Origin of the sequence: Streptomyces sp. NPDC050703 (genome assembly GCF_040654435.1) — a bacterium.
Taxonomy (GTDB): domain Bacteria; phylum Actinomycetota; class Actinomycetes; order Streptomycetales; family Streptomycetaceae; genus Streptomyces.
In genome coordinates this window covers 57,672-167,105 of the sequence record NZ_JBFAHX010000015.1, presented here as the reverse complement: position 1 = coordinate 167,105, position 109,434 = coordinate 57,672, and the positions used below count along the sequence as shown (strand labels likewise).

The 109,434-nt window shown below is 72.6% G+C and carries 93 protein-coding genes and 3 pseudogenes (1 of these 96 cut by a window edge); 46 read left to right on the top strand and 50 right to left on the bottom strand.

Features of this window, described 5'->3' with window-relative positions; genetic code table 11:
• Positions 1-138, top strand: a 138-nt coding sequence (locus tag AB0I16_RS16965; protein WP_363250174.1) for an integrase core domain-containing protein, incomplete at its 5' end; no start/stop codon positions are given.
• Here AB0I16_RS16965 and AB0I16_RS16960 read toward each other — a convergent pair.
• The gene (locus tag AB0I16_RS16960; protein ID WP_363250167.1) at positions 135-863 is read right to left on the bottom strand and encodes a leucine-rich repeat domain-containing protein; all 729 of its coding nucleotides are present in this window, start codon (positions 861-863) and stop codon (positions 135-137) included. The genes AB0I16_RS16965 and AB0I16_RS16960 overlap by 4 nt on opposite strands.
• Before the next feature lie 225 nt (positions 864-1,088).
• Between AB0I16_RS16960 and AB0I16_RS16955 the strand changes: the two genes are divergently transcribed.
• On the top strand, positions 1,089-1,589 hold the full coding sequence (locus AB0I16_RS16955; protein ID WP_363250166.1) for a hypothetical protein: 501 nt from the start codon (positions 1,089-1,091) through the stop codon (positions 1,587-1,589).
• Positions 1,590-1,758: 169 nt separating this feature from the next.
• Here AB0I16_RS16955 and AB0I16_RS16950 read toward each other — a convergent pair whose 3' ends face one another.
• The 3 genes from AB0I16_RS16950 to AB0I16_RS16940 all read right to left on the bottom strand — a co-directional run bounded on the left by AB0I16_RS16950 (position 1,759) and on the right by AB0I16_RS16940 (position 6,240).
• Positions 1,759-3,750 (bottom strand): N-acetylmuramoyl-L-alanine amidase, encoded by a 1,992-nt coding sequence (locus AB0I16_RS16950; RefSeq protein ID WP_363250165.1) that lies wholly within the window; start codon positions 3,748-3,750, stop codon positions 1,759-1,761.
• Between the two features lie 280 nt (positions 3,751-4,030).
• On the bottom strand, positions 4,031-4,864 hold the full coding sequence (locus AB0I16_RS16945) for an alpha/beta hydrolase (protein ID WP_363250164.1): 834 nt from the start codon (positions 4,862-4,864) through the stop codon (positions 4,031-4,033).
• A gap of 188 nt (positions 4,865-5,052) precedes the next feature.
• Entirely contained in the window at positions 5,053-6,240 is a 1,188-nt protein-coding gene (locus tag AB0I16_RS16940) for an aminoglycoside phosphotransferase family protein (RefSeq protein ID WP_363250163.1), read from the bottom strand.
• A gap of 234 nt (positions 6,241-6,474) precedes the next feature.
• On the opposite strand from AB0I16_RS16940, the gene AB0I16_RS16935 reads away from it, so the two are divergent.
• Positions 6,475-7,965, top strand: coding sequence for a hypothetical protein (locus AB0I16_RS16935; protein WP_363250162.1), 1,491 nt, complete (start codon positions 6,475-6,477; stop codon positions 7,963-7,965).
• Positions 7,966-8,026: 61 nt separating this feature from the next.
• On the opposite strand, the gene AB0I16_RS16930 is transcribed toward AB0I16_RS16935, so the two are convergent.
• From AB0I16_RS16930 to AB0I16_RS16915, 4 genes are all read right to left on the bottom strand, one after another.
• Entirely contained in the window at positions 8,027-9,445 is a 1,419-nt protein-coding gene (locus AB0I16_RS16930) for a SpoIIE family protein phosphatase (protein WP_363250161.1), read from the bottom strand.
• Between the two features lie 341 nt (positions 9,446-9,786).
• Positions 9,787-10,431 (bottom strand): response regulator transcription factor, encoded by a 645-nt coding sequence (locus tag AB0I16_RS16925; protein WP_363250160.1) that lies wholly within the window; start codon positions 10,429-10,431, stop codon positions 9,787-9,789.
• A gap of 13 nt (positions 10,432-10,444) precedes the next feature.
• On the bottom strand, positions 10,445-11,761 hold the full coding sequence (locus AB0I16_RS16920) for a sensor domain-containing protein (RefSeq protein WP_363250159.1): 1,317 nt from the start codon (positions 11,759-11,761) through the stop codon (positions 10,445-10,447).
• Between the two features lie 87 nt (positions 11,762-11,848).
• A complete protein-coding gene (locus tag AB0I16_RS16915) occupies positions 11,849-13,231 on the bottom strand; it encodes an MFS transporter (RefSeq protein ID WP_363250158.1) in 1,383 nt (460 codons plus the stop codon).
• An 886-nt stretch (positions 13,232-14,117) separates the two neighbouring features.
• Between AB0I16_RS16915 and AB0I16_RS16910 the strand changes: the two genes are divergently transcribed.
• From AB0I16_RS16910 to AB0I16_RS16890, 5 genes are read left to right on the top strand one after another with little or no spacing between them, the layout of a single operon-like run.
• On the top strand, positions 14,118-20,117 hold the full coding sequence (locus AB0I16_RS16910) for an acyltransferase domain-containing protein (RefSeq protein ID WP_363250156.1): 6,000 nt from the start codon (positions 14,118-14,120) through the stop codon (positions 20,115-20,117).
• Positions 20,114-21,934 carry a non-ribosomal peptide synthetase gene (locus AB0I16_RS16905; RefSeq protein ID WP_363250155.1) on the top strand — a complete coding sequence of 607 codons (1,821 nt, stop codon included), beginning with the start codon at positions 20,114-20,116 and terminating at the stop codon, positions 21,932-21,934. Before AB0I16_RS16910 ends, AB0I16_RS16905 begins: the two co-directional genes overlap by 4 nt.
• Before the next feature lie 35 nt (positions 21,935-21,969).
• Complete coding sequence (locus tag AB0I16_RS16900) at positions 21,970-23,754, top strand: type I polyketide synthase (RefSeq protein WP_363250154.1); 1,785 nt, start codon at positions 21,970-21,972, stop codon at positions 23,752-23,754.
• A gap of 2 nt (positions 23,755-23,756) precedes the next feature.
• Positions 23,757-24,989, top strand: coding sequence for a cytochrome P450 (locus AB0I16_RS16895; RefSeq protein ID WP_363250153.1), 1,233 nt, complete (start codon positions 23,757-23,759; stop codon positions 24,987-24,989).
• Entirely contained in the window at positions 24,989-25,684 is a 696-nt protein-coding gene (locus tag AB0I16_RS16890) for a formyltransferase family protein (protein ID WP_363250152.1), read from the top strand. Before AB0I16_RS16895 ends, AB0I16_RS16890 begins: the two co-directional genes overlap by 1 nt.
• A gap of 61 nt (positions 25,685-25,745) precedes the next feature.
• On the opposite strand, the gene AB0I16_RS16885 is transcribed toward AB0I16_RS16890, so the two are convergent.
• Positions 25,746-26,219, bottom strand: a complete 474-nt coding sequence (locus AB0I16_RS16885) for an MSMEG_6728 family protein (RefSeq protein ID WP_363250151.1) — start codon at positions 26,217-26,219, stop codon at positions 25,746-25,748.
• 309 nt (positions 26,220-26,528) lie between these two features.
• Here AB0I16_RS16885 and AB0I16_RS16880 point away from each other — a divergent pair, with 309 nt between their 5' ends.
• Entirely contained in the window at positions 26,529-27,233 is a 705-nt protein-coding gene (locus AB0I16_RS16880) for a hypothetical protein (protein WP_363250150.1), read from the top strand.
• Positions 27,234-27,278: 45 nt separating this feature from the next.
• On the opposite strand, the gene AB0I16_RS16875 is transcribed toward AB0I16_RS16880, so the two are convergent.
• The 3 genes from AB0I16_RS16875 to AB0I16_RS16865 are packed head-to-tail and all read right to left on the bottom strand — an operon-like array spanning position 27,279 to position 30,654.
• Positions 27,279-28,223, bottom strand: a complete 945-nt coding sequence (locus AB0I16_RS16875) for an aldo/keto reductase (protein WP_363250149.1) — start codon at positions 28,221-28,223, stop codon at positions 27,279-27,281.
• A gap of 29 nt (positions 28,224-28,252) precedes the next feature.
• Positions 28,253-29,746, bottom strand: coding sequence for an FAD-dependent oxidoreductase (locus AB0I16_RS16870; RefSeq protein WP_363250148.1), 1,494 nt, complete (start codon positions 29,744-29,746; stop codon positions 28,253-28,255).
• Positions 29,743-30,654: an adenosine kinase gene (locus tag AB0I16_RS16865; RefSeq protein WP_363250147.1), complete on the bottom strand. Its 912-nt coding sequence runs from the start codon at positions 30,652-30,654 to the stop codon at positions 29,743-29,745. The genes AB0I16_RS16870 and AB0I16_RS16865 overlap by 4 nt, the downstream gene beginning before the upstream one ends.
• A 371-nt stretch (positions 30,655-31,025) precedes the next feature.
• Here AB0I16_RS16865 and AB0I16_RS16860 point away from each other — a divergent pair.
• Positions 31,026-32,480, top strand: a pseudogene (locus tag AB0I16_RS16860) (alpha-amylase family protein); the annotation flags it as partial.
• A 236-nt stretch (positions 32,481-32,716) separates the two neighbouring features.
• The gene (locus tag AB0I16_RS16855) at positions 32,717-35,824 is read left to right on the top strand and encodes an alpha-amylase family glycosyl hydrolase (RefSeq protein WP_363250146.1); all 3,108 of its coding nucleotides are present in this window, start codon (positions 32,717-32,719) and stop codon (positions 35,822-35,824) included.
• Here AB0I16_RS16855 and AB0I16_RS16850 read toward each other — a convergent pair.
• The 13 genes from AB0I16_RS16850 to AB0I16_RS16790 all read right to left on the bottom strand — a co-directional run bounded on the left by AB0I16_RS16850 (position 35,821) and on the right by AB0I16_RS16790 (position 53,265).
• Positions 35,821-36,741 (bottom strand): sugar nucleotide-binding protein, encoded by a 921-nt coding sequence (locus tag AB0I16_RS16850; protein WP_363250145.1) that lies wholly within the window; start codon positions 36,739-36,741, stop codon positions 35,821-35,823. The genes AB0I16_RS16855 and AB0I16_RS16850 overlap by 4 nt on opposite strands.
• The gene (locus AB0I16_RS16845; RefSeq protein WP_363250144.1) at positions 36,738-37,775 is read right to left on the bottom strand and encodes an ROK family protein; all 1,038 of its coding nucleotides are present in this window, start codon (positions 37,773-37,775) and stop codon (positions 36,738-36,740) included. Before AB0I16_RS16845 ends, AB0I16_RS16850 begins: the two co-directional genes overlap by 4 nt.
• Positions 37,750-38,127, bottom strand: coding sequence for a cupin domain-containing protein (locus AB0I16_RS16840; protein WP_363250143.1), 378 nt, complete (start codon positions 38,125-38,127; stop codon positions 37,750-37,752). The genes AB0I16_RS16845 and AB0I16_RS16840 overlap by 26 nt, the downstream gene beginning before the upstream one ends.
• Positions 38,124-39,335 carry a sedoheptulose 7-phosphate cyclase gene (locus AB0I16_RS16835; RefSeq protein WP_363250142.1) on the bottom strand — a complete coding sequence of 404 codons (1,212 nt, stop codon included), beginning with the start codon at positions 39,333-39,335 and terminating at the stop codon, positions 38,124-38,126. Before AB0I16_RS16835 ends, AB0I16_RS16840 begins: the two co-directional genes overlap by 4 nt.
• Before the next feature lie 26 nt (positions 39,336-39,361).
• Entirely contained in the window at positions 39,362-41,449 is a 2,088-nt protein-coding gene (malQ, locus tag AB0I16_RS16830) for a 4-alpha-glucanotransferase (RefSeq protein WP_363250141.1), read from the bottom strand.
• Complete coding sequence (locus AB0I16_RS16825; RefSeq protein WP_363250140.1) at positions 41,442-44,495, bottom strand: HAD-IIB family hydrolase; 3,054 nt, start codon at positions 44,493-44,495, stop codon at positions 41,442-41,444. Before AB0I16_RS16825 ends, malQ begins: the two co-directional genes overlap by 8 nt.
• A 98-nt stretch (positions 44,496-44,593) precedes the next feature.
• A complete protein-coding gene (locus AB0I16_RS16820) occupies positions 44,594-45,712 on the bottom strand; it encodes a sugar phosphate nucleotidyltransferase (protein WP_363250139.1) in 1,119 nt (372 codons plus the stop codon).
• Positions 45,705-47,807 carry a glycosyltransferase gene (locus tag AB0I16_RS16815; RefSeq protein WP_363250138.1) on the bottom strand — a complete coding sequence of 701 codons (2,103 nt, stop codon included), beginning with the start codon at positions 47,805-47,807 and terminating at the stop codon, positions 45,705-45,707. The genes AB0I16_RS16820 and AB0I16_RS16815 overlap by 8 nt, the downstream gene beginning before the upstream one ends.
• Before the next feature lie 2 nt (positions 47,808-47,809).
• Positions 47,810-49,288, bottom strand: coding sequence for a hypothetical protein (locus AB0I16_RS16810; RefSeq protein WP_363250137.1), 1,479 nt, complete (start codon positions 49,286-49,288; stop codon positions 47,810-47,812).
• Positions 49,289-49,296: 8 nt separating this feature from the next.
• Positions 49,297-50,097 carry an ABC-2 family transporter protein gene (locus tag AB0I16_RS16805; protein WP_363250136.1) on the bottom strand — a complete coding sequence of 267 codons (801 nt, stop codon included), beginning with the start codon at positions 50,095-50,097 and terminating at the stop codon, positions 49,297-49,299.
• Positions 50,094-50,909, bottom strand: coding sequence for an ABC-2 family transporter protein (locus AB0I16_RS16800; RefSeq protein ID WP_363250135.1), 816 nt, complete (start codon positions 50,907-50,909; stop codon positions 50,094-50,096). Before AB0I16_RS16800 ends, AB0I16_RS16805 begins: the two co-directional genes overlap by 4 nt.
• Positions 50,906-51,973: an ATP-binding cassette domain-containing protein gene (locus AB0I16_RS16795; protein ID WP_363250134.1), complete on the bottom strand. Its 1,068-nt coding sequence runs from the start codon at positions 51,971-51,973 to the stop codon at positions 50,906-50,908. The genes AB0I16_RS16800 and AB0I16_RS16795 overlap by 4 nt, the downstream gene beginning before the upstream one ends.
• Positions 51,970-53,265: an aminotransferase class III-fold pyridoxal phosphate-dependent enzyme gene (locus tag AB0I16_RS16790; protein WP_363250133.1), complete on the bottom strand. Its 1,296-nt coding sequence runs from the start codon at positions 53,263-53,265 to the stop codon at positions 51,970-51,972. The genes AB0I16_RS16795 and AB0I16_RS16790 overlap by 4 nt, the downstream gene beginning before the upstream one ends.
• 249 nt (positions 53,266-53,514) lie before the next feature.
• On the opposite strand from AB0I16_RS16790, the gene AB0I16_RS16785 reads away from it, so the two are divergent.
• Positions 53,515-54,582, top strand: a complete 1,068-nt coding sequence (locus AB0I16_RS16785) for a glucose-1-phosphate thymidylyltransferase (RefSeq protein WP_363250132.1) — start codon at positions 53,515-53,517, stop codon at positions 54,580-54,582.
• The gene (gene rfbB / locus AB0I16_RS16780; protein WP_363250131.1) at positions 54,579-55,610 is read left to right on the top strand and encodes a dTDP-glucose 4,6-dehydratase; all 1,032 of its coding nucleotides are present in this window, start codon (positions 54,579-54,581) and stop codon (positions 55,608-55,610) included. The genes AB0I16_RS16785 and rfbB overlap by 4 nt, the downstream gene beginning before the upstream one ends.
• A 27-nt stretch (positions 55,611-55,637) precedes the next feature.
• On the opposite strand, the gene AB0I16_RS16775 is transcribed toward rfbB, so the two are convergent.
• Positions 55,638-56,675, bottom strand: a complete 1,038-nt coding sequence (locus AB0I16_RS16775) for a LacI family DNA-binding transcriptional regulator (protein ID WP_363250130.1) — start codon at positions 56,673-56,675, stop codon at positions 55,638-55,640.
• A 348-nt stretch (positions 56,676-57,023) separates the two neighbouring features.
• Between AB0I16_RS16775 and AB0I16_RS16770 the strand changes: the two genes are divergently transcribed.
• The 6 genes from AB0I16_RS16770 to pulA all read left to right on the top strand — a co-directional run bounded on the left by AB0I16_RS16770 (position 57,024) and on the right by pulA (position 66,180).
• Entirely contained in the window at positions 57,024-58,295 is a 1,272-nt protein-coding gene (locus AB0I16_RS16770; RefSeq protein WP_363250129.1) for an extracellular solute-binding protein, read from the top strand.
• Positions 58,296-58,333: 38 nt separating this feature from the next.
• Entirely contained in the window at positions 58,334-59,383 is a 1,050-nt protein-coding gene (locus tag AB0I16_RS16765; RefSeq protein ID WP_363250128.1) for a sugar ABC transporter permease, read from the top strand.
• Positions 59,384-59,478: 95 nt separating this feature from the next.
• Positions 59,479-60,285, top strand: a complete 807-nt coding sequence (locus tag AB0I16_RS16760) for a carbohydrate ABC transporter permease (protein ID WP_363250173.1) — start codon at positions 59,479-59,481, stop codon at positions 60,283-60,285.
• A gap of 28 nt (positions 60,286-60,313) precedes the next feature.
• On the top strand, positions 60,314-62,011 hold the full coding sequence (locus AB0I16_RS16755) for a glycoside hydrolase family 13 protein (protein ID WP_363250127.1): 1,698 nt from the start codon (positions 60,314-60,316) through the stop codon (positions 62,009-62,011).
• A complete protein-coding gene (locus AB0I16_RS16750; RefSeq protein ID WP_363250126.1) occupies positions 61,999-63,066 on the top strand; it encodes a LacI family DNA-binding transcriptional regulator in 1,068 nt (355 codons plus the stop codon). Before AB0I16_RS16755 ends, AB0I16_RS16750 begins: the two co-directional genes overlap by 13 nt.
• 402 nt (positions 63,067-63,468) lie before the next feature.
• A complete protein-coding gene (gene pulA / locus AB0I16_RS16745; RefSeq protein ID WP_363250125.1) occupies positions 63,469-66,180 on the top strand; it encodes a pullulanase-type alpha-1,6-glucosidase in 2,712 nt (903 codons plus the stop codon).
• A gap of 12 nt (positions 66,181-66,192) precedes the next feature.
• Here pulA and hemC read toward each other — a convergent pair whose 3' ends face one another.
• Positions 66,193-67,128, bottom strand: coding sequence for a hydroxymethylbilane synthase (gene hemC, locus AB0I16_RS16740; protein WP_363250124.1), 936 nt, complete (start codon positions 67,126-67,128; stop codon positions 66,193-66,195).
• 242 nt (positions 67,129-67,370) lie between these two features.
• Here hemC and AB0I16_RS16735 point away from each other — a divergent pair, with 242 nt between their 5' ends.
• A complete protein-coding gene (locus AB0I16_RS16735; RefSeq protein WP_363250123.1) occupies positions 67,371-67,844 on the top strand; it encodes a GNAT family N-acetyltransferase in 474 nt (157 codons plus the stop codon).
• A 67-nt stretch (positions 67,845-67,911) separates the two neighbouring features.
• On the opposite strand, the gene AB0I16_RS16730 is transcribed toward AB0I16_RS16735, so the two are convergent.
• From AB0I16_RS16730 to AB0I16_RS16710, 5 genes are all read right to left on the bottom strand, one after another.
• Positions 67,912-68,505: a sigma-70 family RNA polymerase sigma factor gene (locus AB0I16_RS16730; RefSeq protein ID WP_363250122.1), complete on the bottom strand. Its 594-nt coding sequence runs from the start codon at positions 68,503-68,505 to the stop codon at positions 67,912-67,914.
• A gap of 85 nt (positions 68,506-68,590) precedes the next feature.
• A complete protein-coding gene (locus AB0I16_RS16725; RefSeq protein WP_363250121.1) occupies positions 68,591-69,280 on the bottom strand; it encodes a hypothetical protein in 690 nt (229 codons plus the stop codon).
• A gap of 93 nt (positions 69,281-69,373) precedes the next feature.
• Positions 69,374-70,630 carry a cation:proton antiporter gene (locus tag AB0I16_RS16720; RefSeq protein WP_363250120.1) on the bottom strand — a complete coding sequence of 419 codons (1,257 nt, stop codon included), beginning with the start codon at positions 70,628-70,630 and terminating at the stop codon, positions 69,374-69,376.
• A gap of 4 nt (positions 70,631-70,634) precedes the next feature.
• The gene (locus tag AB0I16_RS16715; RefSeq protein ID WP_062772610.1) at positions 70,635-71,120 is read right to left on the bottom strand and encodes a TrkA C-terminal domain-containing protein; all 486 of its coding nucleotides are present in this window, start codon (positions 71,118-71,120) and stop codon (positions 70,635-70,637) included.
• A gap of 95 nt (positions 71,121-71,215) precedes the next feature.
• The gene (locus tag AB0I16_RS16710) at positions 71,216-72,754 is read right to left on the bottom strand and encodes an ATP-dependent DNA ligase (RefSeq protein ID WP_363250119.1); all 1,539 of its coding nucleotides are present in this window, start codon (positions 72,752-72,754) and stop codon (positions 71,216-71,218) included.
• A gap of 274 nt (positions 72,755-73,028) precedes the next feature.
• On the opposite strand from AB0I16_RS16710, the gene AB0I16_RS16705 reads away from it, so the two are divergent.
• Positions 73,029-73,442 (top strand): SsgA family sporulation/cell division regulator, encoded by a 414-nt coding sequence (locus tag AB0I16_RS16705; RefSeq protein ID WP_363250118.1) that lies wholly within the window; start codon positions 73,029-73,031, stop codon positions 73,440-73,442.
• A 58-nt stretch (positions 73,443-73,500) separates the two neighbouring features.
• Positions 73,501-74,547, top strand: coding sequence for a YihY/virulence factor BrkB family protein (locus AB0I16_RS16700; protein WP_363250117.1), 1,047 nt, complete (start codon positions 73,501-73,503; stop codon positions 74,545-74,547).
• 135 nt (positions 74,548-74,682) lie between these two features.
• Here the strand turns inward: AB0I16_RS16700 and AB0I16_RS16695 are convergent, their stop codons facing one another.
• From AB0I16_RS16695 to AB0I16_RS16685, 3 genes are all read right to left on the bottom strand, one after another.
• Positions 74,683-75,711: a Gfo/Idh/MocA family oxidoreductase gene (locus tag AB0I16_RS16695; protein ID WP_363250116.1), complete on the bottom strand. Its 1,029-nt coding sequence runs from the start codon at positions 75,709-75,711 to the stop codon at positions 74,683-74,685.
• A gap of 45 nt (positions 75,712-75,756) precedes the next feature.
• Entirely contained in the window at positions 75,757-76,947 is a 1,191-nt protein-coding gene (locus tag AB0I16_RS16690) for a serine hydrolase (RefSeq protein ID WP_363250115.1), read from the bottom strand.
• Positions 76,948-77,091: 144 nt separating this feature from the next.
• The gene (locus tag AB0I16_RS16685) at positions 77,092-77,580 is read right to left on the bottom strand and encodes a glutathione peroxidase (RefSeq protein WP_363250114.1); all 489 of its coding nucleotides are present in this window, start codon (positions 77,578-77,580) and stop codon (positions 77,092-77,094) included.
• A 1,658-nt stretch (positions 77,581-79,238) separates the two neighbouring features.
• Between AB0I16_RS16685 and AB0I16_RS16680 the strand changes: the two genes are divergently transcribed.
• Positions 79,239-80,009, top strand: a complete 771-nt coding sequence (locus AB0I16_RS16680; protein ID WP_363250113.1) for a transposase — start codon at positions 79,239-79,241, stop codon at positions 80,007-80,009.
• A 152-nt stretch (positions 80,010-80,161) separates the two neighbouring features.
• Here the strand turns inward: AB0I16_RS16680 and AB0I16_RS16675 are convergent, their stop codons facing one another.
• Positions 80,162-80,926: a GNAT family N-acetyltransferase gene (locus AB0I16_RS16675; protein WP_363250172.1), complete on the bottom strand. Its 765-nt coding sequence runs from the start codon at positions 80,924-80,926 to the stop codon at positions 80,162-80,164.
• A 606-nt stretch (positions 80,927-81,532) separates the two neighbouring features.
• Between AB0I16_RS16675 and AB0I16_RS16670 the strand changes: the two are divergent.
• From AB0I16_RS16670 to AB0I16_RS16660, 3 genes and pseudogenes are all read left to right on the top strand, one after another.
• Positions 81,533-81,745 (top strand): annotated as a pseudogene (locus AB0I16_RS16670) (N-acetylmuramoyl-L-alanine amidase); the annotation flags it as partial.
• A complete protein-coding gene (locus AB0I16_RS16665; RefSeq protein ID WP_363250171.1) occupies positions 81,719-81,898 on the top strand; it encodes a LysM domain-containing protein in 180 nt (59 codons plus the stop codon). The pseudogene AB0I16_RS16670 and the gene AB0I16_RS16665, both read left to right, overlap by 27 nt.
• A 7-nt stretch (positions 81,899-81,905) precedes the next feature.
• The gene (locus tag AB0I16_RS16660; protein WP_363250112.1) at positions 81,906-82,094 is read left to right on the top strand and encodes a hypothetical protein; all 189 of its coding nucleotides are present in this window, start codon (positions 81,906-81,908) and stop codon (positions 82,092-82,094) included.
• Between the two features lie 64 nt (positions 82,095-82,158).
• On the opposite strand, the gene AB0I16_RS16655 is transcribed toward AB0I16_RS16660, so the two are convergent.
• The gene (locus tag AB0I16_RS16655) at positions 82,159-82,389 is read right to left on the bottom strand and encodes a hypothetical protein (protein WP_363250111.1); all 231 of its coding nucleotides are present in this window, start codon (positions 82,387-82,389) and stop codon (positions 82,159-82,161) included.
• Between the two features lie 105 nt (positions 82,390-82,494).
• On the opposite strand from AB0I16_RS16655, the gene AB0I16_RS16650 reads away from it, so the two are divergent.
• Together AB0I16_RS16650 and AB0I16_RS16645 are read left to right on the top strand one after the other, a co-directional pair.
• Positions 82,495-82,704 (top strand): hypothetical protein, encoded by a 210-nt coding sequence (locus tag AB0I16_RS16650; RefSeq protein WP_363250110.1) that lies wholly within the window; start codon positions 82,495-82,497, stop codon positions 82,702-82,704.
• The gene (locus AB0I16_RS16645) at positions 82,701-82,913 is read left to right on the top strand and encodes a hypothetical protein (RefSeq protein ID WP_363250109.1); all 213 of its coding nucleotides are present in this window, start codon (positions 82,701-82,703) and stop codon (positions 82,911-82,913) included. The genes AB0I16_RS16650 and AB0I16_RS16645 overlap by 4 nt, the downstream gene beginning before the upstream one ends.
• A 682-nt stretch (positions 82,914-83,595) precedes the next feature.
• On the opposite strand, the gene AB0I16_RS16640 is transcribed toward AB0I16_RS16645, so the two are convergent.
• Entirely contained in the window at positions 83,596-84,291 is a 696-nt protein-coding gene (locus AB0I16_RS16640; protein WP_363250108.1) for a transferase, read from the bottom strand.
• A gap of 62 nt (positions 84,292-84,353) precedes the next feature.
• On the opposite strand from AB0I16_RS16640, the gene AB0I16_RS16635 reads away from it, so the two are divergent.
• Entirely contained in the window at positions 84,354-85,292 is a 939-nt protein-coding gene (locus tag AB0I16_RS16635; RefSeq protein ID WP_363250107.1) for a glycosyltransferase, read from the top strand.
• An 8-nt stretch (positions 85,293-85,300) separates the two neighbouring features.
• Here the strand turns inward: AB0I16_RS16635 and AB0I16_RS16630 are convergent, their stop codons facing one another.
• On the bottom strand, positions 85,301-86,386 hold the full coding sequence (locus tag AB0I16_RS16630) for an NAD-dependent epimerase/dehydratase family protein (protein WP_363250106.1): 1,086 nt from the start codon (positions 86,384-86,386) through the stop codon (positions 85,301-85,303).
• A gap of 182 nt (positions 86,387-86,568) precedes the next feature.
• On the opposite strand from AB0I16_RS16630, the gene AB0I16_RS16625 reads away from it, so the two are divergent.
• Positions 86,569-87,924 (top strand): helix-turn-helix transcriptional regulator, encoded by a 1,356-nt coding sequence (locus AB0I16_RS16625; protein WP_363250170.1) that lies wholly within the window; start codon positions 86,569-86,571, stop codon positions 87,922-87,924.
• A 24-nt stretch (positions 87,925-87,948) separates the two neighbouring features.
• Here AB0I16_RS16625 and AB0I16_RS16620 read toward each other — a convergent pair whose 3' ends face one another.
• Complete coding sequence (locus AB0I16_RS16620; protein ID WP_363250105.1) at positions 87,949-88,800, bottom strand: helix-turn-helix transcriptional regulator; 852 nt, start codon at positions 88,798-88,800, stop codon at positions 87,949-87,951.
• Between the two features lie 13 nt (positions 88,801-88,813).
• Positions 88,814-89,563 carry a DUF6879 family protein gene (locus AB0I16_RS16615; RefSeq protein ID WP_363250103.1) on the bottom strand — a complete coding sequence of 250 codons (750 nt, stop codon included), beginning with the start codon at positions 89,561-89,563 and terminating at the stop codon, positions 88,814-88,816.
• 172 nt (positions 89,564-89,735) lie between these two features.
• Here AB0I16_RS16615 and AB0I16_RS16610 point away from each other — a divergent pair, with 172 nt between their 5' ends.
• The 4 genes from AB0I16_RS16610 to AB0I16_RS16595 all read left to right on the top strand — a co-directional run bounded on the left by AB0I16_RS16610 (position 89,736) and on the right by AB0I16_RS16595 (position 91,609).
• Complete coding sequence (locus AB0I16_RS16610; RefSeq protein WP_363250102.1) at positions 89,736-89,954, top strand: hypothetical protein; 219 nt, start codon at positions 89,736-89,738, stop codon at positions 89,952-89,954.
• Positions 89,951-90,145: a hypothetical protein gene (locus AB0I16_RS16605; protein ID WP_363250101.1), complete on the top strand. Its 195-nt coding sequence runs from the start codon at positions 89,951-89,953 to the stop codon at positions 90,143-90,145. Before AB0I16_RS16610 ends, AB0I16_RS16605 begins: the two co-directional genes overlap by 4 nt.
• Before the next feature lie 217 nt (positions 90,146-90,362).
• Entirely contained in the window at positions 90,363-90,881 is a 519-nt protein-coding gene (locus AB0I16_RS16600; protein ID WP_363250100.1) for a hypothetical protein, read from the top strand.
• Between the two features lie 68 nt (positions 90,882-90,949).
• Positions 90,950-91,609 carry a class I SAM-dependent methyltransferase gene (locus AB0I16_RS16595; protein ID WP_363250099.1) on the top strand — a complete coding sequence of 220 codons (660 nt, stop codon included), beginning with the start codon at positions 90,950-90,952 and terminating at the stop codon, positions 91,607-91,609.
• Positions 91,610-91,689: 80 nt separating this feature from the next.
• Here AB0I16_RS16595 and AB0I16_RS16590 read toward each other — a convergent pair whose 3' ends face one another.
• Positions 91,690-92,499, bottom strand: coding sequence for an ABC transporter permease (locus tag AB0I16_RS16590; protein ID WP_363250098.1), 810 nt, complete (start codon positions 92,497-92,499; stop codon positions 91,690-91,692).
• A 144-nt stretch (positions 92,500-92,643) separates the two neighbouring features.
• Between AB0I16_RS16590 and AB0I16_RS16585 the strand changes: the two genes are divergently transcribed.
• From AB0I16_RS16585 to AB0I16_RS16575, 3 genes are all read left to right on the top strand, one after another.
• On the top strand, positions 92,644-93,729 hold the full coding sequence (locus AB0I16_RS16585) for an S-(hydroxymethyl)mycothiol dehydrogenase (RefSeq protein WP_363250097.1): 1,086 nt from the start codon (positions 92,644-92,646) through the stop codon (positions 93,727-93,729).
• Positions 93,729-94,385: an MBL fold metallo-hydrolase gene (locus AB0I16_RS16580; RefSeq protein ID WP_363250096.1), complete on the top strand. Its 657-nt coding sequence runs from the start codon at positions 93,729-93,731 to the stop codon at positions 94,383-94,385. The genes AB0I16_RS16585 and AB0I16_RS16580 overlap by 1 nt, the downstream gene beginning before the upstream one ends.
• A gap of 190 nt (positions 94,386-94,575) precedes the next feature.
• Positions 94,576-95,289: a DUF2470 domain-containing protein gene (locus AB0I16_RS16575; RefSeq protein WP_363250095.1), complete on the top strand. Its 714-nt coding sequence runs from the start codon at positions 94,576-94,578 to the stop codon at positions 95,287-95,289.
• Here AB0I16_RS16575 and AB0I16_RS16570 read toward each other — a convergent pair.
• Complete coding sequence (locus AB0I16_RS16570; protein WP_363250094.1) at positions 95,254-95,541, bottom strand: hypothetical protein; 288 nt, start codon at positions 95,539-95,541, stop codon at positions 95,254-95,256. The genes AB0I16_RS16575 and AB0I16_RS16570 overlap by 36 nt on opposite strands.
• An 11-nt stretch (positions 95,542-95,552) precedes the next feature.
• Positions 95,553-96,791: a lactonase family protein gene (locus AB0I16_RS16565; protein WP_363250093.1), complete on the bottom strand. Its 1,239-nt coding sequence runs from the start codon at positions 96,789-96,791 to the stop codon at positions 95,553-95,555.
• A gap of 476 nt (positions 96,792-97,267) precedes the next feature.
• On the opposite strand from AB0I16_RS16565, the gene AB0I16_RS16560 reads away from it, so the two are divergent.
• Positions 97,268-97,939, top strand: coding sequence for a TNT domain-containing protein (locus AB0I16_RS16560; RefSeq protein ID WP_363250169.1), 672 nt, complete (start codon positions 97,268-97,270; stop codon positions 97,937-97,939).
• A gap of 4 nt (positions 97,940-97,943) precedes the next feature.
• Complete coding sequence (locus AB0I16_RS16555) at positions 97,944-98,177, top strand: hypothetical protein (protein WP_363250092.1); 234 nt, start codon at positions 97,944-97,946, stop codon at positions 98,175-98,177.
• Positions 98,178-98,206: 29 nt separating this feature from the next.
• On the opposite strand, the gene rpmF is transcribed toward AB0I16_RS16555, so the two are convergent.
• Positions 98,207-98,380, bottom strand: coding sequence for a 50S ribosomal protein L32 (rpmF, locus tag AB0I16_RS16550; protein ID WP_363250091.1), 174 nt, complete (start codon positions 98,378-98,380; stop codon positions 98,207-98,209).
• A gap of 163 nt (positions 98,381-98,543) precedes the next feature.
• Between rpmF and AB0I16_RS16545 the strand changes: the two are divergent.
• Together AB0I16_RS16545 and AB0I16_RS16540 are read left to right on the top strand one after the other, a co-directional pair.
• Positions 98,544-99,299 (top strand): annotated as a pseudogene (locus AB0I16_RS16545) (MerR family transcriptional regulator); the annotation flags it as partial.
• 215 nt (positions 99,300-99,514) lie between these two features.
• On the top strand, positions 99,515-100,723 hold the full coding sequence (locus tag AB0I16_RS16540) for a glycosyltransferase (protein WP_363250090.1): 1,209 nt from the start codon (positions 99,515-99,517) through the stop codon (positions 100,721-100,723).
• A 100-nt stretch (positions 100,724-100,823) separates the two neighbouring features.
• Here the strand turns inward: AB0I16_RS16540 and AB0I16_RS16535 are convergent, their stop codons facing one another.
• A complete protein-coding gene (locus AB0I16_RS16535) occupies positions 100,824-102,089 on the bottom strand; it encodes an MFS transporter (protein ID WP_363250089.1) in 1,266 nt (421 codons plus the stop codon).
• 189 nt (positions 102,090-102,278) lie between these two features.
• Here AB0I16_RS16535 and AB0I16_RS16530 point away from each other — a divergent pair, with 189 nt between their 5' ends.
• Together AB0I16_RS16530 and AB0I16_RS16525 are read left to right on the top strand one after the other, a co-directional pair.
• The gene (locus AB0I16_RS16530; protein ID WP_363250088.1) at positions 102,279-103,208 is read left to right on the top strand and encodes a LysR family transcriptional regulator; all 930 of its coding nucleotides are present in this window, start codon (positions 102,279-102,281) and stop codon (positions 103,206-103,208) included.
• A gap of 152 nt (positions 103,209-103,360) precedes the next feature.
• Positions 103,361-103,597 carry a hypothetical protein gene (locus tag AB0I16_RS16525; RefSeq protein ID WP_363250087.1) on the top strand — a complete coding sequence of 79 codons (237 nt, stop codon included), beginning with the start codon at positions 103,361-103,363 and terminating at the stop codon, positions 103,595-103,597.
• A 16-nt stretch (positions 103,598-103,613) separates the two neighbouring features.
• On the opposite strand, the gene AB0I16_RS16520 is transcribed toward AB0I16_RS16525, so the two are convergent.
• The 3 genes from AB0I16_RS16520 to AB0I16_RS16510 form a co-directional block, all read right to left on the bottom strand.
• On the bottom strand, positions 103,614-104,654 hold the full coding sequence (locus AB0I16_RS16520; RefSeq protein WP_363250086.1) for a glutathione S-transferase C-terminal domain-containing protein: 1,041 nt from the start codon (positions 104,652-104,654) through the stop codon (positions 103,614-103,616).
• Positions 104,651-104,962, bottom strand: a complete 312-nt coding sequence (locus AB0I16_RS16515) for a hypothetical protein (protein WP_363250085.1) — start codon at positions 104,960-104,962, stop codon at positions 104,651-104,653. The genes AB0I16_RS16520 and AB0I16_RS16515 overlap by 4 nt, the downstream gene beginning before the upstream one ends.
• 88 nt (positions 104,963-105,050) lie before the next feature.
• Positions 105,051-106,529: a cytochrome P450 gene (locus tag AB0I16_RS16510; protein WP_363250084.1), complete on the bottom strand. Its 1,479-nt coding sequence runs from the start codon at positions 106,527-106,529 to the stop codon at positions 105,051-105,053.
• 110 nt (positions 106,530-106,639) lie between these two features.
• On the opposite strand from AB0I16_RS16510, the gene AB0I16_RS16505 reads away from it, so the two are divergent.
• Positions 106,640-107,248 (top strand): TetR/AcrR family transcriptional regulator, encoded by a 609-nt coding sequence (locus tag AB0I16_RS16505; protein WP_363250083.1) that lies wholly within the window; start codon positions 106,640-106,642, stop codon positions 107,246-107,248.
• Between the two features lie 269 nt (positions 107,249-107,517).
• A complete protein-coding gene (locus AB0I16_RS16500) occupies positions 107,518-108,381 on the top strand; it encodes an ABC transporter substrate-binding protein (protein WP_363250082.1) in 864 nt (287 codons plus the stop codon).
• A 60-nt stretch (positions 108,382-108,441) separates the two neighbouring features.
• On the opposite strand, the gene AB0I16_RS16495 is transcribed toward AB0I16_RS16500, so the two are convergent.
• Entirely contained in the window at positions 108,442-109,092 is a 651-nt protein-coding gene (locus AB0I16_RS16495; protein ID WP_363250081.1) for an HD domain-containing protein, read from the bottom strand.
• Between the two features lie 153 nt (positions 109,093-109,245).
• Here AB0I16_RS16495 and AB0I16_RS16490 point away from each other — a divergent pair, with 153 nt between their 5' ends.
• On the top strand, positions 109,246-109,434 hold the 5' portion of the coding sequence (locus AB0I16_RS16490; protein ID WP_363250080.1) for a DJ-1/PfpI family protein. Its footprint extends 810 nt past the window's final position; the window shows 189 of its 999 coding nt (coding positions 1-189); it begins with the start codon at positions 109,246-109,248; its stop codon lies off the right edge, out of view.

Genomic DNA, 109,434 nt, shown 5'->3' with positions numbered 1-109,434 from the left:
CCCTACACCAGCAACACAGAGCGGACCGCAGCCCTGGCAGACTTCCTCCACACCTACAACCACCACCGCTGCCACACCGCACTCGGCGGCCAGCCGCCCATCAACCGCGTCAACAACCCTGCGGGTCAATACACCTAGCGGAGCACCACGCAGCCCTTCTCCGTGAGCGCGCGCAGCAGCCCGTCGTGGATCTGGACGCCGTTCCAGCGCAGGTCCAGCTTCTCCAGGGCGGGCAACTCCGCGAGCCAGTCGGGCAGTCGGCGGACGGCGTTGCCCCGCAGGTCGATGCGGCGCAGCAGCGGCAGGCCGCGCAGGGCCTCGGGGACGGCGGTGAAGGCGTTGTCCCGCAGTTCCACCTCGCGCAGCTCGCGCAGGCGGTGAACGGACCGGGGCAGGTCCCCGAGCCGGTTGCCGCGCAGCCACAGCTCGCGGAGCGCGGCCAGCGAGCCGATGGTGTCCGGCAGACGGGTCAACTCGTTGTGCTGCGCCCGGAGTTCCACCAGGCCGGTCATGCCGCCGAGCGCGTCGGGCAGTGCGGTCAGGCGGTTCTCGCCCACGTTCAGGTAGGCGAGCCGGGTGAGACGGCCGAGGGACGCGGGCAGCTCGGTGAGGTCGTTGTCGTGGAGGTAGAGGAAACGGCTGAGCCGGGTGAGGCCGCCGAGCTCGGCGGGGACGGCGCGCAGCCTGTTGTGACCGAGGTCCAGCGTGTGCAGGTCCCCGAGGGTGCCGATGCGCGGCGGCAGGTGCGTGAGCGCGTTGTCGGGCAGGAGCAGCACCTCAAGGCGCGGATGGTGCCAGACCTCGTCCGGCACCGCGTCCAGACCGCCGTGCCAGTAGTCGAGTACGGTGCTCGCTTCACCCATGCCCTCGGCCCCCTCCGTCTCCGCCGGGTGCGTCATTCTCCCCCCGCGACCGACACCCGCCGACACCGGGCCACGCCCGGACACCCACCCGGCCGCACCGCCGACGCACGCCCGCGTGCGGTTCGGCGAGGTGGGCGTGGAGGGTCCGGCGAGGTGGGCTCGGACGGCGCGGCGGGGCTGCTGCCCCCGCGGCGGGAAACCTCGCGGGCCACGTACCATGGGCGCATGTCCTTCCTCCGCCGCCGCAGCTCCGCCACCCCCGCGGGCCCGGACTTCGACGTCCTGGCCATGGATCCCGGTGACTGGCCCGGCAATCTCGGCGCCGGCCTGCTGCCCGCGCCCGACGGCAGCTGCCAGGGCGTGTTCCTGCGCTACGACCTCTTCGGCGGGCGCGGCCCCGCGATGATCATCGGCAACCTCCCCGAGGGCTCGCCCGCGCGGGAGACCGAGGAGGGGGAGATCCCCTTCGAGGTGGCGCAGCTGCTCCTGGCCCTGGAGAACGACGAGGACATCACGGTCGTCTCCACGGAGGACCTGCCGGTGATGCAGGGGGACAACCTCCTCATCGTGCGCCGTCTGAAGCTCTCGGAGAGCCGCATCTCGTGCGTGCAGTTCGACCGGAGCGACAACGTCCTGGTGACCATCGCCGCCTGGGACCGCCCGATCACCGACGATCTGTACGCGCTCCTGAAGCCGCTGCCCGCGGAGCTCTTCCAGCAGGGCTGACCCGCACGCGGCGGTGCCGCCCTCCCCACCACCCGGGGCGGCGGGCGGGCCGCGCCACCCGCGTCGCCGCCGGAGCGTCCCGCACCCGCGAACTCACCCTGCGCCCATCCCGTTCCGGGTCCGGGCCGCCCCCACACGGGCGGCCCGGACCCGGCCGGTCATGCCACCCTCACTTCGACGAGGGAGCCACCCGCACATCGGCCGCCCGCACGTACCCGATGCGGTGCCCGTACTGGATCACGTAGTACATGTCCTTGCCGCGCACCACCCGGTGCGGCGCGGTGTCGAACGTCGGGGCGTAGAAGTACTCGCCGGGGACCTTGTCGCCGACCACGTACTTCTGGCCCGCGAGGATCTTGTACGGCAGCGGCGAGACGGCCTGGACGGGCACACCCGCCGGGTAGGCCTCCTTCTCCGGGTAGGCGCGTCCGTACACCGGCACCTCCGTCGCGCCCTCCTTCGGCGTCACCACCAGGCCCTTGGCGTCGACCGCCGTGGGCTGCTTCTTCGGGTTCTTGAACCAGGCCTTCTGGCCGAGGTACCAGACGGCCGTCCAGTCACCCCTGCGCTCGGCGACCGCGTACTGCTGGCCGGTCGAGAGCCGGGCACCGACGTCGTTCACGTCGATCGTGGAGTCCTGGCCGCCGGGCCGCTTGCCGATGTCCTTGATCAGCGGGGCGTCGTCGCGCGGCTCGGTGTGCACGCGCACCGCCGCCGAACCGTGCGGCACGCACTTCTGGCCGGGCTTCTCGCAGCCCGTGTACTCCGGCGTGTTCTTCGCGTACTCCGGGGCCACCGTCACCACGCCGCCCTTCGCGCCGGCCGTGCGCTTGAACGGCTTGCCGAGCAGTGTGAAGTAGTGCTGCCAGTCCCAGTAGGGGCCCGGATCGGTGTGCATGCCCGGGATTCCGGCGCTCGTCGTGCCCTGCACGTTGTCGTGGCCCAGGATGTGCTGCCGGTCCAGCGGGATGTCGTACCGCTTGGCGAGGTACTTCACGAGACGCGCCGACGTCCGGTACATGGCCTCGGTGTACCAGGTGTCGGGGGCGACCAGGAAGCCCTCGTGCTCCAGGCCGATCGACTTGGAGTTCACGTACCAGTTGCCCGCGTGCCAGGCGACGTCCTTGGCCTTCACGTGCTGGGCGATGTGGCCGTCCGTGGAGCGCAGGGAGTACTGCCACGACACGTAGGTCGGGTCCTGCACCATCTTCAGGACGCCCTCCCACCGGCCCTCGGTGTCATGGATGATGATCGAGTCGATGCTCTGGCTCTTGGGCCGGTCCCCGAGGTCGTGGTTGCCGTAGTCGGGGTTGCCGTTCGGGTCCTTGAACTCCTCGTACGGCGCCGGAATCCACTCGCAGGCGACGGTCCTCGGACACTCCGTGCCGCCCGTCGGCGCCTTGCGCAGGCCCATCCGTTCGAGCTGCGAGGCGTCGGGCCCGAGCCCCGGTACCGGCGCGAGCGTCACGCGCTGGCCGGCGTCCGTGGTGCGCCGCTCGCCGTCGCGGATGACGGCGAACACGTCGTTCGCGTACGTCGCCGCCGTCGCCTCGTCGTCCGCCCCGGAGAAGCGGGCGATCGCGCCGTACCAGTCGGCGGGGTCACCGCCCAGCGGCTTGCCGAGCCCCTTCTGGGCCGCGGCGAGCAGCGCCGCGCCGCCCTCCACGTTCGCGGCGGTGTCGGTGCGCAGCTTCTCGGCGGGCAGGCCGGTCAGCTCCGCCGCGCGCGGCAGCGTCTTGAGCCGCGCGGGGACCTCGCTCTCCGCGGGCACGTGCGCCTTCGGCGGCTTCGCGGGGCGCGAGGTGTCGCCGCGCGGGTCCTCCGTGCCCTCGCTGTGGTGCGAGGCGGCGGCGAGGGCGGTGCGCGCGTCGGTCAGGTGCATGGGGCCGTAGCCGCCGGTGACGCTGGCCGCGCCGCCGTGCGCGTCCCAGCGGGACTGGAGGTAGGAGACGCCGAGCAGCACGCTCTGCGGCACGCGGTACTCCGCGGAGGCCGCGGCGAAGGCGCTCTGCAGGTCGGTGTCGGACGGGGGTCGGGCGGCGCCGGGCGACGGGGCCGCGCCGAGCAGCGGCACCAGCAGCCCGGCCGACGCGAGAGCGCCCGCCGTCCTGATGGTGCGTCTGCGCGCGGACGACGTACGGGCACGTGCGGATGCTCGCAATGCAGCCTCCTGGGACGTCTGGGCCGGTGATGCGTGACGGGGTGTGCGGGCCGGGCGTGGGTCAGTGGTACCGGCTCGCCGACGATCCGTCAATCATGTCCAGGACAAGTGATTTCCCAAGTCAGCGCTGGTCCGGCCGGGTCAAGGAGAGTTTTTCGCCAGGGAGGCCACACCGCCTGCGGCGCGTCAGTGGCGTGGACCAATGAGCGGAGTGAAGATCACCTGTTCGGATGACGAACGCGAACCAGGTCCAGGCCGCCGGCACGGCGCGCCGCCCCGCTCAGGTGAAGCGGCGCACGAACGCGAGTGCGGTGTCGGCCACCTCCTGCCACCGGCTGTCCAGGGTCAGCGCGTGGTCCCGCCCGTGCAGCTCGACGATCTCCGTGACGCCGGAGTTGGCCTTCTGCCGCTTGTACGCGCCGTTCGCCATCGACCAGGGCACCGCGTTGTCCTTCCCGCCGGAGATGATCAGCAGCGGACCGCGCCGCGGCGTCCGGCAGTCCGCCCTGGCCTCGGTGCGCGGATTGAGGTTGGCCAGCGCCGCCTGCGCGGGCGCGACGCAGGGCGCGGGCACGGCGTAGCGGTCGTAGATGGCCCTGGCCTCCTCCTCGCTGACGGCGTTGGCGTACGCGTAGCGGAACTGGGGGAACGTCAGGGGCTTGGCGCGCTTGCGGTCGGCCGGATTGGCGATCATGGGGCGCAGCGAGCGCACCGTCGACAGGGGCAGCGCGAGCACACCGCGGAACGGCGCCGGGTCGATCGCCACGGAGACCGCGGACAGGCCGCGCCCCGCGAGCATCTGCGTGAGCAGTCCGCCCACGGAGTGCCCGACGACCGCGGGCTTGCGCTCCAGCGTGCCGATCAGGCCGGCCAGGTGGTCGGCGACCATCTTCACGCTCTTGCCCGCGATGGCCTCGGGGTGCTCGCGGGCCTCGGCCACCGTCGCCGGTTCGCCGGGCCAGGTGAGCGCGACCGGCGCGTAACCGGCGGCCTCGAAGTGCGGGAGCCAGTGGTCCCAGCTGCTTGCCAGCATCCACAGGCCGTGCACGAACACGACCGGTGTGCGACCGGAGGCGTTGGCCCGGTCGATCTGCTCTGCGTCATTGACGGACATACCCTGACGCTACGGTCGCAAGTCCGCAGCCGTACGGGGAACATGACAGGATGGCCGATACTCCCGCCCGCGCGGCCGGAGTGGCGCGGGACCGGCGCGGCGAGCGGCCGCAGGCACGGACCAGGGGCATGCGAAGGTCCGCGGTGCGCCCGGACCCCCCCCGGCGCGCCGCGGACCTCCGGTCCCCGTCAGCGAGTGCCGACCGCCGCACGCACGGCCCGGCGGGCCAGCTGGCAGTCGTCGTGCAGCCGCCTCAGCAGCAGCCGCTGTTCCTCGCCGGACGGCACAGCACCGGGGTGGGCCGCGCCCGGTGCCGTCGGGGTCGTCCCGTGCATCGAACGCTGCACGGCCATCTCGTACGTACGGATCTCACGGGTCAGCACCAGCATCAGGTTGACCAGGAAGGCGTCGCGCGCCGCCGGACCCGCGTTCTGCGCCAGCTGGCTGATCTCGCGCCGCGCCACCGGGGCGTCACCGAGGACCGCCCACAGCGTCGCCAGGTCGTACCCCGGCAGGTACCAGCCCGCGTGCTCCCAGTCGACGAGGACGGGCCCCGGCGGCGAGAGCAGGATGTTCGAGAGCAGGGCGTCGCCGTGGCAGAACTGCCACATCGCGTGCGGCCCGCCACTCTGGTGGACGGCCGAGTGCGCGATCCCGTGCAGCAGCTTCTGCAGGTCTCCCATGTCCCGGTCGGTCAGCAGGCCGAGCTCGTGGAAGCGGGCGATGCGCCGACCGTAGTCCAGCGGCCTGCCGAACACCTCCATCGGCGGCTGCCACTGGTTGAGGCGGACGACGGAGCCGAGCGCCGCCCGGATGTCCGCCCGCGGCGGACACTCGATCGGGTGCCGCTGCAACGCCGCCACGCGTCCCGGCATCCGCTCGATGACCAGCGTGCAGTCGTCGGGGTCCGCGGCGATGAGCCGCGGCGCCCTGACCGGCGGGCGGTGGCGGACGAAGGAACGGTAGGCGGCTATTTCGTGCCGTAGCCGCTCCGACCAGGCGGGCGAGCGGTCGAGCAGGCACTTGGCGACGGCGGTGCCGCGCCCGACGGTGCCGATGAGCAGGGCGGTGCGGCCGTTGCGGCGGAGCACCTGTACGGGGTTGAACTCCGGGCAGATGCGGTGCACCGAGGCGATCGCGCCGCGCAGTTGCGCCCCTTGGGGGCCGGACAAGTCGAGTCTCCCGCTGAGCGGTTGCGTGCCGGCCCCGGGCGGTCGGTGCGCACGGCCGACGCCGAGCTGCGCGGTGGCGGACCGCACCGGCTCCAGATAGGGGCCGCTCCCCGGTGAGGGGGGCGTCTCGCGGCCCCGCTGGGCGGGGGGACGCGGGTGCGGCGGCCGGGGCGGGGCGGACACGGAGGACGATGCTGCGTGCATGGGCGATACAGATCCCTTCGTGTGCCTGTGCATTGCGTGCGCCTCCCGGCCCGGCCGCTTCGGGTGCACCCTGGGGAGTGCCTTGCGGCGACCGGGTCGGGGTGGCGCACTCCTACCTGACACCCGGCCTCCCCTGGCACACCATGTGGCGCACCCTGGCGAACCCTGGCGAATAGTCGCTCAGCAACTGACAGACGGTTACTGTCAACTCAGCCGAGAACCTGGGGGCTTGACGTGAACGGACAACCCAACACCCGCCTTTCGGACCTGTTCGGCCTGGCCGGCTGGTCCAAGGGTGAGCTCGCGAGACTGGTGAACCGGCAGGCGGCGGCCATGGGCCACCCGCAGCTGGCCACCGACACCTCGCGGGTGCGGCGGTGGATCGACATGGGGGAGATCCCGCGCGATCCGGTGCCGCGGGTGCTCGCGGTCCTGTTCACCGAGCGTCTCGGCCGTGTCGTGACCACTGAGGATCTCGGTCTGGTCCGGCAGGGACGCCCAGGAAAGCGGCAGGGCGACGGGAGTGTGGAGCACCCCGACGGCGTGCCATGGGCGCCCGAGCGGACGGCCGCGGTCCTCACCGAATTCACGGGAATGGACCTCATGCTCAACCGACGCGGCTTGGTGGGCGCGGGCGCTGCGCTCGCCGCAGGCTCCGCGCTCAGCAGCGCCATGCATGACTGGCTGCACGCCGACCCGGCCCTCGCGGCCGACGCCCCCCGTACCCACGACCCCCTGCACGTCGACCCCGCCGCCGACCGCTACGAGGCCGCTCCCATCGGTTCCCAGGAGATCGAGGAACTGGAGCGCTCGGTGGAGGTGTTCCGCGCCTGGGACGCCTCCCGCGGCGGCGGACTCCAGCGCAAGGCCGTGGTGGGCCAGCTCAACGAGGTGGGCGGCATGCTCGCCTACCGCCACCCCGACCACCTCCAGCGGCGCCTGTGGGGCGTCGCCGCCAACCTCGCCGTGCTCGCCGGCTGGATGTCGCACGACGTCGGCCTCGAACCCACGGCGCAGAAGTACTTCGTCATCGCGGCGCACGCGGCGCGGGAGGGCGGGGACCGGCCGCGGGCCGGGGAGGCCCTGTCGCGGGCCGCGCGCCAGATGGTGCACCTCGGCAAGCCGGACGACGCCCTGGACCTGATGAAGCTGGCCACGTCGGGCGGCGGCGAGGAGGCCCTGCCGCGCACCAAGGCGATGCTGCACACCATCGAGGCCTGGGCGCAGGCGTCGATGGGGCACGGCCAGGCCATGCGGCGCACGCTCGGCCGCGCCGAGGACCTCTTCGTCTCCGACAAGGGGGACAGGGAGCCGCCGAGCTGGATGCAGATGTTCGACGAGGCGGATCTGCACGGTATGCAGGCCCTGGCCTACCGCACCCTCGCCGAGCACGACCCGGCCGCCGCGACCGTCGCCCAGCGGCACGCCAAGCTGGCCATCGAGCTGCGGGCCAAGGGCCGCGACCGCTCGCAGATCTTCGACTACATCTCACTGGCCTCGGCCTGCTTCATCGCCGACGACCCGGAGCAGGCCGACCGCTACGCACGCCTGGCCCTGGTGTCGATAAACTCCAACTCCTCCCACCGCACCTGGGACCGGCTGCGCGAGATGTTCCGGCTCACGGCGCAGTACTCCGACTTCCCGAAGATCCAGGACCTGCGTGAGGAGATCAGGCTCGCGCTGCCGAAGGGGGGCAGGACGGCGGGCAGGACGGCGAGGGCGTGACGCGCCCGTTCTGACCACCGGACCGTGGGCACGGGAGTCTGCCCACGCCGTCGGACGCGGGCTAGACCCGTGCCATCAGCAGGCAGGCGTCGGCCTCACGCGGTGCCTCGTCGAACGCCTCCAGGACGGCGCGCACGCAGTCCTGCGTGCCGAGCGCCCCGGTGAAGCGGGGGGCCATCGCGAGCAGTTCGGTCGTGGCCGCGTCCCGGTCGCATCCGGGGACGAGGCCGTCGGTGTGCAGCAACAGGAGGTCACCCGGGCGGAGTCGCACTTCGGCCTGCGCGTACGAGACTCCGGAGGCGGTCCCGAGGGGCACGCCGGCCGGTGACGTCAGCGCGCGCCCCGTCCCTTCGCGGAACAGGAGCGGGGCGGGGTGTCCGGCCTGCGCCCAGACGAGGCGGTGGCCGGCCGGGTCGTAGCGGCAGCAGACGGCGCTGCCGGTGGTGGGGCGCCCGGTGACCTCCAGCAGCTGGTTCAGCCAGCTCAGGAGGTGGCCGGGGCCCGCTCCGGTGACCGCCGTGCCGCGCAGGGCGCCGAGCAGCATCGCCAGGCCCGACGTACTGGAGACGCCGTGTCCCGTGAGGTCGCCGACGCTCAGCAGGACGTCTCCGTCCGGCAGGCGCAGGGCGTCGTACCAGTCGCCGGCGAACAGGGCGCCGGCGGACGAGGGGAGGTGGTCGGCCGCGACGTCGAGGCCGCCGGCGGAGAAGCACAGGGCGTCGTGCCAGGGTGGCAGGACCGCTTCCTGGAGGGCGGACGCGAGGCGGTGATCGGTCTGCGCGCCGTCGCGCGGGCGCCGCAGCGAGTCCTGGCTCTCGTGGACGGCGAGCCTGCTGCGGCGCAGTTCGCTCACGTCCCGCAGGACCGCCCACATGGAGGCGGTGGAGCCGTCGGCCGCGAGGACCGGCTCGCCCATCATGTGCACCTGGCGCACGCCGCGGCCGGGCCGCACGACGCGGAACTCACCGTCGATCGGCTTTCCGTCGACGAGGCAGTCCGTGACCATCGCGGTGAGCAGGGGCTGGTCCTCGGGGTGCACCAGGGAGGGGAGTTCGTCGAGGGAGAGGGGCGGGGCGGCCGTGTCGCGGCCCAGGATCTCGTAGAGCTCGCCGGACCAGGTGGCCTCGTCGGTGAGGAGGTCCCACTCGGCGCTGCCGACCCGGCTCAGGAGGGAGCCCCTCCGCGGCTCCCGCGCGCTGGACCCGGCCGGCGCCCCGGGTTCGCCCGCGGCCCCCGGCGGCCCGTCCCGCAGCTGGGCGAGATGGCCGTCGAGGTCGTTGAGCTGGTGCACCGCCAGGTCGTACAGCGCACGCTGCCAGCGTCCCTCGGGGTCCACGCCGTCGGGGCCGTCGGGTGAGGTCTCGCGCCGCATGGCGTCCACCTCGCCGCGCAGGCGGCGTGCCTGCGAGATCAGCGCGTCGACCGCGCCGCGCTCGGGCGGCTGGGCGGCGGCGTGATCCGCGAAGACGTGGGACGGCATGGGGTGCTCCGTGGGAGAGGCGGCGCGAACCGGCTCGGCGGTGGGGGACCGCTCATGACTTTGGCACAGCGGGTGGGGGCCCGTAAGGGATTTGGCAACAGTCGATGCAGTGATGCTTACGGCATATGCCTTTGTCCTGCGGGTATGTGTTTACTGGGGCGTAAGTCCATGGATGTGTGGTGAAGAACGCGTAGGTGTTTCGGGTCGGAATGCGGAGTTCCTGCCTGGTCCCGGAGGCGGGGGAGAGCCGGTTCGTCCACGTCGCTCCGGTCCGTCCCGTTCCGTACCCCGACAGGGCCGCGCGGCACGTTCGACGGTCGAGCGCGTGTGCTGATCCGGGCTCAGGAGCGCAGATGGCGGATGACGGCGAGCACCCGTCGGTTGTCGTCGTGCGACACGGGCAGCCCCAGCTTGTCGAAGACCGACGCCACGTGTTTCTCCACCGTCCCCGCGGTGACGAAGAGGGCCTGCGCGATGGCCGCGTTGGAGCGGCCCTGCGCCATCAGCGAGAGCACCTCGCGCTCGCGGGCCGTGAGCGGCGCCAGTTCGGCCGCGCGGCGCCCCGCCCCGGCGAGCTGCGTGACGACCTCGGGGTCGAGCGCCGTGCCGCCCGCCGCCACGCGCTCCAGCGCGTCCGTGAACTCCGCGACATTCGCGACCCGGTCCTTGAGCAGGTAGCCGACGCCCGCCGAGCCCGCCGCGAGCAGCCGCGTGGCGTACCGCGTCTCGACGTACTGGGAGAAGAGCAGCACCCCGGTGCCGGGGTGGCGGGCGCGGATGCCGATGGCCGCGCGCAGCCCCTCGTCGGTGTGGGTCGGCGGCATGCGGATGTCGACCACGGTGACGTCGGGCCGGTGCTCGGCGACCGCCGCGCCGAGTGCCTCCGCGTCGCCCACGGCGGCGGGGACCTCGTGCCCCCGCTCGATGAGCATCTGGGCCAGCAACTCCCGCAGCACGGCGGCGTCCTCGGCGATCACGACACGCATGAGCGGCATGTTCTCACGCGCTCAGCGGCAGCTCGACGGTGACCGCGGTCGGGCCGCCCGCCGGGCTGCGGACCTCGATCCGCCCGTCGACCGTGCGGACCCGCTGCGCGAGCCCCGCCAGGCCGCTGCCCCCGCCGGGCGCCGCGCCGCCGTGCCCGTCGTCGGTGACCGTGAGCCGCAGCAGCCCGTCCCCCTGGACCAGATGGACCGCCGCCCGGCCGGCCCCGCTGTGCTTGATGACGTTGGCGAGCAGCTCGGCGGCGCAGAAGTAGGCGATGGTCTCGATCGCGGGCGTGGGCCGCACCGGCACGTCCGCCGAGAGTTCGACCGGCACCGAGCTGCGCGCGGTGAGCGTGGCGAGCGCGTCGGGCAGGCCCTCGTCGAGGGCGGGCGGATGGATGCCGCGCGCCAGGTCCCGCAGTTCGGTGAGGGCCTGGGTGGTGTTCTGGTGCGCGCCGTCGACGAGCCGCCTGATGCGGGGCACGTCCAGGGGCCGGCCCGCGTCGAGGCCCTCCTTGACCATGTCCAGGCTCATCGCCACCGCGACCAGGCGTACTTGCGCGCCGTCGTGCAGATCCCGCTCGACCCGGCGCAGCAGCGCCACCGAGTCGTCGACGGCGAGCGCGCGCGTCTCCTCCAGATCCCGTACGCGGTCGGCGAGCCGGCCGGGACCGAGCAGCGCCCGGATCAGCCAGCGGTCGCCCGCCACCACGACCCGGGTGACCCAGGGCGCGCACAGCAGCGTCACCGCGCCGACGAGGACCGCGCCCCAGGTCCCCGCGAAGGTGTCCGCGTCCTGCCCGCCGAACGGCAGCGGGCCGACGACCGGCATGCCCTCGGCGGAGCCCGGCTCGGGGTGCTGTCCGAACACCGTCCAGCGCACGGGCGCGGAGAGGTTCACGAGGCCGGTGAGCCACCAGAGCACGGCGTACGCGTGCAGGGCGCCGACCGGCAGCTTCGCGAGGACGTAGGCCGCCGCGCGCCACCCGGTGCCGTCCCGCAGCCGCGCGTCGAGGCGGCCCACGAAGCCCCGGCCCGGCCGGAACGGCGGCGGGGCCTGCGTCCGTTCACCGAGCAGCGCCCCGGCGAGGCCGCGGTGGACGCCGGCCAGGGCGCGGGCGAGCAGCAGCCCCGCGATGACGAGGAGCGCGCCGGCCACCGCGAGCAGCAGCGACACCGTCAGCGCGACGCCGAGCGCGAGCACCACCGTGAGGAGCGGCCCGCCCACGAGACCCAGCGGGGAGCCGGCCAGGCAGTACGCCGCCTCGCGCCGTGCCCTGCGGCTGAACGGGGCCCCGGCCGCCGCGCGGATGATCTCGCGTATGCGCATGCGGCCAGTGTCCCCGCGGCGCGACGCGGCCGGGAACGCGGCTGTCCCGCACCCGCTCCGGGGGTTTTCCCCCGGAGCGGGCGCGCCCTACGGTCCGGCCGGGCTCCGGCCGCCGGGTTCCCCCCGGCGGCCCGTCATGGCGATGACGACCGCTCCGACCAGGCACGCGGCGCCGCCCACCAGGTACGCGATGTGGTAGCCGCCGAGTGTGTCGTCGCTGGTCGCCGCGGCGAGGACCATGACCGCGACGCCGACGCTCGCGCCGATCTGCTGGGCCACCACGTTCACCGCGCCGGCGACCGCGTGGCCCTCCGGCGGGACGCCGGTGAGTGCGGCGGACGTCATCGACGGGAAGTTCAGGCCCTGGCCGATGCCGCTGATCAGCAGGCCGGGCAGGATGTGCAGGAGGTAGGAGCCGTCGTGGGGCGTGCTCATCCACAGCGCCGTCCCCGCGCCGATCAGGACGAGCCCGACGACCATCAGCGTGCGCGGGCTGTACTTGGCCAGCAGGCGCCCGGTGGCGAAGTTGGCGGTGAGGAAGACGCCCGCCGACATCGGCACCAGGGCGAGGCCGGACTCCAGCGGGGAGTAGTCCAGCATGTCCTGCAGATACAGCGGCGCGAAGAAGAGCTGCCCGACCGAGCCCATGTACTGGAGGAACGCCGCCAGGCTCGCGGACCGCACCGAGGAGACGCGGAAGAGGCCGAGCGGCAGGACCGGGTCGGGGGTGCGGTGTTCCCGTACGACGAAGAGGAGCAGGAACGCCACCGCCGCGACGAGCGAGGTCCAGGCCAGGGCGCCGTGACTGCTCGCGCCGACGACCAGCAGGGTGAGCCCGAGGGTGCCCGATATCGCGCCCGGCAGGTCGAGCCCGCCGCCGCGCCCGGCTCCGTCGGGCAGCCCGGCGCGCGTCGCCGCCAGCACGGCGAGGCCGAGGAGCACCGAGAACCACAGCACGGAGCGCCAGCCGAGGAACTGGGTCAGCACACCGCCGAGGAGGACCCCGCCGCTGAAACTCGCGGCGCCGACCGCCGCGTACACGCTCAGGGCCCGGTTCCGTGCCGGACCGGCCGGGAACACCTCGGTCAGCAGCGCCAGCGCGGCGGGCCCCGACAGGGCGGCGCCGATGCCCTGGACCGCCCGCGCGCCGAGCAGCACCCCGGTGTCCGGGGCCAGTGCCCCGGCCAGCGCGGCCACCGTGAACAGCGCGACACCGGCCTCGAACACCCTGCGGCGGCCCAGCACATCGGCCAGACGGCCGCCCACCAGCAGGAAACCGGCGAACGTGACCGCGTAGGCGATCATGACCCACTGGAGCGTGGACTCGGCCATGCCGAACCGGTCACCCACGGACGGCAGCGCGGCGTTGAGCACCGCGAGACCGCTCACGTCCAGGGCGAGCGCCCCGGCGAGCACTCCCAGCGCGAGGCCAGGCCGCTGCCGTGACATCACCTCGGTATTACCGGTCACGCGGGCCTCCCGGCGAACGCGCCGCGACCGGGCCCTAACCGGGTGCTCTTTCCTCCGGCGGCGGGCGCCCCGGCCGGCGCGGGACCGTGGTTCAAGATTTTCATGGCGAGAGCTTGCAACGCCGTTCGACCCGCTGTCCAGACGGGCCCTTCCGTCCCTTGCCCACCATGAGGTCCATATCGCCCCAAAGCCGTGGCCCGGCAAGAGGGCGAACCAGTCACGGGGGGTCCATTTCACGCCAGTGCACCATTCGGCCACGGGGCACTCTTGTTCCACCATTCACAGAGTGGCAGTCTTCGGTTCGTCGGTCGGGCGAGTACCTGGTGCTACGTTCCATGTCGGACCACGTAATTGCCGACCGACACAGTGAATTGCCCAGCAGAACGCATGATGTGCGCCGGCGGCCGGGCCGCCGGGAGTGATCCTGGATCGGATTGCGTGTCCGATTCAGCCAGGACGACTTAACGGGGGTCGGACCGCGGTGCGGGTACCACGTTTTCTCCAGACAAGCCTTCCCGTCAGGGGCGGCACGCTCGGCCAAGCACGTCCCGGGTCCCTCCGCCACTGACCCTGTTGCCCCTCGGGCCATCCTCCTCACCGGACTCGACGCGTAGAAGCGAAGCTTCCGTGTCCTGAGCCATTCCGATCGTCGGCCGCCCGTGCGCCGGCCAGTGCCCCTTGCCGCCATCGACCGCGCCCGTACTCGACGGCACGGCCACCGATGTGCCGCATTCACCTCGATCCGCCGTCCAGAACGGGGCGGCGGATTACCCGAGCCACAAAGCAGCCGGACACGAACCGTACCGGCCCATTCGATCCGCCCTGCCGAGGAGCCGAAATGCCCCCAGCGCGCGCAGTACGAGATTCGCATGCCATAACGGAGTTCTTGCTTTCCCGTGTCGCCGACCTGATGGACCTGCCGAAGAACGCGGTGGACCGCTCGGCACCGATGCAGCGGTATGGCCTGGATTCGCTGAAGTTGTCGACCCTTGCCGCCTCGTTGTCCGAATTCCTCGGCTGGAAAGTCCCCCTCACCTGGATGTGGCAGCATCCGACCGTCGACGCGCTCGCCCGCGCGCTCGCCGAGGGCCCGCGGCCCGAGCGGACCGCCCCGAGCGGACCCCGCCGCACGGCGACGCACGAACCCGTCGCGGTCGTGGGCATCGGCTGCCGCTTCCCCGGCGGCCCCGACCCCGCCGCGTTCTGGCGACTCCTGGCCGAGGGGCGCGACGCCGTCGGTCCGGTGCCCGCCGCGCGGCGCGAGCTCCTGAACGACCGGGTGCGCTGGGGCGGGTTCATCGACGGCATCGACCGGTTCGATCCGCTCTTCTTCGGCATCTCACCGCGCGAAGCCGTCCAGATGGACCCGCAGCAGCGCCTGATCCTCGAACTGGCCTGGGAGGCCCTGGAGGACGCGGGCGTCGCGCCCCAGAGCCTCGTCGGCACCGACACCGGCGTGTTCATGGCCTCCTGCTGGGGCGACTACGCCGCCCTCGCGCACTACCGCGGCCCCGACAGCCAGATCACCCCGCACACCGCCACCGGCATGCACGACGGAATCATCGCCAACCGCGTCTCCTACATCCTCGGACTCCAGGGCCCGAGCATGGCCATCGACGCCGCCTGCGCCGGATCACTGGTCTCCGTACACGTGGGATGCCAGTCGATCTGGCTCGGCGAGAGCGAACTGGTCCTCGCCGGCGGAGTCAACCTGAGCTTCGTCTCCGACTACTACACCGCCATGGACGCCATGGGCGCGCTCGCCCCCGACGGCCGCTGCAAGTCCTTCGACGCCCGCGCCGACGGCTACGTACGCGGTGAGGGCGCCGGCGTCGTCGTGCTCGCCCCGCTGAGCGTCGCCCTCGAACGCGACCTGCCGGTGTACTGCCTGATCAAGGGCAGCTCCTCCCACAACGACGGCCTGAGCAACGGCATGACCGCGCCGAACCCCCAGGCGCAGGAGAAGATGCTGCGCACCGCCTACGAGCGGGCCGGCATCGATCCGCACCTGGTGGACTACATCGAGTGCCACGGCTCGGCCACCCCCCTCGGCGACCCCATCGAGGCCAACGCCATCGGGGCGGTCCTCGGCGGCGACCGCGCCGAGCCGCTGCGCCTCGGCTCCGTCAAGTCCAACGTCGGGCACCTGGAGGCGGCGGCCGGCATCGTCGGCCTGGTCAAGCTCGCCCTCTCGATGCGCAACGGCGTGCTGCCGCCGAGCCTGCACTACACCGCCCCGAACCCGCAGATCATGTTCGACGAGTACCGCCTCACCGTCCAGGACCGGCTGACGCCGTGGCCGCGACGGTCCGACGCGCGCCGCGGCGGCGTCAGCTCCTTCGGCTTCGGCGGCGCCATCTGCCACGTCGCCGTCGAGGAGCTGCCCCGCCCCGAGAGCTCGCTGCTGCTCCTCGCCGCGGACTCCCGCGAGGCGCTCGCCGAGCGGGCCGCGGCGCTGCGTGACGCGAGCGACCTGCGGGCGCTCTGCCGCCGGTCGCCCGGCGACGGCGCCTTCCGGCTCGCGGCCGCCGCGTCCGGCATGACCGAACTCAGGGCGCAGCTCGACGCGTTCGCCAGCGGCGCGAGCGCCGCCGGGCTGAGCGTGGGGGAGCGGGGCGCGCGCACGCCGCGGGTGGCCTTCCTGTTCTCGGGCAACGGCTCGCAGTGGGTGGGCATGGGCCGCCAACTGCTCGCCGGAATGCCCGTGTTCCGCCGCTCCCTGATGCGCTCCGACCGGCGGATGCGGGAGCTGCTCGGCTTCTCGCCCGTCGAGCAGCTGCTGGCGCCCGACGGGCGCATCGACGACATGGACGTCTTCCAGCCGCTGCTGTTCTCCCTCCAGGTGGCGCTCGCCGACACCTGGCGCGCGCTGGGGGTGGAACCGGACGTCGTCGTCGGGCAGAGCGTCGGCGAGTTCGCCGCGTCCCACATCGCCGGGGCCCTCGACTTCGACGACGCCTCGCGCCTGGCCGCCCACCACGGGCGGCTCCTCCAGCAGCTGGCCGTGGGGCGCGGCGAGGGCATCGTCGTCATGACCGGCGCGGACGAGGCCGAGCGGTACCTGACCGGACAGCTCACCGTCTCCGGCCGCAACGGCCTGAACTCCACCCTGGTCACCGGCACACCGCAGGAGATCGACGACCTCGTCCAGCGGCTGACCGACGCGGGCGTCACCAACCACCGGGTCCGCATGGGCCACGCCCCGCACTCGCCCCTGGTCGACCACGTCCTCGCCCCCCTCAAGGCGGAACTCGCGGACATCGCACCCCGCACCACGCGCATCCCGATGATCTCGACGGTCACCGGTGAACGCGTCGACGGCTCGGAGCTCGGCCCCGACTACTGGGCGGACAACCTGCGCCGGGAGATCCGGGTGGTCGACGCCCTGACCGCGCTGCGCGACCACGACATCGACGCGGTGATCGAGGTCAGCCCGCACCCCGTCCTGCTCAAGTCGGTCTCGGAGATCCTGCCCGCGGCGGCCACCCTGCCCTCCCTGCGGCGCGGCGCCGACGAGGCCGCGGTCCTGCTCGGCTCGCTCGGCGCCCTGTACGCCGCGGGTCACCCCGTCGAGCCCCACCCCTTCCTCGCGGGCGACCGGGGACGCCACGTCACCCCGGGCGAGGCCGACGCCCCCGCCGACGAGCGGACGCAGCTCGTGACCGTGTCGGCGCGTACGCCGGGCGCGCTGGCCGACACCTGCCGCGAACTGTCCAACCACGTCGAGCGCGACGCGGGGCTGCGGGTCTCCGACCTCGCCTACACCCTCGCGACCAGGCGCACCCACCACAGCCACCGGGTGGCGCTGTTCGCCCGCAACCGCCGGGACGTCCTCGACGGACTCGCCCGCGTCGCCGCGGGCCGGCCGCACCCCGACGTCATGACCGGCACCGTCGCGGGCAACGGCGACCGGCGGGTGGCGCTGGTGTTCTCCGGCGGCGGCACGCAGTGGGTCGGCATGGGCCGGGAGCTGATGCGCTCGCACGACGGATTCCGTACGTGGATGAACGCCTGCGACGACGCCGTGCGCGCGGCGGGCGGCGGCTCGGTGCTCGACCTGCTCGCCGCCCCCGCCGAAGAGGCCCGCTACGAGGAGATGGACCGCCAGCAGCCCGTCCTGTTCGCCCTCCAGGTCTCCCTGGCGAAGGTCTGGCTCGGACTGGGCGTCGAGCCGGTCGCCGTCGTCGGGCACAGCCTCGGCGAGGTCGCGGCGGCCTGCGTCGCGGGATCGCTCTCGCTCCGGGACGCGGCCCGCGTGGTGGTCGCCCGGTCGCACCTGCTCGAAAGGAAGGCGGCGGCCGGCGCCATGATCTCCGTGGACCTGCCGGAGGCCGAACTGCTGCCGAGGCTCGCCCCGTACGCCGAGCACGCGGCCGTCGCGGTGGTCAACAGCCCGACCAGCGCGGCCGTCTCGGGCTCGCCCGAAGCCGTCGCCGCCCTGGAGGCCGACCTGCTGCGGGACGGGATCTCGACCAGGCGCATCCGGGTCGAGCGGCCGGTGCACAGCCCCGGCATGGACCCGCTGCTCCAGCCGCTGCGCGAGAGCATCGAGGGCATCACCCCGCTGACGAACACCATCCCGTTCCGTTCCACGGCACTGGCCGACACGGTGGACCCGGTCGCCGACGTCGAGTACTGGGTGCACAACCTGCGCAACCAGGTCCGGTTCGCCGAGACGATCGGGGCCCTGGTCGACGAGGGGGTCGGCACGTTCGTCGAGATCGGCCCGCACGAGACGCTGCGGGGCGCGGTCGAGGAGATCGCGGTGACCCGCGGCGCCCAGGTGCACGCGGTCAACTCCCTGCGGCGCGGGGAGAGCGACGTCCGCTGTCTGCTGGGGGCCGCCGCGTCGCTGTACGTCAGGGGCCTGCCGCTGACCTTCGACCCGCTCTTCGGCGACGACGTCGAGGTGGTGGAGACCCCGCTCGTGCAGTGGCAGAAGGACCGCTACTGGCTCGACACCACGCCCCGGCCCCAGGCCGCGGCGGCCCCCGCCCCCGCGGCCGTCGAACCGGTGGCGGTGGCCGAGCGGGTGGAGCGGCAGCCCGCACAGACCGCTCCGGCGGCCACGTCGGTGCGGGACGTCGTCCTCGCCGAGCTCGCCGACGGCCTCGGCGTACCGGTGAGCAGGTTCGACGAGAACGCGACGCTGCGCGAGTTCGGCCTGGACTCGATGCTGGCGATCCGCCTGGTCAACCGGATGCAGGCGCTGTTCGGGGAGCGGGTGTCCCCGGTGGTGTTCCTGGACGGCAGGACGATCTCCGCGGTCGTCGGGCACTTCGTCGAGCTCACCGGCGGACCGCCCGCGCCCGCGGAGACACAGCCGGCCCCGGCCCCGGAACCGCGGCCACGACCGCTGGCGGCGGCCGAGCCTGCGCCGGCGGCGGCAAGGCCCGCGCCCGACCGCGGCTTCCTCGACGACCTCTCCGACCTGGACGCCGAAGAACTCCTGGAGGAACTGGCGGCACGCGGGCTGATCGACCCCACCGACGCGCCGGCGGCCGACCAGCTGCGCGCCGACGGCCTGGGGCTCGACCTGGCGCCGACCTCGCACGGCCAGGCCTCCCTGTGGTTCATGCAGATGGTCTCGCCGGACGCCGTGCCCTACAACTTCATGGTCGCGGCCCGCGTCCGCGCCGCCGTCGACGAGAAGGCACTGGAGCGCGCCGTGGCGGCCGTGATGGAGCGGCACCCCGCGCTGCGCACGCTCTTCGTGGAGGCCGGCGGCCGCCCCTACCAGGTCATCCTCGATGAACCCGTCTACGAGTTCGTGGTCGTCGACAGCACGGAGCTGGACGACGAGGAGGCCCGCGAGGAACTGGCCGCCCTGGGGCACGCACCGCTCGACATGGACAACGGGCCGCTCGTACGGGTGGTCCTGATGACCCGCGGCCCCGAGGACCACTACCTGCTGGTGCTCGTCCACCACATCGCGTCGGACGCGGCGTCGGCGGACGTGATGATCCGCGAACTCCAGGAGTTCTACGAGGGCGCCGACCCCGCCGGCAGCGCGCCCCCCGCCCCCTACACGGAGTTCGTCGAGTGGGAGCGGCAGTGGCTGTCGGGCCCCGCCGCCGACGCGGCGCTCGACTGGTGGACGCATCGGCTGGCCGATCCGCCCGCCCACCTGGACCTGTCCACCAAGGAGCGTCCGCCGGGCGTCACGTACGAGGGCCGCGACCTCGCGTTCCGCTGGAGCGCCGAGGAGAGCCGCCTGCTGCGGGAGTTCGCCGTCCGCGAGGGCGTGTCGATCAGCACGGTCGTGCTCGCCGGGTTCTTCGCCACGCTCAACCGGGCGACAGGAGCCGAGGACTCCGTACTGGCCACCGCCATCGCCCAGCGCGCGGAACCCGGCTGGGAGTCCGCCATCGGCTACTACCTGAACACCGTGCTCGTACGGGCGAAACCGGCGGGTGACCGCTGCTTCCGCGACCTCCTCGGCGAGGTCCACGCCTTCTCGCTCGGCCTGCTCGAACACATGAATTACCCCCTCGACCTGCTGGCGGCCACCCTGAAGCCCCCGAGGGCGGAGGGCCGCTCCCCGTGGTTCGACGTGGTGGTCAACTGGCTGTCCTCGGACGCCTTCCCCCGCTCCGTGAAGCTCTTCCACGGCGTCGGCGACACCATCACGCCCGACAGCGCCCTGCCGCTCGAACCGCTCCCGGTGCGCAGGCACCTCGCCAAGTTCGACCTGGAGATCTCCATGGCCGACATCGACGGCGAGGTGGCCGGCCACATCCAGTACAAACCGAGCTATCTGGAGAGGCAGACCGTGACGGACCTGCTCGCGCTCTACCGCACCGTTCTCTTCGACTCGATCGCCCACCCCGACCTGGCCCTGAAGGACATCGCGCCGGCCAGCGGCCCCGAAGGGAAGGACCAGTGACCGACACCCTGCACTCCGAGTTCATCGAGCGGGCCGTCAAGAACCCCGACGCCCCCGCGGTCTACTCCGACGCGGGCGTGGTGACCTACGGCGAACTCGACGAGCGCTCCCGCGTCCTCGCCGCACGCCTCGTCGCCGACGGCGCGGGACCCGGCGTCCCGGTCGGCATCTGCGTGGAGCGCACCCCCGACCTGCTCGTCGCCCTCCTCGCCACGCTGCGCGCCGGCTCCTGCTACGTCCCCCTCGACCCCAACTACCCCGCGGAGCGCCTGGCGTTCATGGTCAGGGACAGCGGTACCCGGCTGCTCCTGACCACGCCCGCCTCCCGGGCCAACTGCCCGGCGGGGCCGACCGTGGTCGTGCTCGGCGAGAGCGTGCGGACCGAACCCGGTGAGCGGCCCGTGCCGGTCGTGCCCGAGGACACCGCGTACATCATCTACACCTCGGGCTCCACCGGACGCCCGAAGGGCGTGGCCATCCACCACCCGGGCTGCGTCGCGATGCTCGCCGAACTGGACCGGATCTTCGAGGGCTGCGACCTGAGCGGCGTCTCGGCGGCGAGTTCCGTCTGCTTCGACATGTCCGTGATGGAGATCTTCGGCGCGCTGTGCCGCGGCGGTGCGGTCGTGCTCGTACAGAGCGCCGTCCACCTGCCGGAGAGCCCGCACGCCGACAGGGTCACGCACCTCAACGTCGTCCCCTCGGTGATGAACGGGCTGCTCGACGCCGGATACCTGCCGCCCAACGTGCGCACGATCGTGTTCGGCGGCGAGCCCCTGCGCCGCAAACTGGTGGACCGCGCGTACGCGGAGACCGGCGCCGACCGGGTCTTCAACGCCTACGGGCCCACCGAGGGAACCGTCTTCTGCTCGTTCGGGCTCGTACCGAGGGACGGCACCGGCGAGCCGACGCTCGGCCCGCCGTCCTCCCACGCCCGCGCCTACGTGCTCGACGAGGACAGGAAGCGGCTGCCGGCCGGAGTACCCGGCGAGCTGTACATCGGCGGCGCCGGCCTGGCCCACGGCTACGTCAACCGGCCGGAGACCACGGCCGAGCGGTTCCTGGCCGACCCGTTCGTGGACGGCGAGCGCATGTACCGCACCGGTGACGTCGTCACCCTCACCGAGGACGGCGAACTCCGCTTCGGCGGCCGCACCGACCACCAGGTCAAGCTGCGCGGCTACCGCATCGAGCTGGAGGAGGTCGAGGCCCGCCTCACCGGCTGCCCCGAGGTCAGGGAGGCCGCCGCCGTCGTCCGCGGCAACCGGCTGATCGGCTACGTCGTACCCGAGGGCGACGCCCGCGACGACGTCCGTCTCGACGCCGCCCTCCAGTCCACCGTCAACGGCAGGCTCGCCACCGAGCTGCCCGACTACATGGTGCCCGCGACGCTCGTGTTCCTGCCCGCCCTGCCGCTCGCGCCCGGCGGGAAGCTCGACCGCGCCGCGCTGCCCGAACCGCCCGCCGCCGACACCGACGCCCCCATGACGGCCGCGAGCACGCCGACCGAGGTGGCGCTCTCGGAGATCTGGGGCCAGCTCCTCGACCTCGAACCGGCGGCCATCGACGTCAAGGCCGCCTTCTACGACCTCGGCGGCGACTCACTGCTCCTCGTCCGCCTCGCCAGGCTGATGACCAGGCGGTTCGGCCGCCGCGTCCGCGTGCCCGACCTGTTCAGCTTCCGCGACATCTCCTCCCTCGGCCGCTGGCTCGACGAGGAGAGCGGCGCCACCCCCGAGGCGGTCACCTCCGCCCGCCGCCGCGCCGGCACCCGCCGCGCCGTGCTGCGGGGCCGCGCCACCTCCCACGGCAGCTGAGCCACCCCGACCCGAGACGAAGCAGGAGCACTTCCATGACCGAAAGCCCCGAGCAGGACTACGACCCGGGTGACATCGCCGTCATCGGCATGTCCCTGCGAGCGCCCGGCGCCCGCACCAAGGAGCAGTTCTGGGACAACCTCGTACACGGCAGGGAGTCCGTGTCGTTCCTCGCCAAGGACGACATCCACGTCGACGAGACCCTGATCCACAGCCCGTACTACGTGCGGGCCTGCGGTGTGCTCGACACGTACGACAAGTTCGACCCCTCGGTGTTCGGCATCAGCGACCGGATGGCGGCCGCGATGACCCCGGAGAACCGGCTGTTCCTGGAGAGCGCCTGGGAGGCGTTCGAGGACGGCGGCTACGACCCCGAGCGGGTCGGCTGCGAAGTGGGTGTCTACGGCGCCAACAACCCGCAGACCGCCGCGCTCTACAGCTCCCCGCCCGACCGGGTGTCGGTCGGCCCCGAGGCGATCGAGGCCAGCCTGGCCTGGTCGCCCGACACCATGACGTCCAACGCGCTCTACTACATGGGCCTGACCGGCGAGGCCGTCACCGTCGCCGCGGTCTGTGCGGGCTTCCACTACGCGGTGCACCTGGCCTGCCAGTCGCTGCTGCTCGGCCAGACCGACATGGCGGTGGCCGGCGGCTCCATGGTCCGCCTGCCGCACCCCCGCGGTCACCTGTGGGAGGAGAACCGCGTCCTCTCCAAGGACGGCCACTGCCGCCCCTTCGACGCCAACGGCACCGGCACCGCCCTGTCCAGCGGCGTCGTCACGGTGCTGCTCAAGCCGGTGGCCCGGGCCGTCGCCGACCGCGACCACGTGTACGCGGTGGTCAAGGGATCGGCCGTCAACAACAACGGCGTCAGCGCGATGGCCTACGGCCTCGCCCAGCCCGAGCGCCTGAGCGCGTGCATCGCCAGTGCCATGGAGGTCGGCGGAGTCACCCCGGACACCGTCTCCCTGTACGAGGCCAACGGGCTCGGCATGCCGATGACCGACGAACTGGAGGTCCACGCGGCGAGCATGGCGTTCGGCAAGCAGACCGCCACCACCTCGATCGGCGGCGTCAAGGGCAACGTCGGCCACGGCGGTGTGGTCTCCGGCGGCTTCGGCGCCCTCAAGGCCGCGCTCGCCCTGCACCACAGGACGCTGCCCGCGACGATCAACCTGACGGAGGTCAACGAGGACCTCGACTTCCCCAGCACCCCCTTCGTGCCGCAGATCGAGACGGCCGACTGGGAGACGGAAGCGGGCATCCGCCGCGCGGGCATCACCTCCATCGGCGGCGGAGGCTACAACGCCCACCTCGTCCTCGAAGAGGCCCCGGCGGTCGCGGAGCGCGCCCCCGAGGCCGAGGGCAGGCCGCGCGTCGCCACCCTCTCCGCCCTGGACGACGAGGCCCTCGCACGCCAGCGGGCGCGGCTCAAGGACCGGCTGGTCGCCGACCCCGGCCTGCGGCTCGACGACGTCTGCTTCAGCCTCAACCTCGGCCGCAAGGTGATGACCCGCCGCTGGGCGGCCGTCGTCCGCAGCCGCGCGGAGCTGATCGCGGCGCTGTCCGGGGAAGCCTCGGGCGGCCACGTCACCGAGACCGCCGCCGCGCCACGCGTGGACGCGTCCTCCTTCCCGCACAACGACCACGGCATCGTGTGCACGGGCACGGACGCGGACACGCTGGCCGGCGTCGCCGCCGCCTGGGTCACCGGGCAGCAGGTGGACTTCGCCTCCCTGCACCGGGGCGAGGACAGCCGCCGCGTGCCGCTGCCCACCTACCCCTTCCAGCCGCGCCGGTTCTGGCGCACGGACTGGTGACCATGAGCGCACCGGCACTGGACACCAGGGACCTGGGCGACCCCGACACCTTCGCCTGCCACGGCCTCGACGCGTTCTGGCGCACCCTGCGGGACACCGCCCCGGTGCACTGGAACCCGCCGGCCGACGGCCGCAAGGGGTTCTGGGTGCTCACCCGCCACGACGACATCATGACCACCTACCGCGACGACACGCACTTCACGTCGGAGCGCGGCAACGTCCTCGTCACCCTCCTGGAGGGCGGTGACGCCGGGGCCGGCCGCATGCTGGCCGTCACCGACGGCCACCGCCACCACGAGCTGCGCAAGATCCTTCAGCGGGTGCTCTCGCCACGGGTGCTCGACGAGGTCGCGAGGACCGTACGGGTCAACACCCGGCAGTGGATACGGGAGGCGGTCGAGGCCGGCGGCTGCGACTTCGCCGAGGAGATCGCGAGCCGCATCCCGATGACGACGATCTCGAACCTGCTCGGCGTGCCCGAGCAGGACCGGGAGTTCCTGCTCGGCCTGACCAAGACGGCGCTGTCGACCGACGACGAGGACGTCGACGAGGTCGACTCCGAGATGGCCCGCAACGAGATCCTGATGTACTTCATGGACCTCGTGGAGGAGCGGCGCGAGGCGCCGGGCGACGACGTGATCAGCATGCTGATCGCCAGCTCCATCGACGGCGTGCCGCTCTCCGACGAGGACGTGGTGCTGAACTGCTACAGCCTGATCATCGGGGGCGACGAGACCAGCCGCCTCACGATGATCGACGCCGTCCACACGCTCGCGGCCGAGACCGGGCAGTGGCGGCGGCTCAAGGAGGGCGAGGTGTCGGTCGACACCGCGGTGGACGAGGTGCTGCGCTGGGCGTCGCCCACGATGCACTTCGGGCGCAGCGTCGTCCGCGAGACGGAACTGCACGGCGTACGGCTGCGCCCCGGCGAGATCGTGACGCTCTGGCACGCCTCGGGCAACCGCGACGAGCGGGTCTTCGGGCGGCCGGGCGTCTTCGACCTCGGCCGCACCCCCAACAAGCACCTGGCCTTCGGCTACGGCCCGCACTTCTGCGTCGGCTCCTACCTCGCCAAGGTGGAGATCGCCGAACTGCTCGGGGCGCTGCGGGACTTCACCACCGGGTTCGAGCGGACCGGCGAGGCCGCGCGCATCCGGTCCAACTTCCTGACCGGGTTCTCGACACTGCCGGTGCGGTTCCTGCCCGACCACGCGGGACTGAAGGAGGGCGAGTGATGAACATCTACGTATCGGGGCAGGGAGCGTTCGCGGTGCAGGTCGCGGAGGCCCTGCTCGACGAGGGGCACAAGATCCTCGGCGTGGCCGCGCCCCGGCTGCGCAAGGGCCACACCGACGAGGGCAACGCCATGTCCTGGGACCGCCTGCGGTCCTGGGCCTACCCCAGGGACGTCGCCTGGACGGACTCGGCCGAGCTGCGCGCGATGCACGTACCGGACGGCGTGGACGTCATCGTCGCCGCCCACTCGCACGCCTTCCTCGGCCGCCACACGCGGGCCAGGGCCTCCGTCGCCACCATCGGCTACCACCCCAGCCTGCTGCCGCTGCACCGCGGCAGGGACGCGATCCGGTGGACGATCCGCGACGGCGACAAGGTGACGGGCGGCAGCGTCTACCACCTCACCGAGCGCACCGACGCGGGGCCGCTCGCCGCCCAGGAGCATCTGTTTGTGCCCCCGGGCTCGACCGCGCAGAGCCTGTGGCGCGAGCACCTGGCGCCGCTCGGCGTGCGGCTGCTGCTCAAGGTGGTCGCCGACCTCGCCGAGGGCCGGCTGATCGAGGTCCCCCAGGACGAGGAGCTGGCGACCTGGGAGCCCGCGATGGGCGCGCCGCCGCTGTTCAAGCCCGAACTCATCGCGCTGCCGGGGACGGCACGGGTCAACGGCAGCAAGTGGGCGCTGCACGCGCAGTGAGCGGGACGGCTCCCGGGCCCGGCGCGAGCCCGGCCCGGGAGCCCGGCCGGGGATGGCGGGGTCACGCGGCCGGGTCGCGGTCGGAGCCCGGCCACAAGTAGGGCAGGTCGTCGGGGACGCCGGGAAAGCGCTCGGCGTAGATCTCCGGCGCCTTGCGCACCAGGGCCGACTGGTGGCTGATGTGGAACTCCTCGCTGCCCAGCCAGAACGGCAGCTCACCGGCCTCGGCGAGCTCCGCCTGCTCCCGGACGGGAGCGCCGGGGCGGTGGGCGGTGTAGTCGGTGAGCATCGTGGCGGCACACGTGTCGGCGCGCCCCTCCGCCACCCACAGCGCGCACATGTCGAGCCCGTAGCGGACCAGCGCCTCCTCGTAGCCGATCCACATGCGCACCGCGGGATGGTTGCGCCATCCATAGCCGGGCACGGTCAGGCCGCGCAGCACCTGGAGGGCCTCGACCCGCTGCTTGCCGAGGCGGGCCCGGTCCAGGACGGCGGCGGACCGCGTGAAATCGGGATACGGAAGAAAAGTCTGCACGCACCATGCCTACCGTGGGCCCCGGGCTCTCAGACGGGCGATTCGGGTGCACCCTGGCACTTCCCGCGTCGCCCACCACGCAGCGAGAGACCGGGCGGGCGCCCCCGGCGCGAAGGCGCACGATCCGGCCGGTCCCTGGCCGGTACCGCGTGCCGGTGGCATCCTGCCGGTACGGGGGGCCGGGCCCAGGACACGCCGCGGTTCGGTGTCCGGACGAAGCGCTTCACTCGGGGGGCTCAGTCCATGAGGAATGCTCGACGCACGGCCAGGACGACCCACCCGGTACGCCCCAAGAGCACAAGTGTGCGGATGGCGGAGACGCTGGGGCTGGTCGTCGCCGTTCTGACCGCGGCCAGCCTTGCCGCGGCCCTCTGGCCCGCCGGCGTCTGGCCGCGTCAAGAAGAAGAGCTTCCTGGACCGAAGGCCAGGGTGGTGAGCGACATCCTCACGGGCGGCGTGGAGACCATGTGGTCCGTTTCCCACCGGAAGGAGCGGCTGAAGCCACCGGCCAAGGCGGCGGCCTGCAGCGAAGAGGTGGACGAGTGGATGCAGTCGGACGCGGTCCGCGGGGTACCTGTCGGAGACCACATCCGCGTCGTCCTGACCAGTGAACGACCGGAGTCGGTGGTGCTGACCGGGATCAGCATGGATGTGAGGAAGGTCGACGTGCCCTCCCGGACGGTCGCGACCACATGTCAGGCCGGGAACGGCTTCATCGTCAGAGGGGCGAAGACGGTGGTGGACAAGGTGCCACTCGCCTTCCAGTTCTACGATGAGGACGCCCGGAAGATCGACTCCCTCCGAGTCAACCTCGGCAAGGGCGACGCGGCCGAGATCACCCTGCTGGTGACCGTGGGGACGCCGGGTGCCGTCTATGAATGGTCCGGCGAGTTCGAGGCGTTGATCGGCGGAAGGGAAACAACCATTCCGTTCACGGACGACGACGAACCGTTCCGCGTGGCCGGCCCGCCCACCCGGGAGGCGGAGTCATGGCTTCACCCCGACTACCGGTGAGACGGTCCTCCGGGCGGATGCGGGCCGGCAGGGGCAGGCCGGTGTTCACGGTAGTGGGGTGTTACGGGCGGTGACCCACAGTTCGTACCACTCCTCGTGCGTCAGGTCGGGTGTGCGGCGTACGGCGTCGTGGCAGGCACGGATGCGCTCGGGCCTGCTCGTCCCGATGACCGGGGCGATACCGGCCGGGTGGCGCTGGAGCCACCACAGCAGGATCGTCTCCGGTGTCGTGCCCTTGCGGTCGGCGAGCGCGGCGACCAGCCGGGCGGTCGGCGTGTCCTGGCCGCCGGTGAAGCGGCCCTGCGCCAGGGCGCCCCAGGCCTGGAGCCGGATGCCGTGGGCCCGGCAGTACTCGACCGTCCCGTGCGGGAAGCCGTTGCCCGCGGCGGCCTCGGTGTTCACGAGGACACCGGCCTCCACCCAGTCCCGGCGCGCCAGGCTCATCTCCAGCTGGTCGGCGACCAGCGGCACGTCGAGACAGGCCCGCAGCGCCTCGATCTGCGCCGCGCTCATGTTCGACACCCCGAAGCCCCGTACGAGGCCCTGCCCGTGCAGGGAGGTCAGCGCCTCCGCGATCTCCTCGGGGCCCGTCAGCGGATCGGGCCGGTGCAGGAGCAGGACGTCGATGACGTCGGTGCGCAGCCGGGCGAGGCTCTCCTCGACACGCCGCACGATGGTCTTCGCCCGCAGGTCGTACATGCCGGGCAGAGCGCCGTCGGCCTGCCGGATGCCGCACTTGGTCTGCAGGACGACGCGCTCGCGCAGCTCGGGCGCCCTGGCGAGCACTTCGCCGAAGACCGCCTCGGCCTTGCCGCGCCGGTAGATGTCGGCGTGGTCGAACTCCGTGATGCCGATGTCGAGCGCCGCCTCGACGGCGGCCTCCGCGTGAGCGATGTCCGCGGCGGTGTACGGCTCGTCGTCCCATGTGCCGCCGAGCCCCATGCACCCGTACAGCGGTCGGGTGGTGCGCACGTCGGTCCGCGCTGCCATGCGTTCTCCTCTTCCTTCTCGGCGGTCGTTCACGCCGTCAGTGCGGCGGCCAGCATCTCGGCCGTGGCGAGCACCGGCAGCTGCGTGTTGGCCGCCGGAACCGTCGGCAGGATCGAGGCGTCCACGACCCGCAGGCCCGAGACGCCGCGCACCCGCCCCTCGCCGTCGACCACCGCGTACGGATCGTCCGGCGCGCCCATCGCACACGTGCCGACGGGGTGCCAGTACGTGCCTACCCGGTCGCGGAGCTCCTGATCCGTCAGGTCCCGCGGGGACGGGCCGCCGGCCGGGTCCGCCAGGGACTTCAGCGGCATGGTGGCGGCCAGCTCCTCGGCCATGCGCAGGCCCGAGCGGAGCACGGCCAGGTCGTGGCCGTCCTCGTCCGAGAGGAAGGCGGGGTCCAGGTCGAGGTCGGCGGCGGGGTCGGCGGAGCGCAGCCGGACGTGACCGCGTGACCTGGGCTTCATCAGGAAGGCGGCGATCCCCGCCTCGTACTGGCCCGGCGGCAGGGCGCCGAACAGGGGCGGGCCCGCGACCGGGTTGATGTGCAGGTCCCAGGCGCCCTCGGGGCAGTACGGGCTCGCCGCCCTGACCAGCATCCGGCTGACGTACAGGTCGCCCGCGGCCTCCTTCTCGGCCAGGTGCGCGTTCAGGTCGGCCGTCGGGCGCAGCGGCAGGAAGGCGCCGGGCTGGTCGGTGAGGTTGGCGCCGACGCCGGGCAGGTCGAGCACGGGCCGCACACCACGGCGCGCCAGGTCGTCCGCGGGCCCGATGCCGCTGCGGAGCAGCACGGCGGGCGACCCGAAGGTGCCCGAGGCCAGCAGGTAGGTGTCGGCCCGCAGGGTGGTGCGCCCGTGGTCCGTGACGATGTCCACGCCGTGCACACGGCCGCCGCGGACGGTCAGCCGGTCGACGGTGGCGCGTTCGAGGATCGTCAGGTTCGGCCGGTCGCGCGCTTCCGCCAGGTAGGCGAACGCGGCGTTCGCGCGGACTCCGTCGACGGCGTTGAGCAGCGGGGTCCCGTAGCCGGGGCCGCCGGGCGCGGCCATGTCCACCTCGGGGTGGCCGAGGGACCCGGCCGCCGCGAGGGCCGCGTGACTCCACGCCGAGTGCTCGCTCTCCGGTACCGGCCGGAGCCCCATCCGCGCCGCCGCCCTCGCCCGGAAGGGCTCCATCGCGGCGGCCGTCCACCGGGGGCCGCCCGCCCGCGCCCACTCGGCGTGGTCCGCATCGGAACCCCACGTGTGCCAGCAGCCGTTGACGCAGGACGAGCCGCCGAGGACGCGGGCGCGGATGCGGTGGGCGGCGGCGCGGCGCTCCCAGACGTCGTCGCGGGGCAGGGCGCGGGCGTCGAGCAGCTTCGCGGGCCAGTCCTGCCGTCGTGGACCGTAGTCGCGGCCCGCCTCCACCAGGCAGACGGAGCGCCCGGGGTCCTCGCTCAGCCGGGCCGCGAGGACGCAGCCCGCCACGCCGCCGCCGAGGACGACGACGTCGTGGCCCGTCGCGTGAGCCGTGTCCGTCATGCCGCGCCCCCGTGCTCGGCGACCCGGTCGAGGAGCTGCTCCCTGCGGATGACGTCGGTGCGGGTGGCGGGCACCGTACAGGCGTGGGCGCCGGCGACGGAGCCGTACAGGGCGCAGCGCAGGGGCGGTTCGCCGGACAGGAGGCCGAAGAGGTAACCCGCGGCGAAGGCGTCACCCGCGCCGTTGGAGTCGACCACCGGCGCCGGGGGAGCGACGGCCGGCACATGGGTGACCTCGCCGTCGGCGAGAAGGTACGCGCCCTCGGCACCCGCGGTGGCGACGACCACGTCGGCGCGTCCCCGCGCGACGATCCGCCGCATGGTCTTCTCGGGGTCGGTGAGAGCGGCCGCCGACAGGAACACCAGGTCGGCCTCGTACGCGAACGCCTCGTGGTACGGCTCGCGGCCGTCCCAGTCGTGCAGGTCGGTCGAGATGGTCACCCCGGCCTCCCGCAGCGTGGGCAGGGCGTGGGAGCAGGGCTGGGTGAGGGAGACGTGGGCGTGCCGGCTCGTCGCGGCGAGTTCCGCCACTGTGGCGGGCGGCAGCCGGTCGGCCTCGCCGAAGCGGGTGTTGTCGTACAGCGAGAGGCGGCGGCCGTCGGGGGACACGAGGTTGACCGCGCGCTTGGTGCCCGCGGGCAGCGGGACCTCGGTGAGCGCGATGCCCCGGTCTCGGTGGAGCGCGCGGATCAGCTCACCGGGGTGGTCGTCGCCGATCACGTCGATGTGGTGGGTCCGCAGGCCGAGGGCGTGCACGCCCATCGCCACGAAGTCCCCGGTCTGCCCGGCCCGCATCTCGATGGCGGGGACCATGTGGCTGTCGGCGAGCGGCAGCGGCAGCTCGGGGACGTACACGATCGTGTCCACCCCGGCACCACCCAGGACGAGCACGTCGATGTCAGTGGGCACAGATCCTCCTGGCGGGGGCTGGTGGGGGCGCGGTGGGGCTGGTCGGGCCCGGCCGGAATGCAGTCAAGCACGACGACTGATCGCGATGGAAGAGTTTGTGCAATCTTTCAGTTGGCTTGCAGGGGGAGTCGCCTGAAGAGTGGGTGATCAGGGGAAGCCGGGTCGTAAGTGGCCTCTATGGAAGTCGAGTTCGCCTGGGCGTGAGGGGTTGACCGGCCCTGGGGTGACACCTAGGGTCCGTCGCAACATGTTTCTGCAAGACGGCATGGAGATTTCATGTGCCGTCCTGTGCGGCGCCGTTACGGCCGCGGAGCACCCCCACCCCCGCGTCGGCGCCGACCCCTCTCCCCCCACTCAGAGGAGGACCTCCCATGTACGGCCGAACAGCACGGTCCGCACGGTCCCGCAGGCGTACCGCCCTGGCCACGGCCCTCGCCGCGGCCGCGGTCGGCGGTCTCGGCGCGGGCGCGCAGGCACAGGCCGCCCCGGCCACCGCCCCGGCTCCCACCCCCGCTTCCGTCCCCGCTTCCGCCCCGGCGAAGGCGGCGGCCGGCGAGAAGGACGTCACCGCGGTGATGTTCGAGTGGAACTTCGACTCGATCGCCCGAGCCTGTACGGACACGCTGGGACCCGCGGGATACGGCTACGTCCAGACCTCACCCCCGCAGGAGCGTCTGGCGGGCCCGGCCTGGTGGACCGCCTACCAGCCGGTCAGCTACAGGATCGCCTCACGCCTCGGCGACCGGGACGCGTTCAAGAACATGGTGGACACCTGCCACGAGGCGGGGGTCAAGGTCGTCGCGGACACGGTGATCAACCACATGACCAACGCCCAGGGCACCGGCTCGGGCGGCACGCGGTTCACCAAGTACGACTACCCGGGCGTCTACTCGGTCCAGGACATGGACGACTGCCGGCAGGACATCGAGGACTACACCCGGCGCGAGGAGAGCCAGAACTGCGAGCTGGGCGGCCTCGCCGACCTCGACACCGGCGAGGAACACGTCCGCGAGACCATCGCCGGATACCTCGACGACCTGCTCGGCCTCGGCGTCGACGGCTTCCGCGTCGACGCGGCCAAGCACATTCCGGCGGAGGACCTGAAGGCCATCAAGGGCCGGCTCACGGACCCGGACGTCCCCTGGAAGCAGGAGACGCTGCCGGGACCCGGCGAGGAGGTCCAGCCGGGCGAGTACCTCGGCACCGGGCTCGCCCAGGAGTTCACCTACGCCTACACGCTCAAGGGCGCCTTCGAGAGCGGCGGCCTCGCCGGACTGAAGAACATCGCGGACGGCAAGCTGCCCTCGGAGTCCGCCGGGGTCTTCGTCGCCAACCACGACACCGAGCGCCAGGGCAACGTCCTCACCTACAAGCAGGGCGCCCCCTACACCCTGGCCCACGTCTTCATGCTCGCCTTCCCCTACGGCTCCCCGGACGTCCACTCCGGCTATGCCTTCGCGAACAAGGACGACGGCCCGCCCGCCGACGGCAGGGCCGACTGCTCCGGCGACGCCTGGGTGTGCCAGCACGCGCAGCGGGAGATCACCGCCATGGTCGGCTTCCGCAACGCCGTGGGCGACGCCGGACTCACCGACTGGTGGGACGACGGAGGCAGCGCCATCGCCTTCGGCCGCGGCACGAAGGGCTTCGTCGCCGTCAACGGAGGGGACGGCGAACTCAAGCAGACCTTCCGGACCTCGCTGCCCGCCGGCGAGTACTGCGACGTGCAGGCAGGCAGGCCCGTCACCGTGGAGGACGGCGGGAAACTCACGGCCACCGTCGCCCCGAAGAGCGCGCTCGCGCTCCACGCCGACGCGCGGAGCTGCGCCTGACCCGACAGAGCTGACCTCACAGAGCTGACCTCACAGAGCTGACCTCACAGAGCTGACCTGACAGAGCTGACCTGACCTGACCCCAGGTCCGGCACGACATCCACAACCCCGTCCCACAGAGCTGTGCGGACGAACCCGGTTGCCCGGCGCTCGCGGCCCACGCCGCCCGCGCCGGGCAATCGGCGTTGTCCCGACCACCACACCCGACCACCACAGAGGAGAGCACACCCGTGACCCGCGCCCGTTTAAGATCGGCCGTCCTGCTGGCCCTCGCGCCCCTGGCCGCCCTCCTGCCGCCGGCCCACCAACCGGCGGCGGCGGCGACCGCCGCGCCGCCCTCCGACGCCGCACTCGCCGCCCAGCCCGCCCGGCACGACCTGACCCGCGAGCAGTTCTACCTGGCGATGCCCGACCGCTTCGCCAACGGTGACCGCCGCAACGACAGGGGCGGCCTCACCGGAGACCGCGCGACCACCGGCTTCGACCCGAGTGACCCCGCGTTCTTCAACGGCGGTGACCTCAAGGGCATCACGAAGAAGCTCGACTACATCAAGGGCCTCGGCACCACCGCGATCTGGCTGACCCCCGTCTTCGAGAACCTTCCCGTGCAGGAGCGCGGCGGGCGACCCGTCGCCAACTACCACGGCTACGCCATCACCGACTTCACCCGCGTCGACCCGCACTTCGGCACCGACGAGGACCTGACCGCCCTGGTCGACAAGGCGCACGCCAAGGGCATGAAGGTCTTCTTCGACGTCGTCACCAACCACACCGCGGACGTCATCCACCCCGCCGAGAAGGAGTCCGGCTACCGGTCGAAGGGCTCGCACCCCTACCTCGACACCCGGGGCCGCCCCTTCGACGACAGCGCGGGCATGCGCCCGGTCGACGAGGGCGGCTTCCCCTACACCCCGCGGATCGCGGACGCCGACCGGCACGCCAAGACACCGGCCTGGCTCAACGACCCCACCATGTACCACAACCGCGGCGACTCCACCTTCGCCGGGGAGAGCGGCCTCAACGGCGACTTCATGGGCAACGACGACCTGTGGACCGAACGGCCCGAAGTCGTCGACGGCATGAAGCGCGTCTACGAGCGCTGGGTGCGCGACTTCGGCATCGACGGCTTCCGCGTCGACACCGCCAAGAACGTCAACATGGAGTTCTGGACCCAGTGGGCCCGCGCCCTCGACGACTACGCGGCCACCCGGGGCAAGAAGGACTTCCTCATCTTCGCCGAGGCGTTCTCCGCCGACCCCGCCATCACCGCCCCCTACGTCACACGCGGCGGCCTCGACTCCACCCTCGACTTCCCCTTCCAGGCCATCGCCCGCAACTCCGCGTCGCGCGAGGGCCCGCCCCGCGACCTGTCCCGCCTCTACGCCCAGGACTACCGCTACACCACGGGCAAGGCCAACGCCTACGAGCAGGTGACCTTCCTCGGCAGCCACGACATGGGCCGCATCGGCGGCCTCATCGCCCAGGACAACCCCGGCGCGAGCGACGCCGAGCTGCTGCGCCGCGACCGCCTCGCGCACGAGCTGATGTTCTTCGGCCGCGGCAACCCCGTGATCTACGCGGGCGACGAGCAGGGCTTCACCGGCTCCGGCGGCGACAACGCCGCCCGCCAGCCCCTGTTCGCCAGCGACGCCCCGGCCTACCGCGACGACGACCAGATCGGCACCGGCCGCACCCACGCGAAGGACGCCTACGACACCCGGCATCCGCTCTACCGCGCCATCGCCCGCCTCTCCCGGCTCACCGAGAAGCACCCCGCGCTGCGCGACGGCGTCTTCACCGAGCGGTACCCGGGGCCCGCCGACGGACCCGGCGTGTACGCCTACTCGCGTACGGACGCCGGGAAGCGCGTGGAGTACGTCGTGGCGCACAACAACGCCTCCGAGGCGAAGACCGTGCGCATCCCGACCGGTGCCGCGCACCGGCGCTACACCCCGCTGTACGGCACGACGGACGCCCCGGCCCGCAGCGGAGCCGACCGGCACCTCACCCTCACCGTCCCCGCCCTCTCGTCCCTGGTCCTGAAGGCCGACAAGAAGCTGCCGGATCCGGGCGCACGGCCCCACGTCACCCTGACCCCGCCGAAGGAGGGCGCCACCGGCACGGTCGAACTCACCGCCGACGTCGACGGCGGCCAGTTGAACCGGGTCGTCTTCGCCGCACGGCAGGGCGAAGGCCCCTGGCGGGTACTCGGCACCGCCGACCACGCCCCCTACAAGGTCACCCAGCACATCGACCCCGCACTCCCAGCGGGCACCGAGCTGCGCTACAAGGCGGTGGCCGTCGACAGCAGGGGCCGCACCGCGCACGACCTCGCCACCAGCAGCACGGGCCGCACCCCGCCGGAGCCCAGGCCCACCGTCCGGCGCGGCCACGCCGTCGTGCACTACCAGCGGCCCGGCGGCGACTACGACGGCTGGCGGCTGCGGACCGGGACGGACGGCGCGGAAGCCGCCTTCACCGGACGCGACGCGTACGGCGCCTTCGCCTGGGTGAAGCTCGCCGAGGGCGCCGAGACGGTCTCGTACACCGTCGAGAAGGACGGCACCACCGACGGGCCCGCGCGCTCCGTCGACCTGACCCGCACCGGCGAGGTGTGGATCACGCAGGGGCAGGAAGGCCAGCGCGAACAGCGCCCGCACAGCGCCTATCCGCCGTCGGACGGCTCCACGGCCGTCCTGCACTACCACCGCCCCGACGGCGACTACGAGGGCTGGGGCCTGCACGTGTGGGACGGCGCCGCCACGCCGTCCGACTGGGACGTCCCCGTGCGGCCGGTGCGCACCGACGGCTACGGACTCGTCTTCGAGGTGAAGCTGAAGCCCGGCGCGCGCAGCCTCAGCTACACCTTCCACAAGGGCAACGACAAGGACGTGCCCGACGACGAGGCCCTGGACATCGGCCTGTACGGGAACGAGGTGTGGCGGGTCGCGGGCGAGCCGGCGTATCTGACACCGGCGCTCGGCGGATCGCTCGGCATGGACCTCGGGCAGTCCCGGGTCAGATGGCTCGACGAGGACACCGTCGCCTGGCCGGAGGGCGGGGCGGGAGTGGCCTCGCGCCAGCTCCTCTACGCGCCCGACGGCGGCATCGCCCTCAGGGACGGCGCGCTCTCCGACGAGGGGCACTGGCTGCGGCTGCGCCCCGAGAAGACGGAGGCCGCGCGGCGGGACGGGCTCGCGGAGGGGGAGGTGGCCCTCACCGTCGACCCGCGCGACCGGGGCCGGCTCCACGACGCGCGGCGCGCCCGGCAGCTCCTCGCCACCGAGCGCGCCGCTGACGGCGCCCTCCTGGGCGCCACGGGCGTACGGAAGCCCTAGGCCGAGCTGAAGGCGCCCGCCAGGTCGCGGGCGCCTTCCTCCACCCCGCGGACCGCGATGCCGCGCGTGGCGGGCAGCTCCGCGAGGAGGTCGCTGGACAGGCAGGCGTTCCGCGGCCTCGACGCGTAGCGGCTCAGGGCCTTCGGTACGGGCACCACCAGGTCGGCGGGCAGCCCGAGGCCGCGGGCGATCACGCCGGCCCACTCGGCACGGCTGACCCGGTCGGGGCCGCCGAGGTGGAGCACAGGGGGGAGCGGGGCCAGGCTGGTCAGCAGCGCGGCCACCACCTCGGCCACGTCGTCGACGTGCACGGGTGTCGTCCACTGGTCGTCGGGCGCCTCGATGGGCTCTCCCGCGCGCAGCCGGTGGGCGCAGGCGGCGAAGTAGTTGAGCCACTTGCCGGCGTCCACGGGCTCATGGCCGTAGACGAGGCTCACGCGCAGCGAGACCGCGTCGGCCGCGCGGGCCAGCAGCAGCTCCTCGGCCCGGCGCTTGGCCCGTCCGTAGGCGTTCGCCGGGGAGACGGGCGTGGACTCGGTACTGCCGGGCGAAGCGCCGTCGAAGACGTTGTCCGTGGAGATCATGACGATGCGCGAACGCCCCCCGAGGGACGCGAAAGCGGCCGCCACCGCGGAGTGCGCCCGGGCCGCCTCCTCGGGGTGCGCCTCGCACCAGGTGACGTCCGACGGGCCGTGCACGAGCACGATCCTGCGGGGCCGCAGCCGCGACACCAGACGGCCGCAGGCCTCCGCGTCGGTGGCATCGAGGACGCACCAGCGCGCCCCGTACTTTTCGGGCGCGATGGCGGGGTAGCCGCGGGAGACGAGGGTGACGGAGTCGCCCGATGCCACCAGGCGGCGGGCGATGCCCGTGCCGACGAAACCGCTGCCGACGACGAGCGAGGAGACGCGCCTCACCGGGCCACCCGCCCCCGCGCCGACGCGTGGCGGGCGGCGAGGAGGCGGCCCGCGCCGATCAGTCCGTGGTCGTCGTCGGGCGCGCCGAGCGCGACCATGGCGTCGATCCGCTCCCGGGAGAGCCCGAAGCAGCCCTGCCGGTCCAGCTCCTCGACGAGGAGCAGCCGGTAGCGCTCGCCGACGGCCAGCGCGAAGCCACCCACGACGATGTAGCGGCACACGCCCACCGAGGCGAAGACGGCGCCGATCGCCCGCGCGAGGTGCACGAGGGCGGCGCGCAGCACGCCGGTGGCGAAGGGGTCGCCCTCGGCGAGCGCCTTGGCGAGGGCCGGGTTCTCCACGCCGTCCTCGCACAGCTCCGCGAGGCGGGAGCGGGCGAACCCGTCCGGGTCGGCCGCCGCGGCGCGCCGGGCCGCGGCGAGCACGCCCCGGCCCGACGCGACGGCCCCGAGGTGGCCGCGGCCCCCGCAGTCGCACAGCGGCGCGTCGGGTGAGGGATCGCAGGCCCAGTGGCCGAGCTCGCCGCCGTGGCCCTCGGGGTGCAGCAGGACGTCGCCGTCCCGGAAGACCTTGTTGCCGATGCCCGAGCTGACGGTCAGCAGGCAGAAGGGCTCCGGCTCCGTGGCCGCGTACCGCCAGGCGGCCGCCGTGAGGTCGTTGACGACGGTGACGGGTCGGCCGAGCCGCTCGGTGAGCAGGGCGCCGAGCGGCAGGGGGTCGCCGCGGCGGCCCCACACCGTCGGCGCCGCGAGGACCAGGCCGTCGGCGGTGATCGGCCCGGCGAAGGCGACCCCGACGGGACCGGGCGCGCGCCCGGCCGTGTGCCGCGTCACCTCGCGCACGAGCTGCTCCACCATCCGCTCCTGGAGCACGGGGACGGGGGCGTGCGGATCGCGGGCCATGCCGTCGACCGGCATCCGCCGCACGCGGGACAGCGTCCCGTCGGCGGGCGCGTACGCGCCCACCCTGAGCGTGGTGCCTCCTACGTCGACGACGGTGTGCTCGGGGTCAGCCGTGATGGTCGCGGTGGGCACGGAGTTCCTCCTCGAAGACCAGCAGGTGCAGGTCGGTGTCGCGGTCGTTCAGGAGCCCGTGCTCGCCGTGGGGGCGGTTGGCGACGACGTCGCCCGGGCCCACGCGGAACTCCTCGCCGTCCTGGTGCATCAGGCCCTCCCCCGAGAGCACCACGTACGTCTCGTGGTCGGCGCCGTGCCGGTGGCGTCCGATGGACGTGCCGGGCGGCAGCACGGCGAGGTCGATGAACTCGGCGCCGGGACCGTCCGCTCCGCGCGTGAAGACGCGGTGCGCCAGGATCGTGCCGAGCCCGCCGTGGTCGTGCTCCTTGGCGGCGAGGAGGTCCCGCAGATTGGGCACGCGGCCGGTCATCGTGTCTCCCCGTCCGTCGCGGGCGAGGTGCGCGGGGCGCGGGCGGCGCGGGCGGCGAGCGCGTCCAGGGCCTCCCGCAGGACGTCCTGCGGGATGTCCTCCAGCTCGTCGACGAAGCCCGCCTTGCCGATGCCGGTGGGCACCACCAGGTGGAGCTTGCGGCCCCGGCGCTGCCAGGAGGCGAACAGGGCCTGCGTCATCTGGTCGGCCGTGCAGGTCGCGGCGTCGTGGACGGGCAGACCGATCCGCTCAAGGAGCGTGACGATCCGCTCGCAGGTGTCGGCGTCCGCGAGACCGAGGAGCCGGGCGATGTGGGCGGAGAGCGCCATGTCGACGGCGACCGCCTCGCCGTGTTCGAGGCGGTGGCCGCCCGCCGTCTCGATGACGGGGCTGAAGGTGTGGCCGAAGTCGACCAGGCGCGCCAGCTCGTGCTCGCGCAGGTTGGGGCAGAGCTCCTCCATCATCAGCCGCATCGAGGTGCGGATGACGTAGGTCTCCAGCTCGGCGCCGGCCGAGTGGCCGGGGCGGCGGAAGACGTCCGGACTGCGTTCCAGGGCCTGGAACAAGTCGCCGTCGAGGATCACCGCCATCTTCACGATCTCCGCGAGGCCGCAGCGGATCTCGCGGTCCGGCAGGGTGGCGAGGAGCGCGGGGTCGTTCAGCGAGGCGTGCGCCGGGTGGTAGGCGCCGAACATGTTCTTCGTGTGCAGGCCGTTGACCCCGGTCTTGACGCCGACACCGACGTCGACCTGACCGACCAGGGTGGTGTTGACCTTGATGTAGCGGATGCCGCGCGCGTACATGGAGGCGGCGAAGCCGACGACGTCCGCGACGATGCCGCCGCCCACCGCCAGCATCACGCCGTGCCGGTCGAGCCCGGCGGCCTTCGCGGTCGCGCACACCTGCTCGGCGGACGCCAGTGACTTGTTGTGCTCCCCCGACGCGATCGGGTGGACGCTCCAGCTGTCCGGTTCGAGACGCGCGCCCAGGTAGGCGCGCAACTGCTGCCCGTAGAGGCGGTCGACGGTGGGCCCGACGAAGGCCACCACGCGCCGTCCCTCCAGGTAGTGGGCGAGAAGCGGGTTGTGCGGGGAGAAGACCCCGTCGGTGACGTCGACCCGGTAGCCGGTGCCGTCCGGTGCGTGCAGGTCGAAGCCGCCGGCGTCCTCACGGACACCCGCGGCCTCGGCAAGAACCTGGCCTGCCATCTCTCTCCTCGGTCTTCGTTCGGTCTTCAGGTCGTCGACGGCGTCGTCGATCGGGTATCGGGGTGGTGCGGTGACGGCGGTGCGGGGCGCGGCCGCTGCTCGGCGAACACGCCGGCGACCGTCCGGACGAGGGGCGACGCCGGCAGGTCCTCCAGCGGGACGGGGCGGCCCGCCGCGTCGGACACCGGAAGGCGCCAGTTGGGGTGCGCCGTGGAGGTGCCCGGCAGGTTCTGCGGGCGGCGGTCGCCCGTCGCGTCCGGCAGCCAGACCCCGAGCAGCAGGGCCGGGGTGAGCGGCAGGAAGCGGTGCAGGGCGGCCACTTCGCCGTCCGGTGACGGCAGCAGGCCGAGCCGGGTCAGCTCGGCGAGCCAGCCGTCGCGCTCGCTCGCGGCCTCCGCCTTCTCCTCGTCGGCGGGGCGGGTCAGCAGGCCGAGCCGCTCGCGCAGTTCGACGTGCTCCCCGCTGAGCCAGGCCGCGGTGGTCGGCAGGTCGTGGGTGGTGAGCGTGGCCAGGCAGTTCGCGCGCCACTGGTCGGGCGGCAGCGGCCCGTGCCGGCCCTCGCTGCCGCCCACGTACTCGAAGCGCTGCACGGAGGTGCCGAGGATGCCGCGCCCGGCGAGCTCCTCGCGCACACCCTTCTCGACCGTGCCGAGGTCCTCACCGATGACGCTCGCGCCCGCCCGGTGGGCCTCCAGGGTGAGCGCGCCCAGCATGGCCCGCGCGTCATACCGTACGTACGTGCCCTCGGACGGCGGGCGCCCCTCGGGCACCCACCACAGCCGGAACAGGCCCATCACATGGTCGACGCGGAGCGCTCCCGCGTGCCGCAGGTTGGAGCGCAGCAGCTCCGCGAAGGGCAGATAGCCCGCCGCGGCGAGCGCGTCGGGCCGCCAGGGCGGCTGACCCCAGTCCTGGCCCAGCGGGTTGAAGTCGTCCGGCGGCGCGCCGACGCTCATCCCGGTGGCCAGGCAGTGCTGGAGCGCCCAGGCGTCGGCGCCGTCCGGCGCCACCCCGACGGCCAGGTCGTGCACGAGGCCGATCGGCATGCCCGCGTCCTTCGCCGCCCGTTGCGCCGCGGCGAGCTGCTCGTCGGTGATCCAGGCGAGCCAGCGGTGGAACGCGACGCTCTCCGCCAGTTCGTCACGGGCCCGCGCCACGGCGGGGGAGCGCGGATCGCGCAGCTCCACGGGCCAGGCCCGCCAGTCGGCGCCGTGCACATCGGCCAGCGCGCACCAGGTGGCGAAGTCGGTCAGGCCCCGGCCCTCGCGCGCGGTGAACGCGGCGAAGGCCGCCGCGCGGCCGGGGGAGAGCGGCACCGCGTGCACGGCGCGCAGCGCCCGGTGCTTGAGGGAGCGGACCGTCTCCCGGTCGATGAGTGAACCGCCGTCGAGCACCCGCGAGTTGACGGCGCGGGCCTGATCGGCCAGCGCGTGCGCGAGGTCGCGTCCCGGCTGGTCCAGGTACGCGTACTCCGGCACCGCCTCCACCCGTACGTGCATCGGATCGGGGAAGCGGCGCGAACTCGGACGGTAGGGCGAGGGGTCGGGCAGCGGCCCCGGCGGCACGGCGTGCAGCGGGCCGAGCTGGACGAAACCGGCCCCCAGGTCCCGCCCCGACCAGGTGGCGAGCTCGGCGAGGTCAGCCAGGTCGCCCATGCCCCAGGAGCGGCGGGAGAGCACGGAGTAGAGCTGGACGAGGAAGCCCCAGGCGCGGCGGTCGGGCACCGCCAGGCGGTCGGGCACGGCGAGCAGCGGGGCCTCGGCCTCACGCCCGTCCACGCTTACCCGCAGGGTGTGGTGGCCGGGCGGCAGCGCGGCGTCCGCGGGCAGGGTTCCGCCGCCCTCCACCGCCACCTCGGCCACGCCGCCCACCGGCGGCGTCACGCCTTCTCCCGCGCGCGTGACGACGCAGGGCGGCAGCAGCCGCGCGGCCTGTTCGGCGCGGTGGCGGTCCAGGGCCCCACGGGCCGCGGCCGGGGTGGTGGCGTCCACCCCGCAGGCGCCGAGGACGGCGACCAGGGTGTCGGACGAGACGGAGAGGCGCTGCCCCCGGTCGGTGGTGTACTCGGTCGCGACGCCGTGGGCGCGCGCGAGTCCGACGATCGGCTCAGTCATGGGCGGCCTCCCCGCGCAGGGCGGGCACGGGCGAGGCGGCCGGTGCCGCGGCGGGCGCGAAGAGGCGTTCCAGGACCGCGGCGACCCCGTCCTCGTCGTTGCCGGGCGCCGTCTCGTCGGCCATGCGCCGCAGCTCCGGATGCCCGTTGGCGACGGCCACGCCGTGCCCCGCCCAGGCGAGCAGCGGAATGTCGTTGGGCATGTCGCCGAAGGCGATCGTGTCGGCCCCCGTGAAGCCGAGGAGCGCCGCGGCGCGCGCCACGCCCGCGCCCTTGGTGACGCCGGGCGGCAGCACCTCCACCATGCCCTTGACCGAATGCACCACGGAGACCGCGTCGCCGCACAGCTCCGCGACGGTGGCGGCGACGTCGTCCTCGGGCACGTCGGGGTGGTGCAGCACGAGCTTGTCGATGGGCGAGGCCCACAGCAGCGACCGGTCGGTGGTGACGTCCCAGCCGTGCCTGACCCGCTCCCCGAAGCGGGGGGTGACCTTGAAGCGGCTCTCGGGCGGTGCCGTGACGACGCCGAGTTCCAGGGTGCCGAGCACGGCCTCGGCGCGCTCCACCACGTCGCGGGCGAGGTCCAGGTCGAGCGAGGCGGATGCGAGGAGCCGGTCGGTGGCCGCGTCGTAGAGCTGGGCGCCCTGACCGCACACGGCGAGGCCGCGATAGCCGAGAGCGGCGAGGAAGTCCTTGCAGGCCGTCGCGGGGCGCCCGGTGACGACCAGGTGGTGCGCCCCGGCATCGGCGACGAGGGCCAGCGCCCGTCGGGTGCGCTCGGAGACGGTGAGGTCGCTGCGGAGCAGGGTGCCGTCGAGGTCGGTGGCGACGACGCGGTAGGGCGGATCGGTCACCGGCACGGTGTCCCAGGTGACACGGCCCGACCGCAGCGTCAGCATCAGCACCGGGTCACGGCCGGCCGGCAACCCGTCGACGCGGCCCCTGAAGACACCGTCGCCGACCGGTTCGAGGGCCATGAGCGCGGCCCCGCCGCCGGTGGGCACCGGCTCGTCGGAGGCCAGCGCCTCGGCGGCGGACTCGCGCGCCCCGGTGGTCCCGGCGCCGGCCCGGGCGACGATCTGGACCCGTTCGACGAGCGGGTGGCGGTAGGTCACCGTCAGCGCGCCGCCCGGCGCACGGGACACCCGGCAGCGCTCGCGGAGCAGGTCCGCGAGGTCCGGGCGGTCCGCCGCGCGGGCCACCTCCGCGCAGCGGGCGAAGTCGGCACGCGCGTGGGCGGCCTCGAAGAGGCGCTCGTACGCCGCCGCGTCCAGCGGCGCGACCCGCCCGTAGGCCGTGACGTCACCGCGTTCGGCGGCGACGCGCGCGATGAGAGCGCGGTGCTCGTGCCAGGCCGCGTCGGACAGCCGGTCGAACCAGCCGTACCGGATCGCCTCCTCGTCCGGGAAGCGCAGCGGCTCGCCCCGCAGCAGCGAGCCGAAGGCCGCGAGCCGCGCGTCGGCGGCCCGCTCCCAGGTGAAGTCCCGTGCCGTGCGGCGGGCGGCGGCCGACAGGCGGGCGTAGGCGTCGGGGTCGTGGCGGAACACGGCGGCGGCTTCCCTGATGCGCGCGGCGAGTTCCCCGGCGAGCGCCGGATCGTCGTCGTGGAACGAGCCGCGTACGGCGAAGCCGGTCGCCGCCGGGTCGGTGAGCGGCAGCGCGTGCCGGAAGTGCGCGGTGACCTGCTGGGCCGTGGCGATCGGCACCGCCCCGCACGCCATGGCCTCGGCCTGGGCGATGAGGAATCCGTCCAGCTCGAACTTGGACGGGTAGACGCAGAAGTCGGCGCTGGCCGCGTGCGCGAAGAGGGTGTCCTCGCCGGCGAGCCGCCAGTCGAGGTGGACCTGGTCCGGATGGCGGTCGGCGACGCGCTGGAAGTAGGCGTTGGCGGCGCCCGCGGGGTCCTGGCCGCCCCGGCCGGTCGAGCAGCGGATGACGAAGCTGATCCCGGGGTCGGTGGCGAGGACCTCCTCGATCGCCCGCACCAGCTCCAACTGGCCCTTGTGGTGCACCGCGTAGCGGGCCGCGTGGTAGAAGACCGGGCGCGCCGGGTCGAGACCCAGCGAACGCAGCACCGCGGCACGGTCGACGGCCCCGGGATCGCGGGCCAGCCAGCTCTCCGCGATGCCGCAGCCGCCCACGAGGAGTTTGTGGGCCTGCTCGCGCACCTGCCGGGCGACCGGCAGGGTCTCGAAGAGCGCTTCCATCGGGGTGTCGCGGAAGGTGCCGTAGTAGGCGCGCTGTCCGGGCGAGACGAAGTCCACGAGATCGGCGTGCGCCATGACCAGCGGGAAGAGCCCGACGTGGTCGGGACCGTACTCCTCGTGCATGCGCGTGCCCGCCAGGGCGCGGGACATCACCGCCGTGGCGCTGTCCTCCGCAGGCCGCGGCGCGTCGAGCGCGTCGAGGGCCACGGCGTCGCGCACCCCGAACAGGTCGAGGAGCCGCTCCACCTGCGGCCGGTAGAGCCGCTGCGTGACGGGCGCGTTGGCCGCCACCGTCACGGCGGTGCGCAGCCGCGGGGCCGCGCCGAGCACCGGCGGCAGCAGCCAGGAGTAGGACGGCTCGAAGCCGTGCACCACGGCGGGCTCGTCGCCGGTCAGCTCCTCCAGGAAGCGCACCGCGTCCACCTGGAAGACCAGCGGCTTGAAGTGGGCGAGGTCGCGCCCGGCCGTGCCCGGCGGCGGGTAGAGGCGGTCGGGCAGCAGGTCGAGCTGCGTGTTGGACAGGAAGTACACGTCGACGCCGTCCAGCCGGAGCCGGTGGGCGCGCGTGGTCACGTCGAGGGTGACCTCACGCGGGTGGTCCGGCCACGTCCCGGGGTCGAGGACCAGCGGCACGGAGTGCTCGCGGCGGTAGGCCGTCTCCTCGATCGCGTGGTCCTCCCGCAGCGCGCCGAGGAGGCCGTGCGCCGGGGTGACGACCGAGACGCGGTGGCCGCGCGCCGCGTAGGCACGCGAGAGGTTCCACACCAGCGGCGAGAGACCGCCGCGCATGAGGCGGCCGTCGAAGCCGCCGCACTCGAAGGAGACATGGATGATGTGCACGGAAGTAGCGCTCCCTCACTGTGCGGGGACGGCGCGCGCCGCAACGGCGCGCGGTCCCTGCCGGTCGATGTGTGCGGCGCCGCGGCCGATGGCCCCGGTCACGGCCGCACCCCGTCTGCCACCTGCTGCACGCTGCCGTCCTCCATGACCACCGCCGAGACCAGGTCGGCGCCCGGCGGCACGGTGGCGCCGGGCAGGACGACGCTGCGCCGCACCCGGGCTCCGGCGCCGACGCGGACGCCGGGGAACAGCACGCTGTCCTCCACTTGGCCGCGGTTGACCAGATCGGCGGGGACCACGGAGTCCCGCACGCCGGGGCCGCGGGCCACCCGGTGGCGCGCCACCTCGGGTGCGATGGTCCAGGGCATCCGCTCGACCGGCAGGGCGGGCCCGCCGGGCCGCGGGGAGGCGAGGGCGAGGTGGGCGCGGTGGTAGCGCTCGACGGTGCCGATGTCCTGCCAGTGCCCGGCGACCTCGTGGCCGCGGATGTGCTCCCCGGCCGCGAGCATCGCGGGGATCACGTCGCGGCTGATGTCGTGCTGCCAGCCCGTGCCGTCGAGCAGTTCCAGATGACGGCGGAGCACGCGCGCGTCGAAGACGCAGAACGCGGCGAAGACCAGGTCGCTCGTGGGGTTCTCGGGCTTCTCGACGAACGCCGTCAGATGCCCCGCCGCGTCGAACTCGACCATGCCGAAGAGATGCACCCACCGCGGTTCGATGCGCTGGTACGCGACGGTCAGCGCGGCCCCCGACGCCCGGTGCTCCTCGATGAGCGGCCCGTAGTCGAAGCGGTAGACGTGGTCGGCGTGGAGCACGAGGACCTGCTCGGCGCCGTCCCCGAAGACGTACTCGCTCTTGCGGATCAGCGCGTCGGCCGTGCCGCGCTCCAACGGCCAGGTCCGCTCCGGCAGTTCACGGGGCGGACCGTCCCCGGCCGTGCGGTACGCGTCGTCGTACGGGCCGAAGTGCACCCGGAAGTCCGCCGAGGTGTTCCACACCCGGTGCAGGTCGTCCATCAGCTGCCGCTCCTCGTACTGGGAGAGCAGCACGACCTCGCCGAGCCCGGAGGCCCGCGCGTTGGCCAGGCTGAAGTCGATGAGGCGGCAGGCGCCGCCGTAGGGCACGAGGGGCTTGAGGCGGCCGGTGCCGAGCGGGCCCATGCGTCTGCCCTCGCCGCCCGCGAGCAGCACGGCCCGTACCGCGCCGGGCTCAGCCATGCCGCACCTCGTCCCAGGTCACGCGCCCGGAGGAGAGGGTGAGCAGCAGCCATGCGCCGGGGCGTTCGGGCGCGGGCCCGGTGAACTCGCCGGGCGCGGTGCGGGTCAGGGGCCGTACCTCGGGCCGTGCGCGGCCCTGGGCGTCGGGCGGCGCGGGCAGGACCAGTTCGACGCGGTCCGCGTGCGCGAGCCGGTAGGCGAGCCCTCCGTCGGGCAGCAGCGCGAGGCGGGCGCGCAGGCGGGCCACGTCCTCGGCGGGCACCGCGTCGGGCCGGCGCAGGAGCACCTGCTCGCAGGTGGCGAAGTCGGCGCGCAGCCAGGCGGCGTCGAAGAACCGCCGGGCGGCGCCGTCGTCCAGCGGGGCGAGGCGTTCGTACGCGGCGAGGTCGCCGTGCGCGACCACCGCGTCGACGGTGAGCCGCTCGTCGGGCAGCAGCTCCGTCCAGCCGTGCCGCAGGGCGCGTTCGGCGGGCAGCTCCGCGGGTTCGCCGCGCCAGAGCCGGGTGAAGGCGGCCAGGTGCAGGTCGGCGCAGTGCTCCCAGGTGAAGGCGCGGGCGACGGCGGCCGAGCGGCGGGCCAGCTCCCGGTAGCGGCCGGGGTCGTCGGTCCACAGGGCCACCGCCTCCTTCACGCGTGCGGTCAGCGCGGCGGTGAGCAGTTCGTCGTCCTCGGCGAACGACCGGTTCACCGCGAAGCCGGTGGTGGTCTCGGGGCTGTCCGCGTGCCGGAAGTGGGCCATGCCCCGCTGGTCGGTGGCGATGGGGACCGCGCCGGCCGCCATCGCCTCGCCCTGCGCGATCAGGAACGTGTCCATCTCGAACTTGGAGGGGAAGAGGCAGAAGTCGGCGGAGGCCGCGTACTCGAAGACGCTCCGCTCGTCCACGCGCTCCCACTCCAGGTGCAGCCGGCCGGGGTGGCGCCGGGCGATCTCGTGGAAGAACGGGTCGTCGATGCCGTCGGCGGAGATGCAGCGGACGACGAAGTTGGCGGCGAGCCCGTCGGTCAGGACGCGGTCCACCGCGCGCAACAGCTCCACCTGGCCCTTGTGGTGCACCGCGTAGCGCGCGTTGTGGAAGAAGGTGGGCAGGGACGGGTCGAGGCCGAGGCCGCCGAGCACCTTCTCCCGGTCGACGCCTGCGGGGTCCCAGGCGAGCCATTCGTCGGAGATCGCGCAGCCGCCCACGAACATCTTGTGCGCGTTGCGCCGCACGACGCCGGCGATCGGCAGCCGGGCGAAGAGCTGCTCGAAGGGCGTGTCCCTGAAGGACGCGTAGAAGTCGAGCTGCCCCTCGGAGAGGAAGTCGACCAGGTCGGCGTGGTCCGCGGTCAGTTCGTACACCGCGACGTGGTCGGCCGGGTAGTCGTAGTGCAGATGCGTGAACTGCTGGTACTGGCGGATCGCCGCCGGAAGCGCGTCGGCGGTGTCCGGCGCGGGCAGGGGCACGTCCGCCCCCAGCTCGGCCAGGAGCCGCCGCACCTTGGGCCCGTACACCTTCTTGGTGATCGGCATGTTGCTCTGCACGTTGCTGACGACCAGCTTCGAGGGGTCGTCGCGCAGCGCGGCGGGCAGCAGGTAGTGGTAGTACGGCTCGTGGGCGTGCACGAGGGCCTTCTCGTCGCCGAACCACGTGCGCAGGAACCGCACGCTGTCGACCTGGAAGACGAGCGGCTTGAAGAAGACCAGGTCGCTGCCCTTGGCGGAGTACGGCGGATAGAACGTCTCCGGCAGCCGGTCCAGGTACTCGTCGGCCAGGAAGTACAGATCGACCCCGTCGAGGCGGATGCGGTGCGCGGTGGTGCGCAGCTCCAGGGAGACCTCGGCGGGGAAGCCCCGCCACACCTGGGGGTCGAGGACGATCGGCACCGTGTGCACGTCCTCGTAGGGCAGGTCCTCGACCTCGTAGCGCTCACGGAGGTCGTCGAGCCTGCCGTGGGCCGGGGTGACGATGGAGACCCGGTGGCCGCGCGCGGCGAAGGCCCGGGAGAGGTTCCACAGGTACACCGAGGTGCCGCCCTGCAGGAAGGTGTGGTCGAAGCCGCAGCACTCGAAGTACGTCTCGATGATGTGCAGGCGCGGATCGGTCGGCTCGGTCACGGTCACGTCCTCGCGGAGGTCGGAGCGGAGGCGGAGGAGAGGGCGGGGGTGTGCGACCCGCCCAGCGTCAGGGCGTGGCGCAGGTCGATCGCGGCGTGGTAGGGGCGGGCGTGGGCGCAGTTGTAGGCCAGCTCGTGCAGTAGCCGCCGCAGGTACAGCAGGCGCCACAGCGGGCTGTCGGCGGCCGGGCCGAGCAGCAGCCGCTGCACGCGCTCCCGCCACAGGTCGGCCGTGCGGAACACCTGGTCGAGGACGGCGCGGTCCGCCTCCGCCCAGCCGGGGGCGCCGTCGAGGGCGCCGCGCATCGTCTCCAGGGAGTCCACGCCGAGGCGCCGGGCGCTCTCGAACGCCGCCTCGTCGGCCGCGAAGTACTCCAGGGCGCGCTGCACGGCGACGAGGTCCTGGAGCGGTGACTGCGCGGCCCAGCCCGGGTCGTCGGGGCCGAGCGCGGGCGTGGAGAGGTCGATGACGCTCATCCGGCGGCCGGTGACGGTGCCAGGGCCGCAGAGCAGGTGCGACAGGTGGAGGTCACCGTGGCACGGGCCGGCTCCCGGCACCTCGTCCCGGCCCTCGAACGCCGCCTCCAGCGAGGCAACTTCGGCGTCGAGCGCGGCGAAGGCGGCCTCCCGGGAGCGCTCGGGCAGCGCCACCCGCGCCCCCGCGAGCGCGGTCCGCCGCTCGGCGGCCCGCGCGAGCACCTCCCGGGCCGGATACCCGGTGGGCGCGGGCCCGCCGAGCCGCGCCGCCAGGTCGCGGTGGAAGGCGCCCAGGAAGCCGCCGGCCGCGCGGAGCTGGTCCTCCAGAGGCAGCAGATGGGGCCGCACCACGTCGGCGGGTGACTGCCGGGCATCGGTCAGGCGCGGCCACAGCGAGCGCAGGTTCTCGCGGAGCGGCAGGTCGATGCCGTCGCCGGGGGCGTAGCGGTAGATCACGCCCAGCGGATGCGGGGCACCCGTCGCCGGGTCCGTGTAGGTGTAGTCGCCGACCCAGGCAGGGGTGTGCCCGGTGCCGCTCATGAGCCGCAGCAGCTCCGGTTCGCGCACGGCCTCGTCGAGCCTGCGGTAGGTCTTGTGGATGTGCGGCACCCCGGCGATGTCCACCAGGGACAGGGCGTTGGAGGACCAGCCCTGCTCGAAGGGGAGCCTGCGCACCTCGGGCGCGGGCCCGCCCGTCCCGCGGAAGCGGATGGTGCCGCCGCGCGCGGTCGCCAGTTCCCCGCCGGAGCAGGCCCTGGCGACGGCGGCGGCGTCGAACTCCGTGCTGCCGTGCGCCTCCTCGACGCCTCGCGCGGTGCCGGGGCGCACGGGCAGGAAGAACCGCTGCCCCGCCGCGGGGCCGCCGACGGCGGCGACCACGAGGAGGAGCGCGGCGTCGCCGAGCACCGCGTGGTCGACGCGTTCGTAGCGGTCGGCCGTGCGGCCGTCCTCGGACATCCAGGGCGCGGTGCGCAGCAGCGGTTCGAGGTCTTCGTCGCGGATCATGCGGCGTCTCAACTCCCGGTCATGTCGAATCGGTTGATGCCGCGCCGCCACACCGCCAGAGCCGTGAGCACCGCCCCCGCGGTCACCACGGGGAGCCACACCAGGAGGCCCGTGTCGCCCGTCAGGAGGTAGACGCAGGGCACGTACGAGGTGAAGGCGAAGGGCAGCACCCAGGTCAGCAGGGCGCGCAGCGAGGAGTGGTAGATGTCCAGCGGGTAGGCGGCGAACTCCGACACCTGGGTGGCGGCGTACATCGAGGGCAGGCTCGTCACGGTCCAGAAGGACAGCGAGGCGAAGAACAGCTTCACGGCGGTGTGGATCAGCGCGCCGCAGAGCACGAGCAGCGGCGCCAGCGCCCACTGCGCCGCGGTCGGGTCCAGGCCGAGTTCACCGCCCGCCCAGATCACGAGGACCGCGCCGACGATCAGCTCGCCCAGGCCGTCGGGGTGGAAGAAGCGCTCGGAGAGCAGGGAGAACAGCGGGTTCACCGGCCGGACCAGGTAGCGGTAGAACTCACCGCGCTGCACCAGCTTGCGGCCCAGCTCCCACAGCTGGTCGGTGAAGAGGTGGTCGAGGCCGCGCGGCAGCAGGGAGAAGCCGAGCAGGAAGAGCACCTCGTGGTACGACCAGCCCCCCACGGCGGGCACCTGGCGGAAGACCAGGCCCACCACGGCCGTCTGGATGCCGACCCGCACGAGGAACGCGCCGGCGCCGAGCACGAAGTCGAGCCGGTAGGCGGCGAGCCGGTGCAGGCCGACGCCGCCGAGGAAGAGGGAGAGGCGGAGGTACCGCAGAGCCGTGCGCGTCATCCGCCGAGCACCTCCAGGCGTCCGGTGGCGGCGCGCCACAGCACCGCGGACAGGGCGGCGAGCGCCACGGCCCAGCCCGCCTGCTGGGCCAGGACGCCGAGGGCGCCCGCGACGCCCTCGTACCGCCCGAGGAGCAGGGTGAGCGGGCCGTCGACCATGCCCCTGAACGGCAGTGCCATGGCGACGGCCGCGAGCGGACCCGGCATCAGCGCGATCGGCACGAGCTGCCCCGCGAAGAACGCGACCACGCTCTGCTTGAGCATGCGCACGCCCCAGGTGTTGGTGGTGAGGAAGCCGGTCATGCCGGTCAGCAGGTTCACGCAGAAGGCGATGAGCACCGAGAGGACCGTGGACAGGGCGAACAGCGCCGCGTTCCCCGCGGTCGGCGCCGTCATCGGGACGAGGAAGGAGAACAGCAGCAGCACGGGGACGCCGACGAGCAGCGCGTTGGCCGCCACCACGGGAAGGCAGGCGGCGAACCGCACGAGCGGATAGCTCACGGGGCGCACCAGCATCACCGCCACGTCACCCCGGTAGACCTCGGCGGCCACCTCGTCGTCGACGCGGTTGGCGTGCAGCACCTGGAGCACCTGCGCCACGAGGAGGTACGTGGTGATGCCCGCCGCGGTGAAGCCGCCGGGCCCGGCGCCGGGCGAGCCCGCGTACACGGCGCGCCACAGGAAGACCGTCACGGCGGCGCCGGCCGCCGCGGTGACCCCGGTGACGAAGAACATCGAGCGGTACTGGAGCAGCGACTGCAGTCCGCCGGTGGCGAAGGGCAGATAGCGGCGGGTGCGTGTCACCACACTCATGCGGCACCGCTCCCGGCGCGGGCGGCCGACGGGCCGGGGGACGCGCTGCCGGTGGCGTCGCGTGCGTAGACGCGCCGCAGCACGTCCTCCAGGTCGGGTTCGGGGGCGTAGCAGTCGGCCAGGTCGAAGCGGTCGAGGAGGAAGGCGAGCACCTGCCGCGAGGTGAACGCCGCCACGGGGTAGTCCACGCGGATGCGCCCGCCGTCGTCCTCGCTCGCCCGCACACCGGGCAGCCCCCGCTCGATCTCCTCGCAGGCCGCGGGCAGCGGCAGCGGGTCGCGGTGGTCGAAGGTGACGCTGCGCCGGTCGGCGGTGCGCAGCAAGTCCTGGATGGTGCCCTGGTGGACGACCCGGCCGCGGTCCACGACCAGGGCGCTGTCGCAGATGGCGGCGATGTCGCCGATGTCGTGGCTGGTGAGCACCACGGTGGTGCCGAGTTCCTGGTTGGCGCGGTTGACCAGGACCCGCACGGCCTCCTTGAGGACCATGTCGAGCCCGATGGTCGGCTCGTCCCAGAAGACGACGGCCGGGTCGTGCAGCAGGCTCGCCGCGATCTCGGCGCGCATCCGCTGTCCGAGGCTCAACTGCCGTACGGGCGTGGTGCCGAGGGCGTCGATGTCGAGCAGTTCGCGGTAGAGCCGCAGGTTGCGGCGGTAGACCGGCTCGGGGATGTCGTAGATCCGGCGCAGGATGCGGAAGGAGTCGGGCACCGAGAGGTCCCACCACAGCTGGCTGCGCTGGCCGAAGACGACACCGATGGAGCGGGCGTTGCGCTGCCGCTCGCGGTAGGGCTCGATGCCCGCGACCAGGCAGCGCCCGGAGGTGGGCGTCATGATGCCGGTCAGCATCTTGATGGTGGTGGACTTCCCCGCGCCGTTGGCCCCGATGTACGCGGTCCTCGAACCGGCGGGGATCTCGAAGGAGACCCCGTCGACCGCGCGGACGATCCGGTGCTCGCGGGTGAAGAGGGTGGCGAGCGCGCCGAGGACACCGGGGCCGCGTTCGGCGACGCGGAACTCCTTGGTGAGGTTCTCCGCGACGATCACGGGTGCGGAGCCGGTCACGTGGCGGTCACCCGCTCGATGGCCTCGGCCAGGATGCGGACGCCCTCGTCGAGCTGGTCGTCGGTGAGGGTGAACGGCGGGGCGAGCCGGATGATGTGCCCGCCGACCGAGGTCCGCAGGCCCAGGTCGAGCGCGGTCGTGTAGACGTCGCGGGCGATGCCGGGAGCGGGCGTCCGGCTGTCCTCGTCCGTCACGAACTCCAGGCCGAACAGCAGCCCGGCCGCGCGGACGTCCCCGAGCTGCTCATGGCGTGCCCGCAGGACGCCGAGACGCTCGTCGAGGAGCGCCCCCAGTTCCCGCACGCGTTCGGTGAGCCGGTCGCGTGCGATGACGCCGAGCGTGGCGCGCGCGGCGGCGATGCCGAGGGGGTTGCTCGCGTAGGTGGAGGCGTACGACCCGGCCCGCGCGGCCTCGGGTGAGCGCAGCAGCTCGGCACGGCCCGCGAGCACCGCGAAGGGGAAGCCGTTGGCCATGCCCTTGGAGAGGACCACCAGGTCCGGTTCGATGCCCAGGGCCTCGCTGGCCAGGAAGGAGCCGGTGCGGCCGCCGCCGGTCAGCACCTCGTCGGCGACCAGCAGCACGCCGTTGGCGCGGCAGGCCTCCGCGATCTGCTCCCAGTAGCCGGGCGGCGGGACGATCACGCCGGCCGCGCCGAGCACCGGTTCGAAGACGAGCGCGGAGACGTTCGGCTTCTCGGCGATGTGCTTGCGCACCAGCGAGGCGCAACGCACCCCGCACGAGGGGTACTCCAGGTCGAGCGGGCAGCGGTAGCAGTACGGCGAGTAGCCGAGGACGCTGTTGCCCGCGAAGGACTGGTTCCCGATGTCCCAGTGCACCAGCATCCGGGCGCCCATCGTCTTGCCGTGGAAGCCGTGGCGGAGCGCGCCGAGCCGGTTGCGGCCCGGGGGAGCGGTCGCCTGCACCACGCGCAGCGCGGCCTCGACGGCCTCGGCGCCGGTGGAGAAGAAGGCGTACGTGTCGAGGTGCTCGGGCAGCAACCGGGTGAGCAGGCCGAGGAGTTCGTCCCGCCCCTCGGTCGCGCTGTCGTGCACGTTCCACAGCCGGGCGGCCTGCGCGGTGAGCGCGTCGACGACCTCGGGGTGGCAGTGGCCGAGCGACTGCGTGAGCGTGCCCGCCGCGAAGTCGAGGTAGTCGGCGCCGTCGAGGTCGGTCAGGACGGCGCCCCGGCCGTGCGCGAAGACGCGCTGCCCGAGGGCGGTCTCCTCCGAGGCGCCGGGCGCCAGGTGGGCGGCCTCCCCGGCCAGCTGTGCGCGCTGGCGGTGACCTGTCACTGCTGCCCCCAGTCGGTGGTTCCGGTGATGCGTCAAGTGCGTGCCGGGATACCGCAGTTGAGCCGGGGTCCGGTGGACGCGGATCGAGTCAAACAAGCCGTCGACACCTTTGGCAAGGGCTTTCAGAAACTTTCAGACAGGGCTTGCGGTAGCCCGGTCGGCTCTGCTTGAGTCATGGAGCCGCTTCGAGTACGAGGAGGGAAACGTGGTGACGCACCCCCTTGCCGCCCCGCAGAGCGGGCGGCTTCCTTGAAGGCTCTGATCCTGGCGGGCGGAACGGGCAGCCGACTGCGGCCGTTCACCTTCACCAGTGCCAAGCAACTGCTGCCCATCGCCAACAAGCCCGTGATCTTCTACGGCCTTGAGGCCATCGCCGAGGCCGGCATCACCGAGACCGCGATCGTGGTCGGCCGCCACGGCACCGAGATCCGCGAAGCCGTCGGTGACGGCACCCGCTTCGGACTCCGGGTCACCTACCTGCAACAGGACAGACCGCTCGGCCTCGCCCACGCGGTGCTGCTCGCCCGGGAGTTCCTCGGCGATGACGACTTCCTGCTCTACCTCGGCGACAACTACCTGCAAGAGGGCCTCACCGGATTCGTCCGGCGGGCCCGGACCGACCGGAGCGCGGCCCGGCTGCTGCTCACCCCGGTGCCCGACCCCACGGCCTTCGGCGTGGCCGAGCTCGACGAGCACGGCGACGTCCTGCGCCTGGAGGAGAAACCGGACCGGCCGCGCAGCGACCTCGCCCTCATCGGCGTCTACGCCTTCGGCCCGCAGATCCACCCGGCGGTCCGGGCGATCAGCCCGTCGGGCCGCGGGGAGCTGGAGATCACCGACGCCGTGCAGTGGCTGATCGAACAGGGTCAGCGCGTGGCCGCGGAGACCACCGAGCGGCCCTGGCGCGACACGGGCAGCGTCGACGACCTCCTGGAGGTCAACCGGCAGGTGCTCGACGGCATGACGGGCCTCGTCGAGGGCAAGGTCGACCCGCACAGCACCCTCGTCGGCCGGGTCCGGGTGGCCGAGGGCGCGGTCGTACGCGGCTCACGCGTGGTCGGCCCCGTGGCGATCGGCGCGGGTACCGTCGTCAGCAACAGCAGCATCGGCCCCTACACAGCCATCGCCGAGGACTGCCGGATCGAGGACAGTGCCATCGCGCACTCCGTCCTGCTGCGCGGCGCGCAGGTCGAGGGGGCCTCCCGGATCGAGACCTCCCTGATCGGACGGGGCGCCGCGGTGTCCCCGGCGCCTCGCCTCCCCGGTGCCCACCGGCTCGTCATCGGAGACCACAGCAGAGTGCAGCTCACCTCATGACCAGACACGCCCCGGCGCACGCCGCCGGCCACGGGACCGCGGGCGCCGGCCGCGCCTCCCGCGTCCTCGTCACCGGCGGCGCGGGGTTCATCGGCTCCGCCTACGTCCGCGCACTGCTCGGGCCCGACGGCCCGGGCGGCGCCGTGACCGTCCTCGACAGCCTCACGTACGCCGGCAGCCTAGCCCGGCTCGCGGCGGTGCGCGACGACCCCCGGTTCACCTTCGTGCACGGCAGCGTCTGCGACGCCGAGCTGGTCGACGCGCTGGTCGCCGGCCACGGGCAGATCGTGCACTTCGCCGCCGAGTCCCACGTCGACCGCTCCATCGCGGGCGGCGCCGACTTCACCCGCACCAACGTGCTCGGCACCCAGACGCTGCTCGACGCCGCGCTGCGGCACGGCGCCGGCCCCTTCCTGCACGTTTCCACCGACGAGGTGTACGGCTCGCTGCCGCACGGCGCGGCCACCGAGGAGCACCCGCTCGCGCCCAACTCGCCCTACGCGGCGTCGAAGGCGGCGTCCGACCTCATCGCCCTGGCCCACCACCGCACCCACGGCCTCGACGTCAGGGTCACCCGCTGCTCCAACAACTTCGGCGCCCACCAGCACCCGGAGAAGCTCATCCCGCGCTTCCTCGCCGCCCTGCTCGACGGTGACAGCGTGCCGCTGTACGGAGACGGCCTCCAGATACGGGACTGGCTGCACACCGAGGACCATGTGCGCGGCCTGGAGCTGGTGCGCGCCGGGGGCCGGCCGGGCGAGGTGTACAACATCGGCGGCGGCACCTCCCTGACCAACCTGGAGCTGACCCACCGGCTACTCGCCCTGTGCGGCGCGGACAGCGGACGCATCGCCCACGTCACCGACCGCAAGGGCCACGACCGCCGCTACGCCGTGGACCACACCAAGATCAGCACCGAGCTCGGCTACCGCCCCCGGACCGACTTCGACGAGGCCCTGGCCCGCACGGTCCACTGGTACCGCGAGAACCGCGCCTGGTGGGAGCCCCTGCTGCCGGCCCGCTGCTAGCCGCGCCCCCGGAGCCCGTGCAAGGGCCTAGGCGGAGCGGCGGTCGTCGCGCCGGCCCGACGCGGTCGAGTCGCGCACGACAAGCTCCGGCAGGAAGACGAACTCGCTGTGCGGCGCGGGGGTGCCGCCGATCTCCTCCAGGAGCGTGCGGACCGCGGCCTGGCCCATCGCCTGCACGGGCTGGCGGACGGTGGTCAGCGGGGGATCGGTGAACGCGATGAGGGGGGAGTCGTCGTAGCCCACCACCGAGATGTCGCGGGGCACGTCGAGGCCCCGTTCGCGGGCGGCGCGGACCGCGCCGAGCGCCATCATGTCGCTGGCGCACACGATCGCGGTGCAGCCCCGGCCGATCAGTGTGTCCGCCGCGGCCTGGCCGCCCTCCAGCGTGTACAGGGAGTGCTCGATCAACTCGGCGGACGCCTCGGCCGCCATGCCGAGCCGCTCGCGCATGCCGAGCTGGAAGCCCTCGATCTTGCGCAGGACGGGCACGAACCGCCGGGGGCCCACCGCGAGGCCGATGCGGGTGTGGCCGAGCGAGGCCAGGTGCGTGACGGCGAGCCGCGCCGCGGCCCGGTCGTCGGTGGAGACGAAGGGGGCCCGCACCTTGGCGGAGAAGCCGTTCACGAGGACGTAGGGCACGCCCTTGCCGCGCAGCACCTCGTAGCGCTCCATGTCCGCCGTGGTGTCGGCGTGCAGTCCCGAGACGAAGATGATCCCGGAGACGCCGCGGTCCACCAGCATCTCGGTCAGCTCGTCCTCGGTGGAGCCGCCCGGCGTCTGGGTGGCGAGCACCGGCGTGTACCCCTGGCGGGTCAGGGCCTGGCCGATGACCTGCGCGAGCGCGGGGAAGATCGGGTTGTCCAGCTCGGGCGTGATCAGTCCGATCAGCCCCGCGCTGCTGCGCTGCCGCAGGCGTGAGGGGCGGTCGAAGCCGAGCACGTCGAGCGCCGCGAGGACGGATTCCCGGGTGGCCGCCGCGACACCGGGCTTGCCGTTGAGGACGCGGCTCACCGTGGCTTCGCTGACCCCCGCCTGCGCTGCGATGTCGACGAGCCGTGCGGTCATGGACTGGACTGTACCTGTCATCAGGCCGCTTGCCCACCAGATGCGCAAGGACATGCAACCTTGCAGCAAGCTTCCGTTCATGCAAGAAACTTGCAGTGCTGAAAGCGGGCCGCCCGGGGGAGTGAGGCCACCTCAGAGCGGTGTCAAGCGCATCATCGGCAACCGTAAGGACACGCGGCGGTAACAATGACCGACGCTTGCAGAAATTTCTCGCAAGGTCTTTCGGAGGCTTTTCAATCCTGTTACGTTCCCTGGCAACCCGGCGCCGCGTCCAGTGCGGCTCACCGGAGGCGCCTCTCGCCGAGGTCACGCCTCCCCTCGTTCCCGGGTTCAGTCGAAGGAGTTCACATGCGGCGTGGCATAGGGGCCACCGCGTTGGTCGCGGCCCTCACCCTGACGGCGGCAGCGTGCGGTGGTGACGACGGTGACAGCGGCAAGAAGGGCTCGGGCAAGCTCTCCGGCACGGTCACTTTCTGGGACACCTCCAACGACGCGGAGAAGGGGACCTACGAGAAGCTCGCCAAGGGCTTCGAGAAGCTCCACCCCGACGTCAAGGTCAACTACGTGAGCGTCGCGTTCGGCGAGGCCAACGCCAAGTTCAAGAACGCCGCGGGCGGAAACTCCGGTGCCCCCGACGTGATGCGCACCGAGGTCGCCTGGGTCGCCGACTTCGCCAACCTCGGCTACCTCGCCCCGCTGGAGGGCACCGCCGCCCTGGACGAGGCGGACGACTACCTGCCGCAGGCGGCGGCGAGCACCAAGTTCAAGGGCAAGACCTACGCGGTCCCGCAGACCATCGACACCCTGGCGCTCTTCTACAACAAGAAGATGCTCAAGAAGGCCGGCGTCCCGGTGCCCGCCAGCTTCGACGAGGTGAAGTCCGCCGCCGGGAAGATCAAGTCGAAGACCGGCAAGACCGGCCTCTACCTGCGCGGCGACGACCCGTACTACTACCTCCCGTACCTCTACGGCGAGGGCGGCGACCTCCTCGACACCAAGAACAAGAAGATCACCGCCGACGACCCCGAGGGCGTCGCCGCGTTCAAGGTGATGAAGGACCTGGTCGACTCCAAGGCCGCCACCACCGACGCGAGCGACGGCTACAACAACCAGCTGAACGCCTTCAAGGACGGCGAGGTCGCCATGGCGATCGACGGCCCGTGGTCCATCGAGGGCGCGCTGAAGGGCAAGGAGTTCGCCTCGGACAAGGGCAACCTCGGTGTCGCCCCCGTCCCCGGCGGCAGCGACCGGCAGGCCGCCCCGCAGGGCGGCTGGAACCTCGCCGCCTACGCCGGCTCCGGCAACCTCGACGCGAGCTACGAGTTCATCAAGTACATGAGCTCGGCCAAGGTGCAGCAGCAGACCACCGAGAAGCTCAGCCTGCTCCCCACCCGCAAGTCGGTCTACGACGAGAAGTCCGTGAAGAGCAACCAGATGGTGCAGTTCTTCAAGCCGGCCGTGGACAAGTCCGTCGAGCGCCCGTGGATTCCGCAGGCCAACTCCCTCTTCGAGCCGATCCGCCTGCAGATGGGCAAGGTGCTCAGCGGCAAGGCATCGCCGCAGGACGCGGCGGACGGCGTCGGCAACGCCTACCGCAAGCTCCTCAAGGACTACAAGTAAGCAGCGGGAACGGGAAGAAGAGGAGGGCTGACCGCCTCATGGCTGTCGAGAGCGGCCAGTCGGTGGTGAAGGCCGCGGATGCCACGCGCATCCGCGGCCGCGGCCACCTGACCGGCAACACCGACCGGACCGGGAAGAAGAACCACCGGACCGGCAAGAACCCCGGGCGCCTGCGCCGGGCGCTGTCCACCCACTGGTACGCCTGGGCCATGGTCGCCCCCGTGGTGACCGTGATCGGCGTGATCATCGGCTACCCGCTGGTGCGCGGCCTCTACCTGTCCACGACCGACGCCAACGAGGCGAACGTCGAGCGCACCATCGGCGTCAACCACATCCCGGCGACGTACGAGTCGGTCGGCCTCGACAACTACACAGCGGTCCTCTCCGACGGCGTGTTCTGGGACCGGCTGACCTGGACCGTCATCTGGACCGTCTCCTGTGTCGCGCTGTCCTTCGCGCTCGGCCTCGCCCTGGCGAACATGCTCAACCGCAAGCTGGCGGGGCGCTCCATCTACCGGATGGCGCTGATCCTGCCCTGGGCGGTGCCCGCCTTCGTCTCCGTGTTCACCTGGCGGCTGATCTTCAACGAGAAGAACGGCATCCTCAACAAGCTCCTGGCCGGCGGCGGCATCGACGCCATCCCGTGGCTGAACGACCCGACGTGGGCCAAGCTCTCGGTGATCACCGTCAACGTCTGGCTCGGCGTGCCGTTCATGCTGGTCGCCATGCTCGGCGGCCTCCAGTCCATCCCGAGCGAGCTGTACGAGGCCGCCGAGATGGACGGCGCGAACGCCTGGCAGCGCTTCCGGCACATCACCCTGCCGGGCCTGCGCTCCGTCAGCAGCACGGTGATCCTCATCAGCAGCATCTGGACCTTCAACATGTTCCCGGTGATCTTCCTGCTCACCCGGGGCGGTCCCGGTGACGCCACCGAGATCCTGGTGACGTACGCCTACCGGCTCTCCTTCGTCGTGAGTCCCCGCGACTTCGCGGGCTCCGCGGCCTGGGGCGTGATCATTCTGCTGCTCCTTTCGCTCTTCGCGGTGTTCTACCGCCGCGCGCTCCGCAAGCAGGGAGAAGTCTGGTGACCACCGTGACGAAACGACCGACCGGAACCACGACCGGAACCACGGACGGGACCGGGCCGAAGCGGAGGTCCAGGCCGCGCGGCGAGCGCGGGCCGCTGGCCTCCGTCGGGCTCCACGTGACCCTCCTCATCGCCTCCGCCATCGCGGTCCTGCCGCCGCTGTGGCTGCTCGTCACGTCGTTCAAGCCGCAGAGCGAGGCGTTCTCCACCGCCCTGGTGAAGGACTTCACCCTCGGCAACTACGACCACGTCATCAACGACACCGAGTTCGTGAGCTGGGTCGGCAACTCCCTGCTCGTCGTCGGCCTGACCACCGTCATCGGTGTCTTCATCTCCGCGACCACCGGGTACGCCGTCAGCCGCTTCAAGTTCCCCGGCATGCGGCCGCTGATGTGGCTGCTGCTCATCACCCAGATGTTCCCCGTCGCGGTGCTCATCGTGCCGCTGTACAACCTCCTCGCGAGCCTGGGCCTGCTCAACCAGCCCATCGGCCTCGTCGTCACCTACCTGACGATCGCCGTGCCGTTCTGCGCCTGGATGATGAAGGGGTACTTCGACACCATCCCGGTGGAGATCGACGAGGCGGGACGCGTCGACGGCCTCAACCCGTTCGGCACCTTCTGGCGCCTCATCGTGCCCCTGGCCAAGCCGGGTCTCGCCGTCACCGGCTTCTACAGCTTCATCACCGGCTGGGCCGAGGTCGCCTACGCGTCCGCGTTCATGACCGGCGAGGAGAACCTCACCCTCGCCGGCGGTCTGCAGACCTTCGTCAACCAGTACACCAGCGACTGGGGCTCGCTGACGGCCGCCGCGGTGATCGTCGCGGTCCCCGCCGCGATCATCTTCGGCTTCGTCCAGCGCCACCTCGTCGGCGGACTGACGGCCGGCGCGACCAAGTCCTGACTCTCGATCTCTCGATCCCAGGGAAGACATGACCCAGCATCTCGCTGCCCCCACAGCCCCCGCCTCCGGCACTCGCACGGACTGGTGGCGCGACGCGGTGATCTACCAGGTCTATCCGCGCAGCTTCGCCGACGGCAACGGTGACGGCATGGGCGACCTGGCGGGCATCCGCGCCAGGCTGCCCTACCTCAGGGACCTCGGCGTCGACGCCGTCTGGCTCAGCCCGTTCTACTCGTCGCCGCAGGCCGACGCCGGATACGACGTCGCCGACTACCGCGCGATCGACCCGATGTTCGGCGACCTGCACGACGCCGACGCCCTCCTGCGCGACGCCCACGCGCTGGGCCTGCGCATCATCGTGGACCTGGTGCCCAACCACTCGTCCGACCAGCACGACTGGTTCCAGCGCGCCCTGCGCGAGGGGCCGGGATCACCGCTGCGCGAGCGCTACCACTTCCGCCCCGGCAAGGGCGCCGACGGCGAACTCCCGCCCAACGACTGGGAGTCCATCTTCGGCGGCCCCGCCTGGACACGGGTCGAGGACGGCGAGTGGTACCTCCACCTCTTCGCCCCCGAGCAGCCGGACTTCAACTGGGAGCACCCGGCCGTCCGCGACGAGTTCCGCTCCATCCTGCGGTTCTGGCTCGACATGGGCGTCGACGGCTTCCGCGTCGACGTCGCCCACGGCCTGGTCAAGGCCGAGGGCCTGCCCGACCTCGGCACGCACGACCAGCTCAAGCTGCTCGGCAACGACGCCATGCCGTTCTTCGACCAGGACGGTGTGCACGAGATCTACCGCAGCTGGCGCGCCGTCCTCGCCGAGTACGCGGGCAACGACCTCGGACCGGCGGGCTCCGACGGCCGGGGCCACCGGGCGGGCGCGCGCATCCTCGTCGCCGAGGCCTGGACGCCCACCGTCGAACGCGCCGCCGCCTACGTGCGCCCCGACGAGATGCACCAGGCGTTCAACTTCCACTACCTGGGCACCTACTGGAACGCCGCCGAGCTGCGCGCGGTCATCGACGAGTCACTGGCCGCCATGCGGCCCGTCGGCGCCCCCGCCACCTGGGTGCTCTCCAACCACGACGTCACCCGCCACGCCACGCGGTTCGCCAACCCGCCGGGGCTCGGCACCCAGCTGTGCACGCCCGGCGACCGCGAGCTCGGCCTGCGCCGCGCCCGCGCCGCGACCCTCCTGATGCTCGCGCTGCCCGGCTCCGCCTACATCTACCAGGGCGAGGAACTCGGTCTGCCGGACGTCACCGACCTGCCCGACGAGGTGCGCCAGGACCCCTCGTTCGTCCGGGCCAGCGGCCAGGACGGCTTCCGCGACGGCTGCCGGGTGCCCATCCCGTGGACCGTCGACGGGCCGAGCCACGGCTTCGGTGCGGGCGGGAGCTGGCTGCCGCAGCCCGCCGGCTGGGGCGAGCTGAGCGTGCAGGCCCAGACCGGCGACCCCGAATCGACCCTGGAGCTCTACCGGCGCGCGCTGCACGTGCGGCGGACCCAGCCGGGCCTCGGCGCCGGTGACTCGCTGGAGTGGCTCGACGCCCCCGAGGGGGTCCTCGCCTTCCGCCGCGAGGGCTTCGTGTGCACCGCGAACACCACGGGCGCCCCGGTGCGCATACCGGCTCCCGGCCGGGGCCTGCTCGCCAACGCCGCCGTGGAGGCCGTGGACGGCAAGGCCGAGCTGCCCGCCGACACCACCGTCTGGTGGGCGGTGTGACCACCTCCCCGCCGCGCGCCTCGGACTGGGCCGACCGCGGTGCTCCGCGCCTCGCGGACATCGCGGCCCAGGCCGGGGTGAGCGAAGCCACCGCGAGCCGGGTGCTCAACGGCAAACCGGGGGTGGCGACGGGTACACGGCAGCGGGTGCTCGCAGCCCTGGACATCCTGGGCTACGAGCGCCCGCTGCGCCTGAAGCGGCACAGCGCCGGCCTCGTCGGGCTCGTCGTCCCCGAGCTGAGCAACCCGATCTTCCCCGCCTTCGCGCAGGTCGTCGAGCAGGTCCTCGCCGGGCACGGCTACACGCCCATGCTGTGCACCCAGATGCCGGGCGGCGCGACCGAGGACGAGCTGGTCGAGCAGCTGGAGGAGCGCCGTGTCAGCGGCATCGTGTTCCTGTCGGGGCTGCACGCGGACACCACGGCGGACCCCACCCGCTACCTCGAACTGGCGGGGCGGGGCACGCCGTTCGTGCTGATCAACGGCTACAACGAGAACATCCCGGTGTCCTTCGTGTCGCCCGACGACCGTGCGGCGGCCCGGATGGCGGTGCGCCACCTGGTCGACCTGGGACACGAGCGGATCGGCCTGGCCATCGGCCCCACCAGGTACGTTCCGTCCCGGCGCAAGGCGGAGGGGTTCACCTCGGCACTGCACGGCCTGCTCGGCCTGGCACAGGGGGAGGCCGAGCGGCTGGTGCAGCGCACCCTGTTCACCGTCGAGGGCGGCCACGCGGCGGCCAGCGCACTCCTGGACCAGGGGTGCACGGCGATGGTCTGCGGCAGCGACATGATGGCGCTCGGGGCCGTGCGCGCGGTGCGCCAGCGCGGGCTCTCGGTGCCGGGGGACGTCTCCGTCGTCGGCTTCGACGACTCGCCCCTGATCGCTTTCACCGACCCGCCGCTGACCACGGTGCGTCAGCCGGTGCAGGCCATGGCGACCGCGGCGGTGGGTGCGCTCCTGGAGGAGATCCAGGGGAACCCCGTGCAGCACACGGAGTTCGTCTTCCAGCCCGAGCTGGTCGTGCGGGGCTCCACGGCGCAGGCGCCGCGCTGAGAGCCCCTGCTCGGAGAGCGGGGAGTCGAGGGGAGGGCCCCGGGACCGGCCCGGTCGGGGCAGCGGGGTGACGATGTGGCCCCGGGGCCTTCCCGTTCCCGGGACCCGGTCCGAACGGCCGGGCGCGTGGGGCCCGTTGCTCAGGGCCCCCGGCCGCTCGAACCGGAGTCGTGGTTGAACGTAACATCGCTGCAATCTCTTGCGGAAGGTCTTGCGGTGCACGAAATCCCGGAAACCGCAGTGTGACGACCAGTTGTGCCCGGAGGGTTGACCCCGGTTCCCCGGGGTCGTACGGTCTCGTCCGAAATCGGCGTTGAAATGTTGCTGCAACATCCTTCAACGGCCTGAAGGGCACGGCGCGTTGCCGCTCTGGGCCATTCCCACCCACCTCAGGAGGCCGTCATGGCTGCCCGGAAGACCAGGGTCCGCAGACCCCTCGCCACCGCCCTCGCCCTCTTCGCCGTCGTCGCGCCCCTGGCCTCCTCCGTCGCCGCGTCACCCGCCGCGTCGGCCGCCGAAGCGGCCGGCACGGTCGATCCGACCAGGGCCGGGGCCCAGTGGATCGACGAGAACACCGTCGCCTGGGACCTGCCGGACGCCGCCGGCACCCGGCACGCGCTGGTGTACGCGGCCGACGGGCGGCTCACCGTGCGGGACGGCGAGCTCGCCGGGGAAGGGCGGCGCATACGCCTGACCCCGGCCGAGGGCGGCCTGACCGGCGCCCAGCGCGAGAAGTACCCGCATCTCAAGGGCTACGCCGCCTTCACCGTCGACCCGCGCGACCGCGGCCAGGCACGCCGTGCCCTCACCGGCCAGGTCGTCGCGGTCCGCGAGGACACCGGCGGCAAGCTGCTCGACGCCACCGGCGTCCAGACGCAGGGCGTCCTCGACGACCTCTACAGCGCCGCGGCGACCGAGGCGAAGCTGGGCCCGCGGTTCCGCCACGGCCGCACCTCGCTCGCCGTCTGGGCGCCCACCGCCCAGTCCGTCGCCCTCGAACTGGGCGGCAGGACCGTGCCCATGCGGCGCGACGACGCCGGCGGCGTGTGGTCCGTCAGCGGCCCCAGGGCCTGGGAGGGCAAGCCGTACCGGTACGTCGTGAAGGTGTGGGCGCCCAGCGTCCAGAAGATCGTCACCAACAAGGTCACCGACCCCTACTCCACCGCCCTCACCGCCGACTCCGCCCGCAGCCTCGCCGTCGACCTCGACGACCCGGCGCTCGCCCCCGCGGGCTGGGACCGGCTGCGGAAGCCGAGGGCGACACCGCTGCGGGACGCGCAGATCCAGGAGCTGCACATCCGCGACTTCTCCGTGGAGGACCGCACGTCCCGCCACCCCGGCGAGTACCGCGCCTTCACGGACAAGGCGTCCGACGGCATGAAGCACCTGCGCAAGCTCGCCCAGGCCGGCACGTCGTACGTCCATCTGCTGCCCGCGTCCGACTTCGGCATCGTCCCCGAACGCCGCGACGACCAGGCGAAGCCCGACTGCGACCTGACGGCGCCCGCCCCCGACTCCGAGGAGCAGCAGGCGTGCGTCGCCGAGGCGGCCGTCAAGGACGGCTACAACTGGGGCTACGACCCGGTGCACTACACCGTGCCGGAGGGCAGTTACGCGAGTGACCCGGACGGGACCCGGCGCACGGTCGAGTTCCGGCAGATGGTCCAGGGACTGAACGGTTCGGGGCTGCGGACCGTCATGGACGTCGTCTACAACCACACCGTCGCGAGCGGCCAGGCCGACGAGTCCGTCCTCGACAAGATCGTGCCCGGCTACTACCACCGGCTCCTCGCCGACGGCACCGTCGCCAACTCGACGTGCTGCGCGAACACCGCGACCGAGAACGCCATGATGGGCAAGCTCGTCGTCGACTCCGTGGTCACCTGGGCCAAGGAGTACAAGGTCGACGGCTTCCGCTTCGACCTGATGGGCCACCACCCCAAGGCCAACATCGTCGCCGTGCGGAAGGCCCTGGACGCGCTGACGCCCAAGAAGGACGGAGTCGACGGGAAGAAGGTCGTCCTCTACGGAGAGGGCTGGAACTTCGGCGAGGTCGCCGACGACGCCCGCTTCGTCCAGGCCACCCAGAAGAACATGGCGGGCACCGGCGTCGCCACCTTCTCCGACCGCAGCCGCGACGCCGTGCGCGGCGGCAGCCCCTTCGACGAGGACCCCGGCGTCCAGGGCTTCGCCAGCGGCCTCTACACCGACCCCAACGCCTCGAAGGCGAACGGCACGAAGGCCGAGCAGAAGGCCCGCCTCCTGCACTACCAGGACCTGCTGAAGGTGGGTCTGACCGGCAACCTGGCCTCGTACACGTTCACCGACTCCGCGGGACGCAGGGTCAAGGGCTCGCAGGTCGACTACAACGGTTCCCCCGCCGGATACGCGGCGGCCCCCGGCGACGCCCTCTCCTACGCCGACGCGCACGACAACGAGTCGCTGTACGACGCGCTCGCCTTCAAGCTCCCCGCCGGCACCTCACCCGCCGACCGCGCCCGCATGCAGGTCCTCGCCATGGCGACCGCGACCCTGGCCCAGGGCCCCTCGCTCTCCCAGGCCGGAAGCGACCTGCTGCGCTCGAAGTCCCTCGACAGGAACTCCTTCGACAGCGGCGACTGGTTCAACGCCATCCACTGGAGCTGCCGCGACGGCAACGGCTTCGGGCGCGGCCTGCCGGTGGCCGCCGACAACAAGGCCAAGTGGAGCTACGCCAAGCCCCTCCTGGCCTCCACCGCCCTGAACCCCGGCTGCCGGGAGATCGACGGGGCGTCGGCCGCCTACCGGGACCTGGTGAAGCTGCGCGCGAGCGAGCCCGCCTTCTCCCTGGACACGGCCGCCGAGGTCCAGTCCCGGCTCTCCTTCCCGCTCTCCGGCACCGATGCGGAGACGCCGGGCGTCGTCACCATGCGGGTCGGTGACCTCGTCGTCGTCTTCAACGCGACCCCGGACGCGCAGGAGCAGCGGGTGCCCGGCCCGAAGGACGCGGCGTACCGGCTGCACCCCGTACAGGCCAAGGGCGCCGACGCCACCGTCAAGGCGTCCTCGTACGAGCGGAAGACCGGCACCTTCACCGTGCCCGCCCGTACGGTCGCCGTCTTCGAGCGGCGCTGAGGACGCCCTCCGTCAGTGCGCGATGCCGTCGATCAGCTCCCGCGCCCCCTGGCGCAGGAGCGCGACGGCCACCGACGTGCCGAGCGTCGCCGGGTCGAGCGGGCCCGCCCACTCGTGGGCGTTCAGCACGGTCTTGCCGTCGGGGGTGAAGACGCAGGCGCGCAGCGACAGGTCGCCGCCCCGCTCGGAGCGCGCGTACCCGGCGATGGGCGAGTTGCAGTGGCCCTGCAGCACGTGCAGGAACATGCGCTCGGCCGTCGCCTCGCGCCAGGCGTCCCTGTCGCCGAGGTCCGACACCGCGTCGATGGTCGCGGTGTCGTCCTCACGGCACTGCAGGGCGAGGATGCCTGCACCGATCGGCGGGCACATCGTCTCGACGGAGAGCACATCGGTCGCCAGGTCGGGGCGGCCGATGCGGTCGAGCCCGGACTGCGCGAGCAGCAGCGCGTCGGCGTCGCCCGCGGCGAGCTTCTCCAGGCGGCGCCCCGCGTTGCCGCGCATGGGCACGCACTCCAGCTCGGGGTGCGAGGCGGCGAGCTGCGCCCGGCGGCGCACCGACGAGGTGCCGATGCGGGTACCGGCCGGCAGCTCGTCCAGGGTGAGGCCGCCGGGGTGGATCAGCGCGTCCCTGATGTCGTCGCGCTTGAGGAACGCGGCGAAGGTCGTGCCCGCGGGCAGCGGCCGGTCCGCCGGTACGTCCTTGACGCAGTGCACGGCGAGATCCGCCTCGCCCGCGAGCAGCGCGGCGTCGACCTCCTTGGTGAAGGCCCCCTTGCCGCCGAGCTGCGCAAGGTCGCCCATCCAGCGGTCGCCCGAGGTCGTGACCGGCACGACCTCGGTGCGGATGCCGGGGTGCAGCGCGGCGAGTTCGGCGCGGACGCGCTCCACCTGGGCCAGGGCCATGGGGGAGGAGCGGGAGACGATGCGGATCAGTTCAGGAGCGGACATGCGCTCCACGATAGGGCTTCGCCGGGGCGGGGCGCGCAGGTGTCCCCGATACGGGAGGCGGGACAAGGGGCCTCCGCCGCGACCCAGTTGGCCCAGTGACAGGCGGGGCGCCGGGTCCCGGTGGCGCGCGCGGCCCCGCCACCGCCTCGGGGCCGCTCCGCGTGCGTGACCACGGGCCGCCTCATAGCGTGAGGTGAACGAGGGTGCGGCCCGGCGCCGCGCCTGCCCCCAGGGAGGCCCGCATGTCCAGCACCGCCGCGTCGCCGGAACGCCGGGCCGTCGCTCTCGTCCCGATGACGCCCACCCATCTGGCCGACGTCCTCGCCCTGGGGCGCAGGGTCTACGACACCTCCGTGAAGCCGTACACGTCCTGGTCCCTCTCGGCCATCGCGGGCCACCTCGACAGCGAGGCGTCCGCCTGCTGGGTGGCGCTCGACGAGGAGCGGCTCGCCGGTTTCGTGCTCGGCTCGATGGGCTTCGACCAGCGCTCCGACTGGGGCAACCTGGAGTGGATCGCGTGCGCCCCCGAGTACCAGGGCCAGGGCGTCGCGAGCCGCTTGGTCAAGGCGTGCTGCGGGAGCCTCACGGAGGCGGGCGCCGACGCCGTGGTCACGGACGTCGAATCCCGCAACACGGCGTCGGCCGCCCTGATGCGCGCCAACGGCTTCGAGGCGAGCGTGTCGGTGACGCTGTTCGTGCGCGAGAACGCCGGCTAGGGCCCGGCCGCCGGCCCCGCTGGTCGCGGGCCGGCGGCCGTGGCCGGCCGTGTTCAGCCGGTGCGGGTCACGCGACGCGGTCCGCCGCGAGCAGCAGCGCGCTCACCCGCTCCCTGGCCCGCGCCACCCGGGAGCGCACCGTCCCCACGGGGCAGCCGACAGCCGCGGCGGCGTCCGCGTAGGGGAGCCCGACGAGCTGGGTCAGCACGAACGCCTCGCGGCGCGGCGCGTCCAGGGCCGCGAGGAGGTCGAGCAGGGCCACGCCTTCCTCGAAGCCGGGCAGACCGCGCGGCTGGGTCCGCTCCGCGGTGGCCTGCCAGTCGCCGGTGTCGGAGATCCGGGGCCTGGCCGCCGCCGTGCGGAACCGGTCGGCGACCGTGCGCCGCGCGATGGTGAGCAGCCAGATGCGGGCGCAGGAGCGGGCGGCGTAGCCGTGCAGCGAGGTCAGGGCCCGGAGGTAGGTCTCCTGGGTCAGGTCGTCGGCCGCGTGCGGGTCGCCGCTGAGATGGGTCACGAAGCGCAGGACGTCACGCCGGGTGGCGCGCACGAACCGCTCGAACGCGTCGGAGTCGCCGTCGCGCGCGGCGAGGGCCCATCCGGTTATCAGCTCGTCCCGGGCCGCGTCCTTGCCGTGTCCGGGGTGCACGGGGGCATGAGGCATCGCAAGAGGTCCTTCGGTGAGGAGAGTCCGGTGCTTCGGCGCGGAACGCCGAAGATCCGCCCGGCACGTGGGGTGCGGGGCGGTGTCAGGAACTGGCCGTGCGGACCGGCGGACCTCTGCGGGAGACGGCGTCCTCAAGGAGGACACCGCGCAGTCGCGGTACGGGCGCGAGCGCGCCGATGTGCGGCGGGGCCGGGGGAGGGGAGACGGCGAGGACCGTGAGGACCAGCCGCAGCGGTACGAAGACGGCGGCGGCGAGGGCCCGCCCGGTGCGGAACACGGCCGCCTCGCCGCGCCACAGCCACAGGGCGCAGAGCAGCGCGGCGGTGAGGTGGGCGAGGAACATGCCGAGGGCGCTGTGCCCGAAGACGGACATGATCCAGTGGGAGACGCCCTCGTCCGGCATGGCGGCGTGCGGTGACACCGGCACGGGCCCGGGCACAGGATGGCCGGTGTGGTCCATGCCGCCACCCGTGGCCGTGGACGCGGACGTCCGCACGGCCCCGGGCGCGGGGGCGCTCACCCGCTGGGCGAGGCCGAACAGCTCGTGCAGGCCCAGCTGCGCCGCGACGGTGGCCCCGGTGACCGCGGCGGCCCCGCGCTCCCGCCCGGTCAGCCAATAGGCGGCGGCCGACGTGGCGGCGAACGCGTACCCCACCGCCCACCAGGGCAGCGGGGCACCGGACATGAGCGCGTGCCCCAGGGCCGTCGCCACCACGCACACGGCCGCGAACACGGCGGCTCGTGCGAGGCGGAACGCGGGCCCTGAGGTCATGGGAAGCATCGTGCCAGGCGGGATCGGGAACCGCGGCGGCAGCAACGGACATCTCTGTGTCCGCCCCCGGAGGACAGGGGCGGCGGAGAGGTCCTAGGACCGCTCGCCCGCGTCCTGGCCGTCCAGCGACTCGACGGTCTCCCGCGGCCCGGGTACCACCACGGCGCCGGGGTCCGCCGAAGCGCGGCGCCGGGCGACGACCCCGCTCACGTAACCCGCGACGGGCTGCGTGTAACGGGCGGTCAGCGGGCCGACGATGACGAGGATCAGGACGTACGCCGTGGCCAGCGGCCCCAGCATGGGCTCGATGCCCGCGGCGACCGCGAGCCCGGCGATGACGATGGAGAACTCGCCGCGCGCCACCAGCGCGCCGCCCGCGCGCCAGCGGCCCTTGACCGAGACGCCCGCGCGGCGCGCCGCCCAGTACCCGGTGGCGATCTTCGTCAGCGCGGTGACGACGGCGAGCGCCAGGGCGGGGAGCAGCACCGGAGGAATGCTGGCGGGGTCGGTGTGCAGGCCGAAGAAGACGAAGAAGACGGCGGCGAAGAGGTCCCGCAGCGGTGCGAGCAGCGAGTGGGCGCCCTCGGCGACCTCACCGGAGAGCGCGATGCCGACCAGGAACGCGCCGACGGCGGCGGACACCTGGAGCTGCTGGGCGAGCCCGGCGACCAGGATGGTCAGGCCGAGCACCACGAGGAGCAGCTTCTCCGGGTCGTCGCTGGAGACGAAGCGCGAGATGAGCCGTCCGTAGCGCACCGCGAGGAAGAGGACGACGCCGGCCGCGCCGAGCGCAATGGCCAGTGTGAGGCTGCCCGCGGCCAGGCCGACGCCCGCCAGGAGCGCGGTGATGATCGGCAGGTAGACGGCCATCGCCAGGTCTTCGAGGACCAGGATGCTGAGGATGACCGGGGTCTCGCGGTTGCCGAGCCGCCCGAGGTCCCCGAGGACCTTGGCGATCACGCCCGACGACGAGATCCAGGTGACGCCGGCGAGGACCACGGCGGCGACCGGGCCCCAGCCCATGAGGAGCGCGGCGACGGCGCCCGGCACGGCGTTGAGCGTCATGTCGACGAGCCCGGCGGGGTACTGCGTCTTGAGGTTGCTGACGAGGTCGCTCGCGGTGTATTCGAGCCCGAGCATCAGCAGCAGGAGGATGACGCCGATCTCGGCGCCGATGGCGACGAACTCCTCGCTCGCGCCGAGCGGCAGCAGCCCGCCCTGGCCGAAGGCGAGACCCGCCAGCAGGTACAGGGGGATCGGCGAGAACTGGAAGCGCCCGGCGAACCTGCCGAGCAGGCCGAGGGCCAGGATGATCGCGCCGAACTCGATCAGGAAGACAGCGGAGTGCACGCGCTCACTCCCGTCCGAGTATCGTCGCCGCGGTCTCCACGCCTTCGCGCGTGCCGATCACGATGAGGGTGTCGCCGCCCGCCAGCCGGAAGTCGGGCGCGGGGGACGGGATGGCGTCGGCCCGCCGCAGGACCGCGACGATCGAGACGCCGGTCTCGGTGCGCATCCGGGTCTCGCCGAGGAGGCGCCCGTTCCAGTGCGAGGTGGCCGAGAGCAGCACCCGCTCGGCGACGAGGCCGAGGTCCGTGGTGTGCAGCAGGTTCGGGCTGTGGTGCGAGGGCATCAGGGCGTCGATCAGCGCGTCCGCCTCACCCGAGCTGAGCCGCAGCGACAGCGCGCACTCGTCCGGGTCGTCCGAGCGGTAGGCGCTCAGCGTCCGCGCACCGTCCCGGTGCGCGACCACCGAGAGCCTGCGCTGTTCTCGGGTGGTCAGGTCGTACCGGATGCCGATGCCTGGGAGCGGCGTACGGCTGAGACGTGATGCGGGCACAGCTTTCCCCTTGCGTATGAAGTGATCGACCCCAAGCTGTCACCCTATCGGGCGTTAAGGATTGGCAAAATTACGCGGGGAGGCGCCGCGCACGGTCACACGTCGCGCCGGGAAAGCACCGTCTCGACGGTGTCCGCCTGGTCGGCGGGCTTGTCCTCGCGGTAGCGCACGACGCGGGCGAAGCGCAGGGTGACGCCCGCGGGGTAGCGCGAGGAGCGCTGGAGTCCGTCGTAGGCGATCTCGACGACCAGCTCGGGGCGGACCCGTACGACGTGGCCGTCCGCGCCGACCGCCAGCTCCTGGAGGCGCTCGGTCTGCCAGGCGAGCATCGCGTCCGTCAGCCCCTTGAAGGTCTTGCCGAGCATGGCGAAGCTCCCGTCGGGCCGCCGTGCGCCCAGGTGCAGGTTGGAGAGCTTGCCGGTGCGGCGGCCCGAGCCCCACTCGGCGGCGAGGATCACCAGGTCGAGGGTGTGGACCGGCTTCACCTTCAGCCAGGAGGCACCCCGGCGGCCCGCGTTGTAGGTGGCGTCGAGCGCCTTGAGCACCACGCCCTCGTGGCCGCGCCCCAGCGTGGCCTCGAAGAACTCCTGGGCCCCGGCGCGCTGCCGCTCGTCGGCCGGGTCCTCGACCAGGGTGCGGCGCACCCGCATCGGCTCGGGGACCAGGGCGGTCAGTTCCGCGTGCCGCTCGGTGAGCGGCAGGTCGACCAGGTCCCGGCCCGCCACGGCCAGCGCGTCGAAGAAGACCGGGGACAGGGGCAGCCCGGCCGCCGCTGCCGCCACGTCGACGCGCGAGCCGACGCGCCCCGCGATGTCCTGGAAGGGCCGCGGGCGCCCGTCGGCGTCCAGGGCGATGACCTCGCCGTCCAGGATGAAGCCGTCCCCCCTCAGCTCCCGCGCCGCGGCGGTCAGCTCGGGCAGCCGGTCGGTGATGTCGTCCAGGGTGCGCGTGTAGACGCGTACGTCGTCGCCGCTGCGGTGCACCTGGACGCGGATGCCGTCCAGCTTCTCCTCGACCGCGCACGCGCCGAGCCTGTCGATGCCGTCGGCGACCGACGCGGCGCCGTGCGCGAGCATCGGCTGGAGGGGCCGGCCCACCGTCAGGCGGAACTCGTCCAGCGCCTCGGCGCCGCGGGCGAGCAGGGCCTCGGCGACCGGGGCCACACCCCCGGCGAACATCACCGAGCGCCGCACGGCGTCCGGCGGGGTGCCCGTGGCCACCGCGAGCCCCTCGACGGCGACCGCGTCCAGGGCGCCCTGCCGCAGCTCGCCGGTGAGCAGGCCGGTCAGGAGCTTCTGCTCGTCGGCGGTCGCGGCCCCCATCAGCTCGCCCACCAGGCGCCTGCGCTCGGCCTGGGACCCCGCGCCGGACACCGCGCCGATCGCGGTGAGCGCCGCGTCCACCCCGGCCACGGTCAGCGTCGCCTCCTCGGCGGGCGGCCCTGCCTCCTTCAGCGTGCTCCAGCCGATGCCGAGGCGCCCCTGGGGCAGACGCCCCGCGAGATACGGGATGACGATCGGCACGTCCTCCGGCTCCGCCGCGCCGAACAGCTCGGCGAGCAGCGCGATCTTCCGGGACCTGGCGGAAGTGGCGGCCACTTCCTTGGACACGTGGGCGAGCCGGGCGAGCAGCATGGGGCCATCCTGCATCGGGTGCCCGCCGGGCGCAGCCGGGACCCCTGTTCACCCGAGGGACGTGTGCGCCCCGTCGTGCAGGGCACTCGGACGGCGCGGCGGCGCGGCCGACCACGGGCCGTCACGGGAATCCCAGCGGGCGACAGGAGTGACACAGGTCACATGAATCATGTGGCGAGCCGCCGTGACGGCGGCCCGTGTCACGGGTCCCAAGGGCAGGGGACCTCACCGCCGGAGGTCCCGAGAACCGGAACAACCGAAGTGGAGCTCGATCATGGCCGACACCCTCCAGCAGCCCGCCCGCGCTCGCCTCGTCACCCCGGACGGCCGCGAGCGCGCCCTGGCGGTGGCCCTGCGCTATGCCGCCGCGGACCCCCTGGCCGTCCAGATCACCTTCCCCTCCGAGGCATCGCTCGACGGCATGGAGGTCACCTGGGTCTTCGCCCGGCAGCTCCTCGACGACGGCCTCACCGCCCCGGCGGGCGGCGGTGACGTGCACGTATGGCCGTCCGGCCGGGCACGGACCGTGCTGGAGTTCCACTCGTACCAGGGGCTGGCCGTGGTCCAGTTCGACACCTCCGTACTGCGCCGCTTCCTCTCGCGCACCTACGCCGCCGTCCCCGCGGGCGAGGAGGAGTCCGGCCTCGATCTCGACCAGGGACTCTCGCGGCTGCTCGGCGGCGTCTGACGCGTCCGGAGCCCCGGCCCGCATGCGGGCGGCCCGGACCACGGGTACTGCTGGACACATGACACGGCTACATGAACCGGGGCGGAGCGGGGACGAGGGACGGGACCCGGAGCACGGACCAGGGCCCGAGGTCGAGCGGCGGGCGCCGGACACCCCCACGGCCCTGGGCAGGAAGTCGTGGCGGGACGTGCTGCGCAGGACCCTCGGCGAGTTCCGGCGCGACGAGCTGACCGACCGGGCGGCGGCCCTGACGTACTACGGCATCCTGGCGCTGTTCCCGGCCCTGCTCGTGCTGGTCTCCCTGCTCGGCATCGCGGGCAGGTCGACGACCGACGAGGTGCTCGACAACATCACCGAGCTGACGCCTGGCGCCGCACGCGAAGTGATCACCAACGCGGTACGGCAGCTCCAGGGCAACGCCGGGGTCGGCTCGGTCATGGCCGTCGTCGGCCTGCTCCTCGCGGTGTGGTCCGCCTCCGGCTACGTGGCGGCGTTCATCCGTTCGGCCAACGCCGTCTACGACATGCCCGAGGGCCGACCGGTCTGGAAGGTGCTGCCGGTCCGCGTCGGCGTCACCGTCGTCCTGATGGTCCTCGCCGTCCTCAGCGCCCTCATCGTGGTCTTCACCGGGCCGCTGGCCCGCCAGGCGGGCACCGCACTGGGCATCGGGGACACCGCGCTGACCGTCTGGTCGATCGCGAAGTGGCCGGTGCTCGTGCTCCTGGTCGTCCTGATGATCGCCATCCTGTACTGGGCGACGCCCAACGCCAAGGTACGCGGCTTCCGCTGGGTCACGCCCGGCAGCTTCCTCGCCCTGCTGATCTGGCTGATCGCCTCCGCCGCCTTCGCGCTGTACGTGGCGAACTTCGCCTCGTACAACAAGACGTACGGCACCTTCGCCGGGATCATCGTCTTCCTGGTGTGGCTGTGGCTCACCAACCTCGCCATCCTGCTCGGCCTGGAGTTCGACGCCGAGACCTCGCGGCAGCGGGCCATCGCCGGAGGCCACCCCGCCGACGAGGAGCCCTACGTCGAACCGCGCTCCACCGCCAAGTGGGACGAGCAGGACAGGCGCCGCCTGAACAACGACTCCCGGGAGCCCTGAGAGCCTGTCTTTGAACCCTCGCCTGCGCCCCGACGCCCGGCACGCCCGCACGCCGAGCGCACGCACCGACCGCCGCTGCGCCCGCGCTCCGCGCGGACGACGGGGGTTCAAGACAGGCTCTGAGGGCAGCGGCCCTCAGCGCCCGCGCTCTGCGCCGTACAACGCCGGCCGCCGCTCAAGAGCCACCTCCGTGCGCCGCCCGCCGCGCAGCGCCGCGACCCCCGCCTCGGCGACGACGGCCGCCGCGTAGCCGTCCCAGGCGCTCGGGCCCTCGGCCCGGCCCCGGCGCGCGGCGGCGACCCAGGCGCGCACCTCGCGGTCGTAGGCGTCGGCGAAGCGCACCAGGTAGTCCTGGGGCACGTCCTCGCGCGCGCCGCCCGCCGAGCGGACGACCATCGTGCGGGCGTCACCCACCTGGGCGCTGCCGTGCTCGCAGACCGCCTCGCACCGCACCTCGTAGCCGAAGCCGCAGTTGACGAAGATCTCCACGTCGACGACCGCGCCCCCGGACGTCTCGAAGAGCACGAGCTGCGGATCGAGCAGCCCCTCCGGCGCGCCGGACGAGGGAGCGGGCCGCAGCACCGTCACCGCGGTGATCTCCTGGCCGAGCAGCCAGCGGGCGGCGTCGATCTCGTGCGAGACGGAACTGCTGATCAGCATCGACGAGGTGAAGTACGGGGGAGAGGACACATTGCGGTGGCGGCAGTGCAGCATGAGGGGACGGCCGAGCCGCCCGGAGTCGAGCAGTGACTTCAGCGCCGCGTACTCCGCGTCGTACCGCCGCATGAACCCCACCTGGATCAGCCTGCGCCCCCGCCGCGCCTCGGCCTCCACCACCCGGAGGGCCGATGCGGAGTCGGGCGTCAGCGGCTTCTCGCAGAGCACCGGCAGGCCCCGCGCGCACGCCGCGAGCAGCGCCTCCTCGTGCGCCGCCTCGGGCGAGGCCACCAGGACCGCTTCCACGCCGGGGGCGCCGAGCGCGGCGAGGGCGTCGCCGTGCACGGAGACCCCCGGGCGTCCGGCCACCGCGGCCTCGGCCCGCGCGGTGTCGGGGTCGGCGACCGCCACGACGCGGGCCCCGCCCACCGTCCCGCCGATCCGCCGGATGTGGTCGGCCCCCATGTGGCCCGCGCCGAGCACGGCCACCCCCAGCACTCCGCCCACCCGACGTCTCCCCACGCTCGCGCGGCGCCCGCGCGGCGGCGGGCCTCACTCGACGATCTTCTTCTTCGCTTCCGTACGCCGGGACACCGTAGCCGCCCGCCGCCTGACCGCCACGATCAGGCCCGCGAGCACGGCGACGCCGCCCGCCATGACCATCATGAGCGCGGGCCAGTCGGAGTCGTCGGGCTCCAGCATGGCGGTCGCCGGGGCCGCGTGCGCGCGGGAGATCTTCGCGGGCCGCGGCAGCAGCGAACCCACGGGCCGCACCTTCCCGGCCGCCGCGAAGCCCCAGTCGAGCAGGGACCTGGCCTCCTCGTAGACGGCGTACCCGCCGCCCTCCCGCGGGTTCAGCACCGTCACGACGAGCGTGCGCCCGCCGCGCTGGGCCGCGGTGATCAGGGTGGCACCCGCGTGGCTGGTGTAGCCGTTCTTGATGCCGAGCAGCCCCGGGTAGGGGGCGACGCCGTCCGAGCCGGTCAGCAGGCGGTTGGTGTTCTGGATGGGGTACGACCAGCCGCCCGCGGGGAACCGGGCGACGCGCGTCGAGCAGTAGCGGGAGAACTGCGGGTCGGCGAGCCCGGCCCTGCCGAACACCGCGAGGTCGTAGGCGGACGAGACCTGCCCGTCGGCGTCGTAGCCGTCGGGGGAGACCACGTGCGTGTCCCGGGCGCCCAGCTCACGGGCCTTCTCGCGCATCTGCCGCACGGAGGTGTCCAGGCCGCCGTTGAGCCGTGCGAGGACGTGCACGGCGTCGTTGCCCGAGCTGAGGAAGACACCGCGCCACAGGTCGGCGACGCGGTAGTCACGGCCGGGCGCCACACCGACCAGGCTGCTGCCCGCGCCGACCAGGTCGAGCTCGCGCTGGGCGACCAGGTGCCTGCTCTCGGGGTCCAGGCGCGGCAGGACGGCGAGGGCGAAGAGGGCCTTGAGCGTCGAGGCGGGCGGCAGCGGGCGGTGCGCGTCCCGCGCCGCGAGCACCTCGCCCGTGCGGGCGTCGGCCACCACCCAGGCGAGCGCGGAGACGTGAGCGGGCGGCGGCGGCGCGTCGGCGTCGGGCCTGACCTGCACGCCAGGACGGTCCAGGTAGGCGGAGGTGTACGCGGGGACGGGGCGCGGCGGCGCGGGCTCCGCCGGGAACGCGGCGGCCGTCACGGGCGTGGACAGGAGGACCAGGGCCCCGAGCGCGAGGGCCGTGGTGCGTACGGACGAGGAGCGCGAAAGGTACCTGATGACCATTCGGTCACCGTATGAGCGCCGCCGCGTCTCCGCAGATCGGCTTGGACCGGCCGGATGTATCACCCGTCCGGCGGCCCGCGCCCCCGCCCGGGCCGCCCTCACCCGGCCGGAGGCGCCGCGCTTGCGGGCCGCGCCGGACGGTGGTCAGGCCGGCAGGTGCTTCTCGACGGCGGCGACGACCTCCGGGGCGTCCGGCTCGGTGCGCGGACCGAACCGGGCGACGACCTCGCCGGCACCGTTCACGAGGAACTTCTCGAAGTTCCACCGGACGTCGCCGGTGTGGCCCTCGGCGTCCGCCGTGTCGACGAGGCGCGCGTACAGCGGGTGCCGGTCAGCGCCGTTGACGTCGACCTTCTCCGTCATCGGGAACGTCACGCCGTACGTCGCCGAGCAGAACTCGGCGATCTCCTCCGAGGTGCCGGGCTCCTGGCCCATGAACTGGTTGCAGGGCACACCGAGCACGCTGAAGCCGCGCGGGGCGTACTGCTCGTGCAGCCGCTCAAGGCCCGCGTACTGCGGAGTGAGCCCGCACCGGGAGGCGACGTTGACGACCAGCACGGCCTTGCCCTCGAACTGACGCAGGTCGGCGGAACCGCCCCGCAGGGCGCCGATTTCTTCTTCGTAGACAGACATGATCCGGAGCCTACGCCCCAGTGGCGACTTGCATCATCGGGCCTCGGGCCAACACCCCAAGGCGCCCCGCCGTACCCCGGGCCGGGCACCTCCCTTGAGCCCCGAGCTGCACGGTGCGTCGGGCAAGTGGCTCGACACCGGGTGGGCGGGATTCGTGGATGGCGCACCGGGACCCGGCGTTACCCGACTCCGGGCTCGGGACCGTCCAGAACGCACGCCCCGTCTTGGACGAGCACGAGCGGCGGCGTGTGGAGCGAGCTGAGAACGACAGGCGCCTTGAGAAGAGCCGCGAGGCGCAGTACGCGGCGCACACGCGGGACGAACTGCTGGACGGGATACGCCTGGCCACGGAAAGCGGTGAGGTGTGCGACTGCGAGTACGGCGGCGATCGGCCACTGTGTCGGTCGACGTCTTGCGTCGCGAGGCTGCCGAAGAGGGCTGGCGCCACCTGGCCGGCGACCACGTTCTGTTCTTCGCGTCGTCCAGCTGGACGGTGGAAGGGGACGTCTGGGGCCAGGCCACCGACGATGTGCGTCTGCGCGTCCACCACAGCGGTCTGAACGACATCTGGGATCTGTCGCCGGCGCCGCAGGACAGCGTCATGCCCCTCGGGCAAACGGCATGGTCCATGCGGTGCTCGCCCATGCCCCGCAGTGGCTCGCGCAACCGGACGGCGACGCGGGCAAGCGCTTCGTGTCCGTGGCCTACCCCGGCCACAGGTCGGGGCCTTCCCACGTTCGCCGAGAAGAGACGCCACGGCCCTCTACCGGAAGGCAACCGGACTGGACACCAACATGGAGACAGAGGGCTGCAGAAGCGAACCGAGATCAGCCGCAGGGGGTGAGGAGGAACGTCCGCACGATCCGTCGCGCACGAGCCTGCCGACCGGTTGGCCGGTGCGGCGAGTGGCCCCGAACCCAAGGTGATTTGAGGCCGCCTGGCATGCGTGCTTTCATTCTCGCCCGCGTCCGGCTGACACCCGAGGTCTCCGCGAAATCACTGCGTGCCCTGTCAACACGAGCACGGTGGCCGCCGCCACAAGGCGGATGACGCCCCAGGTCGTCCCAGCGACCTCCCCTTGCAGTTGAGCCTCGACTCTCAGGCGCTCTGAAGTGTCGACGACGGCAATCACTGGAATCAAGATTCGGAAGGCAAGTCCACCGAACCCTTCTTTCCGCGCCAGGTTCCCAGCCAAACCCAACAGAGGGCCTAGCACGCAAGCGAGAATGCCCCAATATGCCGTCTTGGAAAGAAAACTTTGCCATGAAGTCTGTGTGGCATCACCGGAGAGATCGCTCAGGTCAGCGGTGAGAAACTCCCCTTGGCTAAGTTTCGTTAGAAAATAAGCCACCACGGCGGCTATCAGTGACACAGCAGCCAAGGCGGCGGACTCGCTCCTGAGCTTCCGCGATAATCCGACAAGGAAGGCCAGGGCTGCCCAAGACCATCCTGCGTCAAAGGTAAGGTGCGCCACCTGTCCTATCGACCCGCCGACCGTATCGAGGAGAGGTGAGATGACGCCGAGTGCCACGCCAACGGTTAGCGCGATCACTGACCCCAGAAAAGGAGAACGCGAGGAGAACACGATGCCCGAAAGGGTACCTTTCCGTGTCTAAAGGCTGTCCCGTTACTGCTGATCACAGTGGGATGCTCTTCATGTGGCTGGTGTGATCACGGCGTCGGAGCCGTCCTGGATAGCCCCGTTCACTGGGCTGAGCCCACGCTGCTTCAGCAAGTTGGTGACACACGTGCGCCGCGGGACCGCGGGCGAATCGCAGCGTGGGCGGCCGTGGAGCCTTCCTTTGGAGGATCGAGTGTTGCTGGTTGCTGCGTACTGGCGCACGAATTTGACGCTGCGCCAGCTCGGTCCGCTCTTCGGTATCTCCAAGTCGGCGGCCGACCGGATCATCGACCACCTCGGCCCCAAGCTCGCCTTCCAGCCGCGTAGGCGGTTCCGCCAGGACACTGTGCTCATCGTGGACGGCACTCTCGTGCCCACCCGCGATCACACAGTGGCCGAGCAGTCGAAGAACTACCGTTACTCGACCAACCATCAGGTCGTCATCGATGCCGACACTCGCCTCATCGTGGTGGTCGGCCGGCCGCTGCCCGGCAACCGCAACGACTGCCGCGCGTGGGCGGAATCCGTTGCGAAGGACGCCGTCGGCGCCACGATGACCATCGCAGACGGAGGCTATCCGGGTACCGGCCTGGTGATTCCTCACCGCCGCGCGACAGGCCAAGCTGAACTGCGGGGCTGGAAGCAAGAGCACAACCGCTCCCACAAACAGGTCAGGGCCCGTGTCGAGCACGCCTTCGCCTGGATGAAGGGGTGGAAGATCCTGCGCGGCTGCCGCCTCAAGGGCGACGGCGTGCACCACGCGATGCTCGGCATCGCACGCCTGCACAACCTGGCCCTGATGGGCTGAGAGGGCGTTCTCTCTCCGACCTCCATGTGTTGTTTTCGCTGGTCAGACATGAGGCCGGGGCTGGAGGCCCATCGACGCGGTGCCCCGGGGCGTGAAGCGTTGCCGATGGGCTACCAGGCGTTGGTGAGGAGCGGAGCGGTTGCCGTGACGGGTCAGGGGGTGAGGGCGTACTCGGTGAAGTGGCCGCTGACGGTGAACCCAAGGCGGCGGTAGACGGGTTCCCCGTCGGCGGATGCCTGCAGCACCGCGGTCTCGTAGCCCGCGTCCCGGGCCGTGTGCAGGGTGGCCGCGGTGATGGCGCCGCCATAACCGCGGCGGCGGTCGGTGGCGAGTGTGGCGATGTTGTAGATCCCGGCGACGCCCGCGTGCAGGAACACCTCGGCCGAGCAGACGGGACGGCCGTCGACGTAGCCGACCAGGTAGCGGGCGGAGCAGTCCTCGGCGAGCGCCCAGTCGGCGGTGTCGGCGAAGAACTGGCGCACCGTGGCGGCGGGCGGGCTCCAGTTCGCGGCGAGGACCGTGGCGTAGTCGGCGAGCTGTTCCGAGGTGGTGGCCCGGCGGATCGTCAGGCCGTCGACGTGCGCGTCGGGGAGGGGATCGCGCAGGTCCTTCCACATACCCGCCTCCGTTTCCGACGCCTCCAGGCCAGCGGCCTGAAGGTGCTCGGCGAGATTGTTCGGCGTGGAGGCGGGTCCCACCCACCAGGAGAAGGGGCGGCCGGTGGCGGCCAGGGTCCGGGCCGTCTCCGCGGCGCGGGCCGGGGCGGTGCCCGGGGTGAAGCGGGCCGTCGCGACGATGTTGAAGGTGTCGTCGTCGAGACCGCTGTCGGCGATCAGCAGGTCGCCGGTCTCGGTGACAGACGCGCCCTTGAGGGTTCGGTGCAGGTGGCAGGCGTGCTCGGCGAGATTCTGCTCCATCGCGAGCGGAAGGTCGGATTCATTGACGGAGGGGATGTGCATGGAGTTCATGATGATCCATCCCAGCACGCCGTCTGGGGTGCTCGCAGGTCCTTTTTTCCGTACTTGTGAACCGGCCGTCCAGGAACTGTCCGCTGGATCAGGGGATCATGCTGGAGGGAAGGCAGGGTGTGACGGGTAGGTACGGCAGACAATGTCGTCCCGTTCTCTCCGGCCAGCCAACCAGTTGCCTGCTGCCCATCGGATCAGCTTTGACGCCGGACACAGTTTCGGGACAACCCTTAGCAGACATGTCCGGGGAGGCGCGTACGAGCAGCTACCAGGCGGAGCTGGACGTCGGCCTGACCGCGCCCGAACGCCCCAGCACCCAGGACTACGCCGAAGCCGCATGCTGGCAGGGACCCCGCGCGCTTGGCGGCAGCGCGGGGAGCAGGGACACCCCGGAGACGTGTACTCCTCTCCGTCTCCGAGGTGTTCGCCGGCCCTGGCCCCTGCCGTGGAATGCCCAGGTCCGACCACGCACAAGATCGGGTCTCCCGCCGACGGCGAGTCGGACGGTACGAGGTCGGTCAACGCGCACTGCCACTCGATCCCGGCCAGCACGCCTTCTACGGCTTCGAGTGCGAGAACATCGGTGACGGCGAGGACCCGTGGCCGGCCGCGCAGCTCGGTGCCGTCGAGAAGGCGTCCGCCGCCCTGTGCCGAATCCGCGGCTGGACGGAGCGCTCGGTGGTCGGGCACCTGGAGTGGCAGCCGGGCAAGGTGGACCCGCGCGGCTTCTCGATGAGCTGGTTGCGGCAGCGGATCGCCGCGCGCCTGGCACAGCGCTCCCACACGGTCCGCCCCGGCGAGCACCTGGCCAGCATCGGCGCCATGTACGGCGTGCGCTGGCCGGACATCGCCCGCGCCAACGGCCTGACGTCCCCCTACCGGGTCTATCCCGGCCGGGTCCTGAAGATCCCCGAGAAGTGAGGCAGTCATGAAGGTCTCGAAGTACGCCAAGGCGGTCACTGCCGGTCTGGCCGCGGGCGCCGCGTCGCTCGCCACCGGGCTGGCCGACGGCACCCTGTCCGCGCAGGACGGTCTCACCGCCGTGGCCGCCGTGCTCGCCGTGTGGGGACTGACCTGGGCGGTGCCCAACAAGCCACAGGGCCCCCAGGGTCTCTGACTCCGAGCAGAACGAAGCCCCCTCTGCCCCTTTGCGGGTGGAGGGGGCTCTTTCGCATGCCCGGTCACTTCAGCGTGCCGTCCTTCTTGAGCTGCTTGACGTAGGCCCGGTCGCTGCGTGCCTTCTTGATCTTCGCCTTGTTCTCGTTGATCCTGGCCCTGTTCTCGTTGATCTTCGCCGCCGCGTCCCGGTGATCGAGCCGGGCGCGGCGGATGTCCGCCGCCGGGTTGAGGCCGAAGATCCTGCGCAGCCAGGTGCGCTTGGTGGGCTTCTTGTCCGGGTCGAATGTGATCATTTCGCACCCCCCTCCCTCTGCCCCCCGACGGTACTCGCGCGGGGGCCGGTGGCCACTGCACGTGCGGATTGCGCCAGAAATCGAACACACGATCTAATTAGCCGCATGCGCACCACCATCCCCGACGACCTCATTCCTCTCCAGCGGGAATGGACTCGCACGTACCGCGAGCTGGCCGGCCGCCCGGGTCACACCGCCCTGCGGCGCCGTTTGGTCCGGCTGACCGCGCGGCTGCACTTCCATCCCGGGCTGCGGGACCCGGCGGCCCGTGCGGAGCTGCGCCGCCTGGCGCGGCGTCGCACCCTGGACGCATGACACCCGAGATAGTGGTCCACCGGCCGTCCCCGAGCGGTGGACGCCGGGTCACCGTGGGCAGCGCGATCCTGGGCCTGGCGCACTCGGACCGGGATGTGATCGAGTTTCTGCGCCGGGCCGGCCTGGAGGATGCCGAGGCCCTGGTGCTCGGGGACTCCCGGCTCATCCGCTGGCGCGGCGGGCGGGCCCATGAGTACGAGGCGGCGTAGGGCGCAGTTTCGGCCAGCGCTTCTGTTCCTGCTCCGGCGGTGCTGCGATACGGGATCATCGCGATATGAGCATCGACCCCGGATTCGCGGCGGACCGGGAAGGCGGCACTCGACAAGCGGGGGGTCGAGCTGCCGTGGGAAGACCTGGAAGTAGTGGAGACCTTTTGGCGTGCGGTCGACGGCCTGACCGTGGACCAGTCCGTGAACGTTGCCGCCGCTGTGCGCGCGGGAGTGGAGCACGGCCAGATCATTGGGCGGAAGGCGTAGCTGTCCACAGGCACACCTGTTCCCCCGCCCCGTCTCCTACTGTGCTGCCCACCTGATCGCGAGCGCGGAGGTGAGTATGGAAGAGCGCCTGCCGCTGCTGACCCTGTCCGAAGCCCACGACGTCATGGACGTCCTCGCCCGCGCCGCGGCGGGCGAGGACGCGGAGGCGGAGCGGCTGCTGTGAGCTGGCCGCGCGGGTGCCGTCGCGGGAGGGGCGCGTCACCCACGCGGGTGGCGAGTTCGCCGGGTCATGGCGACCATGACCCGGTCGCGGCGTGCCCGGCGGAACGGGACCGCGACCCTGATCAGTAAGCGGCTGGTCACCAGTCCGCCGGGCCGTCCTCGCGCGGCAAGTGCGAAGGCCAGGCGTCTGCCAGCGGGCTAGGTGCGCCGGGCGGAGGGGACGCGTCTCCTCTTAGGGCCCTGCCCGGTATGGGGGAGCGATGTGCAGATGCCCGCTGTGCGGATTGGTCACCCGCATGCCTGACGGAATCATCCTGGCCGGCGGCACCGTCACGTCGGTTCCCAGCAGAGTGCCGCGGCCGATGACGCAGCCCGGGTTCAGTGTGATTCGTGCACCGCTCTGTACCCGGTCTCCGATGAGGGCACCGAAGCGGGGGGTACGCAGCCGGACGAGACCACCCGGGGTCCGGGTGAAGACCTCGCGGTCGGGACTGCGCATGTCCCTCGTGAGGTGGATGGCTGCGGCGAGCACGTGGGCCGACAGGTGTGCGCGGGAGCCGACGAGCGTGCGGTTCATGCCGATGCGGTGGCCGAGCACTGTCTCTTCGCCGATGCAGCATTGTGTGATCTCGCTGTTGAAGCCGATGCTCGCTCCGGCTCCGACGACCGTGAGGCCGCGCACGCTGGAGAATTCGAACACCTTGGCGTGGTGCCCGATGATGACGTCCGGCCCGATTTGAGCGGTCGGGTGCACGAATGCGGTGGGGTGGATGCGGTGGTTCAGACGGGCGAGGGCTCGCGCATGCAGGTCGGGCCACGCCGCGAGGAAGGCGGCAAGGTCCCAGCCCTGCCACTGTCCCAGCGGCGCGGCAACGTGGTCGGGATCGGTGAAGTCGGAGAGGTAGTCGGACAGGGCGATCGTCGTCACGGCAGCTCCCTGGGGGTGAACGCTGGCGGAACACTGTGGAACGGGGCGGTTATGCTCCGGCCATGCAGACGGAGCACACGGGCAGCGCCGCCCCCCGCCGCCCCCGCCTGGGCGTGGCCATCGTGACCATGGGGACCCGCCCCGCTGAGGTCGACGCGCTGCTGGAGTCGGTGGCCGTTCAGACGGAGGCAGCCGACCATGTTGTGATCGTCGGGAACGGAACCAAAGGCCGCGGCGTGCTGCCCGACTATGCCCGCAGAGGGCTGCCGGGCCGGGTGACAGTGCTGGAGACCCCGGAGAATCTGGGCTGTCCCGGCGGACGCAATGCTGCCATCGCGGCACTGCGGGCCTGCGGCAACGTGGATGTAGTGGTGGAACTGGACGACGACGGATGCCTCCCGGACCGGCAGGCTTTCGCCCGCGTCCGGGAGCACTTCGCCGCCAAGGCTGATCTGGGCATTCTTGCCTTCCGCATCGCGGACGAGACCGGACACACCCAGCGCCGCCACATTCCGCGGCTCAGGGCTTCGGGGCGGGACGCGCTGCGTGCTGGCGACGTCACCGCGTTTCTCGGTGGGGCGCACGCCTTCTCCATGCCGATGCTGGACGCCGTCGGAGACTGGCCCGCGCACTTCTTCTTCACGCACGAGGAAACTGACCTGGCGTGGCGTGCCCTCGATGGCGGGTGGCGCATCCATTACGACCCTCGGCTTGTGCTGCGGCACCCGCGCACCTCGCCGGCCCGGCATGCGGTCTACTACCGGATGACCGCCCGGAACCGAGTCTGGCTGGCTCGCCGTAATCTGCCCGCCGTCCTGGTTCCGGTGTATCTGGCTGTCTGGACATTGCTGACCGTGGCGCGGACGCGGTCGGGCAGAGGACTGCGGGCGTGGGCGTCCGGTTTCGCCGAAGGTGTGCGCACTCCGGCCGGCTCTCGCCGACCGATGCGCTGGTACACCGTGTGGCGGATGACACGGCTCGGACGCCCGCCCGTGATCTGATCCGTGCGTCAGATGCATGCGTACCCGGTATCCGTACGCAGCCAGTTCGGCACGGCCTGCGGGTGCGCCTGGAGCCACTGGACATAATGTCGCACGCCGTCTTCGACTGTCACAGACGGCTGCCATGCCAGGGTGCTGGTCATCCGGTGCGTGGAGGCGTAGCCGCCCATGGGGTCACCCACGGGAAGCGGTGCCTCGGTCAGTGTTGTACCCGGGTAGAACTGCATGACGAGTTCAGCGATCCGGCGGATGGTCGTTGCCCGGCCTGTGCCGATGTTGATCACCTGGCGGTGGGCGCCGGGCACGCTCAAAGCACGCAAGGTGCCCTGAGCGATGTCGTCCACGTGGACGAAGTCGCGTACTTGCTGTCCGCCCCCGTTGAGATGCAGTGGCATGCCGCACGAGGCGTGGGCAGCGAACCAGGCGACGACCCATGAGTGCGACCCCGGCTTGATCACCTGCGGTTGGCCGTAGACGGAGAAGTACCGTACGACGGACCAGGACCGGGCGGCTTCGTCGAGTTGAAGCCGGGTCTGCTGTTCGCCCCATGCCTTGGTGTTTCCGTAGGCGCTGGTCGGTTTGAGGGGCATGTCCTCGTGGAATGCGGGGGCGCTGCGGCCGTGCACCTCGCGCAGGAGTTCGGCTGTGGTGCGGTGCGCCGGGCTGATCTCACCGTGACCGTAGACGCTGGCAGAGGAAACGAATACGAGGCGACGAGGTCGGTCGCAGGCTGCGACGGCGTCCAGTACCGCCTGGGTTCCCGCGATGTTGACGTCGATGGCGTCCTGAGGGCGCCGTGTGCACGCGGCCACGTCGGCGAGTGCCGCCGCATGCACCACGGCGTCGCTGCGGGCGACAAGCCCTCGCACGAGTGCGGCGTCCCGGATGTCTCCGGTCTCCACTTCTTCGCTGCGCACGTCGAACAGGTCCCGGTAAACCTCTGCCGGGTAGGCGTCGCGGCTGCACAGCACCAATGGCCGGGCTCCGGCGGCGCGCAAGTCCCGGCAGATTCGGCTGCCAACGAGCCCGGCACCCCCGGTCACGAGGACGGTGGCGCCGTCGAGGCTTTCGGACCACGCACATTGTCGGTTCATCAGTGCCTCCAGTCGATGAAGACGGCCCTTATGGGCTGTTGCAGGTCCAAAGAACCGCCCGTCGGCCTTCGGCAGGAGACTTCGATGCCAGTGCTGCAAGGTATTTGCATGTCATGCAAACGTCCCCCCGTCGCCCTTGACGCCCTACGCTGGGCGGGTTAGTGGCCTCTGTCACCGCGGGGATGGGCATGGATGCTTCCGAGAACCGGCAGACCGCACCGGAGCTGAATCCCGGTGAGCACATCCGCGGAGCGCGCCTCGCGCGGGGAATGACACTCGCGCAGCTTGGGCACCGCACCGGCTACTCCGCAGCCCAGGTGTCCAGACTGGAGCGGGGGCGCACACCGCTCACGGACCCTACTGTGCTGGGCCGGTTCGCCTCCGCCCTCGGTATTCCGCCTCAGGTTCTCCGGTCGCCCGCCGCCCCTTTCCGCGCCGGGGCAGACTCATATCCGAGCCTGCCCGTTCCTGGGGCGAAAGGAGTGGGCAGTGGGGAGAATACGCAGATGCATCGACGGACACTTCTTGCGGCATTGACGGCGGCAGCCGCCGAGGCGGCGAGCGCCCCGCTCGTCGGCGGGAGCGACAGCGGACGCGATGGGAGGCAGCTGCGCGACTTCCTCGTTGCCGGTGTGCGAGATGCGATGCTCGGACTTGCCTCTGCGGAAAGCGCCCTGCCACCGGAGTATGTGCCTGCTGAACTGGCGCGAGCGAACGCCGACTACGCGAATACCCGGTACCGCAGCCTTGCCGACCGTCTGCCCCGTGTTCTGCGTGCCGGGCATCAGGCGGGGGTCGACCAGTATGAGGCTCTCGCGCACAGTTACCTGCTCGCGACCCGTCTCTTGATCAAGCTGCATGAACCGCAGCTGGGATGGATGGCAGCCGACCGGGCCCGGCAGCTCGCGAACACTGCGGGGTCCTCCCTGGTGACTGCGGAGGCCGCGCGTCAACAGGCTGTCCTTGCCCGCCAGGCCGGTTGGTACGACCAGGCCCTGAGCCTTGCACTGTCGGCGGCCGATGATCCGGTGCTCGGCGAACTGGGCAACGCCGGGCGGGCGCAGAAGGGGTTGCTGATCCAGTGCGCAGCGTTCACGGTGGCTCACCAGGGCGACCGGGCGGGCATGCGTGAACTGACCGGTGAGGCCGCGTCGATCGCTGATGGGCTGGGGCGGGCCACGCACCTGCGTGACACCGCCGGGGGATTCACGCCGGCCACCGTGCAACTGCATCTGGTGAGTGCCGAGTACAAGTGTGGGGACCCGGCCGCCGCCATTGCCGTAGCGGACAGGCTGCTCCCGCAACTACTGCCCACGGTGGAGCGGCGGGTCCGCTACCACACGGACCGGGCGACCGCTTACGCGCAGTGGGGGCGTCGCGACGATTGCGTGCACGAACTGCTGGTCGCAGAGCGTCTGGCGCCGGAGGAGACCCACACCCGGCCAGCGGTGCGCGCCCTGCTGGGTGGACTTCTGGTGACCGGGCAGCCGCCGCTGGAGCTGCGTGCGCTTGCGGCCCGCTGCGGCGTCCTGGCCTGATCCGCCGCTGGACCGGAGCCTGGACTACCGTGGACCCAGCGCCCGCCTGGCCGCGTTGATGACGTTGTGCGCGTCGGCGCCGTAGACGGCGGACTCGCGCAGGGTGTCCCAGGTGCGCAGGTAGGTGCGGACGTTCGCCGTCTCGTCGATCCACAGTTCCGCGTGCCAGGTCTCCACGATCACCCGCTGGTCGCCGTACACCCAGAAGCCCGTCGCGGGCTGGATCTTCAGGGAGGCCGCGAGGGGAATGATCCCCAGTTCCACCGTGTCCATCCCGACGGCGCCGTGCAGCCGGTCGAGCTGGGAGATGAGGACCGGGGGCGGGCAGACGAGCGCCCGCAGCGCAGCCTCCCACATCAGGATGTGGAAACGCTTCGTGGAGTCGTACAGGGCCTCCTGCCGCTTCAGCCGCGAGCGCACAGCGGCGTCGGCATCCCGCGGTGAGCGTTGCAGCTCGGAGTTCCTGGTGAAAACCGCACGGGCGTAGTCGGGGGTCTGGAGAATGCCCGTGACCATGGCGGGCTGCCAGCCGCGGAAGAGTGCAGCGTTCGCGTGCTCTGCATTGTGGGCGTTCTGCACGGCCCGGTGCCCGCGGGCGAGCTGGCGGCCCCAGGGCCTGACATGGGACTCGACATCACGGAGCATGGCCTTCAGTTCGTCGGCCGCCTCCGGCCGGCCGCACTCCTTGGCGAAGGCTTCGATGTCTTCGGCCGTGGGCGTCTGGTTGCCCCGCTCCAGACGGCTGACCTTCGACTGCGCCCACCCGGTGCGGGCGGCCAGTTGCAGGCCGGTGAGCCGACCACCAGGAGCGTTGAGGCGCAGATCCCGTAGGCGGAGTCCGAGCGCCTGCCTGGCCTGCTGGTAGTCGGCGTTCACTGGCGGCCTCTCGTCAGTCCGCCGCGGCCACCTGCGCCGCGAGCTGCTGGTAGGGGATGGCGTGATGCATCGCGGCATCGCGAATCTGGGCGTAGCTGTTGACCCTGGCCGGTTCGGTGATGAGTTCCACCCCGGTCAGGTCGTCGCCTTCGAAGTGGAGCAGGGCGACGAGACGGGAATCGATGATCCAGAAATCCTCTTCGGGAAGGTGCAGGCGCTCCGCGTCGCGGCGCCACAGGCAGCGGATGTCTTCGCCGACCGCGCTGTTGCGCCTGGCGTTGTTGAGCAGGTAGAGCTGACCGGGTGTGGGCGGGTCATCGACGATCCGCACCCGCTCGAAGCGCTTGCCGAGTGCGGTCTGCTCGCGGCGGTTGGCGCACCACTCGGCATCCACGCCGTCCCAGCTGACGGGCTCTCCGCGCAGAAACTGCGCGTAGGTCGGCGTGAGTTCGTCGGATGCGTAGCGGCGCCTGCTCTCCAGGCGCCAGGCGGTGTGCTTCAGCGTGGTGAAGAGCTTCGGGAACTCCTTCAGGCCGATCATGTGGGGCACTTGGCTGACCTCCTTGGGGCCGAAGTCGGCCAGTACGTCGCGGGGAACGACGATCGCCGTCTCGCCGGGAGAGAGGTGCTGCAACTGGGCAGTCTCTGCGGGGTCGGTGAGCGGCGGGCCGTGCACGACGATCTCGCCCGAGTCCAGATCTTCATGTACGGAGGGGCAGCCGTCCACACCGCTGCCCGATCCGTTGAAGCGCAGTCGCCTCATGGCCTTTCCTTCCACTGGACGATGACCCGCTCAGCATGGGAGCGGGCCGTCGTCCTGCGGTACAGCGTGGCGCTGATCCGTCGCGCATACAGCCGCATTTCAAGCCAACTGCCGCGCATAATCGCGCATATCGCGTGGCGGCCCCTGCCTGTCCGTCCCTACCGTCCCGGTCATGTCCCCACGAGCCGAGCCCAAGCCGCCGACCCATGCCGATGCCGTCGCAGCGACCGAGTCCCTGCGCGATGCGCTGGGCGGCGCGGGCATCGTTCTGCCGTCGCTCGCACCTGACCACGCGTCACCGTCGTACGGACTCGTGGCGCTGGGCAACGTCCGCGCACATGTGGCCCAGCGGCTGGCGGCCGTCATCCGGAGGGGAGGCGAGAGGGCATGACGCCCGAGCGCTTCGGACCGGAGCAGGACTCGCCCCACTTCAGCCTGCGCGTGTATACGCTGGACGCCGACGGGACGGTCACCTCCGACACCGGCACGATGCACGTGGACGGCGCGCAGGAGCCCAGTACGAGCACGGCCTACCCGCTGTGCGGGTGCCCGGGGTGCCGCACGGCACGGGGCGAGCCGTGATGACGGCCGTGGCCGGGGCGCCCAAGCAGCTCAGCCCCGAGTGCTCGATCGGCGAGTGCGGCTTCTGTCCCGGTGATGGCATCCCGGTCTTCGCCCCCGGCAAACGCGCTCCCGGCGAGCCGCCTCTCTTCGTCTACCGCTGTGACCATGGCTGCCGCCATGGCCTGTCCGCCTGCAACGGGCGGATTCAGCACCACTCACCTGAAGGGATCAGCCCATGACCGTACTGGCCGAAAGTCCGGCCGTCACCACGACCCGCGACCCGCGCGCACTGCTGAATGCCGTGCGCCCCCACGTGAAGGAGTGCACCTACAACGTGCTCGATGCCCCAGGCAACGAGGGCACCTTGTGGGACCGTGAGATCGCGCTGCTGATGCGCGACAACCTGCTGACCCGCTCCTGGGCGGAGGAGATCCTGAGCAACGCGGTGATGTACCTGATGACCGCGATGGAGCGCCCCGACCTGCACATCGGCGTCGGCAAGATCGTCGACCTCGGTGTGCATCAGATCATTCTCGACTCGCCGGTCTACTTCGCGTTCTGCGATCTCTACAACGGCCCGCGCGGCGGCGGGTACAAGCACCATGCGCCGCTCGTGCAGCGCCGCACCGACGGGCTCGTGCTCCGCTCCGTGGACGTCATCCGCGGCCAGGGCTTCGAGCCCAGCGAACACCTGTGGGCCGTGGACGGCACCGAATGCTCGCCGTGCGACGACAAGGTCCCCGACAGCCACTGACCGCCACGAACGCCTGCCTCCGCGCCCCCGAGCGAGGGCAGGCTCACCTTCTACCGCAAAGGACCGCCGTGCCCGTACCTCACGACATCGCCGCGGAGACCGACCTCTGGGACGCTTACGCGGAGTCGGCATTCAAGGACGACATGGAGCCCGCGTTCTGCTGGACGCAGTACGCCGGGCACGGCCCCGGGCCGGAGCTGCTGGGGGAGCCGGCCAGGATCCTGGAGATCGGCTGCGGCACGGGCCGCGCGCTGGCGCACCTCGCGGAGCAGGGCATCGAGGCCCGGGGCGTCGACCTCTCGCCGGTCATGGTCAAGAAGGCCAGTGAGCGGTGGGCCGGTACAGGGGCACGGTTCGAGTGCGGCGAAGCGCTCGACTTCCTGCGCGAGGACACACAGACGTACGACGCGATCTACAGCATCTTCGGGGCTGCGTGGTTCACGGACCCCTCCCGGCTCTTCCCGCTCGTGCGCGCCCGCCTGGCGCCGGGCGGGGCGTTCGTGTTCTCCCAGCCGCCCGCGATCCCCGGGGCGTACGGCCCGCAGGGGATGTACAAGGGCGGCTTCGCCGGGCGGGCCATGTTCACCTACCGCTACAGCTATAGGCCCGCGGTGTGGGAGAGGCTGCTGACGCGCGCCGGGTTCACGGGCGCGCAGGCGATGGTGCTCGGAGCCCCGAGGGCGGATCACATCGGGACTCTGATCGTGCGAGCCGTCACCGAGGTCTGACGCATCGCTGTCACGGCCGCGCCACCGTTTTCTTCTTCTTGGACAGACATGGTCTTCTTAGACAGACATGGTCGTCGAGCTTACGCCCGGCCCGTCCCGGAGTCCGTGGGGCCGGTCCCGTCGCGGTGGAGGCGCCCCCGGGCGATGAGTTCGACCGTCACGGCCACGGCCACGGCCTGGACGGCGAGCAGGGCGATCAGGACGAAGAGCTGCACGGCTCCGGCGAGGACCGGCGACGCGCCGCCGAGGAGCATGCCGACGAAGGCGCCGGGGAGGGTGACGAGCCCCACCGTGCGGGTCTGGTCGAGGCCGGGCAGCAGGGCGTCCGACGCGGCGGGGCGGACGACCTCCATGCGGGCGTCGTGGTCGGCGAGGCCCAAAGCCAGGCCCGCCTCGAACTCGCCGTGGCGGGAGTGGAGTTCGTCCAGGGCGCGGCGCCCCGCGAGGACCGTGGCGGTCAGCGCGCCGCCGATGAGGATGCCCGTCACGGGGATCATGGCGATGCCCTTGACGGGCAGCAGCCGCGCCAGTGTCAGTACGGCCACCACGGGGACGACGGGGCCCGCGACGGGCAGCGCGGCCCACCACCACGTGCCGTTCCGGGTGACGCGGCGCCCCGCGGTACGGGCGGCCACGGCGAACATCAGCAGCAGGAAGGCGTAGAGCGCCGCCGTGTGGTGCACCACCCAGCCGATCACCAGCGAGACGGCACCCAGCTGCACGGTCGCGCGGACCCCGGCCAGCAGGATCTCGCGCGCCCGGCCGCGCGAACCGTCGGGGGCCAGTCGGAACACCGCCGCCGTCGCCGCGGCGACGAGCAGCAGCACGGCCAGGGCCACGGCGAGGGCCGTGCCGACGGGCAGCAGCGCCTGGACAGCGAGATCACGCACGCGCACACCCTAAGGGGCGCCGGGCGCGCCGTTCCGCGGGTGCCCCGCCCGCACCGGCGCGGTGGCCGTACCGCTGCGGACAGCGGGCGCCGGACCTGTAACGATGGGGTGGGAAAGACGTGCAGAGAGAGAAGGGCCGTAGTCATGGCGCAGCAGGTGCAAGGCGTGATCGCACGCGCGAAGGGCGAGCCGGTACGGTTCGAGACGATCACGGTGCCGGACCCGGGTCCGGGCGAGGCCGTGGTGAAGGTCCAGGCGTGCGGGGTCTGCCACACGGACCTCCACTACCGCGAGGGCGGCATCAACGACGAGTTCCCCTTCCTGCTCGGGCACGAGGCCGCGGGCGTCGTGGAGTCGGTCGGCGACGGCGTCACCGAGGTCGCGCCGGGCGACTTCGTGGTCCTCAACTGGCGAGCCGTCTGCGGGCAGTGCCGCGCCTGTCTGCGCGGGCGCCCCCAGTACTGCTTCGCCACGCACAACGCCAAGCAGAAGATGACCCTCGCCGACGGCACGGAACTCTCCCCGGCCCTCGGCATCGGCGCGTTCGCCGAGAAGACCCTCGTCGCCGCGGGGCAGTGCACCAAGGTCGACCCCGACGCCTCGCCCGCCGCCGCGGGCCTGCTCGGCTGCGGCGTGATGGCCGGCATCGGCGCGGCCATCAACACCGGCGAGGTCGGCCGCGGCGACTCGGTCGCCGTCATCGGCTGCGGGGGTGTCGGCAACGCGGCCGTCGTGGGCGCCCGGCTCGCCGGGGCCGCGCGGATCATCGCCGTGGACATCGACGACAAGAAGCTGGAGACCGCCAGGAGCCTCGGCGCCACCCACACCGTCAACTCCCGCGAGACCGACCCCGTCGAGGCCGTGCGCGAGCTGACCGGCGGCAACGGCGCCGACGTCGTCATCGAGGCGGTCGGCCGCCCCGAGACGTACGAGCAGGCCTTCTACGCCCGCGACCTGGCGGGCACGGTCGTCCTCGTCGGCGTGCCGACCCCGGAGATGAAGATCGAGCTGCCGCTGCTCGACGTCTTCGGCCGCGGCGGCTCGCTCAAGTCGAGCTGGTACGGCGACTGCCTGCCCTCGCGCGACTTCCCGATGCTCATCGACCTCTACCGGCAGGGCCGCCTGGACCTGGACGCGTTCGTCACGGAGACCATCGCCCTGGAGGACGTGGAGAAGGCCTTCGAGCGCATGCACCACGGCGACGTCCTGCGTTCGGTGGTGGTGTTCTGATGGCCGCGGAGAGCACGCGCGGCGCCTCGGGCGCGCGGATCGACCACCTCGTCACGTCGGGGACGTTCTCCCTCGACGGCGGCACCTGGGAGGTCGACAACAACGTCTGGATCGTGGGCGACGACAGCGAGTGCGTCGTCATCGACGCCGCGCACGACGCGGACGCCATCGCCGAGGCCGTGGGCGACCGGCGCCTCGTCGCCGTCGTCTGCACCCACGCCCACGACGACCACATCGACGCGGCCCCGGCGCTCGCCGCCCGCACCGGCGCTCCGGTCCTGCTGCACCCGGCCGACACGGAGCTGTGGAAGCAGACCCACCCCGACCGTGCCCCCGACGGCGAACTCGCCGACGGGCAGGAACTCACCGTCGCCGGCACCGTCCTGAAGGTGCTGCACACGCCGGGCCACTGCCACGGCGCGGTCAGCCTGTACGCCCCCGCCCTCGGCACCGTCTTCACCGGCGACACGCTGTTCGCGGGCGGCCCGGGAGCGACGGGCCGCTCCTTCAGCGACTTCCCGACGATCGTGGAGTCCATCGAGCGGCGGCTGCTGACGCTGCCGTCCGACACGGTGGTGCGCACCGGGCACGGCGACAGCACGACGATCGGCGCGGAGGCGCCGCACCTGCGGGAGTGGATCGCCCGGGGGCACTGAGCCTTCCGGCCACCGCCGCGTCCGGTTCCCCCGGACGCGTCCGGTCTCACGGGCGCGTCCGGCCCCACGGGGATGGCCTCGCACGGTCCGCCGTGCGGGGCCTTTCGCGTACCCGTGGAGCCTCGCGCGTACTGGCGGCACTCCACGATCTCCGATAAGTTAGGCAAGGCTTACCTAATGGAGGTTCAGGATGGGTGTCCGTCACAGCAGCACGATCGTGCCCACAGCGGCGGCACGCGCGCGTACCCTGCTCGCCACCGCGTGGTCCTGCGCGGTGACCACACAGATCGGCAGGGACGAACTCGTCGGCGCGCACAGCGTCACCGAGGACGGCAGACTGCTGCTCTGCCCGCCCGATGACAGCGCGCTGGCCGCCGCCCTCATCTGCGCGCCGCGCGGCGAACCGTCCACGCTGATCGAGTTCGCCGACGTCGCGCCGGTCCCCATGAGGGAGCGCATCCGCGCCCGCCTCTGGCTCTCGGGAATCCTCGGGCACGACGGCGACCACCTGCTCTTCGAGCCGACATGCGCGGTGCTGCACGACGCGAACGGCGAACGCCAGGGCATCGAACTCGACGAACTCGCCCTCACCGTCCCCGATCCGCTGGCCGAGGCCGAGTCGCGCCTCCTCACACACCTCGCCGACGCCCACCCGGAGGCCGTCGAACAGCTCACCCGCCTCATCAGCCCGGACAGCCTGCACGGCGTGGTCCGCGTCCGCCCGCTCGCCGTCGACATGCACGGCATCTCCCTGCGGCTCGAACGCGCCCGCGGCCAGGCCGACGTGCGCCTGCCCTTCCACCAGCCCGTCGAGGACGTCACCCAGGTGACGGACTGCATGCACGCCCTGCTGATGAAGGCCCGCCTCTCAGCGTCCTGGCGCGGCAGGCCCGTCGGCGGCTGACCGCATCGACCGCAGCGCCACCAGGAGCACCCCGATGTCGTCGAGCAGGATGGGGTCGGGCAGCAGGTCCGCGGGCAGCAGGAGATAGGCGACGGCCCCCCAGAAGACCCACTGCCGGTCGGCGGGGAGTCCGGCTCTGCGCAGGTGGCGCCGGGTGCGGACGAGGCGTACGAGCAGCATGACGGCGACGACGAGCGTCGCGGCGACGACAACGGCCGCGACGGTGAGGAAAATGGCCATATCCGTGCTCATACGTACGTACGTTAGCGACTGCCGCGCCCCGCGTCGCCGACGGGCGGCGATTGCGGCAGCGCGCACACCGCGACCGGCGCCGAGAACGGCTTCCCCGCGAGGTGCAGCTCGCCGGTGCCGGCGTCGACCCGGAAGACGCTCACCGAGTCCGACTTCTGGTTGGCGGTGAACAGCAGCCGCCCCGACGGCGAGAGCGCCAGATGCCGGGGGAAGTCCCCCTCCACGGCCACCGTGCCGAGCAGCCGGAGCCGGGCCCCCGCTCCCTCGACGGCGTACCGCGCGACGCTGTTGTGCCCCCGGTTGGCGAGGAAGGCGAACCGTCCGTCCGAGGTCACCACGGGCTGCGCCGGATAGTTGGTGCCCGCACCGGAGCCGGTCGGCTGCGGTGCGCCGGGGGTGAGCCGCCCGCTGCCCGGTTCGTACGCGCAGACGACCATCGTGTCGTCCAGCTCGTTGGCGAGGTACGCGAAGCGCCCCGAGGGGTGGAAGGCCAGATGGCGCGGCCCCGCGCCGGGCCGCAGCCGCGCGTACGACACCTGGCGCAGGGTGCCCGCCTTCGTGTCGAGACGGTAGGTGTAGACCGTGTCGGTGCCCAGGTCCACGGCGAGGACGTGGCGGCCGTCGGGAGAGGTGACGATCTGGTGGGCGTGCGGCCCGTCCTGCCCGGGGCCCGGCGGCGGGGCCGTATGCCTGACGAGGTCCGTCCGCTCGCCGAGCGCGCCCGAGGCGCCGATGGGATGGACGGCCACGCTGCCCGAACCGTAGTCCGCGCTGAGCAGCCACCTGCCGCTCGGGTGCACCGAGAGGTGGCAGGGCGCCGCGCCGCCGGTCGGCCGTGTGCCGAGGACCTCGTGCCCGCCGCCGGGCAGGAGCGCGACGGCCGTCACGCCGCCCTCCTCGCGCTCGTCGACGGCGTAGAGGGTGCGGCCCGAGGGGTGCAGGGCCAGGTAGGAGGGGTCGGGCACCCCGTCGATCGTGCCGGTACCGGTGATCCGCCCCGTCGTGTCGTCGTACGTCGCCAGACCGATGCCCTTACCGCCGCCCTCCTGCGAGGTGTACGTCCCGAGGAACAGCCGTCCCGCGCGGCGCGGCCGGTGCGCGGCCGACGAGGCCGTCTCCGCACGCCTGGCCTCCGGCCGCCCGCGCTCCGGCGCGCCCGGCGAGCCCGGCGAACCACAGGCCGCACCGGCCGCCGCGAGGGCGGCCCCCGACAGCGCCCCGAGAACCGCCCGCCGCCCCGGGCGACGCACGGGGCCCACGGGACCACCGGGGCTCACGGGACCACCGGGGCTCACGGGCTCTCGTTCCGGCCCTGCTCCGCTGTTCATGGCTGCACCTTGGGGGTTGGAGGTCTGAGGTCGGGACTTGGGGTCGGACATCCGGGTCGGGAGTGACGGGTGTGGCAGCCACCCTGCCCGGTCCCCGTCGGCCCCGACAAGAGGCGCACCGCCCCCGGACCGTCGACGTACACCGTTTCCGGCCCCTCCGGATTACACCGGTTCCGACCTTCCCCGACTGCACCGCTTCCGGGGCCCCTCCGGGTCACACCGCCTCCGGGCCCCCTCGGACATACACCGCACCGATTCGGCCGATGAAGGCGCGCCACTCGTGCCTCAGGCCACGCACGGCTACCGCTCGGATACGTTGTGCGAGCCACCCCGCGCCGTACGCGGACGCCTGACGAGGAGAGACCGAGTTGACCCACAGTCACCGGACAGGCAGCCACCTGCCCCGTATCCGAACCGCCCTCGCCGCCCTCGGTGTCGCCGGAGCCCTGGCCGCGGCACCGGCCGCGAACGCCGCCGCCGCTCCGGAGCCCCCGGTGGGCGCGGCGGCGCACGAGCCGTGCACGGGGGAGTTCCGCGGTGACTCCCGCCTCGGCCCCCGATGGCTGCCCAAGAAGGGGCAGCGTCCGGTGGGCCCGCTCCTCAGGGGCTGGAAGCGGACGGGCAAGCTGTCGCCGCAGGACTTCCTGAAGAAGTACTGGGAAGGGCCGGCCTCCACCGGGAGCTGGAAGTACCCGCCCAACGACGGCTTCGGGACCGTCAACGGGCGGGTCGACAAGCACCGCGAGCGGCTGGACGAGGGGGAGCGGCTCGACCGCTTCGGGTCGGAGTTCGGCTCCTACCTGGCCCCGGCCGGCGACTCCTACGCGGAACGCGCCCTGCCGCCGCAGAACCTCAACACCCGGGAGGCCGCGCACTCCTGCGACTACCGCGTGTACGAGGTGCGCAAGCCGTTCTCCGTGTGGCAGGGCGGCATCGCCCCCTGGTTCGAGCAGCCGGGCGGCGGACAGCAGATCAAGCTCGACCCGGCCTTCCTGAACCCCGGCGAGGGCCAGCGCCTCAACGTGAAGTGGCTGCTCGACCACGGCTACCTGGAGCCCGCCAGGGCGTAGGCCGGTGGACGTCCCGGCGCTGCTGTCCGCCCTCCGCGCGGCCCGCGTGGCCGACGGCTACTACTGGATCGAGGGTGCCCACGAACCGGTCCCCACGCCCCCCGACTTCGTCTACCTCCGCACGGTCGGCGACGGGGCGTGGGAGGTCGGGACGTACGAGCGGGGGGCGCACCATCCGCTGACCCGGCACGGCGACGAGGCATCGGCCTGCGCGCACATGCTGCGCCTGCTGACCTGACCTGCTGAGCCGGGGCCGGGGTGGGCCGCCTACTGGTCCTCGGGGCGCAGCAGCCCGCGCTCGTACGCCTTGACCAGGCGCTGCGGGACCATGTGCCGCACGCCGTCGACCGTGACGGGGGCGAGCTGCGGTGTGACGGCCTTCCACTGGGCGCGGCGGTGACGGGTGTTGCTGCGGGACATCTTGCGCTTGGGCACGGCCATGGGGGTCTCCTCGGTGTGTCGTGTGCGGTGAGTCGTGAGCTGTGTGCGGGGACGGGACCGCACGCTATATGAAAATGGATTCCATTAACAAATGGGGGCGCTGCCGGGTTGACCCTCACGTCGCGTCAGGCTGCACGCTGTACGCCGACGAAAGGTGAGGCCCATGAGTTACACCGTCGGGCAGGTCTCCGGCTTCGCGGGGATCACCGTCCGCACCCTGCACCACTACGACCGGGCCGGGCTGCTGACGCCGGGCGAGCGCAGTCCGGGCGGCTACCGGCTCTACGGCGACGCCGACCTGGCCCGGCTCCAGCAGATCCTCTTCTACCGGGAACTCGGCTTCACCCTGGAGGAGATCGGCGAGATCCTGGCCGACCCGCAGGCCGAAGCCCTCGACCAGCTGAAGGCGCGCCGCCAAGCGCTGCGCGAACAGATCGCCAGACTGGAACGGCTCGTGGACGTCGCCGAACGCGCCATGGAGGTGCAGCGGACCGGCGTGACACTCAGCCCCCAGGAGCGGTTCGAGGTGTTCGGTGAGATCACCTTCGACCTGAGTTACGCCACCGAGGCCGAGCTGAAGTGGCAGGACAGTCCGGGTCACCGGGCGGCCATGCGCAGCGCCGCCGCGCACTCCAAGGATGACTGGGCGCGGCTCATGGGGGAGGCGGCCCGGTGGCGCGAGGAACTGCTCGACGCCTTCGACGCCGAAGAGCCGGCCGAGGGCGAGCGTGCCAGGGGGCTGGCCGAGGCGCATCGGCAGCACATCTCCCGCTGGTTCACCCCGTGCCCTCCCGAGATGCACGTGCGGATCGCGGACGACTTCGCCGATGACCCGCGCGCCTTCGCCCTCGTCGTGCCGCCGAGCCGGCAGCGGGAGGGGCTCGCCCGGTATCTGCGTACGGCGATCCGGGCCAATGCCCGGGAGCGGGGCGCGGGCGAATCCGACGCGAAGTCTCACCCTAGACCTGAGGTTGAGTGTCACCCCAGCTCCGCCTCCGCCTCCTCCTCCGCATCCCCTCTGGCACCCGCTTCCGCTCTGACACCCGCTTCCCCTCTGACACCCGCTTCCCCTCTGGCACCCGCTTCCGCTCTGGCGCCGGTATCCACATCCCTCCTCGTGCCCGGAGAAGACCGATGACGCGCATCCTCATCACCGCCGCCGGTTCGTACGGGGACGTCGCGCCCTACACCGGCCTCGGCGCCCGGCTGCGCGAGGCGGGGTACGACGTGGCCCTCGCCGCGCAGGCACCGTTCGCGCCGCAGGTCCGCGCCGCGGGCCTGGCCTTCCGTGAGCTGCCCGCCGACGAGGGGGCCTCCCGCGCGGGCGGGCGCAGGGAGCTGATGCGGACGGCGGCAGCCTTCGTCCGCGGGCTCGGGAACGGGCTCGCCGACGCCGGGGGAGAGGGCGCCGACCTGCTCGTGCTCTCCACGACCACCGCCCCGCTCGGCTGGCACATCGCCGAGGCCATGGCGATTCCCGCGCTCGGCGCCTACCTGCAACCGGTCCACCCCACGGGGGCGTTCCCGCCCGTCGTCGGCGCCGCCCGCTCGCTCGGCGGGCCAGGCAACCGGGCCCTCGGCCGGTTCTCCCTGCGCATGGTCGACCGCGTCTACGCCGACGCCGTGCGAGACCTGCGGGCCCGCCTCGCGCTGCCCGCGGCCCGGCCGGGCGAGGTGCGCGCCCGGCGGGAACGGGCGGGATGGCCGGTGCTGCACGGCTTCAGCCCGGCCGTCGTGCCGCGCCCCGCCGACTGGCGTGCGGGGCTGGACGTCGTCGGCAACTGGTGGCCGTACGCAGCCCCTGAGGACGCTCTGCCGGCCGAGCTGACGGAGTTCCTGCGGGCCGGGCCGCCGCCCGTGTTCATCGGCTTCGGCAGCATGGCCGGTGGTGAGGGCGAACGGCTGAGCGACATCGCGGTGACGGCACTGCGCGCCGCCGGGCTGCGGGGCGTCCTGCAGTCGGGGCGCGCGGGCCTCGCGGCCACCGCGGACGACATCGTCACCGTCGGCGACGTGCCGCACGCCCTGCTCTTCCCGCACATGGCCGCCGTGGTGCACCACGCGGGCGCGGGCACGGCGGCGGCCGGGCTGCGCGCGGGGGTGCCCGCCGTGCCGGTGCCGGTCACGGCGGACCAGCCGTTCTGGGCGGCCAGGATCGCGGCACTGGGCGCCGCCACCGAGCCGCTGCCCTTCGGCCGGCTCACCGCGCCCCGGCTCGCGGCGGCGCTCGGCCGGGCGGTGCGCGAGGAGTCGTACGCACGGGCCGCGGCGGGCATCGCACGGACGATGTCCGCGGAGGACGGCGCCGGACATGTGCTGAAGGCGATCGAGCGGATGGTCTAGCCGCAACCCGCAACCCGCAACCCGCAACCCGTGCCCCGAACCCCGTGCCCCGCAACCCGCACCCCGCACCCCGTGCCCTGGTCCCACTGTTGGGCCGGGCCTAGCCGCTGCCCGCTTCGGCGGGCGCCTGGCGCGGGGCGCGGTCGTGCCAGGGCAGCAGCAGGGGCGTGGCCAGCATGATCAGGCCGGCCCCCGCGACAGCGGCACGGGGTCCCGTGACGGAGGCCAGCAGGCCCCACAGGGCGGTCATGGCCGCGATGGTGGTCTTGCCGGTGACCGACCAGGCGGAGAGGACGCGCGTGACGCGGTCCGCCGGGGCCCGTTGGAGCCGGAGGGTGGCAAGCACCGGGTTGTACACCCCGATGCAGGTGATCAGGGCGAACTCGACGGCCATCACCAGGACGAGCCCCGCGGTGCCGTGCCCGATGAGAGCGAGGCCGACGGGCCAGCACACCCGCAGGGTTCCCGCCGTCAGCAGGACCCGGCGCTGTCCGTGCCGCGGGACGAGGAACCGGCCGAGCCGCGCGCCGACCAGGCCGCCGAGGCACGGCAGCGCGAACGCGAGGCCGTACTGCCAGGGCGCGAAGCCGAGGTCGCCGAGCATGAGGACGGCCAGCGGCGGGGTGGCCGCCATGATCAGGCCGTTGACCAGCACGGTGTTGAGGAACAGCGGGCGGAGCACGGGGTCCGTCAGGATGAACCGCCAGCCGTCGAGGAGATCGCCCGCCCGCATCCGGCGCCGTGTGCCGCCCCGCTCCGGCAGCGGCTCATCGCCGCCGATCGCCTTGATGCCGATGGCGGAGAGCAGATAGCTGACCGCGTCGGCGAGCACGGTGAGCACGGGGCCGAAGAGCCCGACCGCGGCACCGCCGAGCGGCGGCCCGAGCATGGTGGCCGTCCAGGTGGTGGACTCGAAGCGGCCGTTCGCGGCCAGCAGGTCCCGGGGCGGCACCAGCCCCTTGAGGAAGGCGCCGCTCGCCGCGGTGAACGTGATGTCGGCCGCGGCGACCACGGCCGACACCAGCAGCAGTTGCGCGAACCCGAGCAGACCGAGCACATGCGCGGCGGGAACGCTGAGCAGCGCCCCGAACCGCACCAGGTCCATCGCGATCATCACGGGCCGCTTGCGGCGGAACTCCACCCACGGGCCGAGCGGCACCGCCGCCACCGCACCCACCGCGAGGCCCACGGCGGAGATGAGGGCCACCTGGGCCGTGCCCGCGCCCAGCGCCAGGATCGCGATCATCGAGAACGCGTCGAACGCCAGCCGCGTCCCGAAGGAGCTGACCGCGTACGCCGCCCAGAGCCACCCGAACCGCCGCCCGAGCGACCGCCCGCCACCGGCCCACGGCTGCCTGCCCGTCATCCCTTCACTCCGTCGCCCCCTCACCCCGTCATCCCGTCGCCCCGACATCCCGTCGCCCGTCATCCCGTCCCGCCGTCGTGACAACCGCGCGTTGCCGACGGACATCCAAGCGGGTGACCGGCCTGCACATCAAACAACCGTCACGGGGGACCGGCTACAACCATCGGTTGTGGGAATAGGCTGCCCGGCATGGACCTCCACGCCGTGCGCGCCTTCGTCGCCGTCGTCGACGCGGGCCGCTTCCAGGGGGCCGCCGCCGACCTGGGGATCACCCAGCAGGCCGTCTCCAAGCGCGTCGCCGCGCTGGAGGGCGACCTCGCGGTGCGGCTCCTGCACCGCACGCCACGCGGCGCCCGGCCCACCATCGACGGACAGGTCTTCCTGCCGTACGCCCGGGACCTCCTCAGGGCCGAGGAGCGCGCGGCGGCCTCCGTGCGGCCCGGCAGCCGGGCGCTGCGCGTCGACGTGATCGGCAGGCGGCTCGCACCGGCGGACCTGGTGCGCGGCTTCCACCGCGCGCACCCCGACGTGGCCCTGGACGTGGTGACGCTGTTCGACGCCGACGCTGCCATCGCCGCCGTGCGCTCCGGCACGATCGACGCGACCTTCCGCGCGGTCACGGTGCCCGCGAACCGGCTCCCCGACGGCATCGAGGCCGTCCGGGTGCACGACGAGCCCATCCACCTGCTCACCGGGCCCGGCCACGCGCTCGCGGCGGCCCGCTCGGTCACCCCGGAGCAGTTGGCGGGGCACCGCATCTGGATGCCGGGCCTCGTCGCGGGCACCGAGTGGGCCGCCTACTACGACGACCTCGCCGCCGCGTTCGGACTCAGCATCGAGGCGACCGGGCCCGACTTCGGCACCGAGCCGCTCCTCGACACCATCGCCGAGTCACCCGGCATCGCCACGCTGGTCGGCGAGTGGACCCGCGTCGTCTGGCCCGCGGGGGACGACCTGCGGCGCATCCCGCTGCGTGACCCGACACCGGTCTACCCGCACTCCCTGGTCCAGCACGCCGACAACCCGCACCCCGCGCTGGCCCGACTCCGCGCCCACCTCGCCGCCGCTCACCCCGCGGAGCACGACGGCGCCACGTGGACACCGGCGTGGGCCCGATGAGCGCCGCCGGCGCCGCCGCGAACTCCGCGCGCCGAGCGACGCCTTGGGTCCGCGCCCGGCGCCCGCCCCACCAGGGGTGACGGCAGCCCCCACGTAGCCCGAGCGGCCGAGCGCCGAGGCGGGTTCGCGGCGCGCCGTGGAAGAGTCCAGGCATGACCGAAAGCGCGTACCTGTACATGGCGAACCCCCGGATCACCGTGCTCGGCGTCCAGGCCGGCACCCCGCCGTTCCGCATCGTGGAGATCGACGGGGAGGTGGTGGGCAAGGCCAAGACCGTCACGGACGTCCTGGACGCGGCCGCCATGGCGGGCATCACCGTGCACGACCTCGACGACCCGGACACCGTTCGGTGGGTGGGCGGCGACAAATTCACCTGGAGGCTCGGCTAGGTCGGCGGACCGGCTGTCAGGGCCTTCCGGTCGCGGGCACCTCCTCACCCGCGGGAACCGGTCCGGGCGGCGTGCCCTCGCCGAACGGACGCCCGCCCAGCTCCTCGCGGTGGTGCGGCGTGAGCCAGCCGCCGAGGTCGGGGCCGAGCGGCACGACACGGGTCGGGTTGATGCCCGAGTGCACCTGGTAGTAGTGCCGCTTGATGTGGTCGAAGTCGACCGTGTCGCCGAAGCCTGGCGTCTGGAACAGATCGCGCGCGTACGCCCAGAGCACCGGGTCCTCGGTCAACTTCCTCCGGTTGCACTTGAAGTGGCCGTGGTACACCGCGTCGAACCGCACCAGCGTGGTGAAGAAGCGGATGTCCGCCTCCGTGAGGGTGTCGCCGACCAGATAGCGCCGGGTCGCCAGCCGCTCGGACGTCGCCTCCAGACGGCGGAAGACGTCGTGGAACGCCGCCTCGTACGCCTTCTGGTCGGGCGCGAAGCCCGCGCGGTAGACGCCGTTGTTCACGTCGCGGTAGATGCCGTCCATCACCTCGTCGATCTCGTCGCGCAGCGGCTCCGGGTACAGGTCGGGCGCCCCCTCGCGGTGCAGCGCCGTCCACTGCGTGGCGAAGTCGAGGGTGAGCTGCTGATAGTCGTTCGTGACGAGCTTGCCGCTGGGCACGTCCACGAGCGCGGGGACACTGACGCCGCCCGGATAGCGGCTCTCCCGCGCGTCGTACGCCTCGCTCAGATACCGGATGCCGAGGACGGGGTCGCGGCCGTCGGGGTCCAGCGTGAACCGCCAGCTCCGGTCGTCCTGGACGGGGTCGGTGACGCCCAGGGACAGGGCGTCCTCCAGGCCGAGCAGCCGCCGCGAGACCAGGGCGCGGCTCGCCCAGGGACAGGCCCGGCTCACCACCAGGCGATACCGCCCGGCCTCCACCGGCCAGCCGTCCCTGCCGTCGGCGGTGACCCGGTCCGCGAAGTGGCTCTTCGAGCGCTTGAACTCCTTGTGGCCGTACGAGGCGTTGCCCTCCGCGCCTGCGCCGTTCTCGTCGTCACGTCCGCTCATGACTGGCTCCCCTCCCGCGCCCGGGGACGCACCGGCGCGCCCTGCGGTGATCGCTGGGCCGGCGGGGCCGGTGGGACGGCCGGCGGGTGGGGCGACAGGTCGTACATACGGTCGATGAGCGCCGCCTCGTTGCCCGTGAGGCCCGCGCGGCGCAGCGCCGCGTCGGCTTCCGCGATCGGCCCGGCCAGCAGCGTGGCCGCGGCGGCCGGGGGGACCTCGGAGGCGTCGGACAGCGCGGCGCGCGCCGTGTGCAGCAGGCGCAAGCAGGCCTGGGCGGCGAGCAGTTCCTCGGACGTCGTGCCGGTCATGTCGAGCGACTCCTCTGCGCTGGGTGGCGTGGCGGCATCGCGACGATGCCCACCTCCACTGTGGCGCAAGGGTCTGACAATGGCGCCTCTACGCGGCCGGGGCGCGGCGCGTGAGCCGCAAGGTGAGTCCGTCCGGCATAAGGGTCAGCCGCTCCACGACCCGCAACCGGTAGCCGGGATCGGCGTGCAGGTCGTAGCGGCGCAGCAGCAGGCCGAGCACCAAGGTCGCCTCGTGCAGCGCGAACTGACGCCCGATGCAGGCCCGCGCCCCGGTGCCGAAGGGCTTGAAGACGTGCGCGGGCCTGGCCCGTACCGCCGAAGGCGTGAACCGGTCGGGGTCGAACCTCTCGGGGTGCTCGCCCCACGCGGCCGGGTCCCGGTGCAGCATCGTGGCGAGGACCAGCGCCCACGCGCCCCGGCGCATCGGGTGCACGCCGCCGAGCACGGTGTCCGCACGCGCCTCGCGGGCGAAGCCGGGAGCGGTCGGCCAGAGCCGCAGCGACTCGTCCAGCACCCTGCGCAGATAGCGCAACTTGGCCACCTGCTCGTACGCGGGTTCCCCGTCCCGCCCCCAGACCTCGTCGACCTCGGCACGCGCGCGTGCGAGCACGTCCGGGGAGCGCGAGAGGTAGTGCAGGGCGAACGACAGGGCGCCCGACGTCGTCTCGTGCCCCGCGACGAGGAAGGTGATGACCTGGCGGCGGATGTTCTCCGCGGACAGCCGTTCCCCCGTCTCCGGGTGGGCCACGTCGAGCATGCGGTCGAGCAGGTCGCCGTGGGCGCCCGAGCCGCCGGAGGCACGCCGGGCCGCCACCACGGCGTCGACGGTGCGGTTGAGGTGGGCCATGTCGGCGTCGTTGCGCCGGTTCGCGCGGCGCAGCAGCGGGGAGAGCAGGGGCGGTACGACGTTGCGGCGCTGGGCGAAGGAGAGCGTGCCGACCATCGCCGTCACGAAGGGGTGCGGGGCCGCCCGCTCGAAGGACCCGAAGTCGTGCCCGAAGCCGGTCCTGGCGATCGTCTCCAGCGTCAGCTTGGTCATGTCACCGGGCACGTCCACCGCGCGCCCCGCCGACTCCCGCTCGTCCCAGCGGTCCGTGAGCTGCCGCGCGACGTCGAGCATCAGCGGGTGGTAGCCCGCCATCGCGTCGCGGCTGAACCCGGGCGCGAGTATGTCGTGGGCCAGCTGCCAGTTGGGCTCGTGGTTGTACGCCGTGAAGAGCCCGTCGCCCGCCACCGGGCGGAGGTTGGCCACACCCAGGCCCACGTGCTTGGCGAACCGCGACTCGTCCGCCAGGTCGGCGGCGAGATCGGCGCCCCACACGAACACGAACTCCTTGCCGAACGCCCTGCGCCGGAAGATCGGCCCGAGCCGCTCGGCCAGCCGCATCGAGTCCTGCAGCGGTGTGCGCACGCTCGCCCCCACGACGTCACCGAGCAGCGGGAGGCGGTACGGCGGACGCGGTATGCGGTGCAGCTCGGGCCAGCCCAGCTCCGCGCTGCGGAACCCCTTGGGCAGGGGAGCGGCCGGGCCCGCCTGCTCCGCCGCGGGCCGCGTCGTCTGCGCCATGCGCGCCATCTCCCCTTGTCACAGCGGCCCGTTGGGCCTGTTGTACGTGGATTCAACAGGGCTCCCCAGTCTGGGCCCGCTATTGAATTCGCGTCAAGTAAGGTTTTCCCATGTCCGCCACCCCGCAGGAGCGCACGCGTCGCAGACTGACCAGCGAGGAGCGGCGTGAGCAGCTGCTCTCCGTCGGATCGCGGCTGTTCGCGCAGAAGCCCTACGACGACGTGTGGATCGAGCGGGTCGCGGAGATCGCGGGCGTGTCGCGCGGACTCCTCTACCACTACTTCCCGACCAAACGGGACTTCTTCGCCGCCGTCGTCCGGCGTGAGAGCGTGCGCATGCTGCGCCTGACCGCCGCCGAGCCGGGCCTGCCCGTGCGCGAGCAGATCACCACGGGGCTCGACGCGTTCCTCGGCTACGTGGAGAGCCACGCGCAGGGCTTCCGGGCCTTCCACCGGGCGGAGGCGACCGGTGACCCGCTGGTCCGCGAGGTCTACGCGCAGGGCCTCGCGGCCCAGGAGCGGCAGATCCTCGCGGCCCTCGCGGCGGACCCGTCCGCCACGGAGACCATCCAGGACCCCCCGGCGCTGCGACTGGCGGTCCGGGGCTGGCTGGCGTTCATGGTGGCGGTCTGCCTGGAGTGGCTGGAGGAACCCGGGCTCACGCGGGAAGAGGTCAGGGACCTGTGCGCCAAGGCGCTGCTGGGAGCCATCACGCGGTGACGCGGTGCCCTCCGCGCCCCCGACCGCTAGGCACGACCCCCGCCCGGGCCCCTCAGTTCGCCGCCCCCTCCGGTCGCCGCTCGGTCAGCTCGGTTCCCGGCGAGCTCGCGGTGAACTCGCGCTCCGGGGCTCGGCGCCCCCCGGGACCCTGTGTACCGCGCCATGGGCCCGGGCAGGTAGCTCCGGTACGGCCACGGTGGAGGCCGCGCGGCCGGGCAGGGGCGCGAGGGGCCGGGCCGTGGTACGGGAGCAGCAGGAGGAGTCGCACCATGGCACACGAGACCGCCCGTGCATGGGAGTTCACCGACGACCGGGGCCATCTGGTGAGGGCGCCGGGGCGCCCGGCCCGCCTCGTCGCCTACTTGCCGACCGGCGCGGCACTGCACGACCACGGCATACGCCCGCTCGGCGTCTTCGGTTCCGCGCACGACGACCCGGCCGTGCCGGACCCCGCCAAGTCGGGGGACCTGCCCCTGCCGGACGTCACCTACTTCGGGGCAGGGGCCGCGCTGGACACCGAGGCGCTGCTCGGCGCGGAGCCCGACCTCATCGTCGCCCTCACCTACGGCGGCGGCCAGGTCTACGGCATCGATCCGGAGGCCGCCAAGCACCTGGAGGAGCGGGTCCCGCTCGTCGTCCTCGACGTCGGCCGTGGCCGCAGTCTCGCCGGCATCAGGGGCCGCGTCACCGCCCTCGCCCGCAGCCTGGGCGCTCCCGCACAGCCCGAGGCGGAGCACGTGCTCGCGACCGCGGAGGCCGGGCTGAGCGAGGCCGCGGCCGGTCCGGTACGGCCGCGCGTGCTCGCCCTCTCCCCGGCGGACGCGGACTCCGTCCACCTGGCGAGGCCCTACGCCTGGCCCGACCTGGCCGCGCTCGCCGGCCTCGGCGTCGGACTCGTGGACCCGGCGCCGGGGCAGAGCGGCAACTGGTCCACGACGACGTGGGCCGAGGCCGCCGCCCTCGAACCCGACCTCGTACTCACCGACGTACGCGGCAACGCGGCCGAACTCGGCGACGCCCTGGGACCGGGCGTCCGAACCCTGCCCTGGAACCCCGAACTGCCGCCGAGCGCCCGACGGCAGGCCCGTTTCTGTGCCTCCCTCGCCCAGGCGCTGGAGGCCGTCAGGCCCTGACGGCGACCGGGCCGGGGCGCCGGGTTGCCGGGCCGCCACCGTCCGCGCCACGCGTCCGCGCTACTCGTCCCAGGGAGAGTCCTGGATCACCCGTACGAAGTCGCCCCGCGTGAAGCCGGGCACGAAGTGCTCCAGGACATCGGCCTTCACATTGCCGAACGTCGTCTCCGGCTTCGGCGCGATGCCGTCGGTGAACGCCCGCAGGATGCGCCGCTTGAAGTCGGGGCGCGGATGCAGCGCGGTGATCTCGGTGCGGTCGGCCGCGCTGACGTCGTCGAAACCGATGCCGAGTACGTCGTACTCGACCCCGGCGGTCACCAGGGCCACCTCCGGTTCCATGTACGCGGGGATGCCGGGGGTCGTGTGCAGCGCGATGGCCGTCCAGACGCGCCGCACACCGTCCTCCGGCACGCCCCTGCTCTCCAGGAAGCGGCGCGCCTCGTCGGCGCCGTCGACCTCGAAGCGGCGCCCACTGGAACGGAAGCGCTCGCCGAGACCCAGGTCGTGGAACATGGCGCCGATGTACAGGAGTTCGGGGTCGAAGCGCAGGCCGCGGTTCCGGCCCTGCAGGCTGCCGAACCAGTAGACGCGGCGGGAGTGGTGGTAGATCAAGTCGTCCGTCACGTCACGGACGAGTTCGGTCGCCTCAGCGGCCAGCTTGGAGTCCGGAACGGAGATGCCGGCGGCGGAGGAGGGTGGCTGGGCGTTCATCGGGCGGCTCCTGTCGATCGGCCGAGTGGTGCTCGGGCCTGCGGTCACTCAAGCCTGGGGCAGACGACCCGTGCCCGCCATGTCTCCAGGGACAGGAAGCCCACAGATCCGGACACCACAGATGCAGGCGTACGCGCCGCCTACGCTGAGCCCATGCCCCGCTCCCAGCGCGTCCATGACGTCCTCGTCCTGGCCTTCGACGGCGCCCGTCTCCTCGACGTGGCCGCGCCGCTGGAGGTCTTCCACACGGCGGCCCGCACCACCGGCGCCTACCGGGTGCGGGTCTGCACGCCCGACGGACGCGACGTCACGACCTCCACCGGGCTGCGCATCGCCGCCGAC

Coding starts and splice junctions, on each gene's coding strand:
- AB0I16_RS16960 (WP_363250167.1), bottom strand. CDS start 863: ATGGGTGAAGCGAGCACCGTACTCGACTACTGGCACGGCGGTCTGGAC.
- AB0I16_RS16955 (WP_363250166.1), top strand. CDS start 1,089: ATGTCCTTCCTCCGCCGCCGCAGCTCCGCCACCCCCGCGGGCCCGGAC.
- AB0I16_RS16945 (WP_363250164.1), bottom strand. CDS start 4,864: ATGTCCGTCAATGACGCAGAGCAGATCGACCGGGCCAACGCCTCCGGT.
- AB0I16_RS16940 (WP_363250163.1), bottom strand. CDS start 6,240: ATGCACGCAGCATCGTCCTCCGTGTCCGCCCCGCCCCGGCCGCCGCAC.
- AB0I16_RS16930 (WP_363250161.1), bottom strand. CDS start 9,445: ATGCCGTCCCACGTCTTCGCGGATCACGCCGCCGCCCAGCCGCCCGAG.
- AB0I16_RS16925 (WP_363250160.1), bottom strand. CDS start 10,431: ATGCGTGTCGTGATCGCCGAGGACGCCGCCGTGCTGCGGGAGTTGCTG.
- AB0I16_RS16920 (WP_363250159.1), bottom strand. CDS start 11,761: ATGCGCATACGCGAGATCATCCGCGCGGCGGCCGGGGCCCCGTTCAGC.
- AB0I16_RS16900 (WP_363250154.1), top strand. CDS start 21,970: ATGACCGAAAGCCCCGAGCAGGACTACGACCCGGGTGACATCGCCGTC.
- AB0I16_RS16895 (WP_363250153.1), top strand. CDS start 23,757: ATGAGCGCACCGGCACTGGACACCAGGGACCTGGGCGACCCCGACACC.
- AB0I16_RS16890 (WP_363250152.1), top strand. CDS start 24,989: ATGAACATCTACGTATCGGGGCAGGGAGCGTTCGCGGTGCAGGTCGCG.
- AB0I16_RS16880 (WP_363250150.1), top strand. CDS start 26,529: ATGGCGGAGACGCTGGGGCTGGTCGTCGCCGTTCTGACCGCGGCCAGC.
- AB0I16_RS16875 (WP_363250149.1), bottom strand. CDS start 28,223: ATGGCAGCGCGGACCGACGTGCGCACCACCCGACCGCTGTACGGGTGC.
- AB0I16_RS16870 (WP_363250148.1), bottom strand. CDS start 29,746: ATGACGGACACGGCTCACGCGACGGGCCACGACGTCGTCGTCCTCGGC.
- AB0I16_RS16840 (WP_363250143.1), bottom strand. CDS start 38,127: ATGACCGGCCGCGTGCCCAATCTGCGGGACCTCCTCGCCGCCAAGGAG.
- AB0I16_RS16835 (WP_363250142.1), bottom strand. CDS start 39,335: ATGGCAGGCCAGGTTCTTGCCGAGGCCGCGGGTGTCCGTGAGGACGCC.
- malQ (WP_363250141.1), bottom strand. CDS start 41,449: ATGACTGAGCCGATCGTCGGACTCGCGCGCGCCCACGGCGTCGCGACC.
- AB0I16_RS16820 (WP_363250139.1), bottom strand. CDS start 45,712: ATGGCTGAGCCCGGCGCGGTACGGGCCGTGCTGCTCGCGGGCGGCGAG.
- AB0I16_RS16810 (WP_363250137.1), bottom strand. CDS start 49,288: ATGATCCGCGACGAAGACCTCGAACCGCTGCTGCGCACCGCGCCCTGG.
- AB0I16_RS16805 (WP_363250136.1), bottom strand. CDS start 50,097: ATGACGCGCACGGCTCTGCGGTACCTCCGCCTCTCCCTCTTCCTCGGC.
- AB0I16_RS16800 (WP_363250135.1), bottom strand. CDS start 50,909: ATGAGTGTGGTGACACGCACCCGCCGCTATCTGCCCTTCGCCACCGGC.
- rfbB (WP_363250131.1), top strand. CDS start 54,579: ATGACCAGACACGCCCCGGCGCACGCCGCCGGCCACGGGACCGCGGGC.
- AB0I16_RS16775 (WP_363250130.1), bottom strand. CDS start 56,675: ATGACCGCACGGCTCGTCGACATCGCAGCGCAGGCGGGGGTCAGCGAA.
- AB0I16_RS16770 (WP_363250129.1), top strand. CDS start 57,024: ATGCGGCGTGGCATAGGGGCCACCGCGTTGGTCGCGGCCCTCACCCTG.
- AB0I16_RS16765 (WP_363250128.1), top strand. CDS start 58,334: ATGGCTGTCGAGAGCGGCCAGTCGGTGGTGAAGGCCGCGGATGCCACG.
- AB0I16_RS16755 (WP_363250127.1), top strand. CDS start 60,314: ATGACCCAGCATCTCGCTGCCCCCACAGCCCCCGCCTCCGGCACTCGC.
- pulA (WP_363250125.1), top strand. CDS start 63,469: ATGGCTGCCCGGAAGACCAGGGTCCGCAGACCCCTCGCCACCGCCCTC.
- hemC (WP_363250124.1), bottom strand. CDS start 67,128: ATGTCCGCTCCTGAACTGATCCGCATCGTCTCCCGCTCCTCCCCCATG.
- AB0I16_RS16735 (WP_363250123.1), top strand. CDS start 67,371: ATGTCCAGCACCGCCGCGTCGCCGGAACGCCGGGCCGTCGCTCTCGTC.
- AB0I16_RS16730 (WP_363250122.1), bottom strand. CDS start 68,505: ATGCCTCATGCCCCCGTGCACCCCGGACACGGCAAGGACGCGGCCCGG.
- AB0I16_RS16725 (WP_363250121.1), bottom strand. CDS start 69,280: ATGACCTCAGGGCCCGCGTTCCGCCTCGCACGAGCCGCCGTGTTCGCG.
- AB0I16_RS16710 (WP_363250119.1), bottom strand. CDS start 72,754: ATGCTGCTCGCCCGGCTCGCCCACGTGTCCAAGGAAGTGGCCGCCACT.
- AB0I16_RS16705 (WP_363250118.1), top strand. CDS start 73,029: ATGGCCGACACCCTCCAGCAGCCCGCCCGCGCTCGCCTCGTCACCCCG.
- AB0I16_RS16700 (WP_363250117.1), top strand. CDS start 73,501: ATGACACGGCTACATGAACCGGGGCGGAGCGGGGACGAGGGACGGGAC.
- AB0I16_RS16690 (WP_363250115.1), bottom strand. CDS start 76,947: ATGGTCATCAGGTACCTTTCGCGCTCCTCGTCCGTACGCACCACGGCC.
- AB0I16_RS16685 (WP_363250114.1), bottom strand. CDS start 77,580: ATGTCTGTCTACGAAGAAGAAATCGGCGCCCTGCGGGGCGGTTCCGCC.
- AB0I16_RS16675 (WP_363250172.1), bottom strand. CDS start 80,926: ATGGAGCAGAATCTCGCCGAGCACGCCTGCCACCTGCACCGAACCCTC.
- AB0I16_RS16660 (WP_363250112.1), top strand. CDS start 81,906: ATGAAGGTCTCGAAGTACGCCAAGGCGGTCACTGCCGGTCTGGCCGCG.
- AB0I16_RS16655 (WP_363250111.1), bottom strand. CDS start 82,389: ATGATCACATTCGACCCGGACAAGAAGCCCACCAAGCGCACCTGGCTG.
- AB0I16_RS16650 (WP_363250110.1), top strand. CDS start 82,495: ATGCGCACCACCATCCCCGACGACCTCATTCCTCTCCAGCGGGAATGG.
- AB0I16_RS16645 (WP_363250109.1), top strand. CDS start 82,701: ATGACACCCGAGATAGTGGTCCACCGGCCGTCCCCGAGCGGTGGACGC.
- AB0I16_RS16635 (WP_363250107.1), top strand. CDS start 84,354: ATGCAGACGGAGCACACGGGCAGCGCCGCCCCCCGCCGCCCCCGCCTG.
- AB0I16_RS16630 (WP_363250106.1), bottom strand. CDS start 86,386: ATGAACCGACAATGTGCGTGGTCCGAAAGCCTCGACGGCGCCACCGTC.
- AB0I16_RS16625 (WP_363250170.1), top strand. CDS start 86,569: ATGGGCATGGATGCTTCCGAGAACCGGCAGACCGCACCGGAGCTGAAT.
- AB0I16_RS16615 (WP_363250103.1), bottom strand. CDS start 89,563: ATGAGGCGACTGCGCTTCAACGGATCGGGCAGCGGTGTGGACGGCTGC.
- AB0I16_RS16610 (WP_363250102.1), top strand. CDS start 89,736: ATGTCCCCACGAGCCGAGCCCAAGCCGCCGACCCATGCCGATGCCGTC.
- AB0I16_RS16605 (WP_363250101.1), top strand. CDS start 89,951: ATGACGCCCGAGCGCTTCGGACCGGAGCAGGACTCGCCCCACTTCAGC.
- AB0I16_RS16600 (WP_363250100.1), top strand. CDS start 90,363: ATGACCGTACTGGCCGAAAGTCCGGCCGTCACCACGACCCGCGACCCG.
- AB0I16_RS16585 (WP_363250097.1), top strand. CDS start 92,644: ATGGCGCAGCAGGTGCAAGGCGTGATCGCACGCGCGAAGGGCGAGCCG.
- AB0I16_RS16580 (WP_363250096.1), top strand. CDS start 93,729: ATGGCCGCGGAGAGCACGCGCGGCGCCTCGGGCGCGCGGATCGACCAC.
- AB0I16_RS16575 (WP_363250095.1), top strand. CDS start 94,576: ATGGGTGTCCGTCACAGCAGCACGATCGTGCCCACAGCGGCGGCACGC.
- AB0I16_RS16570 (WP_363250094.1), bottom strand. CDS start 95,541: ATGAGCACGGATATGGCCATTTTCCTCACCGTCGCGGCCGTTGTCGTC.
- rpmF (WP_363250091.1), bottom strand. CDS start 98,380: ATGGCCGTGCCCAAGCGCAAGATGTCCCGCAGCAACACCCGTCACCGC.
- AB0I16_RS16540 (WP_363250090.1), top strand. CDS start 99,515: ATGACGCGCATCCTCATCACCGCCGCCGGTTCGTACGGGGACGTCGCG.
- AB0I16_RS16535 (WP_363250089.1), bottom strand. CDS start 102,089: ATGACGGGCAGGCAGCCGTGGGCCGGTGGCGGGCGGTCGCTCGGGCGG.
- AB0I16_RS16530 (WP_363250088.1), top strand. CDS start 102,279: ATGGACCTCCACGCCGTGCGCGCCTTCGTCGCCGTCGTCGACGCGGGC.
- AB0I16_RS16525 (WP_363250087.1), top strand. CDS start 103,361: ATGACCGAAAGCGCGTACCTGTACATGGCGAACCCCCGGATCACCGTG.
- AB0I16_RS16520 (WP_363250086.1), bottom strand. CDS start 104,654: ATGAGCGGACGTGACGACGAGAACGGCGCAGGCGCGGAGGGCAACGCC.
- AB0I16_RS16515 (WP_363250085.1), bottom strand. CDS start 104,962: ATGACCGGCACGACGTCCGAGGAACTGCTCGCCGCCCAGGCCTGCTTG.
- AB0I16_RS16510 (WP_363250084.1), bottom strand. CDS start 106,529: ATGGCGCAGACGACGCGGCCCGCGGCGGAGCAGGCGGGCCCGGCCGCT.
- AB0I16_RS16505 (WP_363250083.1), top strand. CDS start 106,640: ATGTCCGCCACCCCGCAGGAGCGCACGCGTCGCAGACTGACCAGCGAG.
- AB0I16_RS16500 (WP_363250082.1), top strand. CDS start 107,518: ATGGCACACGAGACCGCCCGTGCATGGGAGTTCACCGACGACCGGGGC.
- AB0I16_RS16495 (WP_363250081.1), bottom strand. CDS start 109,092: ATGAACGCCCAGCCACCCTCCTCCGCCGCCGGCATCTCCGTTCCGGAC.